The 115343-nt window shown below is 44.7% G+C and carries 76 protein-coding genes and 1 riboswitch (2 of these 77 running past the window's edge); of the genes, 31 read left to right on the top strand and 45 right to left on the bottom strand.

Annotated features, from left to right (window positions below; genetic code table 11):
- Positions 1-334, top strand: the 3' portion of a protein-coding gene (locus tag L1D60_RS09140; protein WP_032549144.1) for a DUF2750 domain-containing protein. It extends 17 nt beyond the left edge of the window; 334 of the gene's 351 nt are visible here — the last part of the coding sequence; the start codon falls outside the window, past its left edge; the stop codon is at positions 332-334.
- A 325-nt stretch (positions 335-659) separates the two neighbouring features.
- Positions 660-2534 (top strand): diguanylate cyclase, encoded by a 1875-nt coding sequence (locus L1D60_RS09135; RefSeq protein ID WP_239840989.1) that lies wholly within the window; start codon positions 660-662, stop codon positions 2532-2534.
- Here L1D60_RS09135 and queC read toward each other — a convergent pair.
- Entirely contained in the window at positions 2494-3189 is a 696-nt protein-coding gene (gene queC, locus L1D60_RS09130) for a 7-cyano-7-deazaguanine synthase QueC (RefSeq protein WP_239840800.1), read from the bottom strand. The genes L1D60_RS09135 and queC overlap by 41 nt on opposite strands.
- Before the next feature lie 29 nt (positions 3190-3218).
- A complete protein-coding gene (gene queE / locus L1D60_RS09125; protein ID WP_315974634.1) occupies positions 3219-3887 on the bottom strand; it encodes a 7-carboxy-7-deazaguanine synthase QueE in 669 nt (222 codons plus the stop codon).
- 189 nt (positions 3888-4076) lie between these two features.
- Between queE and L1D60_RS09120 the strand changes: the two genes are divergently transcribed.
- Positions 4077-4886 (top strand): Cof-type HAD-IIB family hydrolase, encoded by an 810-nt coding sequence (locus L1D60_RS09120; RefSeq protein WP_239840798.1) that lies wholly within the window; start codon positions 4077-4079, stop codon positions 4884-4886.
- Between the two features lie 86 nt (positions 4887-4972).
- Here L1D60_RS09120 and L1D60_RS09115 read toward each other — a convergent pair whose 3' ends face one another.
- From L1D60_RS09115 to L1D60_RS09070, 10 genes are all read right to left on the bottom strand, one after another.
- A complete protein-coding gene (locus tag L1D60_RS09115; protein WP_239840988.1) occupies positions 4973-6313 on the bottom strand; it encodes a phosphatase PAP2 family protein in 1341 nt (446 codons plus the stop codon).
- A 144-nt stretch (positions 6314-6457) separates the two neighbouring features.
- Positions 6458-6937 (bottom strand): GNAT family N-acetyltransferase, encoded by a 480-nt coding sequence (locus L1D60_RS09110; RefSeq protein ID WP_239840797.1) that lies wholly within the window; start codon positions 6935-6937, stop codon positions 6458-6460.
- A 217-nt stretch (positions 6938-7154) separates the two neighbouring features.
- Entirely contained in the window at positions 7155-9101 is a 1947-nt protein-coding gene (locus L1D60_RS09105; protein ID WP_239840796.1) for a propionyl-CoA synthetase, read from the bottom strand.
- 118 nt (positions 9102-9219) lie between these two features.
- Entirely contained in the window at positions 9220-10392 is a 1173-nt protein-coding gene (gene prpF, locus L1D60_RS09100) for a 2-methylaconitate cis-trans isomerase PrpF (RefSeq protein ID WP_239840795.1), read from the bottom strand.
- Positions 10393-10401: 9 nt separating this feature from the next.
- The gene (gene acnD, locus L1D60_RS09095; protein WP_239840794.1) at positions 10402-13017 is read right to left on the bottom strand and encodes a Fe/S-dependent 2-methylisocitrate dehydratase AcnD; all 2616 of its coding nucleotides are present in this window, start codon (positions 13015-13017) and stop codon (positions 10402-10404) included.
- 115 nt (positions 13018-13132) lie between these two features.
- The gene (gene prpC / locus L1D60_RS09090) at positions 13133-14305 is read right to left on the bottom strand and encodes a 2-methylcitrate synthase (protein WP_239840793.1); all 1173 of its coding nucleotides are present in this window, start codon (positions 14303-14305) and stop codon (positions 13133-13135) included.
- Positions 14306-14496: 191 nt separating this feature from the next.
- Complete coding sequence (gene prpB / locus L1D60_RS09085) at positions 14497-15396, bottom strand: methylisocitrate lyase (protein ID WP_239840792.1); 900 nt, start codon at positions 15394-15396, stop codon at positions 14497-14499.
- A gap of 102 nt (positions 15397-15498) precedes the next feature.
- Positions 15499-16221, bottom strand: a complete 723-nt coding sequence (locus L1D60_RS09080) for a GntR family transcriptional regulator (protein ID WP_239840791.1) — start codon at positions 16219-16221, stop codon at positions 15499-15501.
- A gap of 417 nt (positions 16222-16638) precedes the next feature.
- On the bottom strand, positions 16639-19818 hold the full coding sequence (locus L1D60_RS09075) for an HD domain-containing phosphohydrolase (protein WP_239840790.1): 3180 nt from the start codon (positions 19816-19818) through the stop codon (positions 16639-16641).
- Positions 19819-19973: 155 nt separating this feature from the next.
- The gene (locus L1D60_RS09070) at positions 19974-23132 is read right to left on the bottom strand and encodes an HD domain-containing phosphohydrolase (protein ID WP_239840789.1); all 3159 of its coding nucleotides are present in this window, start codon (positions 23130-23132) and stop codon (positions 19974-19976) included.
- Between the two features lie 515 nt (positions 23133-23647).
- Between L1D60_RS09070 and L1D60_RS09065 the strand changes: the two genes are divergently transcribed.
- The 5 genes from L1D60_RS09065 (at position 23648) to L1D60_RS09045 (ending at position 28157) form a co-directional block, all read left to right on the top strand.
- Positions 23648-24619 (top strand): tripartite tricarboxylate transporter substrate binding protein, encoded by a 972-nt coding sequence (locus L1D60_RS09065; RefSeq protein WP_239840788.1) that lies wholly within the window; start codon positions 23648-23650, stop codon positions 24617-24619.
- A gap of 190 nt (positions 24620-24809) precedes the next feature.
- Positions 24810-25310 carry a tripartite tricarboxylate transporter TctB family protein gene (locus tag L1D60_RS09060; RefSeq protein WP_239840787.1) on the top strand — a complete coding sequence of 167 codons (501 nt, stop codon included), beginning with the start codon at positions 24810-24812 and terminating at the stop codon, positions 25308-25310.
- A 10-nt stretch (positions 25311-25320) separates the two neighbouring features.
- Entirely contained in the window at positions 25321-26841 is a 1521-nt protein-coding gene (locus tag L1D60_RS09055; protein WP_239840786.1) for a tripartite tricarboxylate transporter permease, read from the top strand.
- A gap of 162 nt (positions 26842-27003) precedes the next feature.
- Positions 27004-27762, top strand: a complete 759-nt coding sequence (locus L1D60_RS09050; RefSeq protein ID WP_239840785.1) for a TSUP family transporter — start codon at positions 27004-27006, stop codon at positions 27760-27762.
- Positions 27763-27965: 203 nt separating this feature from the next.
- Positions 27966-28157: a hypothetical protein gene (locus tag L1D60_RS09045; RefSeq protein WP_239840784.1), complete on the top strand. Its 192-nt coding sequence runs from the start codon at positions 27966-27968 to the stop codon at positions 28155-28157.
- 112 nt (positions 28158-28269) lie between these two features.
- Here the strand turns inward: L1D60_RS09045 and L1D60_RS09040 are convergent, their stop codons facing one another.
- The gene (locus tag L1D60_RS09040) at positions 28270-28686 is read right to left on the bottom strand and encodes a VF530 family DNA-binding protein (protein WP_032549168.1); all 417 of its coding nucleotides are present in this window, start codon (positions 28684-28686) and stop codon (positions 28270-28272) included.
- Between the two features lie 592 nt (positions 28687-29278).
- On the opposite strand from L1D60_RS09040, the gene L1D60_RS09035 reads away from it, so the two are divergent.
- Positions 29279-30427 (top strand): HD domain-containing phosphohydrolase, encoded by a 1149-nt coding sequence (locus tag L1D60_RS09035; RefSeq protein ID WP_239840783.1) that lies wholly within the window; start codon positions 29279-29281, stop codon positions 30425-30427.
- 113 nt (positions 30428-30540) lie between these two features.
- Here the strand turns inward: L1D60_RS09035 and gnd are convergent, their stop codons facing one another.
- The 5 genes from gnd to L1D60_RS09010 all read right to left on the bottom strand — a co-directional run bounded on the left by gnd (position 30541) and on the right by L1D60_RS09010 (position 37076).
- Positions 30541-31989, bottom strand: a complete 1449-nt coding sequence (gnd, locus tag L1D60_RS09030) for a decarboxylating NADP(+)-dependent phosphogluconate dehydrogenase (RefSeq protein WP_004742688.1) — start codon at positions 31987-31989, stop codon at positions 30541-30543.
- Positions 31990-32018: 29 nt separating this feature from the next.
- Positions 32019-32735, bottom strand: coding sequence for a 6-phosphogluconolactonase (gene pgl / locus L1D60_RS09025; protein WP_239840782.1), 717 nt, complete (start codon positions 32733-32735; stop codon positions 32019-32021).
- Complete coding sequence (gene zwf, locus L1D60_RS09020) at positions 32732-34234, bottom strand: glucose-6-phosphate dehydrogenase (RefSeq protein ID WP_172974265.1); 1503 nt, start codon at positions 34232-34234, stop codon at positions 32732-32734. Before zwf ends, pgl begins: the two co-directional genes overlap by 4 nt.
- A gap of 481 nt (positions 34235-34715) precedes the next feature.
- Positions 34716-35411: a response regulator gene (locus L1D60_RS09015; RefSeq protein WP_239840781.1), complete on the bottom strand. Its 696-nt coding sequence runs from the start codon at positions 35409-35411 to the stop codon at positions 34716-34718.
- The gene (locus tag L1D60_RS09010) at positions 35412-37076 is read right to left on the bottom strand and encodes a sensor histidine kinase (RefSeq protein WP_239840780.1); all 1665 of its coding nucleotides are present in this window, start codon (positions 37074-37076) and stop codon (positions 35412-35414) included.
- A 596-nt stretch (positions 37077-37672) separates the two neighbouring features.
- Between L1D60_RS09010 and L1D60_RS09005 the strand changes: the two genes are divergently transcribed.
- The 6 genes from L1D60_RS09005 to L1D60_RS08980 all read left to right on the top strand — a co-directional run bounded on the left by L1D60_RS09005 (position 37673) and on the right by L1D60_RS08980 (position 45024).
- The gene (locus tag L1D60_RS09005; RefSeq protein WP_239840779.1) at positions 37673-37900 is read left to right on the top strand and encodes a hypothetical protein; all 228 of its coding nucleotides are present in this window, start codon (positions 37673-37675) and stop codon (positions 37898-37900) included.
- 175 nt (positions 37901-38075) lie between these two features.
- Positions 38076-39512 (top strand): TolC family protein, encoded by a 1437-nt coding sequence (locus tag L1D60_RS09000; protein ID WP_239840778.1) that lies wholly within the window; start codon positions 38076-38078, stop codon positions 39510-39512.
- 3 nt (positions 39513-39515) lie between these two features.
- On the top strand, positions 39516-40490 hold the full coding sequence (locus L1D60_RS08995; protein WP_239840777.1) for an efflux RND transporter periplasmic adaptor subunit: 975 nt from the start codon (positions 39516-39518) through the stop codon (positions 40488-40490).
- A gap of 8 nt (positions 40491-40498) precedes the next feature.
- The gene (locus L1D60_RS08990) at positions 40499-41689 is read left to right on the top strand and encodes an ABC transporter permease (RefSeq protein WP_239840776.1); all 1191 of its coding nucleotides are present in this window, start codon (positions 40499-40501) and stop codon (positions 41687-41689) included.
- Between the two features lie 5 nt (positions 41690-41694).
- Positions 41695-42849, top strand: coding sequence for an ABC transporter permease (locus L1D60_RS08985; protein WP_239840987.1), 1155 nt, complete (start codon positions 41695-41697; stop codon positions 42847-42849).
- A gap of 633 nt (positions 42850-43482) precedes the next feature.
- Entirely contained in the window at positions 43483-45024 is a 1542-nt protein-coding gene (locus L1D60_RS08980; protein WP_239840775.1) for an alanine/glycine:cation symporter family protein, read from the top strand.
- A 114-nt stretch (positions 45025-45138) separates the two neighbouring features.
- Here the strand turns inward: L1D60_RS08980 and L1D60_RS08975 are convergent, their stop codons facing one another.
- Both L1D60_RS08975 and L1D60_RS08970 read right to left on the bottom strand, forming a co-directional pair.
- Entirely contained in the window at positions 45139-45873 is a 735-nt protein-coding gene (locus L1D60_RS08975) for a chromosome partitioning protein ParA (protein ID WP_239840774.1), read from the bottom strand.
- Positions 45874-45981: 108 nt separating this feature from the next.
- Entirely contained in the window at positions 45982-46140 is a 159-nt protein-coding gene (locus L1D60_RS08970) for a hypothetical protein (RefSeq protein ID WP_239840773.1), read from the bottom strand.
- A 301-nt stretch (positions 46141-46441) separates the two neighbouring features.
- Positions 46442-46561, top strand: a riboswitch (glycine riboswitch).
- Between the two features lie 119 nt (positions 46562-46680).
- Between L1D60_RS08970 and L1D60_RS08965 the strand changes: the two genes are divergently transcribed.
- Positions 46681-48063 carry a sodium:alanine symporter family protein gene (locus tag L1D60_RS08965; RefSeq protein ID WP_239840772.1) on the top strand — a complete coding sequence of 461 codons (1383 nt, stop codon included), beginning with the start codon at positions 46681-46683 and terminating at the stop codon, positions 48061-48063.
- An 81-nt stretch (positions 48064-48144) separates the two neighbouring features.
- Here L1D60_RS08965 and L1D60_RS08960 read toward each other — a convergent pair whose 3' ends face one another.
- On the bottom strand, positions 48145-48789 hold the full coding sequence (locus L1D60_RS08960) for a LysE family translocator (protein ID WP_239840771.1): 645 nt from the start codon (positions 48787-48789) through the stop codon (positions 48145-48147).
- A 267-nt stretch (positions 48790-49056) separates the two neighbouring features.
- Between L1D60_RS08960 and L1D60_RS08955 the strand changes: the two genes are divergently transcribed.
- The 3 genes from L1D60_RS08955 to L1D60_RS08945 all read left to right on the top strand — a co-directional run bounded on the left by L1D60_RS08955 (position 49057) and on the right by L1D60_RS08945 (position 52046).
- The gene (locus L1D60_RS08955; protein WP_239840770.1) at positions 49057-50529 is read left to right on the top strand and encodes a carboxypeptidase M32; all 1473 of its coding nucleotides are present in this window, start codon (positions 49057-49059) and stop codon (positions 50527-50529) included.
- Between the two features lie 72 nt (positions 50530-50601).
- Complete coding sequence (locus L1D60_RS08950; protein ID WP_239840769.1) at positions 50602-51477, top strand: DMT family transporter; 876 nt, start codon at positions 50602-50604, stop codon at positions 51475-51477.
- An 86-nt stretch (positions 51478-51563) separates the two neighbouring features.
- On the top strand, positions 51564-52046 hold the full coding sequence (locus L1D60_RS08945; RefSeq protein WP_239840768.1) for a peptide-methionine (S)-S-oxide reductase: 483 nt from the start codon (positions 51564-51566) through the stop codon (positions 52044-52046).
- A 73-nt stretch (positions 52047-52119) separates the two neighbouring features.
- Here the strand turns inward: L1D60_RS08945 and L1D60_RS08940 are convergent, their stop codons facing one another.
- The 4 genes from L1D60_RS08940 to L1D60_RS08925 form a co-directional block, all read right to left on the bottom strand.
- Complete coding sequence (locus L1D60_RS08940) at positions 52120-53502, bottom strand: ATP-binding protein (RefSeq protein WP_239840767.1); 1383 nt, start codon at positions 53500-53502, stop codon at positions 52120-52122.
- A 5-nt stretch (positions 53503-53507) separates the two neighbouring features.
- Positions 53508-54182: a response regulator gene (locus L1D60_RS08935; RefSeq protein WP_239840766.1), complete on the bottom strand. Its 675-nt coding sequence runs from the start codon at positions 54180-54182 to the stop codon at positions 53508-53510.
- A 462-nt stretch (positions 54183-54644) separates the two neighbouring features.
- Positions 54645-55421, bottom strand: coding sequence for an EAL domain-containing protein (locus L1D60_RS08930; protein WP_239840765.1), 777 nt, complete (start codon positions 55419-55421; stop codon positions 54645-54647).
- 89 nt (positions 55422-55510) lie between these two features.
- Positions 55511-56284, bottom strand: coding sequence for a MipA/OmpV family protein (locus tag L1D60_RS08925; protein WP_239840764.1), 774 nt, complete (start codon positions 56282-56284; stop codon positions 55511-55513).
- 537 nt (positions 56285-56821) lie between these two features.
- Here L1D60_RS08925 and L1D60_RS08920 point away from each other — a divergent pair.
- Positions 56822-59056: a hypothetical protein gene (locus L1D60_RS08920; RefSeq protein ID WP_239840763.1), complete on the top strand. Its 2235-nt coding sequence runs from the start codon at positions 56822-56824 to the stop codon at positions 59054-59056.
- 94 nt (positions 59057-59150) lie between these two features.
- Here the strand turns inward: L1D60_RS08920 and L1D60_RS08915 are convergent, their stop codons facing one another.
- The 7 genes from L1D60_RS08915 to L1D60_RS08885 all read right to left on the bottom strand — a co-directional run bounded on the left by L1D60_RS08915 (position 59151) and on the right by L1D60_RS08885 (position 67960).
- Positions 59151-60887, bottom strand: coding sequence for an ABC transporter permease subunit (locus L1D60_RS08915; RefSeq protein WP_239840762.1), 1737 nt, complete (start codon positions 60885-60887; stop codon positions 59151-59153).
- Positions 60888-60891: 4 nt separating this feature from the next.
- Positions 60892-62406 (bottom strand): ABC transporter substrate-binding protein, encoded by a 1515-nt coding sequence (locus tag L1D60_RS08910; protein WP_239840761.1) that lies wholly within the window; start codon positions 62404-62406, stop codon positions 60892-60894.
- Positions 62387-63229 carry a dipeptide/oligopeptide/nickel ABC transporter ATP-binding protein gene (locus L1D60_RS08905; RefSeq protein ID WP_239840760.1) on the bottom strand — a complete coding sequence of 281 codons (843 nt, stop codon included), beginning with the start codon at positions 63227-63229 and terminating at the stop codon, positions 62387-62389. Before L1D60_RS08905 ends, L1D60_RS08910 begins: the two co-directional genes overlap by 20 nt.
- A gap of 18 nt (positions 63230-63247) precedes the next feature.
- The gene (locus tag L1D60_RS08900) at positions 63248-64009 is read right to left on the bottom strand and encodes an ATP-binding cassette domain-containing protein (RefSeq protein WP_239840759.1); all 762 of its coding nucleotides are present in this window, start codon (positions 64007-64009) and stop codon (positions 63248-63250) included.
- Between the two features lie 185 nt (positions 64010-64194).
- Positions 64195-65499, bottom strand: coding sequence for an MATE family efflux transporter (locus L1D60_RS08895; RefSeq protein WP_239840758.1), 1305 nt, complete (start codon positions 65497-65499; stop codon positions 64195-64197).
- A gap of 213 nt (positions 65500-65712) precedes the next feature.
- Entirely contained in the window at positions 65713-66744 is a 1032-nt protein-coding gene (locus tag L1D60_RS08890; RefSeq protein ID WP_239840757.1) for a hypothetical protein, read from the bottom strand.
- A 337-nt stretch (positions 66745-67081) separates the two neighbouring features.
- Positions 67082-67960, bottom strand: a complete 879-nt coding sequence (locus L1D60_RS08885) for an NAD(P)-dependent oxidoreductase (protein ID WP_239840756.1) — start codon at positions 67958-67960, stop codon at positions 67082-67084.
- A gap of 266 nt (positions 67961-68226) precedes the next feature.
- Here L1D60_RS08885 and L1D60_RS08880 point away from each other — a divergent pair, with 266 nt between their 5' ends.
- Positions 68227-68991 carry a transporter substrate-binding domain-containing protein gene (locus L1D60_RS08880; protein WP_239840755.1) on the top strand — a complete coding sequence of 255 codons (765 nt, stop codon included), beginning with the start codon at positions 68227-68229 and terminating at the stop codon, positions 68989-68991.
- Positions 68992-69062: 71 nt separating this feature from the next.
- Here the strand turns inward: L1D60_RS08880 and L1D60_RS08875 are convergent, their stop codons facing one another.
- The 3 genes from L1D60_RS08875 to speA all read right to left on the bottom strand — a co-directional run bounded on the left by L1D60_RS08875 (position 69063) and on the right by speA (position 94950).
- Positions 69063-91637 (bottom strand): retention module-containing protein, encoded by a 22575-nt coding sequence (locus tag L1D60_RS08875; RefSeq protein ID WP_239840754.1) that lies wholly within the window; start codon positions 91635-91637, stop codon positions 69063-69065.
- A 479-nt stretch (positions 91638-92116) separates the two neighbouring features.
- Positions 92117-93043 carry an agmatinase gene (gene speB, locus L1D60_RS08870; RefSeq protein WP_239840753.1) on the bottom strand — a complete coding sequence of 309 codons (927 nt, stop codon included), beginning with the start codon at positions 93041-93043 and terminating at the stop codon, positions 92117-92119.
- Positions 93043-94950 (bottom strand): arginine decarboxylase, encoded by a 1908-nt coding sequence (gene speA, locus L1D60_RS08865; protein ID WP_239840752.1) that lies wholly within the window; start codon positions 94948-94950, stop codon positions 93043-93045. The genes speB and speA overlap by 1 nt, the downstream gene beginning before the upstream one ends.
- A gap of 409 nt (positions 94951-95359) precedes the next feature.
- Here speA and L1D60_RS08860 point away from each other — a divergent pair, with 409 nt between their 5' ends.
- The 3 genes from L1D60_RS08860 (at position 95360) to L1D60_RS08850 (ending at position 98803) form a co-directional block, all read left to right on the top strand.
- On the top strand, positions 95360-96796 hold the full coding sequence (locus L1D60_RS08860) for a coniferyl aldehyde dehydrogenase (RefSeq protein ID WP_239840751.1): 1437 nt from the start codon (positions 95360-95362) through the stop codon (positions 96794-96796).
- The gene (locus L1D60_RS08855; RefSeq protein WP_239840750.1) at positions 96793-97371 is read left to right on the top strand and encodes a TetR/AcrR family transcriptional regulator; all 579 of its coding nucleotides are present in this window, start codon (positions 96793-96795) and stop codon (positions 97369-97371) included. Before L1D60_RS08860 ends, L1D60_RS08855 begins: the two co-directional genes overlap by 4 nt.
- A 193-nt stretch (positions 97372-97564) precedes the next feature.
- On the top strand, positions 97565-98803 hold the full coding sequence (locus L1D60_RS08850) for a leucine-rich repeat-containing protein kinase family protein (RefSeq protein WP_239840749.1): 1239 nt from the start codon (positions 97565-97567) through the stop codon (positions 98801-98803).
- Positions 98804-98875: 72 nt separating this feature from the next.
- Here the strand turns inward: L1D60_RS08850 and L1D60_RS08845 are convergent, their stop codons facing one another.
- The 6 genes from L1D60_RS08845 to thrS form a co-directional block, all read right to left on the bottom strand.
- Positions 98876-99322, bottom strand: coding sequence for a hypothetical protein (locus tag L1D60_RS08845; protein WP_239840748.1), 447 nt, complete (start codon positions 99320-99322; stop codon positions 98876-98878).
- A gap of 21 nt (positions 99323-99343) precedes the next feature.
- Positions 99344-99658 (bottom strand): N(4)-acetylcytidine aminohydrolase, encoded by a 315-nt coding sequence (yqfB, locus tag L1D60_RS08840; protein ID WP_239840747.1) that lies wholly within the window; start codon positions 99656-99658, stop codon positions 99344-99346.
- Between the two features lie 215 nt (positions 99659-99873).
- The gene (gene rplT / locus L1D60_RS08835; RefSeq protein WP_004401084.1) at positions 99874-100227 is read right to left on the bottom strand and encodes a 50S ribosomal protein L20; all 354 of its coding nucleotides are present in this window, start codon (positions 100225-100227) and stop codon (positions 99874-99876) included.
- Positions 100228-100268: 41 nt separating this feature from the next.
- Positions 100269-100463: a 50S ribosomal protein L35 gene (gene rpmI / locus L1D60_RS08830; RefSeq protein WP_032549209.1), complete on the bottom strand. Its 195-nt coding sequence runs from the start codon at positions 100461-100463 to the stop codon at positions 100269-100271.
- A gap of 105 nt (positions 100464-100568) precedes the next feature.
- On the bottom strand, positions 100569-101120 hold the full coding sequence (gene infC / locus L1D60_RS08825) for a translation initiation factor IF-3 (protein WP_084181800.1): 552 nt from the start codon (positions 101118-101120) through the stop codon (positions 100569-100571).
- 3 nt (positions 101121-101123) lie between these two features.
- A complete protein-coding gene (gene thrS / locus L1D60_RS08820) occupies positions 101124-103052 on the bottom strand; it encodes a threonine--tRNA ligase (RefSeq protein WP_032549211.1) in 1929 nt (642 codons plus the stop codon).
- A gap of 319 nt (positions 103053-103371) precedes the next feature.
- Here thrS and L1D60_RS08815 point away from each other — a divergent pair, with 319 nt between their 5' ends.
- The gene (locus tag L1D60_RS08815) at positions 103372-104349 is read left to right on the top strand and encodes a DUF3187 family protein (protein ID WP_239840746.1); all 978 of its coding nucleotides are present in this window, start codon (positions 103372-103374) and stop codon (positions 104347-104349) included.
- A gap of 99 nt (positions 104350-104448) precedes the next feature.
- Here the strand turns inward: L1D60_RS08815 and L1D60_RS08810 are convergent, their stop codons facing one another.
- Entirely contained in the window at positions 104449-105192 is a 744-nt protein-coding gene (locus L1D60_RS08810; RefSeq protein WP_239840745.1) for a sporulation protein, read from the bottom strand.
- 185 nt (positions 105193-105377) lie between these two features.
- Between L1D60_RS08810 and hutC the strand changes: the two genes are divergently transcribed.
- From hutC to L1D60_RS08780, 6 genes are all read left to right on the top strand, one after another.
- The gene (hutC, locus tag L1D60_RS08805; RefSeq protein ID WP_239840744.1) at positions 105378-106091 is read left to right on the top strand and encodes a histidine utilization repressor; all 714 of its coding nucleotides are present in this window, start codon (positions 105378-105380) and stop codon (positions 106089-106091) included.
- Between the two features lie 111 nt (positions 106092-106202).
- On the top strand, positions 106203-107441 hold the full coding sequence (hutI, locus tag L1D60_RS08800; RefSeq protein ID WP_239840743.1) for an imidazolonepropionase: 1239 nt from the start codon (positions 106203-106205) through the stop codon (positions 107439-107441).
- Positions 107428-108423, top strand: coding sequence for a formimidoylglutamase (gene hutG / locus L1D60_RS08795; RefSeq protein WP_239840742.1), 996 nt, complete (start codon positions 107428-107430; stop codon positions 108421-108423). The genes hutI and hutG overlap by 14 nt, the downstream gene beginning before the upstream one ends.
- Positions 108424-108467: 44 nt before the next feature.
- Positions 108468-110162, top strand: a complete 1695-nt coding sequence (gene hutU / locus L1D60_RS08790; protein WP_239840741.1) for a urocanate hydratase — start codon at positions 108468-108470, stop codon at positions 110160-110162.
- 14 nt (positions 110163-110176) lie between these two features.
- Positions 110177-111709, top strand: a complete 1533-nt coding sequence (gene hutH, locus L1D60_RS08785; RefSeq protein ID WP_239840740.1) for a histidine ammonia-lyase — start codon at positions 110177-110179, stop codon at positions 111707-111709.
- 266 nt (positions 111710-111975) lie between these two features.
- Positions 111976-112701 carry a DUF3581 domain-containing protein gene (locus L1D60_RS08780; protein WP_150872164.1) on the top strand — a complete coding sequence of 242 codons (726 nt, stop codon included), beginning with the start codon at positions 111976-111978 and terminating at the stop codon, positions 112699-112701.
- 161 nt (positions 112702-112862) lie between these two features.
- Here L1D60_RS08780 and L1D60_RS08775 read toward each other — a convergent pair whose 3' ends face one another.
- The 3 genes from L1D60_RS08775 to L1D60_RS08765 all read right to left on the bottom strand — a co-directional run.
- Positions 112863-114464: a trypsin-like serine protease gene (locus L1D60_RS08775; protein ID WP_239840739.1), complete on the bottom strand. Its 1602-nt coding sequence runs from the start codon at positions 114462-114464 to the stop codon at positions 112863-112865.
- A gap of 137 nt (positions 114465-114601) precedes the next feature.
- Complete coding sequence (locus tag L1D60_RS08770; protein WP_239840738.1) at positions 114602-115063, bottom strand: isoprenylcysteine carboxylmethyltransferase family protein; 462 nt, start codon at positions 115061-115063, stop codon at positions 114602-114604.
- 61 nt (positions 115064-115124) lie between these two features.
- Positions 115125-115343: the end of an FAD-binding and (Fe-S)-binding domain-containing protein gene (locus L1D60_RS08765; protein WP_239840737.1), read on the bottom strand. The gene runs 2817 nt beyond the window's last position; only the last 219 of its 3036 coding nucleotides appear in the window; the start codon falls outside the window, past its right edge; it ends in the stop codon at positions 115125-115127.

The following is a 115343-nucleotide window of genomic DNA, read 5'->3' as shown; positions in this document are numbered from 1 at the left end:
TGATACTCAAGCAAACCTTGATCTATTCGTTTCTGAATCAAAAGAAACTAAACTTGTATGGGGCCTTCGCAACGAAGAAGGTTGGCTAGCATGTGACTCTACTGAATTTGAAAATAGTGAAGTAATGCCGTTCTGGTCTTCAAAAGAAGATGCTCAAACGCACAATGTAGAAGAGTGGGCAGACTTCGAAGTACTAGAGATCCCACTTGATATCTTCGTTGAAGATTGGCTACTAACACTAGCTGAAGATGGTGTACTAGTAGGCGTTAACTGGAATGCTTCTCTGGAAGGCAAAGAACTTGAGCCTTCTGACCTAGCGAAACTATACATCTAATCAATGATGTATATCTAAGTCATAAGAAATGGTCGCTCAATAGCGGCCATTTTTTTATCCTGCCTCTTTCTTCCAAATAGTGGCCGAGATTTCACTCACACATTTGTAGCCACTTATCACAGATAATTTGAACCAAGATCAAACTAATTTTAGAATGACGTTCTTTATCTGATTCAGACACGTATTTGTGATTCGCCTACTTTCTTTCATCTTTTTCATATTCATAAGCTTACCCGTTAAGTCAAACGGGCATACGGAAAGCTCTGATGTTCAACCTCATCTAGGCGCTACTCCAAATTCAGACTGGAACACTCTTTATCTCTCTATACTCAGTACAGACCCTTCTCGCGCGTTAAACCTGCTTAAGGCACGCTACGCCAGCGCTGTACCTAACGGAGAGAAACTCTATACCTCTGCCCTGCTATACACCTATATGACTCAACACGACCAGCCTTTTTATGGCGGGAGCTCAGGTGACGAGAATTACCAACAATTAGAAAGCCAATTCATAGAAGCATTATCCTTAGATGGTCAGGGACACTATCAAGAATCTCAACAGCGCTTCGCTCGACTTCTTAAGCGAATGAAAGCCCAAAATGATGAAACGGGAAAGCTATTAATAAAGTATCAGCTATGCCGCTCACTTAACGAACAGTCACGATATCACAAGGCTAATTACTACTGCTCAATACTTGAGGCTGACATCAACGATATTGCAGACCCAGTCTTGCCTAAATCTATCGCTTACCGTGTAATCGCCAACAACCAGTATTTCAGAAGTGACTATCAAGCGGCACTCAATACTTACATGACTTTAGTGGAGTCTTTTCCGCAAGGACAAGATATCTCTGGGGTCTACAATGATTTAGGCAATCTCTTCAAAGAGATGAAACAGTTTGATAAATCTGAGCAATATCTAAAACTCGCACTTCAATTGCGTAGTGATGCCTCTGATCTGATGAAGGCACAAGTTCGTCATAGCCTAGCCAAACTGTATATGGCCCAATCTCGCTACGACTCGGCTATCTCACAATTTCTACAAGCAAAGACATTGCTCCACTCTTCTGGCCACAACTTCGGTACCGCCATGACGACATTGGGGTTAGGAAAAGCGTACACCGCGACCAAACAATATCCATTAGCACGAGCTTATCTCACTGAGTCGTTAGGCTATGCTACCGACCTAAATAACAACGTGATGCGAATTCAAGCCTACCTTGCTATCAGTGACATGTTTGAAGAACAACAGCTATTAAATGAAGCATTCGATTATGCGGACCGTGCCCTAGTGATTGCAAAGCAAGTGGAACGAGAAAGCTATATGGCAGACGTGTATCAACAATTGTCACAACTTTTCAGAGCTCAAGGAGATTACCAACAGGCACTCTTCTACTATGCGCAATATGCACAGTCGCAAATCGCCACTCGCAATACAGATAACCGCTTAGCATTAGAAGCGCTGAGCCTCGCGCACAATCAATATGAACAAGAACTAGAAAGCTCTCAACTTCGCAATCAACATGACCTTAACAAGCTGGAAATTGAGAAGATGCAGCAGCAAAAGCTCATGTATAACATAATCGTTCTACTACTGATTATCGTCGCTAGCTTCACTTTCTATTCTAATAAGAAAATACGCCGTAAAGCCTCTATTGATTCAATGACTAAGGCTTACAGCCGAGCGGAAACGATTAAACGAGTAAAAGACACAAAAGCTCCCGCAAAAGCAGACAAACAGCACGTGTTGATTCTGTTGGACTTGGATAAATTCAAGGCAATCAATGACCAGTATGGTCACCCTACTGGGGATAAAGCCTTGATTCATGTCAGCCACCAAATCGTCAAGCATCTGAGCAAAGGTGAGTTATTAGGACGTCTAGGTGGTGAAGAGTTTCTTATTCTGCTAAGGGATACAGGTATCGAGGACGTACGCGAACGTGTTGAAGAAATACATTACGCGATTTCTACCAATGAATTTCTATCAGAATCAAAAAAGCCACTTACGATTACTGCGAGCCTCGCCTATTTGGCGACCCAGAAATCATTAAGTGACTTTGACATTCTCTACTCAGTGCTTGACCAAGCCCTCTACCAAGCAAAAGCAAATGGTAGAAACTGCATCATTGATGCGTATAACGACCCGATCGAAGCAAACAGCTTTAGCAATTCGCCGATTGCTTACGAACCAAATCAGCCATGATTTCTTCACGATTACCTAGGTAGTCGTTCAAACCAACTTTACGAAGTTCACATGCTGGACAATCGCCACAACCATCGCCAATCACGCCGTTGTAACAAGTCAACGTTTTGTTGCGAACAAGTTCAAGCGCAGAGTATTGGTCAGCAAGCGCCCAAGTCTCTGCTTTATTCAACCACATAAGCGGAGTCTTGATATCCAGTTCTCTGTCCATACCTTGCACAAGCGCAGAATTCATCGCCTTTACAAAGTCATTGCGACAATCAGGGTAGCCAGAAAAGTCGGTTTCGCAAACACCAGTAATCACCGCTTGAGCACCGATTTGGTAGGCATAAATCCCTGCCAGTGTCAGAAACAGGATGTTACGACCTGGTACGAAAGAATTCGGTAAGCCATTCTCTTGCAGCTCATGAGATACAGGGATGTCATCACGCGTCAGTGAGCTAATCGCAAGTTCATTCAGTAAGGTTACATCCATAACCTTATGAGCTTTTACCCCAAGCTCTTTTGCTAGATTTTGCGCAACTTCAATTTCCAGTCTGTGACGCTGACCATAGTCAAAAGTAATCGCATGAACTTCATCATACTCTTTCAGAGCTTGAACCAAACACGTGGTTGAATCTTGCCCACCACTGAATACAACAACTGCTTTTTTCATTTTTAATCCTTTTCGACAATGCGGCTGAGTTAAGCAATGCTCAGATATTTGTGTGTTTGAATAGATAGGCGCCAGTTTCTTTCAATACAAGTATCAATACATAATTGGGTCGCACGATCTTTTTGGCTGATTGGCTGCAGTGCAATTACGGTTTCTGAAGATACCTCAGCACGCTCTAGTAAATGATCAAGTTGGTCGATATCTTTTGATGTACCAACTGGATGCTTAATCTCATCAGCGCGCTGCAGAGCACTATCTAAAATCTCTAGCTTCGCCTTCATTGCTACTTTAGGTGACACCGTCACCCAGGTATTTGCCGTTGCTTTAACTTCTGACGTTCCGCTAGTCTCAATTTGACAGCGACAACCCATCTTTTCAAACGCTTCTGTTAAAGGCACAAGATCGTAAATACAAGGCTCACCACCGGTAATCACAATATGTTTCGCATTGAAGCCTTGCTTTACATATTGGTCGACTATGCCTTGAGCATCAACTGCAGACCAAGTCGGTGAGTCTTCTGTTTTCACCATAATATCGCCAAGAGAAGTTTCGTCTTCAGCAAGTGCTTCCCACGTCTGTTTAGTGTCGCACCAAGAACAGCCTACTGGACAAATTTGCAGGCGCACGAACACGGCTGGAACACCAGTAAAGACACCTTCACCTTGGATGGTTTCAAACATTTCATTAATCTTGTACAACTTTCCCTCAGCTCACATCATTTCGTAAAACAAATTAGGCGGAGACGATAAAGCACTTAAAGGCTTGGGTCAAACAAATGAGTATTACAAAATCCGTTGATCAAAGCCCTAGCTTGGAGTTTCGACTTGCCTTATCCTTGCCAACATTCAATTTTGTTAGTTTTTTATTTTTTGTAAGTAAGGATCCACATGTACAAACTGATTGCTCTGGATATGGATGGCACACTATTAAACAGTGATAAAGTCATCTCTGCAGAGAACAAAGATGCGATTGCGCGCGCTCGAGCTGCAGGCGTAAAAGTAGTATTAGCGTCAGGGCGCCCACTAGAAGGGATGCAAAGCAAACTCGATGAGTTAGATATCAATGGCAAAGACGATTTCGTTCTTTTCTATAACGGATCAATGGTGCAAAACGTATCAACAAAAGAAGTCATTCATAGCGAAATCAGCCATGGTAAAGCTGCCAAAGAAATTGCCAATATTGCTAACGAACTGGGTGGCTATGTTCACGCCTTCAGTAAAGTACATGGTCTAATTACACCAGAAAACAACGAATACACAGGTATTGAAGCTCGAATTAACGGCCTCGATATTACTGAGTTTGATTTTGCGCAGCTTGAAGACGACCATCAGATCATCAAAACTATGATTGTTGCCGAGCCAAGCAAACTCACAGAGATCATCAGCAAGCTACCAGAACATTTAAAAACCCAATTCACGATTGTTCAAAGTGCGCCTTTCTTCCTAGAGTTCTTAAACCCTAAATCAAACAAAGGCGTCGGTATTGAAGCCATTGCAAATCATTTAGGTATTCGTTCTGACGAAGTGATCTGTATGGGTGATGCTGAAAATGACCATCATATGCTGGAGTATGCCGGTCTAGGTATCGCGATGGAAAATGCGATGGCAGAGACGAAGGAAATTGCCAACTACATCACCGCCAGTAATGACGACCACGGTGTTGCTAAGGCTATCGATAAGTTTATCTTTGATAAATAATCGCTTTACGGTAACAGGCTCTCGTCCTTCAAATCAAAAACACAAAAGGCTGTCTTCACAGCCTTTTTTATTACGCGCTAACCAGTTTAAATTCTTTTCCAAGGTAGACGGAAAGCAACCACGCCCAACAAAATCAACAGCGGAAAACGAAGTGTTTCGACAATCAAGGATCCAATACCGCTGAACGAAACAAAGCTTCCGGCCCAGCTAATCAAGCCGTTAGTTGCCAAGAGCAATGCAATCACACCCACCACAATGTTGAATGAGAACTGCCCCACCAGCGGCCTAGCGTGAGTTAAGGTTACGATGCAAGCAATAGTCATTAGTATCGCAACCCAAAATGTGAATGTAGGGAGTGGCCATATCACGGTTAAAACGATGGAGATCAACGCTAGCCCCCACCAAACCGATTTTGAGCTCAGCAACTCACTGATATTGACATCTGGTTTTACGTCTAATCTGACAATATGCCAAGTCGTTAAACCACCTAAAACCGCTCCCATTAATACATCACTGAAAAACGCACTTCCAGAGTAAGCCTTAAATAGCGTAATCCATAGCAAGCCAAATCCAATCCACAACCAAGCTTTTTGGTCATCAAGCTTTTTCAATTTCCAAACGACCAAACTCGTTAGACTCACCCAAATCGCAGCCAACATACTTGGGAAGCTATAACCGCTGCTTTCCACCAGCTTAAGTGTTGGAAGGTAAGCGTGCGGACGAGGTAGACCGAACCCTTGATGAGCAATCAAAGTAAGCAGAGTAACGGAGACAAGTGTGAAACCAAATTTCAACGCGAAATTGCGCCCAAAATGCCACGCGATCAAAGGTAAAACAACGATGAATATCCAAGGCTGAGCAATAAGATCGGTCACTAAAATGGTATGTCCTATGGTGCTTGGCAGTGAGTTAATCGCATTTTGAAGCATCGCGATAACACCAAGCTCTCCTTGATGAACTTGAGGTGCGGCAGCTACTAATTCAGAAACGTAAGTAACCGGTTGGTCTGAAGCGCGACTAAACATCTCAACAATCTCACCCCACTGCTCTGGATAGCGATATTCTTTAGCATCTAGCGTTTCAGGAGCAAGAATCATAGCGCGACTGACTTCGACACCATAATGCGGGGCAAACCAAATAGGCAGCTCAAATCCACCTACTTCGTTTTTTACATCGTAGCTAATGATGTCTGAATCAGAAATACAATCAAACACCACGGCACCATCGGTATAACCAAGAATCTCCCCAACAGTTACCGCTAAGCCGGCTTCTTCCCAGGTCTCTCGTTGGGCAGCTATGTAAGCAGGTTCTCCAGATACGATCGTTCCACCTGGTAGTGACAACTGACCCGTAATGATCTCGTCGACCAAAACAATTTGATCATCAGCTCGAACCAAACAAAGCGCCCCGGCTAAGTTATCGGGCATTTGTTCTTGAGCCGACACATTGATAACGCCAAAAATAGAAACCAATAAAATGAAGAAGAAACGATTTAACAACGAAATTACCTACAAAAGAGAATATACGAACGAAAACACCGCAGTGTAATTGAGTAACTCACTAAGCGCAGCCTAGCTTTTAACTAAAGACTTTCTCCACCATTGAATGTGCGGTATGAACCCCATTTTTTGATAGAAGTGCTTGGCATTACTATTGATATCCCATACTTCAACAAACACCTGCTTCACCCCATAATCATCAAATGTCTTCTCTAACTTACTGAAAAGCTTCTCAGCGACTGATTGATTACGGTAATCGGGTAAAACGAACAACTCATCAATGCTTCCCATCTGAACCGGTTTACTGACGGTAGACACCAATTCACAAAAGTGCCCTGTCACAAAGCCGACTATCAACTGCCCTTTCAACGCGACATAGACCAAGCATTGAGGGTCATCGAGATATCGAGCGATGCTTTTCTCCTGCTCAATTTCCTCAGCCGTTTTAAAGTGCTCAGGGCTAGCAAGATGATGATAGTGATGAAGTTCAAACATCATCTCGTTCAGCTGCTCAAGGTCTGAATTTTGCGCAGCTCTCAATGTTAAGCTCATGGCTAGGGTCTTCTTTTATTACACAAAATAACACTATAGCCTAGTTTACTGACACACAGCGACGATACAAGCGCAGATACTTATATCGGTATGTATATCGCCTTAAATTACACTTATTGAAAGATATGCTTTTTTATCATTATATTTATTTAACAACTAAGAAAGCCGCCTAGTCGATACTAAGCGGCTTATTGGGCTTCTTGATTAATTGTATTAATTAGACTTCTTTAGACAGACGACTTTCGATCTCTTTGAGACTAGTAGGATCATCAATCGTCGAAGGCACGACATACTGCTCTCCATCCGCGATTTGTCGTATTGTTTTACGTAGTATTTTACCCGAACGAGTTTTAGGCAGACGTTCAACCACCAGCGCTTGTTTAAAGCAGGCTACAGCGCCGATTTCATTACGAACCTTTCCGACCAATTCACCTTGCAGTTCAATATCGTCAACTTTCACTCCATCCTTGAGCACCACAAGCCCAAGTGGGAGCTGTCCCTTCAAGTCATCGTGAATGCCGACTACAGCACACTCAGCAATGGCAGGGTGACCACCAACAATCTCTTCCATTTCACCGGTCGATAATCTATGACCAGCGACGTTAATCACATCATCAATGCGTCCCATGATAAACAGATAACCGTCTTCATCTAGATATCCGCCATCACCCGACACGTAATAGCCTGGGAACTGACTTAAGTAGCCAGATTCAAAGCGATCGTGATTTCGCCAAACTGTAGGCAGACAGCCCGGTGGCAGAGGACGCTTAATCGCAACAAACCCTTGCTGATTTGGTTGAGCAGCTTCTCCTAACTCATCGAGGATCTCAACTTGATAGCCTGGAACCGGTTTAGTGGCTGAACCCGCCTTAACTGGCATCTGCTCTAGTCCGGTTGGATTGCCGGCAATTGCCCAGCCCGTTTCGGTTTGCCACCAGTGATCGACGACCGGTTTATTAGTTTTGCTTTCTACCCATTCAAGTGTTGGTGGGTCCAAACGCTCACCCGCCATGAAGATCGTATCGAGCTTGGATAAGTCAAACTGCTTGAGACACTCACCCTCAGGGTCCTCTTTCTTGATCGCACGAAACGCGGTAGGAGCCGAAAACAACACATTAACAGAGTACTCTTCGCAGACTCGCCAAAAAGCGCCCGGATCTGGGGTGCGAACAGGCTTGCCTTCAAACAGAATCGTCGTACAGCCGTGAATCAAAGGCGCATAGACAATGTAAGAGTGACCAACTACCCAACCGACATCCGACGCCGCCCAGAAAACCCCATCTTGCGGCATATTGTAGATAGTGCTCATTGAATACTTCATAGCAACGGCATGACCGCCATTGTCGCGAACCACCCCTTTCGGTTTGCCCGTTGTGCCTGATGTATACAAGATATAAAGAGGATCGGTCGCAAGTACAGGCACACAACCATGAGGCAATGACTTCTCCATCTCTTGCTGCCAATCCAAATCACGCTCATTTTGAAGTTCAGCTTCACATTCAGATCGTTGAAGTACCAATACATTTTGTGGTTTCCAGCGACTATCCATGATGGCTCTATCAACTAATGGCTTGTATGGGATGACTTTGTTGATCTCAATACCACACGATGCCGTAATCAACATCTTCGGTTCTGCGTCCTCAATGCGCACGGCAAGTTCATGAGGTGCAAAGCCGCCAAATACCACCGAGTGAATTGCCCCTAATCTCGCACAGGCCAACATCGCCATAGCTGCCTCAGGGATCATCGGCATGTAAATGACCACGCGGTCACCTTTTTGGACGCCTTGAGCCGCGAGCAAGCCAGCGACTTTCGCTACTTGGTCACGCAGTTCGACATAGCTGTAGCGCTTCTTAACACCGGTTACAGGAGAGTCATAAACCAATGCGGTAGTATCGCCTCTTCCTTGCTCACAATGATAATCTAGTGCAAGCCAGCAGGTGTTCATCACGCCATCAGCAAACCAACGCTCAATACCATTGTCATCTTTTTCTAAGATTCGTGTCGGTGCTTCAAACCAGTCAATGCACTGAGCTTGGCTTTGCCAGTACTGCTCTGGGTTGCGGTTCGCAAAGTCGTAAGCGGCTTGATACGCCCCTGTTTGCGCCCCACCTTGGTTTGGAGTTTCAATAGATTGTTCTTTTCGCTCTAGTGTAGAAGACATAACGCCTCCTCCTTGAATTCGTCAGAAAACGGCCAGCCGTATATTCGGCTTGTTGACCTTTTGTCTTTACGTGCTATTTCCCTATATTGGGTAGCTTATTCGGGTCTTCGCACAGCATTTACAATGGACAAGGCACGCGTACCAGCCCTTCCATAAGGATCCGAGCACTTCTACTCATCATGGCTTTATCTACCGCCCAACCTTTCGGTGTTAGCGAAGCTCCGGCTCCGACTTTTAAAGTTCCAGACGGATGTCCAAAGGTCGTAAAGTCTCGTTCACCACCACCTGCTGCGCGATTGACCAATGTTCCTGATATCGCCGCAGCCGAGGCAATAGCTACCGCAGCCGTTCCCATCATCGCGTGATGCAGTTTGCCCATCGACAGCGCACGAATTAAGACGTCAATTTCATCCTCTTTGACTGTTTTGCCACTGGATGCTTGATATGTTTTAGGTGGCGCTACAAACGCGACCTTCGGAGTATGTTGACGAAGTTGTGCCTCACTGATGTCTTCAATCAAGCCCATAGCAACAGCGCCATGTGCGCGAATAGATTCAAACAGTGCCAAAGCTTTCTCATCAGAGTTAATGTCTTCTTGCAGCTCTGTTCCCTGATATCCAAGAACGGATGCATCAACAAAGATGGTTGGTATGCCTGCATTAACCAAACTCACTTCAATACAACCTAATTCAGGCACATCGAGCAGATCGACAGCTTGCCCGGTTGGAAGAACGCTCCCCACCTCACCTGCTGGTTCCATAAAATCAACCTGAATTTCGGCAGCAGGAAAGGTCACGCCATCGAGCTCAAAATCACCGACCTCTTGAACTTGGCCGTTAATCATCGGCACATGGACAATGATCGTCTTCTCGATGTTGGCTTGCCATACTCGAACTTCAACCACGCCATTCATGGGTACTCGTTCAGGGTCAATCAAACCGGCATGGATGGCATAAGGGCCAATCGCCGCGGACAAATTGCCGCAGTTACCACTCCAATCAACAAACGGTTTATCAATCGCGACCTGACCGAATAGATAATCCACATCGTGACCGGGCTGCTCACTCTTAGAGGCAATTACAACCTTACTGGTACTGGAGGTTGCGCCCCCCATACCGTCTGTTTGTTTGCCGTAAGGATCTGGGCTACCAATTACACGCATCAGTAGTTTGTCTCGATACTCACCCGGAGTTTGAGCGCGCTCTGGCAGGTCAACAAGATTAAAGAAGACACCTTTACTGGTGCCACCTCTCATGTAGGTGGCTGCAATTTTTAATTGATGAATACTCATAATGCCTCCCTACTGCGCCAAAAAGTCTTTGGCAAAGCGTTGCAGTACGCCTCCAGCTTGATAGACATGAACTTCATCTTCAGTATCCAGACGACAAGTCACGGCAACATCCATTCGGCTACCGTCTTGGCGGGTAATGACCAAGGCAAGATCGGCCCCCGGTGTGATGTCACCATGCACATCAAACAGCTCAGTGCCATCTAACTTAAGAGTATTTCGATTCTCTCCCGCTTTGAATTGCAATGGCAGTACGCCCATTCCGACAAGGTTGGTTCGGTGGATTCGCTCAAAGCCCTCAGCAACTATCGCTTCTACCCCCGCTAAACGAACACCTTTAGCCGCCCAATCACGGGATGAACCTTGACCATAGTCCGCACCAGCAATCACAACTAGAGGTTGCTTTCTCTCCATGTAGGTTTCAATCGCTTCCCACATTCGCGTCACTTTACCTTCAGGTTCAACGCGAGCGAGGGAGCCCTGTACCACTTCACCATTTTCTTGGACCATCTCATTAAAGAGCTTAGGGTTAGCAAAGGTGGCACGCTGCGCTGTTAAGTGATCGCCTCGGTGAGTTGCGTAAGAGTTAAAGTCCTCTTCCGGCACATCCATTTTGGCTAAGTATTCACCGGTTGCGCTGCTGGCAAGAATCGCATTAGACGGGGAAAGGTGATCCGTGGTGATGTTGTCACCTAGAATCGCCAGAGGTCTCATCCCTTTCAATGAACGCTCTCCAGCCAGAGCCCCTTCCCAATAAGGAGGACGGCGGATGTAGGTACTCTTAGGTCGCCAATCATAGAGTGGCTCGCTAGAAGACTGCTCTTCATCCGGCTTAAACATTTGAATATAGATTTGATTGAACTGCTGGGGCTTCACGTGCTGAGCCACAACTGCATCTATCTCTTCGTCACTTGGCCACAGGTCGCTCAAGTAAATTGGATTGCCTGAAGCATCATTGCCGAGACTGTGCTTTTCAATGTCAAAACGCATCGTACCAGCCAGTGCATAAGCGACGACAAGCGGGGGTGACGCAAGGAATGCTTGCTTAGCATAAGGGTGGATACGGCCATCGAAATTTCGATTCCCAGATAGCACCGCTGTGGTGTATAGATCTCTGTCTACGATCTCTTGCTGAATCTTAGGATCCAGTGCACCACTCATGCCATTACAGGTGGTACAGGCGTAGCCGACAATACCGAATCCCAGCGTTTCCAGTTCATCCAATAAGCCTGCCGACTCAAGATAAAGCTTGGCCACTTTCGACCCTGGAGCAAACGAGGTTTTTACCCACGGTTTGCGAACAAGTCCCAACTGATTGGCTTTTTTAGCCACCAAGCCCGCGGCAACCACATTTCTTGGGTTACTGGTATTGGTACAGGATGTGATAGCAGCAATGATCACCGCACCATCTGGCATTTGGTCATCTTCGCTCGCAGTCAGCTCTTCATGGCTGATTCCTTGCTGCTGTAACTCAGAAGTTGGCAGTCGGCGGTGAGGGTTAGACGGGCCTGCAAGGTTTCGTACTACCTGCGACAAATCAAACTCAAGAACACGCTCATATTTGGCTGAAGTCATATCATCAGCCCAAAGCCCGACTTGCTTAGCATAGCGCTCGACCAAGTCGACCTGTTCTGGCTCACGCCCCGTTAGCTTAAGGTACTGAATGGTCTGTTCATCGATATAAAACATACCCGCAGTCGCGCCATATTCTGGCGTCATATTAGAGATCGTTGCGCGGTCACCAATCGATAAAGCTCTTGCCCCTTCACCAAAGAACTCCAAGTAGCTCGAGACTACACGCTCTTTACGTAAGAATTCTGTAATTGCGAGCACGATATCTGTCGCGGTAATGCCCTCTTGACGCTGACCAGTCAGCTTAACGCCAACAATATCAGGCAGACGCATCATCGATGGTCGACCAAGCATCACAGTTTCGGCTTCTAACCCGCCCACACCAATCGCGATGACACCTAGCGCATCAACATGTGGTGTATGGCTATCGGTACCGACACAAGTATCTGGATACGCTAGGCCATGTTTGTTTTGGATAACCGGAGACATTTTCTCAAGGTTGATCTGATGCATGATCCCGTTGCCCGCAGGGATAACACTGACATTCTTAAAGGCCGTTTTACACCACTCAATAAAGTGGAAGCGGTCTTCATTGCGGCGCTCTTCAATAGCACGGTTTTTATCAAAGGCATCATCTTCAAAACCAGCATGTTCAACAGCCAATGAGTGGTCAACAATCAATTGAGTCTCAACCACAGGGTTTACTTTGGCTGGATCGCCACCCTGATCAGCAATTGCATCTCTCAAACCCGCCAAGTCAACCAACGCGGTTTGACCAAGGATATCGTGACAAACAACACGGGCTGGATACCAAGGAAAATCACGCTCGCGTTTTCTTTCAATGATCTGCTCTAAGCTAGCTTGCAGTGAGTCGATATCACAACGTCTCAAAATCTGCTCAGCCAATACTTTAGAGGTGTAAGGTAAGGTATCGTAGCTACCGGGAGCAAGCTGCTCAACCGCTTCACGTACGTCATAAAATTCTAGGTTAGTTCCCGGCAACACTTTTCGAAACTGGTTTCGATACTGCTCACGGTCTTGGGTATATTCGGTCATAATCGCCCCTCCATATTGGGCGTAGCTTCACTGCTCACTCGAAGTGGGTGGCGTCTATTGGAATCGCGACGCCACCCATGACAGCCAGAGCATGACACTCTGGATATCATCACAGTTAACGCAAATGGATAGGCAACCACTCTTGGTGCTCAGGGCCCGTGTAGTCCGCACTTGGACGAATAATACGGTTGTTGGTTCTTTGCTCGAACACGTGTGCAGCCCAGCCAGTTAAACGGCTCATCACAAAGATAGGCGTGAACAGCTTGGTTGGGATATCCATGAAGTGATATGCCGATGCATGGAAGAAATCAGCGTTACAGAACAAGCCTTTTTCGCGCTTCATTACCGACTCAACGCGCTTTGAAACGGCATACAGTTTAGTGTCACCAACTTCTTCTGACAGCGCCTTAGACCACTGCTTAATGAGTGCATTACGAGGGTCGCTTTCACGGTAGATCGCATGACCAAAGCCCATAATTTTGTCTTTGTTAGCAAGCATCTGCATGATGTTGGCTTCGGCTTCGTCTGCAGTTTGCCAATCTTGGATCATCTCCATTGCGGCTTCGTTCGCACCACCATGAAGAGGACCACGCAACGTACCAATCGCGGCAGTGATACAAGAGTGAATGTCCGATAGTGTTGAAGCACAAACACGCGCCGCAAACGTCGAAGCATTGAACTCATGCTCAGCGTACAGGATGAGTGAACAGTGCATCACCTGCTTGTGTAACTCACTCGGTGCTTCGTCAGTCAGCATTTTTAGGAAGTAACCACCGATACAGGCTTCACTGTGGTCTTCAGTATCCACTCTCACGCCATCGTGGCTAAAGCGGTACCAGTAACAAATAATGGCAGGAAATAGTGCAAGCATTCGCTCTGTCGCATTAAGTTGCTGAGTAAAGTCTGTCTCTTGCTCAATGTTGCCAAGCATGGAACAACCGGTACGCATCACATCCATTGGGTGCGCATCCGCAGGAATTAACTCAAGTGCGGCTTTTAATGACTCAGGTAAACCACGTAAGCCAACGAGTTTCGTTTTGTAATCATCCAGCTCTTTCGCATTCGGTAGGTGACCTCTAAGGAGCAGATACGCAACTTCTTCAAACTGGGCATTGTTGGCAAGGTCTGTGATGTCGTAACCTCGATAGGTCAGTCCCGTACCGGATTTACCCACGGTACACAAAGCGGTCTCGCCTGCGCTTTGGCCTCGAAGGCCCGCACCGCCGATCGGTGCTTTAGCAGGCGCTTTCTCTTCGACACTTGCTTTGTTGCTCAATGTAGTGGTCATGATGAACTCCTTTTCTGTGTTAGCTGCCTGCACTCTTTGGTGCGTTTTTGATTCAGTCCTAAGTGCATATTTCGTTCAAAATATAGAGTCACTTGGTTGTTATAGGTCGAGCTAACCGTTTCACGTTATTGGATTAAGTATTCTTACTGGTTGTTTAAATTCTTTATTTATGAGTACGTCGAATTGCTAAGTTAACTCTCGTCACTGGCAAAAAGCTGGTCGAGCTTATTCTCGTAATCGTGGTAATTCAGGTGTTGGTAGAGCTCTTTACGTGTCTGCATTGAATCAAGCAGCGCCTCTTGGTTACCTTCGACCAATAAGTGCTTGTAGACATTTTCTGCGGCTTTATTCATCGCTCTGAAAGCACTCAGTGGGTAAAGAACCATGTCAACATGAGACTCGGCTAACTCATTACAGCTATACAGTGGCGTCTGACCAAACTCGGTAATATTGGCCAATATAGGAATATGACGCCCTGTGGCAGATTGCAGCGCTGTTGAGAACTTCACGTATTGATCGAGCTGGTTCATCGCCTCTGGGAAGATCATATCCGCGCCTGCTTCGACACATGCAATAGCACGTTCAATGGCACTATCAATACCTTCAACGGCCAATGCGTCTGTTCTTGCCATAATCACAAAATCACTGTCTACCCTTGCATCTGCCGCCGCTTTTACTCGGTCGACCATCTCTGCTTGACTAACAATGGCTTTGTTTGGACGGTGACCGCATCGTTTTTGCGCCACTTGGTCTTCCATGTGAACTGCTGCAGCTCCGGCTTTTTCCATCGCTTTGATAGTTCGAGCGATATTAAATGCACCACCAAAACCGGTATCAATATCAACCAATAGAGGCAAATCACAGGCATTAGTGATTCGCTCTACGTCCACCAAAACATCGTTTAGTGTAGTAATGCCTAAATCTGGTAGTCCGTAAGACGCGTTAGCAATACCACCACCCGATAAATAGATAGCCTGATGCCCCAGATTTTTCGCCATCATGGCGCAATAAGGATTGATGGTTCCGACTATCTGCAGCGGATGGTTATTTGCAACCGCTTCACGAAACTTGGCTCCTGGCGATAGGTTCATGATTTCTCTCCCTGATGTGTTCGATTTCTGTTGGTGTTACTGCGAACTGGTGCAGTCACCACGCTTTATGTGCTTTAAGTAAGAACTTCAGATCCACTCGATTTATTGAGCGTCCTGTTTAACTTGCAATCGCTGCTCGATAAGGCGGCGACTGCCTGATATATGTCTTCTCATCAACATTTCTGCTAACTCTTCATCTCGTTGACTAATTGCCTGCAAAATAAATTTGTGTTCGTTGAGCGCTTCAATAGGGCGTGATTGAGCGCGAGGTGATTGGTAGCGGTACATGCGAAGCAAGTGGTAAAGTTCGTCACAGAGAAGAGCCTCTAGCTTACTGTTGCGACTCGCTTTAATGATTCGATAATGGAAGTCAAAGTCACCATGTTGGTGGAAATACGAAGCGCCCTCTACCTGATCAATGTGTTTTGAGTGAGTAAGCAGTAGCCCCTCTAACCCCATCAACTCTTCGGCTGTGATGTATCGAGCTGCCAATCGTGCCGCCATTCCCTCAAGAGCTTCTCGTACCGAATACAGCTCGATCAATTTCTCTTCGCAAAGAGTAATCACGCGAGCACCAACATGAGGAATACGCTCGATCAACCCAAGCCCTTCAACTCTCATCATTGCTTCACGAAGTGGACCTCGGCTCACCTCAAATCGCTTAGCCAGCTCCGGCTCAGAGATTTTTGCGCCCGGCTCTAACTCACCACTAACAATCGCTTCAATCAGATACTCTGTCAGACTCGCCGACTTGGTATGCTCTTTGTCGCTCCCTTTCAACTTAGGGTCATCGTTAAGCAAGGTATTTACTGCTGTCGTCGCCATCTTATTGTCACCCTAATCCTGCATATTCATCTCTAATGATTGTCATAAGAATCACGCTCATTGTTAACAATCATTCAACATTAATCACAAGATAGCCTGCTAACCTGTCAACAATCAAGCACATTGTCGACAATTTAGACTAAGGTATAGTTCTGCAAAATCAGTTAACTCAATAACAAAAATCGAGAAAATTACACGTAAGGATATGATTAATAAAATAATAAAGGCGAAAATGAAGGAGTTTGGAGTAAAAAATAGAAAACTCACACTGTCGACAATAGTGGGACCACCCAAGATCTGGTCAGCAATCTGTCAACAACGAGAGGAATTCAAAAGAGAAGACTAAGAGTTATAAAAAATCGGAGATATAAAAAAGGCGCACACTTGGTACGCCTATGGCCATATTAACAGAGCGAACTAAACCGCTTTCAAGAACTCTTGTGGCTCGATGTACTTTGAAATATCAACATCATCGATCTGCTCTGGTTTTAGATACTCTTGAGCATAACGGATATGCGTACCACTGGTTAAGAACAGTCTGAATAAATCGATATCCAGGTGGTCATCGAGTGCCATTTTATGCATGATGTCGACAGCCACACTAATCGGTTTGGCTTTCTTATATGGTCGATCTGCCGCCGTTAGTGCTTCAAAGATATCCGAGATCACTAGAATACGTTCTGGAATCGACAAGTCCTCTGCTGTGAGCTTGCGTGGATACCCTGTTCCTTTTAAGGTCTCATGGTGCGTAGACGCATAGCGAGGTACACGGCTCAGCTCTTTAGGGAAAGGAAGATTTTCAAGCATCTTGATAGTGCTGATCATGTGCTCATTAATCTTAAAACGGTCTTCGGCAGTCAGTGTCCCACGCGCAATGCTCAGGTTATAAACCTCGCCTTGATTATATAGATGCTCTGGAACATCCATTTTAATACCGTGCTTCGGATCAAATTCAATTGGGCGGTCGCGCCTCACGATATGTTCTGGTTTATCCGATAGCAGTTTTTCGGTAGCCGGAAGTTGAACATTGCTTTGCTTATTTAACTCTTCAATTGGCGATAGGCCCAAATTGTCATCAAAGTGACGAGTCCATGTGATTTCGGCAATCTGCTTGATACGCTCAACCTTATCTTGACTCATAAATTCACCACCAACATTGGAGGTTGCAATGAATGCAAAGTCGTCCTGCAATCTCGCACGCGTTGCTGTATGTTGCGTTTCAATCTGCTCTTGGCTAAGTTCCCCTTCTAACTGCTGAGTCAAAGCAACAATCTGCGCATCACGCCACAACACTTCAAAACGGGTTCGAATCTCGTGAATACGGTTGTAGTTAGCTTCTAGCTTAGAGCCTTTGTCGACAATATGCTCCGGTGTCGTGATCTTGCCGCAATCATGCAACCACGCCGCAATTCTGAACTCTCGCCTCTCATCAGCATTCTTAAACTTGAACGACTTAAACTGGCCAGTTTCACACTTTTCAGCGGCTTCAGCTAACATCAAACCCAACTCGGGTACGCGGTTACAATGCCCTGCTGTATAGGCAGATTTATCATCGATCGCCTGTGCAATGAGCTTAATGAAGGCTTCGACAAACGCCTCTTGAGCCTCTTCATGACGTTTTATCTCTTTCGACATGTCCACAATCGCGGTCGACAACTCATAGATCTCTGCGATACGAGTATTTAAGGGCCTAACTTCGTCGTACTGACGATCTTTGATTAAGTCGGTTTGCGCGATCAATGTCGTTATCGGGTTTACGATTGGTGAGCCAAAACGCCATGCCAATGGCAGCAAACCCAACAAAAACACACCTGTTATTAAGACTGATTTTGTAACTTTATCCATTACCTGCGCAAGTACCACGCTTTCTGGAACAAGCACCGCAAAGTATTCATCTCCCTGCTCTCGAGTTGGCGTGATGTAAATGTACTTATCAATACCCGACACGTTGCGCTTTACCAATTGCCCATGCAGAGCTTCAGTATGAGCAAACTCATACAACTCCAAATACGGAACTCTGCGCATGTCTTGTTTGGCGGTTTTCTTATTCGGATTAAGCCATTTATCTTCTAGGTAAGCGCGCTGCTCTGCACTGATATTCGCAATAGCAAGATTAATGATTTCAACCACGTCCTGATCGCCTTTCTGCATCAAGATATGATAGTTAGAGGGGAAATGCTCCACCAGCTCCTCAATGTTTTCATTGAGCTGCATACCAACCAAGAAGTATTGCTGAATCGCGGATTTAAGAATCGCAGAGCTATCTAAGAATCCATCAACCGTTCCGGCATTCAGTGCATTCACACTGTCATTGATGTTTGAGAACTCAACCAACTCTATTTGTGGGTACTTAGAGCGAAATTCAGGAATAATTGACCAACCCGATAGAATCGCCAATCGCTTGCCATCAAGCTCTTTGAGCGATTCAATTTTGCCAAACCGTTTACTCGTCACGATCGCAAAAGGCAGTTGATAGATTGGGTCGCTGAACGCTCCAGTCGCATAACCTTGGTTATTGTTTTGCAACGAGTGAAGTACATCGAGTGAGCCATCTGTGTATTGCTGCAACAGTTCATTCCAAGTAAAGCCATTGATAAACTCAAACTTCAGCCCAGTTGATCGTGATAACTCTTTTAATAGATCGATCGCATAGCCTCTTGGCTCTCCCGAGATAGCATAATCCATCGGCCCCCAAGCTGTTTGGTTAGATACTTTAAGTGACCTTGTCTGTTCGATAAGCTCTTGCTGAGATTGAGTAAGCTCTAGAGGCATCGCTTTAGGCATATCATCTGAAAAGTCAGGCGCAAGATTCGTCGCAGTAACTTCGCCATTTCGACGAAATACAAATGCTTCTACACCCGTACTGGCACCTGAATTAGCCAAAATGCCTTTCATCTTATCCGACAAAGATGAAAGGAGGACATCGACACCTAATACTAATTGATGCTTTGGTAGCTCCACAGAAAAGGTTTGCCCGGTGATCTTCAGGTGTTGAAAAAGATATGGCTCGGTTTTACTCACTCGCTCAGTGGCACTTTCATACCAAGGGCGTTGAGTTGGGAAGTAATTACTGTTTTCTGAGATTTGATGACGAATATTGAAGTTCTCATCGAGGAAATGAGTCTGTTTCAGTCGCTGCTCTCCTTGGTCAAAAATACGAATCAACACCCAACGGTCCTGAGGTGCTGCGTTGATTTTTTCGCGAACAATAGGAGAAGACTCAAGGTTAATCAGTTGAAAAAAATTGTCGTCCGGTTGCCCCAAGTAAACACTGTAGATCTGTGCATTATTTGACAGGACATCAGCGAATATCTTCTTTAGTGTCTCTTGATCAAGCTGATCATCAGTTGCTCTTAGAATCGAAGCCAACAGCCCTGTGGTGTAGCTACTCTCGCCATCCGAACTTTTTACGTAGTCGCTGATGTTATTGGCAATAATCGAATACTTGGTGAGTGTATTCTCAGTTGCCAGCTTATTGTTGAAGTAGTACTGCAAAGAGATCGCTAATATTGCAGTGATGATTGTGGCCACGATAAACATGCCACTCACCGTAAACCGAATAGAGAACTTCTTCTCCGTTCCGTAGACCTTATCCATATAGTCTGACATCCGTGTTAATGATTATTATAAAAAAATCCGCACCAGCAGAATTTCATACGATATATTTCTATAAGCTCAATTACAATCCTTTAATTGAGCTCTTTCACAATAACAGTCACGTCTTAATTAGCGCCGCATAAACCCTCTACTTGTCAATTCATATATTGTTCGATATCTACACTGTCTATTTGTTCAGGCTTTAAATACGTCTTCGCATACTTAAGGTGCGTACCGCTCGTCAAAAACAGTCGGAATAACTCCAAGTCAATATGCTCGTCCAACGCCATTTTGTGCATGATATTGACCGCAACACTGATAGGCTTGGCCTTACGATAAGGGCGATCAGAAGCGGTAAGTGCCTCGAAGATGTCCGAAATCACAAGCACACGCTCTGGAATCGAGAGATCCTCTGCCGATAACTGTCTTGGATACCCCGTCCCTTTTAACGTTTCATGGTGAGTCGATGCATAACGCGGAACTCGACTTAACTCTTTCGGGAAGGGTAAGTTTTCCAGCATTTTGATGGTGCTGATCATATGCTCATTAATCTTAAAGCGATCTTCTGTCGTCAATGTGCCTCTAGCAATCGACAAGTTATAGACTTCTCCAAGATTATATTGATGTTCCGGAATCGCCATTCGAATACCTAGTTTAGGATCATATTCCGTAGTTCGCTCCCTCGGAATGATATGTTCCAGCTTGTCGGACAACAGTTTTTCCTCAGCAGGAAGCGCACTCGCCTCTCCTTTTCGAGCCAATTCCTCGACTGGAGAAAGCCCCAAGCGATCATCAAAATGGCGATACCAGACTTTCTTCGCGATCTGGCGAATACGAGCGATTTTATCGTCACTCATAAATTCCCCACCCACATTAGATGTAGCAATGAACTCATAGTCTTCAATCAGTGTTTGGTGAAGTTCTGCTAACTCTTTGTCGCTCTCTTGCTTGGTTTGTTGCTGTGACAGCTGCTTCTCTAATGCTTGAATCTCTGCATCTCTCCACAAAACTTCAAAGCGCATTCTAATTTCATGAATACGATTATAGTTGGCTTCTAACTTCGTGCCTTTATCGACGACATGCTCCGGCGTGGTGATCTTGCCGCAATCATGTAACCAAGCAGCGATTCTAAACTCACGTCTTTCATCGTTATTGGCAAACTTGAAATCTTTAAATAGCGGCTCATTCGAGGCTTCGACGGCTTCAGCTAGCATCATTCCAAGTTCCAGCACGCGATTACAGTGGCCAGCGGTGTATGGTGATTTGTCATCGATGGCTTGTGCGATTAGCTTAATGAACGCCTCAACAAATTCCTCTTGGGTTTGCTCATGATTCTTAAGCTCTTTGGACATATCTTTTACAGCGATAGAGAGGTCCCAAATTTCTTTAATACGAGTTTCGACCATCTCTACGCCATCGTAATTGCGTTGTTTTATCTTGAGCGTCTCTTCTTGCAATTTGCGTATTGGACGAACAATCGGCGCACCAAAAATCCATGCTACTGGCAAGGTTAACATCATGAGCAATACCGTAATGCCTATCGAGGTCGCGACACGTTTATGTACAGTTTGATAGATTTCTTGTTCCGGTATCACCACTGCGAAATATTCAGAATAGTGCTCCCCTGTTTCGATCTTACGTAAGTAAAGGTGACGACGCTCTCCATTTAGCTGAATCGGCTTCATTTCACCTTCTAATGTTGCCGAAGGTATCAATTCATAAAGCTCCGTGTAAGGCACTGTTGTATCACTACTAATAGATTCATGATGAAACCACTTCGCTTCCAATGCCGCTTTCTGTTGTGGTGTAATACTACGTAATGCCAAATTGATGATTGGCATCAGAGCTTGGTGTTCATCCCTTAGTACCAGATAGAAATCAGTGGCGTAGTCCCTTTGAAGATCCGTCAGCTCCGCACTGTTACGCAACCCAGAATGAAAAAAGCGTTCAAGAGCGAAATCCAAGACTGGCTTAACATCTAGAACCGCGTCACACGTCTTGCTCTCTAGACAATCAAATGCCGATTTAAGACTCGGGAAAGTGGTCAACTCGATATCGGGATACTGCTGCTTGAGCTTCTCAGTGATTGACCAACCAGCCAAAATCGCGACTTTCTTACCTGTAAGAGCTTGATAAGTAGTTACGCTTGCGTGTTGTTCTCGTGTTACCACTGAAAACGGTAATTGATACAAGGGTTCGCTGTAATGCCCAGCAACACGATTTGATTCATTCTTTAATATCGAATGTATTGCATCTAACTCGCCAACACGAAACTTGTCAGTCAACTCTTGCCAAGAAAACCCATTAACGTATTTGAACTCGATACCCGTCTGATGGCTAATTAACTTGAGCATATCAATAGCATAACCATTGGGTTGCCCAGACACCGAGAAGTCCATTGGTCCCCAATCATTCTGGTTAGATATTTTGATTGGTCCGATTTCGTTGATTAAAGCTTGCTGGCCAGCAGTGAGATCAAGTGGCTTAATCTCAAAAGCCGATGAGCTTGGATCTCGCTGGCGGTTAGTCGCAATAATATTGCCTGAGGTTGAATACAGGAAAGACTCAACTTGGCTGTCTTCTTCTAACCCAAGTGCGGTCGCAGAGAGTTTGTTCGCTAATGAAGACAATACGATGTCGATGCCAATTACATGCTGGCTGCTCTTATCGTCCTTGGATTGAAATGCCAGTGAATAAGTCTGCCCGGTGATTTGTAGGTGCTGGAACAAGTAGGGTTGTGTCTTCCCTACTACATCGCTAGAAGCGGAGATATACCAAGGACGAGTCGTCGGAAAATAGTTGCTCGACTCGGTCACCACGTCGCGCAGGTTGAACAACTCGTCATAATAGCTTGTGTAGCGAATTCGCCCATCAGAGGTATTTTCAATCTCAATCACTACCCATCGGTCAGTATCAGAAGCGTCGATCTTGTCGCGGACAATAGGTGAAGAGTCAAGGTTGATGATTTGGAAGAAGTTGTCGTTAGAGGAACCAATATAGATGCTGTAAAAAAGAGGATTGTCTTTGATCGCTTCAGACAGAATATTTCGAGCTTCCTGCTTCGATATCTGACTACTGATAGAACGATTAACAGAAGATAAGAGTTGTGCTGTATTAATCGCATCAGAGTCGATTGCTTCAACATAATCGCTTAACTCTTGCGATACCATCGTCAATTTCGACAAGGTATGTTCCGTTGCCATTGTCTTACTAAAATAATATTGAAGTGAGACTGCGACGGTCGCCGTTAAAATAGTTGCAAGTAAAAACATTCCACCCACGGTTACCCGCAACGAAATTTTTGCATCTTTCATTTTCTTCTGTCCTTGAACAATTTCTCTTATATCCTTAAGAGTTCTCGGGGAATCATCGAAGAATTCCACCAATTTATCTAAGCCTTGTTATCACATTATGTTAATGACTACGCTCAATATCAATACAATATTCTATATATTTGGATTTTGTACGTGATAACTCTCATCTTTTTTCCGTGAAAGCCTACTTAAACAGCACTCCTTTCACTTAATAAGTAATTTCTCTTTTTTATCTTAGGGTTATCTTATAAAGCCATAGCCACAACCAGCTTATTTTATACATATTTTCAAGCAAAAAAGGGGCTTAATCATTCGATTTGCGATCCGTGAACTTTATGAACTTTATTAATTCAATGCTCTTTATCCTCAATATCACCACATTAAAGACAATTCATTAACACAACATTAACCTTTGAACATCGACTGACTATTTGAACTTCACTCAATAGCCAGTAGCTCATACACCAATAAGTTTCTCGCTTAACTAAGAGAACACGACATAAGGAACGTGAAAAATGTTCAAGGCAATGAAACCCTCTATCGCAGCGACTGTGATCGCCGCTACCTTCTCATTTAACACTTTTGCGGCTGACGTAGAGAAAATCCACTTCTTAATCCCTGGTGGTGCAGGCGGCGGCTGGGATATGACGGCACGTGGTACTGGTGACGTACTGGTAAAATCTGACATTGTAGAAAATGTCTCTTTCCAAAACTTGTCTGGCGGTGGCGGCGGTAAAGCTATTGCACACCTTATCGAAACCGCTAAGCGTCAAGAAGATACGTTGATGGTCAACTCAACGCCAATTGTTGTACGTTCACTGACAGGGATTTTCCCTCAATCTTTCCGCGATCTAACGCCAGTAGCCGCAACAATTGCGGACTACGGTGCAATCGTGACTTCTGCCGACTCTAAGTACGACACATGGGAAGATGTGGTTAAAGAGTTCGAATCGAACCCTCGTAAAGTGAAAATTGCTGGTGGTTCAGCACGTGGCAGTATGGACCACCTTGTTGTTGCAGCCGCGTTCAAAGGCGAAGGTTTTGACGCTAAGAAGGTTCGTTATATTGCCTACGATGCGGGTGGTAAAGCAATGGCTGCACTGCTATCAGGTGAGACTCAACTGCTTTCAACTGGCCTTGGTGAAGTGCTGGAGATGTCCAAATCTGGTCAAGTAAAAGTACTGGCTGTGACCGCGCCTAAACGCCTAGACGCAGCGCCAAACATCCCAACTCTAACTGAGTACGGTAATAAGACTGTCTTTGCTAACTGGCGTGGCTTCTTTGCTGCTCCGGGCACAAGCCAAGCGAAAATTGATGAGTGGAACCAAGCACTTACTAAAATGTATACCACAGATGAGTGGCAAGTGGTTCGCGACCGCAACGGTTGGATTGACAACTACAAAGCAGACAAAGACTTCTACTCCTTCCTAGAGGATCAAGAAAAGCAGATGGGCGACCTAATGCGCGAGCTTGGCTTCCTTAAGTAATCAAACTATTCAGGGGGAATCGACAGCTCCCCCTTCCTTATTCTCTGTTTTGCCATGCATGAGTTCACTCAATCTCCTTTGTAATTTGTGGGCAGTTGAGCACTACTCTCTTCCTACATTCCGTTAGTGATCCTAGACATTCTTCATTAACCCGCTCATGCATGGCTTTTTTATTTTTATGGAGTTGGATATGTCGGAACATTCGAACACGTTCTTATCCAAAGAGAACCTACTGACTCGCGACCGCATCGGCGCCTTAGTATTTCTATTGGTTTGCCTTTGCTATGGCTATCAAACCACCCTTATTCCTCTGTTTCCCGGTGACGAGTACGAACCTTTCACAGCGCGAACCTTACCCACCCTATTGACCTTTGCAGGTATAGGGTTGGCATTGATCTTATTGGTAACCGGAAAACAACAACCGAAAAAATCATGCGATACAAAACCGCTTAACTGGAAGCTGCTAATCGGTTTCTTGGTTCTAATGGCACTGTATGGTGTTGGCCTGACCTATTTAGGCTTCGTATTAGCGACGGGGTTCTTCTTATTAGCAGGCTTCTATCTACTGGGCGAGCGCAGGAAACCGATCTTAATTGGCGCATCATTTCCGTTCGTCATCGTTTTTTATCTTCTATTAACTCAGGGGTTAGATATCTATCTAGAGCCTGGACTTATCTACACACTTTGGTAGGAACCGCATTATGTTAGATGGAATTTTACAAGGGCTCTCGACCGCAGTGATGCCGATGAACATCATGATGGTGATCGTGGGCTGTTTCGTTGGTACCTTTATCGGCATGCTACCGGGCTTAGGACCTATCTCTGCAATCGCGCTAATGATCCCAATCACATACGGTTTAGAGCCGTCTTCAGGTCTAATCCTGATGGCTGGTGTTTACTATGGCGCGGTATTTGGCGGCTCCACTTCGTCGATTCTCATCAATGCTCCGGGTTGTTCATCAACCGTAGTAACGGCGTTTGATGGCTACCCAATGGCACAAAAAGGCCAAGCAGGTAAAGCACTTGCACTGGCGGCGTACTCCTCATTTACTGGTGGTACGCTATCAGCAATCATGCTTCTTATCGCAGCACCAGCGCTGGCAAGTGTATCTTTGAGTTTCCAATCGTCAGACTACTTTGCCTTGATGCTCTTAGGCCTTTCTGCTGTAGCCGCTTTTGCTGGACCGGGACAAGTGATCAAAGCATGGATGATGACCATTCTAGGTTTAATGCTTTCGACGGTAGGTATCGATAAAGGTGTCGGTGTTGAACGATTCACTTTCGGCTTAACGGATTTAATGGACGGCTTTAGCTTCCTGCTACTCGCGATGGCGACATTCGCGCTTGGTGAGACACTGATGGGCGTGCTCAAGCCTCAGAAAGACACCAGTGAAGAAGAAAGCCGCAAGATGTCAGACATCGGCAGCATGAAAGTGACCAAAGAAGAGGTCAAAGATGTAGCTCCTGTGTCGATTCGTTCTTCTATTCTTGGTTTCTTTACTGGCGTACTACCGGGCGCTGGTGCAACTATCGCAGCCTTCCTAAGCTATGGCATGGAACGTAGTCTGGCACCAAAAGAGAAACAGAAAGAGTTTGGTAAAGGCAGTATCCGTGGCCTTGTTGCGCCAGAGTCTGCAAACAACGCAGCTTCTAGTGGTTCTTTTGTTCCTCTATTAACACTTGGTATTCCAGGCTCAGGTACTACGGCGATTATGCTTGGTGCTCTGATTGCTTACGGTATTCAACCAGGCCCTCGCTTGTTCGTTGAGCACCCAGATGTATTTTGGTCAGTTATTATCTCTATGTACTTCGGTAACATCGTTCTAGTGATTTTAAACCTACCGCTGATCCCTTATATCTCTAAGCTACTTGCTGTACCAAGAACCGTGTTACTACCGATGATTCTGTTCTTCTCAATTACTGGCGTTTACTTGGTATCGTTTAACACTATGGATGTCTTTGTCATGTTGCTTGTAGCAATGGCAGCAATAGGATTGAGATTGGCCGACTTCCCATTAGCACCGCTATTGTTGGGCTTCATCCTAGGCGGTTTGATGGAAGAGAACTTAAGACGTGCACTCATGATCAGTGATGGCGAATTGAGTTTCCTTTGGGAACGTCCGATTACCATGACCTTTACCATCCTTGCGGTGTTAGTTCTATTCAGCCCTCTATTCATGAAGCTGTTCAAGAGCCTTAAAGGAAAGCCTGTAGAGGCATAATCCAACCACACATTACCAAGGGAGCCATCGGCTCCCTTTCTTATTGTTGGAAAAGCATCTGCTGCAACAAATCACAAACTTGTTCATAACATTCTGATAAGGCTGGTTTTAGATTCAAAATGAAGTAAGTTAGTTATTCGTCTCTCAATTAGGAACTGTGCCATGGAATGGCTGATACTCTTTCTAGCAGGTGTACTTGGCGGCATATTAAACTCCATTGCCGGAGGAGGCAGCTTTGTTACATTCCCTGCCCTACTTTTTGTCGGTGTACCACCAGTCGCCGCTAATGCAACCAATACCTTTGCCTCTTGTGCAGGTTACATCAGCGGTGCTTATGCCCTAAAACAAGAAATTATTTCAGGCACAAAGCAGCTCAAACTAACGTTGGTTTTGAGTGTCTTGGGGGGGGCAATCGGCGCCTTCCTGCTTCTACACACACCTGAAGCACTGTTTACTCAATCCGTTCCTTGGTTGCTGCTGTTCGCGGCATTGCTTTTTACCTTTGGCGGTCAAATCAACGGTTTCATTAAGAAAGCCGCATCGAAGCACAAACACGCAGGCAAGGCTGGCGCTTTTTTCTCAGCCTTATTACTCCTCTTGGTATGTATCTACGGTGGGTATTTCAATGCAGGCCTCGGTATCGTGACACTGAGCTACCTTGCGTTGGCAGGCTATACCAACATCAATGTCATGAACGGTATTAAGTTGTTGGTCTCTGCTAGCGCCTCAATGGCTGCAATCGTGCTGTTTATTGTAGATGGTTCAATTGATTGGAGTTCAGGGCTAGCGGTTTTGTTAGGGACATTGGTTGGCGGTTACTACTCGGCTCAGATTTCACGTAATATCCCACAAAACTACGTCCGAAATAGCGTTATCGTTGCAAGCTTTTTAATCACCGCTTACTTTTTCTACGCCAACTGATCATTATTAAAACTCGCCCTATATAGCCATTAGCGATAACAACTCTTTGGGTAATGAAGCGCTAATTTCATTCACTCAAATAGCACACACTAAATTTGTGAAGGCAGCCTGATAATCATCTTGTTTGATATTAATTTAGATTAATTTTCACCCAAGGGTGAGATACTTGCTGCGTAAAAGAAGCAAGCATATTAGGGGGCATTATGAACATCAAACTCGGTCATGTTATGTCATCAAGCAGACTGATCTGCTTCATTGCGTTCTTAGCAGCAACCTTTGCGTGGATACTAAAAATGCCCGCTCTGTTTTCCGTTTCTGCTCTGTTTCTCGTCTTCAGCGCTGCAATCTACGTAGGCGATTTCATTAAGAGTCAAAAGAAAAACCGCGAGGCCTAAAAACTTTAAGGTCAACACCGCTGTCGATGGATTTACTCTACTTCAAAAGTTGATAGCAAAAGAAAAAGGAGCGTGATGCTCCTTTTGTATCTTGTTAAATCTACACCTGCGCTTAGCGGCGGAAGTTACGTCCTTTACCACCCGAGCGACGCGCTTTAAAAGAAGACGCGGCCTTAGCTTGAGAAGCAAGAATAGATTCGACCGTCAGCTCCATCGGTTCTTTTGGTTCAAGCCCATGGCGGAACGTACGTGAACGTGGTGGCATTTGATATTCGAGGTCAGATGCTTTCGGCATACGCTTAAAGCGATACAAGTAAAAGTTTTCAACCTTCTCACGTGCCCACTGTGTTTTCTTTAAGTACTTCACGGCGCTCGCTACAGAAGGCTTAGTATTGAAGCAGTTCATACGCATCGCTGCATCAAGGATTTCCCAACCGTAATGATCCACCAGCTCAGTGATCATGGTTTCTAACTTTAAGCCATGCAGCGGGTTGTTTTTCTGCAGCTCAATTCTTTCTTCATCTGTCATCGTAATACCTTAAACAGAGCAAGCACTCTGCGTTAGTTCACCATCATCAATAACGGTTTTACTTAGGTTTGCTTCCTGCACGCCTGTTAATGAGAGTAATGATGGCACAAAGCCTGCCACTCTCCTAGTTATCATCTGTCTATATTGATAAATTGAGTTTGATCGCACGAGTTCTAGCCACTCTCAACATCAACTACTCGATCTCTACATTAAATGGCGTCATTTTCGCTACCCAATATTTAACAAATCTCATCTTGATCCGCTGCTTTATTCGCTTACTCGTTAGAAAATTGAGGCTCTAAGCTGTTGATAAGTCCCATAGTTACAATCCCACCTTTCTGGAATCAATATCTCTGTAAATACCTCAAATGGATGAGAAATCTAGATCGAGATAACAAAAAAGCCAACCGAGTTAACAAAATGGATGACTCTTAAATGTAATAACCACATTTTTAGTGATGCAATTAGAATTTATAGGATGACATGATTACAATTCGTTAACAGGACTGCTATGTTCGTGTTCTTAAATATGAGAAATCAATAAGTCAAAGAAAAACAATTATATAACTATAAATAAAGGTCAGCCCCGCTCATGTTTGACTACTCCCAACTCAGTAAAATCGCAGCTAAAGATCAAGATATAACCGCGACATTGGATGACCTATTCCAGCTTGTGCGTTCTTGTTATCCCACGCTATCGCGCCTCTCCATTGCTCTAACCAGTGAAAACAAAGCCACGAATTACTTTGTATCTGATGCTTTATGCCAAGAGGCAAGCCATAACTACGTTGAGTACAATATCAGACCGGAATCTTCACTAAGAAAGATGTCTGAGCTACCTTCCGTTCGTGTTATCAATGACTTATCAACGATGAATCCAACACGCCAGATTTGTCGCTTAATCGATATTGGGCATCAGAGTAGCTATACCTCCCCTATCTATTATCGCGACCAAAACCTCGGCTTTATCTTTATCAATGCCACCGCAATTGGCTTCTTTAATCAGAAAAGCATACAAGCTGACGTTGCATACCTATCGCAGCTTATTGCGAGCCTGTTTACTCGCTTGCATGAGAATCAAAAACACTTTCAAACTTCTCTCGCTATCGCTCTGAATATGGGCCATGCAAGAGATCCTGAAACCAAAGAGCATTTGATTCGCATGGGACGCTACAGTGAAATTTTGGCTCGTGCAATGTCAGACCAAAAACCAGAAATCACCTATCAGTTCATCCATCGAATTCGTGTTTATGCGCCTTTTCACGACATCGGCAAGTATCGCATCCCCGACCACGTGCTTTTTAGTACCAAGCGATTTAGCGATGAAGACCGCGCGATAATGAACCAACACACCATTTTTGGTGAAGCGATGATTGACGATGTAGTCTCGATTTCAGATAACCACTCCATCTCGCCCGATGAAATACAGTTTCTGAAAAATATTATTCGACATCACCATGAGCGCTACGATGGAACTGGATTGCCTGACAAACTATGCGGAACTCAGATTCCATTGGAAGCTCGCATCGTCACGTTGGCAGATGTGTTTGATGCCCTGCTGAGTAAGAGAGCTTACAAGTCGGAATGGGAGCTCGATGATGTTTTGGAATACATCGAAGAAAACGTTGGCATAATGTTTGACCCAAACTGTGTTGATGCACTTAAGCAAAACTTAGATACGTGTATGGCAGTAAGAGAGCAATTTTCCGATAAAGAAGAGGTCACCAGCTTTCAGGCTTAGTGCTGTATTTGTGTCTGCCTTAAATGACAGACCTATATGATCGAAAAAATGAGTAAAAAGAAAAAAGGATGCTGATTAGCATCCTTTTCTATAACTAAAACAACGAATTACGATTATACGTCGTAAGTTGTAGAAGCAGTATCGCCGCCTGTACCAGTCCAGTTAGTGTGGAAGAACTCACCACGTGGACGGTCAGTACGCTCGTAAGTGTGAGCACCGAAGTAGTCACGTTGAGCTTGAAGCAGGTTCGCTGGAAGACGTGCAGTTGTGTAACCGTCTAGGAAAGATAGCGCAGAAATCGTACATGGCATTGGGATACCAGATTCTAGAGATTTCGCTGCTACTTTACGCCATGCCGCTAGGCTGCCTTGTAGGATGTTTTTGAAGTACTCATCAGAACCTAGGAACGCGATGTCTGGGTTTGCTTCGTACGCATCACGGATGTTGCCTAGGAATGCAGAACGGATGATACAACCACCACGCCACATTAGTGCTACGTTGCCGTAGTTAAGATCCCAGCCGTTCTCGTTAGATGCTTCACGCATTAGCATAAAGCCTTGAGCGTAAGAGATGATCTTAGAAGCTAGTAGCGCTTGACGTAGTGCATCAACCCACTCTTGCTTGTCGCCTTCAACTGGAGTGATTGTCTTACCGAATAGAGACTCAGCTTCAACACGTTGGTCTTTCAGTGCAGATAGACAACGAGAGAATACAGACTCAGAGATAAGCGTTAGTGGAATACCTAGGTCTAGTGCGTTGATACCCGTCCATTTACCAGTACCTTTTTGGCCTGCTGTGTCTAGGATCTTCTCAACTAGTGGCTCACCGTCTTCATCTTTGTAGCCAAGGATGTCAGCAGTGATCTCTACTAGGTAGCTGTCTAGCTCAGTCTTGTTCCAGTCAGCGAATACTGCTTGCATCTCGTCAGCAGACATACCAAGGCCATCTTTCATGAACTGGTAAGCTTCAGTGATAAGCTGCATGTCACCGTATTCGATGCCGTTGTGAACCATCTTAACGAAGTGACCAGCACCGTCGTTACCAACCCAGTCACAACATGGTTCGCCAGCGTCAGTTTTTGCAGAGATGCCTTGGAAGATTGGTTTAACCGCTTCCCAAGCTTCAGCCGCGCCGCCTGGCATGATTGAAGGACCGAAACGAGCACCTTCTTCACCACCAGATACACCAGTACCGATGAAGTGAATACCCTTCTCACGACAGTGAGCTACGCGACGGTTAGTATCTGGGTAGTTAGTGTTACCACCATCGATGATGATGTCACCTTCGTCTAGAAGTGGAATTAGGTTGTCGATGAAAGTATCAACAACTGCACCAGCACGAACCATTAGCATCACTTTACGTGGTGCTTCTAGCTTCTCAACAAGCTCTTCTAGAGAGTAAGCGCCAACAATGTTAGTACCTTTAGCTGGGCCTTCTAGGAACTCGTCTACTTTCGCAGCAGTACGGTTGTGAGCAACAACTTTGAAGCCGTTGTCATTCATGTTTAGGATAAGGTTTTGACCCATTACTGCTAGGCCAATTACACCGATATCACCTTTCATTATTTATATCTCCTTGCGGCTATTCGCGGTTATGCGATAGCACTTGCTGCATTTGAATCTAGGAACCACTCTGTTTCGCCAGTTTTAGACTGGATTTTCGCTGCCGGGTAAGGCAGTTCTGAAGCAGGAGTTGTATGAATTTCTTTAACGATATCAACCTTGCCAGCACCCAGTACTAGGTAGCTGATTCGTTTTGAAGCTTCCAAAACTTTCGCAGTTTTAGAAACACGGATTTGACCCGACTCAGGATGAGAAGCTAGAACAGATAGGTTCTCATCTTGGTAATTAGTGACACCCGGGAAAAGAGAAGCTGTATGGCCATCTGCGCCAACACCTAGCAGAATCCAATCGAAAACAGGCGTGCCGTTTTCACAAGGAATCACATCTGCCATCTCTTTTGCGAAGCGCTCTGCTTCTGCTTTAGGCTCATCTTCACCACGAATGCGGTGGATGTTCTCAGCAGGAAGGTTCACTTGAGAAAATAGAAGTGCGTTTGCTTCACCGAAATTGCTTTCAGCATCATCTGGTGCCACGCAACGTTCGTCGCCCCACCAGAAGTGAAGGTTATTCCATTGGATACCTTCTGCGTATGGCGCTTGTGCCAATAGTTTGAAAAGCATTTTCGGCGTGCTACCACCTGAAAGTGAAATATGAACAGGTTTACCCTGCTCGCTGTACGCTTTCATTTCGTTTGCTAGGTTTTCAACAACTAGCTCTGGCGTTTCAAAGATCTTATGGTTGATCATAATTCGCAGTAATCCGTATCTGTTAGGTTTTTACATGGGAAGCGCCACGCGCGGCCGTCTCTCTCAAGAAGCTCGTCTGCTTCTTGCGGACCCCAAGTACCACAAGCATAACCAAATAGAGCTTGAGGATCTTGTTTGAAATCTAAGATAGGTTGAACGTACTTCCAACATGCTTCTACTGCATCGGTACGAGCAAACAACGTCGCATCGCCGTTTAGCGCATCAAGAAGTAGACGCTCGTAAGCAGTTAGCATCTGAGTTTCAGGCAAGTCTGAATAAGAGAAGTTCATTTTCACTTCTTTTGCTTTGAAGCCTGCGCCCGGCTCTTTCAAACCAAAGCTCATCTGAATACCTTCATCCGGTTGAATACGGATGATCAGCTTGTTCTCTGGTGCATCTTGACCAAAGACTGGGTGAGGCGTGTTCTTAAAGTGAATCACAATTTCCGTTACGCGTGTCGGTAGTCGTTTACCAGTACGTACATAGAAAGGAACCCCATTCCAACGCCAGTTATTGATGTGCGCTTTTAGGCCAATGTAAGTCTCAGTACGAGAGTCATCCGCTACGCCCGGCTCTTCACGGTAACCAAGCAAATGCTGACCGCGAACGTCAGACGCTGTGTATTGACCAAGAACCAAGTCTTTACGTAGGTCTTCTTCTTCAAGCGGCTTCAGACACTGTAGGACTTTAACGACTTCGTCACGAATTGAATCTGCGTTGATTTGTGCAGGCGGCTCCATACCTACCATTGCTAATACTTGTAGCAGGTGGTTTTGGAACATGTCTCGAACAGCGCCTGAACCATCGTAGTATCCACCACGCTCTTCTACGCCAAGGAACTCAGCACCTGTGATTTCAACGTAATCAATAAAGTTACGGTTCCACAGTGGTTCAAACATTGCGTTAGAGAAACGAAGTACTAGAAGGTTTTGTACCGTCTCTTTACCTAGGTAGTGGTCGATACGGTAGATCTGGTGTTCTTGGAAGTGATGATGGATCTCTTCGTCTAGCGCTTGAGCAGACGCTAGATCATAGCCAAATGGCTTTTCGATGATAAGACGACGCCAGCCGTTCGATTCATCATTCAGGCCATGTGCCGCTAAGTTTGCTGGAATCACACCATACAAGCTTGGTGGTGTTGCCAAGTAGAATAGAGTGTTGTGATTTTCGAATTGATAATCTTGTTCTAGCTTGTCTAGACGCTGTGCTAAACGAGCATAATCTTCTGTGTCAGAGGTATTAATCGCTTGGTAGTGTAAGTGATTAATGAACGCATTTAGCGTCTCTGGCTCAGTTTCTTCCATTTCCTGAAGAGATTTCTTCAGCTTTTCACGGTAAGACTCATCGCTGTACTCAGTACGGCTCACTCCAAGAATCGCAAAGGATTCCGGCAGTTGATTGCTAGCATACAAGTGGTATAAAGCGGGGATCAGCTTACGATACGTGAGATCGCCCGACGCACCAAAAATAACGATGCTGCTGTTTTCAGGTATTACCATCATCTTTCCTATAAAAACAAGGTTTTCAGTATTCGCCAACGGTATCAGCGACATACAAAAATAGATAATAGGTCTTGGCTATTAGTTCAATAGCGAGCGCCTATCACACTAGAGAATGCGTTTGGTAAACGAGGGTGATATAGATCACCTCAATTCGGGTCAGTATTGTCTATGACTATTTGATTTACATCAACCACTGTGAGGGCAATCGATTAAATAATGACTCATTTAATCCAAATAATTTGCCATTAGTTAGAACAAAATTGATTAAATGACGACGGAACTGCATTCCAAAACATTGTAGTGAAAAATAAATGGGATCTGGTCTGTGGAGTAGCACGAAAAACCAGTTTGATAGCCTTTTAATAGTCGATTATTAAACTGGTTTTATAAATTGAACAATTTTAAATGATACTCGGCGCGTGTACCGTTACCGAGTTTTTAGAGGTGAGGAAGAAAACAAGAGTCGCTTTAGCTAAGTTTATCGCGTCGCTTTGTTATAACAACGCTCCGGACGCCCGACTGAGCCGTAGTTTAGATCAGCGTTTAATTCTCCGGTGGTGATCAAGTATTCAAGATATCGACGGGCAGTCGTGCGACTTGCGCCAATGCGTTCCCCTGCTTCATCTGCGGTCAGGTCTTTTGTATCCGCACTTTCAAACAAGGCTCTGATTTTATCTAAAGTTACACCGTCGATCCCTTTAGGAAGGGTCGCAACCGGCTTAGCATCTGATTGGTTAGAAGCTTGCAGCATTTTATCAACCAGACCTTGGTTCAAATCCGACACGCTCTCTAGCTCTTGTTGTTGTGAACGGTACTTTTTAAGTGACGCCTCTAAACGTGGAAACATCACTGGCTTAAGTAAATAGTCGACAACACCACCGCGCATGGCCTGTTGAAGCGTATCAACATCGCGTGCCGCCGTAATTAAAATGACATCACAGCCTTGGTTATTGCCTCTAACATGATTCAGAATATCCAAACCACAGCCATCTGGTAAGTAGACATCAAGCAGTACCAGATCTGGTTTTAAGATATCAAGTTGCATTATGGCTTCGGATTGGGACGTCGCAATCCCTACTACATCGAACCCGCCCATCTGCTCTAAGTAACGATGGTGCAACTCCGCAATCGCAATATCATCTTCTATTACCATGACTTTAGTGACTGCATTCATTTAACGCTCTTCCTTAAACGATATCTGTTCTTCTTTTGGTAGGTAAACGGTCATTCGTGTACCAAAATCTCTGTTTTCAATCATATCAAGTTGGCCTTGATAACGATCGGCGATCTGCTTGACCAAATACAAGCCCACGCCCCGGTTTTGTTTGGCTTTGCTCGAGACCCCTTTTCGTGTGAGATCTTCAATCGCTAACCCCTCTGGTAGTCCGCACCCTTTGTCATCAACTTCAAGGATGACTTCATTACCATAATCACTGACGGAGACCTCAATGACGCGCCTCGCTGGAGGAAAGGTTTCCGTTTGGCTGATCGCCATTCTGGTAGCATCAAACGCATTATCAATTAGGTTCCCCAAAATGGTCACCACATCATCGGCGTTTAACCAAGTTGGCAGCGCTTCTAGTCGAGAGCCCTCTTCAACCACCAGCTCTAAGCCAATTTCGCGAGCACGTTCTGTTTTACCCAGTAACATCCCCGCCACAAGAGGCTCTTTGACGGTTTCTCTCAAGAATTCAATAAGGCTTTGATAGTGCGCAGTTTCTTGACCAATCAAATGTTGAACCGCTTCTAACTCTCCCATCTGCAACATACCACTGATAGTGTTGAGCTTATTACGATGTTCGTGAGTTTGTGAACGCAGTAAGTCTGCATACTCTTTGGTTTGCGAGAGCTGCTCTGTGAGATCATTAATCTCATCTCTTAATCTAAAACTCGATACCGCTCCAACCACTTCACCCGCCACAACAATCGGACTGCGGTTGGCAATAATACGCTTATTATTTAGGTATAACTCGATGTCGTGATCAGACTGACCACTCGACAACAACTGTTCAAGGTCACTGTTTGGCACTACTTGAGAAAACGGTTTGTTGAGTGACGCTTCTCTGTCGATAGACAAAATATCGCAGGCACTTTTGTTGATTGAACGCAGAACACCATGGTTATCGATGCTCAAAATGCCCTCTTTCACCGTACTCATGGTGACATCAAGCTCGACATAAAGACGACCAATTTCTTCAGGCTCAAAGCCTAATATCGCTCTTTGAAAGCGCCTCGATACATAACTTGAAATCAGAGCATTAACCGCAACAACCAGCAATGCCATGATGATTAAGAAAGCTAAATAAGGTTCGATCCTATCTTGAAGTGAATCAAGCAGATACCCCACTGAAACCACCCCGATGATCTCGCCATTAGCATCTTTTACCGCAGACTTACCACGGACAGACAGCCCTAACGAACCTTTGGCTGTCGACACATAAGACTCACCTAAAACCAGCGCTTTCTGGTTGTCACCACCTCGCATCGGCAGACCAAGCCGCTCATCGACAGGGTGAACAAGACGAATTCCCTTATCATTGCCGATCACAATGAATGCTGCGCCAATCAAGTGGGTCAAGTTTCGAAAGCGTTGCTGATGCTCAGAATTTAACTGAGGCTCAAGCTCGGGATTGGTTGAATGATGTTGAAGTAGTTCAATAACACGTGGGGATTCCGAGAGAAACTCTGCGACACCTAACGCTTTTAGCCCCATCTCTTCTTCTTGGGAGTGTTTGATATAAGCAAAGCCAGCCGCGCTAAGAATCAACAACTCGACTAACCCTGTCACCGTCATAATAATCAGCAATCTTTTTCTAAAGCTGATACTGCTCCACTTCATCGACACCTACTCCCTATGCGATCCAGTAATGTTAACACCAAGTTAATTAAGAGAGATTTCAAAGGTTCAGATTTGTGACTAAAGCGCGTGTTATTAACAGAGTTTTTAGTCTAAAACCGACTGACTTCAGATTTAGGTAAGACCTCAAAATCGTTTTTTAGAAATTCTTAGTTCTTGCACCCGATTACCTGATTAATTATTGACCTGGATCACTCCGATTTTAGCTGTTTTTTAGGTTGGTTATAAAAAATACAATTATACTAGTTGCACATAAGGAATTAAGCATAAAGCTATCAATAAAGAGAAGCCGTTTCTCTTGAAAGCAGACACAACGAAACCAGTAACACATTGGTAACAATTAAAGATTATCGTATGTGTCACAAGAGCACGTAGGAAATGAGCCCACCTACGTCAAGGTGGTTGAACAAACCCAGTTGGTCAGGGTCAACTCTCCACCAAAATCACAACAACAAAAGAGGTAGTCTTTAGTTTTCAGACACTCCAATAATAAATGATGATTGGCAAAAGTGACGCTGTCGATTTCAAAACGGATTAAAAACATAACGTAATAACATTGTTGAAAAGGAAACCAGGCAATGAAACGCGATTCTTTTGGAATTTGCCTTACTAAGGCCATGCTGTTCAAAAACTTACAACCGACATTTACGCACGTCAGAGCTTATGAAAAAGATGCTACTCAGCCACTTGATCTAAAAGTGTTGTTGGCGTTCCCACAAATGTCCGGAAGAGATTTGCTTCAAACAATGCAGGGTTCGCGTCATCTAGTTTGGCGTGCAGATCATCACTGCCCAGGCTTTGATTAGAATATTCTTCATTTTAAAACAATCACTTCTATACTAAATTAAAGAGCACGTCCTAACGTGCTCTTTCTATTTCTAATCCATCATCGAACCTGAACCACATGTAATAACTCAATCAGTTCAAGACAAATGTGGATCGGCCTGTTAACATTAGAGTCATTACTCTAATTTGGTAAGTATGAAGATGACATCACCAAAATTCAGACCAAAGTTTTCACTGGTTGCCTTGCTAATAAGCTGCGCAAGTTCAGCCAGTTTTGCAGCGCCTCTCTCCTTCCCTGATGCATGGGACCTGCTGCAACAAAACAACAACTCTTTAGCGGCTCAACAAGCAAATGTCGAGCGTTATCAGCACCTTCAAAACGCAACAAGCAGCCTTAACTTACCGTCAGTCACCTTAGGCGCCAATTACACCCATCTTGATAGCGATGTAACCATCAATGGCGAGCAATTTGCGGATAGTTTGAGTGGTGTGCCTAACTTAGGAATCCCAATTCCGCCGGCTTTAATTAGTGGTTTAGGTGGAATCACCTCAACCATTACAGAACAAGACATCTTTAGTTCTTCTATTCGTGCCGTGTGGCCTATCTTCACAGGTGGCCGAATTACGGCTGTTCAAACTGCGGCTGAAGGCCAAAGTGAAGAGGCGCAAAGCCAGTTCTTGATGGAGAAACAGGCTCGTTACGAAGATCTGACCAAATACTACTTCTCGGTCATTCTCGCTCAAGATGTCGTTCAAACCCGTTTAGCTGTAGAAGCTGGTTTAACTCAACACCGAGATTTCGCGATTAAGCTTGAAGAGCAAGGTCAGATTGCACGTGTGGAGCGATTACAGGCAGACGCTTCTCTCGACAAAGCCATTGTCGAAAGAACCAAAGCTCAAAACGACCTTAAAATCGCCCAACTCGCTTTAACACAGATCCTTGGACTTTCAGAGACTGTCGAACCATCAGAAGCCCTGTTTATCAATAATAACCTTCCAAACATGGACACCTTTGTTGACCAGACGCTGACGACATACCCAGGTTTGAGCATTTTAGATGCCAAAGAGAAACAAGCCAGCAGCCTAATTAAAGCAGAGAAAGGCAAGTACTACCCTGAGGTTTACCTATACGGTGACTACAACCTTTATGAAGATGACTCTCTTGCCAGCGAAATGAAACCTGACTGGTTGGTCGGCATTGGCGTCAATGTACCACTAGTCGATACATCAGGTCGCTCTGACAAAGTAGCCGCTGCCCACAGTGCAGTTTCTCAAGTTCAATATTTAAAATCTCAAGCAAAGCAAGATCTAACAGTGTTAGTTCAGAAGACTTACCTTGAAGCGCAACAGTCCGTTGAAGAGGTACAAGGCCTGAATTCGAGCTTATCTCTTGCGCAAGAAAACTTATCTCTGCGTAAGAAAGCCTTCAATCAAGGACTTTCTACGTCATTAGAAGTGGTTGATGCTGAGCTCTACCTTGCGAGCATCAAGACTCAACAGTCGGTCGCTCGTTTCCAATATCTCGTTTCTCTGAACAAACTACTAGCACTTAGCAGTGAGATGAATGCATTCCCAAGCTATTCAACCTCTGCCGTTTACCCAAATTCTCACAACGCCAATACAAAAGGATGATTCATGAAATCTGTTAAACCACTTCTCGCTTCAATCATCGGTGTTGGCATTATTGGATGGGTTGGATACAGCTTTTATCAAGCATATCTACCACAACCGATTAAGATTCAAGGTCAGATCGATGCTCAGCAATACAGCATTTCTTCTAAAGTACCAGGTCGCGTAGACCAAGTATTCGTTCGTAAAGGCGATACCGTTGAAAAAGGTCAATTGGTCTTCTCGTTACTTAGCCCAGAGATTGATGCCAAGTTAGAGCAAGCAAAAGCGGGAGAAAAAGCAGCAGGCGCTCTTGCACAAGAAGCCGAGAAAGGCGCACGTGAGCAACAAATCCAAGCTGCGAAAGATCAATGGTTAAAAGCCAAAGCAGCCGCTGATTTAATGGAGAAAACTTATCAACGAGTCAACAATCTCTATAAAGATGGTGTAGTCGCTGAACAAAAGCGTGATGAGGCGAAGACACAGTGGCAAGCTGCGAAATATACAGAAAGTGCAGCGCTGCAAATGTATAAGTTGGCGCAAGAAGGTGCTCGTGACGAAACCAAAATCGCAGCTGCTCAAAAAGCACTAATGGCAGCGGGTGCGGTCGCCGAAGTTGAGGCTTACGCTAAGGATACACAAATCCACAGTTGGTTTAATGGTGAAGTTGCTCAAGTTCTATTGAGTAGTGGTGAACTCGCACCTCAAGGCTTTCCAGTCGTTACCGTCATAGACACTCAAGACGCCTGGGCTGTACTCAATGTTCGAGAAGATCACCTTAAGTACTTCGAAAAAGGCTCTCAGTTCGACGCTTACCTTCCAGCACTTGATAAGAAAATCACTTTCGAAGTTAGCCATATTGCGGTAATGGGTGATTTTGCCACATGGCGCTCAACGGATGCTGCACAAGGTTTTGACCTAAGAACGTTTGAAATCGAAGCCCGCCCTGTCGATAACAAAGATACGTTACGCATGGGTATGAGCTTGGTCGTTGAGCTGTAAGGTCACTTATGTCCTATTCACCTCAACTTCACGATCTGCAAACCACTGATAGTGAAATAACGCGTCAGTGGCAAATCGTGCGCAAAGACAAATGGCTATGGTCGAGTCTAACTTGGATACCATTATTGCTGGCTGCGAGTATCTGGTTGATTTTCTCTCAAGGCATTGCTCGTGATCTACCTGTAGCAGTAGTGAACTTAAACCATAGTCAATTATCGCAACAGTTTGTGCGCCTAGTTGATGCATCACCAACTTTAGCGGTCACGCAGAAATACAGTGATATCAATCAAGCGAAACAGGCCATGATCACTCGTGATATATATGGTTATGTGGTCATCCCAAAGCACTTTGAGCGCGATATCTACCTTGGACTAAACCCTCAGGTTTCAGTGTTCTATAACAGCCAATTTATTCTGATTGGTAAACTGGTCAACTCGGCTTTGTTACAAGCTCAAGGCACGTTTAACGCTCAAGTTGAGGTAGTCAAACAACTATCTCATGGGGATACGACCGTGAAATCGGCGCTTGGCCAAGCAGTGACAGTCCAGAGTCAAATTACCCCGCTGTTCAATAAGAACACGAGTTATTCACAGTTCTTAGTTTCGGCTATCATCCCTGCCCTGTGGCAGATCATGATTGTCGTTGGCACCATCTTAGTTTTGGCGGCCAACTGCCGCGAGCGTGGCCTTAAAGCATGGCTTGGGTGCTCGCCTGCAAAAGAGCTGTGCTCAACACTACTGCCTTACGTCGCGCTCTTTTTAGCGGTTGGTCTTGGTTTTATGGGTTGGTTCTACGTGTTGTTAGATTGGCCTTACCACGGAAGTTTTATCCCACTTATATTTGCGCAGGCGGTTACTGTTGTTTGTTGTATGGTCATGGGAAGTGCTTTTTTCTTTCTTACCTTAGATCCTGCAAGAGCCATGAGCTTCGCAGGGGCCTTTACCGCCCCTAGCTTTGCGTTCATGGGCATTACCTTTCCAGTAACAGACATGAATGCGGCAGCACAAGCTTGGCGTAGTCTATTGCCGATTAGCCATTACATTGAAGCTCAAACTGCACTATCAAGTTATGGTATCAGTACCGCTCAAACCCTAATGCAGTTATTACCGACGCTTGGGTATGTGGTTCCAGCGATCACCACACTGTTGCTAATTCGCAAACACCTAAACGCACAACCTGTTAATGGAGCCGTACAATGAAACCAATCAGCTTCATAAAACTTATTAAGCACGAATTGTTAGCGGTCATTCGTAACCCTGTGGTGTTGTTAACCGTCTTCGGCGGAGTGATTTTCTACTCTTTTCTTTATCCGTTGCCTTACGCACAGCAGACACCTCAACAATTGAAAGCATCGGTTGTGAATTTGGATCGCAGCCAAAGCAGTTATCAGTTGGAACGCATGGTCGATGCTACACCTCAAATCGACATTACTCGCCGCGATTTTAGCCTTGCAGATGCAAAGCAAGCCCTGCTCAATCAAGAGATAGGCGGCTTTTTGGTGATTCCTGAGAACTTTTATAAAGATCTGTTGCTTGGTAAGAGCCCGACACTCTCTTATGCAGGAGACGCTTCATTCTTTCTTGTATACGGCACTATTGTTGAAGGTTTGGCTAAAGCTGGTGGCACGCTTGCCGCACAAGTCAAAGTGAGTCATCTCCTCGTGGAAGGAATGCCTTTAGAGAGCGCAGTAAATGGCTACAACGCTTTTAGTCTAAACCTGAAACCAACGTTTAATAGCCGTATGGGCTATATCGACTATGTTGTACCTGCGGTATTCGTGTTGATACTTCAGCAAACACTGGCGATGGCATCTGGTTTAATTGGTGCTACCCAAAACAGCCAAGCGACGCCAGGATATTGGTCACGGGTATCGAGCTTAAAGTTGATTGTTGCTCGCTGCTGTGTCCTCGTAGGTATCTATTACTTGCTCGCTATGTACTACTTTGGCGCGAGCTTTGATTTCTACGGTATCAATTCTCTGGCAACTCATGGTCAATTGCTCACGCTATTGCTTCCATTCCTTGTGGGTAGCTGCTTAGTGGGTATTTTGATTGGTGAATTTGTACCAAGAAGAGAATGGGTCACGGTCGTGGTTTTGATCAGTTCTATGCCTTTGATTTTCTCATCCGGTTTTATATGGCCTATAGAGATGATGCCACCTTGGTTGGTTTCCCTCTCACAGCTCTTTCCAAGCACACCTGCGATTCAAGGTTTTTTGGGGATAAATCAGATGGGGGCAACTTGGCAACAAATAGCCCCGCAATGGACTTTATTGTGGGCACAAGTCGCTCTTTGGGCTTCCCTGCTAACGATTAGGTTGTATTACAAATCTAAAAAACTAACTGCAGGTTATAGATAATAACCATTAGCAATATGAGTAGTTGGTTATAAAAATAACGTACACTAACAGTACTTTCCAAAAGGCCCTTTTTAATAAAGGGCTTTTCTATTCACTTAATATAAAGTAGCGGCCTATGTAGTTTTAACTTTTCTATAGCTGAAATATAGAATCAAGTCGTCAGCACATGCTCCCCTATCCGGTCAGTCTTTTACAGCGCTGGTAACAGCCTTAAGAAGCTCAAAACACTCCTCTACGCAACAAGATCAACACAATTCCATACGTTTGAGCCCACACGCAAACTGATGTCCACTCTAAAGAGCTAATAATCGCAATTTCAAAACAATGACTTACTCAAAACGATGACAAACCCCAAACAAATGTAAATTAATTGTAAAAATATCTTTAATGCTATTATTTTTATGTATAGGATTATCAACAAGGTTAGTTATAAAAATAGAACAGCCTTAATCACACATAGAGAAGCTATATCCATATAAAACTTGTTCAGTAATTATATTTATTCGGAGTATTGAGTTGGTTACAAGCCGTTTGTTGCTAACCCAATGAGTAGATAACTTATTGAAAATAAAAGTTAATAGAAAGCAAGCTCAACAGCAGTAAAATAAAATTTAGTAAAATACAGGGAAAACCATGAAAAACATAAAAGCATTATTTTTAGGGTTTATATTATTATTCAGTTCCACCGCATTTGCAGAAGAAGGGTCATTTAATCAAACAATCAGTAATTTAAGTCAAAGTATTGATGGTTTTTTCAACGAATATACTGGTTGGTTCGTTGGATTAATATTCAAAAGTGTGCCAGTTGGCGAAGCTAACTTCCCAATCATCGTTGGTTGGTTATTACTCGCTGCTCTCATTTTTACTGTTTATTTTGGCTTCGTTCAATTTAAGCGCGTGGGTATGGCCATCGACATTATTCGAGGCAAATACACAGATCCTAACTCCAAAGAAGACGGCGAGGTTTCTCACTTTCAAGCGTTAGCTACTGCCCTTTCCGGAACCGTCGGCCTTGGTAACATTGCAGGTGTAGGTGCTGCCCTTGCCATTGGTGGTCCAGGTGCAACATTCTGGATGATCTTATGTGGCCTTCTTGGTATGGCATCAAAATTCTGTGAGTGTACGTTAGGTGTTAAATACCGCACCATCTTACCTTCAGGTGTCGTATCTGGTGGTCCAATGTACTACCTAAGCCAAGGTCTAAGCGAACGTGGTATGGGCGGACTAGGTAAAGCACTGGCTATCGGCTTTGCTCTAATGTGTATTTTGGGTTCTCTGGGTGGCGGTAACATGTTCCAAGCCAACCAAGCTCACGCAATGCTAACTTACGCGTTCGATATCCCAAGTGAGTACGGCATTATTACTGGTTTTGTACTAGCAGGTTTGGTTTTCTCTGTAATCGTTGGTGGTATGCCTTCAATTGCTTCTGTAACTGAACGTGTTGTACCTTGGATGGCAGCGCTATACATCGGTATGGCTCTGATTGTTATCGGTTCTAACCTTGATCAAGTAGGCCCTGCTTTCAGTGCTATCTTTACTGGTGCATTTACTGGTGAAGGTGTTGTAGGTGGCTTCATCGGTGCCCTAATCCAAGGTTTGAAACGTGCGACATTCTCGAACGAAGCGGGTGTAGGTTCTGCTGCGATTGCTCACTCTGCAGTTAAAACGAAAGAACCAATTACAGAAGGTCTTGTATCACTACTAGAACCGTTCGTTGATACCGTTGTAATCTGTACAATGACAGCTCTTGTTATCACTATTGCAGGTCTAAACACAGGTCCATTCGATGGTTCAGGTCTAACAGGTGTAACACTGACAGCAGCTTCATTTACTGAAACAGCTGGCTTCTTCAAATACACGCTTGCTCTTGCTGTTATCATGTTTGCTTTCTCTACTATGATCTCTTGGTCATACTACGGTCTGAAAGCATGGACTTACTTATTCGGTGAAGGCAAAGCAACTGAGCTTGTGTTCAAAGTAATGTTCTGTGTGTTCGTTGTCATTGGTGCGACAATTCAATTTGGTGCAGTAATCGACTTCTCAGATGCTGCTATCTTCGCGATGTCTATCTTCAACATTCTTGGTCTTTACTTCCTAATGCCTGTCGTGAAAAAAGAACTGCATTCATTTGTGGCGCGAGTTAAGTCAGGTGAGATCAAAACATACGGTAAATAAGATAGTGCTTTAAAACGCCTTCTTATTGAAAGATACCAATAATAAAAAAGTCCATATCAAACAATGATATGGACTTTTTTTCGTTTGGGCGAAGTTAAAAAAGAACGTAAAAGCTTACAGTCCAATCTCTTCGGTCAGATCTTTGATTTGTTGAAGATCCATTCTATGAACTTCTATCATCTGTCTGATGTCACTTAAGCGAGAATTCGCTGCATCAAGTTTGTCACAAGAATCTGATTTTGCATCCCAAGATGTACCTTCAAGGAAGGTGTCACACTGCTTCTTGAGTGGCTTTAAATTAGGCTCAAGGTTATCGCGCTCTGCTTCAAGCTTTTCCAGTGATTGGGTAATTTGCAGCTCCTTACGAAACAGCTCACGTGAACGCTCAAACATGGTCGATTGCATATCTGCTTGACGATTTAGCTTTTCATTATCCTTTTCAGATTGATCAAGTGCGACTCTTTGCTCGTTAAGTTGTTGTTCTAACGAGTAGTTGGCCTTTTCTAATACCGCCGTCTGCTTGGAGAGTTCATCCAGCTCTTTTTGGTGAACTATTGCTTGCTCTTGAAGTGCAGCTTCAACCTGATTGCCGATCTCAGAATCGACTTTCGCGACCTTGGCTTCCACTTGCGTGACAAGTTGTTGTTTGCTGCTGTTCAATTCTTGGTAACGAGCTTCTAGAACTTGATAGGTAGATTCCCATTTGGAAGCTGTGACTGAAGAGCCAATCAAGCCACCTAGCGCCAACCCCATCACGGCCGCAATACCTATGTATAGCTGGCTTCGCTTATCGCGTTCTTCAATGACAACCACTTCATCTTGTTCATTTTGCCCAGAATGTTGGCTCACAAAGGTACTCCCAATTCGTTTACGTTACGCCGTCACCGCAAGTCTAGCAACAACAGGTGATAGTTTTATTTCACTCATAGGCTTTATTACAAGCCCTATCCCTGTTTGTTAGCGCGTCAACTCCGAAAACATCAAGCTCGCGGTATACAACAAAAAGCTACTTACGATGACAATCACTACGCTTTTCTGCACTTTTTCGTTGGTTCTATAACGAAACAGTACAAATGCCAACGCTAATAAAAAAACAATCGCAATCAGTCGAGTCATAACTCCTCCTTGTTTCTCTATTTTATACCATTTAAATAAGCAAGTTACGTCAGGGTAGCGTTGTTTGATCATTTAGTTGAGCAAGATTTGTGCAAACAGATATTTTGCTGCTGACATCACACTTTTTCTGATCTAGGATACGCCTACAGATTATCTAATTAATTAGGTAATTGTTCCGATGAAGACTGCAGGAGAGTGGTTATTAACTAAATATTAACATTTAGTTAGATTGACCCGCCGAAGAAGTAAATCTTTCAGGTGCTTTATACTGATGAAAATCAGAAAAGCGAGGACTGTCGTTGGAGGAACCTCTGGAGAGAACCGTTAAATCGGTCGCCGAAGGAGCAAGCTTAGAGACCAAAACTTCTCAGTAAGTTTTTCGCTAAGTGAAACTCTCAGGCAAAAGGACAGAGGAGTGGAAAACAACAACCTTAATTCAGAACACTAACTACAGTAATAATGTATTAAGTAGTGCGATCTCATTGATCTGTACTGCCCTTTCACTCTTCTCCTTAAATTTTTATTTATTAAGGGGAACCTATGAACTATCTACAAGAAACATTACAAACCATCAACCAACTTGTTTGGGGTCCACCGCTGCTTGCTTTGCTCGTTGGTACAGGTATCTACTTTACTTTTCGCTTAGGCTTACTCCAGTTTAGACACCTACCAACCGCTCTGAAGATGGTGTTCACCAAAGACAAATCTGGTCATGGTGATGTTTCTAGCTTTGCTGCTTTATGTACTGCCCTTTCCGCAACTATTGGTACGGGTAACATCGTTGGTGTTGCTACTGCTATTAAACTTGGTGGACCGGGTGCGCTTTTCTGGATGTGGCTAGCAGCTCTATTCGGCATGGCGACAAAGTATGCAGAGTGCCTTCTTGCCGTTAAATATCGTAAAGTCGATAGTAAAGGCGAGATGGTCGGCGGACCAATGTACTACCTGCAATACGGGGTTGGCTCTCGAATCCTAGCGGTACTATTCGCAGTTTTCGCTCTTGGTGTAGCCTGCTTTGGTATCGGTACCTTCCCTCAAGTGAACGCGATTCTAGACGCAACTGAAATCTCTTTTGGTGCGTCACGTGAACTATCAGCTGTTGTGTTAACACTGCTTGTTGCTGTGGTAACCCTTGGTGGTATCCAATCTATCGCGAAAGTAGCGGGTAAAGTGGTTCCTACGATGGCGGTCATGTACATCGTCGCATGTATGAGTGTTTTAGTCACAAATGCAGACCAACTGCTTGATGCAATTAGCCTAGTGATCACGTCGGCCTTCACTAATACGGCTGCAACCGGTGGTTTCTTGGGTGCAAGCATCATGCTGGCTATTCAATCCGGTATTGCGCGCGGTGTATTCTCTAACGAATCTGGCCTAGGTAGTGCGCCAATGGCTGCAGCGGCAGCAAAAACTGATTCATGTGTTAAACAAGGGCTTATCTCGATGACGGGCACCTTCTTTGACACCATCATCATCTGTACGATGACAGGTTTGGCACTTATCTTAACGGGTGCATGGCAAACGGACCTTTCAGGTGCTGCGATGACGACCCATGCGTTTGCTGTTGGCTTAAATGCAGATACGCTCGGCCCAATGCTGGTATCTGTAGGTCTTATCTTCTTTGCCTTTACTACAATTTTAGGTTGGAACTACTACGGTGAGCGCTGTGTTGTGTTCTTGTTTGGTACTCAAGCGGTTCTTCCATACAAGGTTATCTTCATTGCATTGGTGGCATCAGGAGCGTTCCTAAAGCTCGATGTGATTTGGCTTCTAGCAGACATCGTGAATGGCTTAATGGCAATTCCAAACCTGATAGGTTTGATCCTTCTGCGTCATGTTGTAATCGAAGAGACAAAGCAGTTCTTTAGCCAAATGACGATGAAAGGTGAACCAAAGAGCACGCGTAAACCGTCAATGGTGTAAGCGAACAGATTGGTAATATCGCACATACAAAAAAGCCGAAGTAGAACAATTCGGCTTTCATTTATCTGGAACATTCAGTCATTAGGCTGTTGGCGTTGGCGGCTCTTCCAGCATCAATTTGATACCTAATGAAATCAATACAGCGCCTGTCACGCCTTCCATCCAACCAATCACTTTAGGACTCTTGAATAGCTGCTTTGCTGAACCTACTGCACCCGCGATGCCACACTGCCACACCATTGCAATCATAAAGTGAATCCCGGCCATCAACATCGACTGCATAAACGGAGAGCCTTGAGGGTCAATAAACTGAGGTAAGAAGGCTAGATAAAAAACCGCCGTTTTCGGGTTCAACACATTAGAGAGAAACCCTTCTCTAAGAGAGCGGGATACACTCAATTTCTCATGTTTAGCATCTGACACTTCAAAACCAGCATTACCTTTGAAGACGCCGTAAAGACTAGAAGCACCTAACCAAATCAGATATGCCGCACCAATAAGCTTAACAGTTTGGAACAGCTCTGCAGATTGAAGAAGAATCGCCGAGATACCGATCGCCGAGAACGTCGCATGCACAAACAAACCTAAGCAAACACCAAAACTTGTTACCGCCCCATCTCTCATTCCTGAACGGGTGGTGTTGCGAATCACCACTGCTGTATCTAATCCGGGCGTGAGCGTCAAAATGGTAATGGCCACTATAAAAGCTTCAAAGTTCAGTATCATAAACGCATCCTTGCAAAATAAACGCTTTGCTTGCCTGCTGATATCTAAAGTGAATAAATCAGAGGCATAACATTATCAATATGATGCAGATTAACTCAATTTATCCCCGCTTGTTAAGCTTTGTATTACTCCTACCAACCCATTTTATAAAACGCCAAGCTTTCAGGTTTACAAATTATTTACAACCAAGGTCGCTTTGTAGAACAAACCTATTGGTCACTATCTCGTTGGTTGCTAAACTATTTCTTTTATTCTCAGGGAATTATGATGAGCGCATTCAAAAAACTGGTTGAACATTCTCAAAAATGTTCACGCTTCCAACATTTATCTGCAATCTGTGGCTGGGACGCCGCATCAATGATGCCTTCTGGTGGTAATCAAGCACGTAGTGAAGCGATGGCCGAATTGTCGGTTCACATTCACGGGCTTATGACTCAACCTCAGCTCGCTGATTGGATTGCAGATGCTGAGAATGAAAATTTAAATACAGAACAACAATCGTCACTGCGTGAAATCAAAAGACAGTGGCAGCAGGCTAACCTACTCCCTGAGAAATTGGTTCAGGCTAAATCTTTGGCGGGTTCTAAATGTGAGCATGCTTGGCGTACGCAACGTGGCGAAAATGACTGGGTCGGTTTCGAGAAAAACTGGCGTGAAGTGGTTGAGCTTTCACGAGAAGAAGCACAAATTCGAGCTGACGCTGCAGGCCTAACACCATACGATGCGATGCTAGACATCTATGAACCGGGTACGAGTTCTGCCTCTCTTGATACTCTATTCAGTGACGTAAAAACTTGGCTTCCAGGCTTAATCGATCAGGTTATCGACAAGCAATCTAATGAACAATTGATCGTTCCTGCCGGTAACTACCCTACAGATAAACAAAAAGCCCTTGGCCTTGAAGTTATGAAGCTTCTTAAGTTCGATTTTGAACATGGTCGCCTAGATGAAAGTGTCCACCCTTTCTGTGGTGGTGTCCCTTCTGATGTGCGCATTACCACGCGTTACGATGAGTCTGAGTTTGTTCAATCGCTGATGGGGATCGTTCATGAAACTGGTCACGCACGCTACGAACAAGGATTACCAAAAGCATTAGCAGGCACGCCAGCTGGTGAAGCGCGCTCTATGGGTATTCATGAGTCGCAATCTCTGTTTTTCGAAATGCAAGTTGGCCGAAGCGATGCTTTCATTGCTCATTTGGCTCGTATGGCTGGCAACCAATTCAGCGGCCCTGAGTTCGAACAAGAGAACTTTAAGAAAATCTACACACGAGTGAAAAAAGACTTCATCCGTGTTGATGCCGATGAGCTCACCTACCCTGCGCACGTTATTTTGCGTTATGAGATTGAGCGTGACTTGATCAATGGCGACATCAAGCACACTGATGTGCCGGAGCTGTGGAACCAAAAGATGCAAGCTTACCTTGGACTAAGCACTCAAGGTAACTTTACCAATGGCTGTATGCAGGATATTCACTGGACAGATGGCGCATTTGGTTACTTCCCAAGCTACACACTAGGCGCAATGTACGCAGCGCAATTCATGGCTGCGATGAAGCAAACCGTCGATGTAGATCAAGCGATTCAGTCTGGCGACCTCTCGCCTATCTTCAACTGGCTTGAAAATAATATTTGGAGCAAAGGCAGCCTGCTAACTACCGACGAATTGGTGAAAGGCGCGACAGGTGAAACGCTGAATGCTAAATTCTTCCAAGATCACCTGAAAACTCGTTACCTATAAATCTGTAACTGAAACAATATCGAGCAGCACAGGTAATGCGCTGCTCTCTCTCCCTTCCCAAGGAAACCAGCCATGGAATGGATACTCTTCACTGTGCTTGCCGCTTCTAGCCAAGCATGGAGAAACGCTTTTCAAAGCCGCTTAAGCAAAACCTTGAATGTCTCGGGAGTAACCCTCGCGCGTTTTTTATGGGCAAGTCCACTCGCGCTAATTTACTTGTTCTGCTTGTATCAATACCAAGATGCTCCAATGCCAACGTTCACTGGGTATTCTTACTTCTTTCTCGCGGGTGCTTCAGTGATGCAAATCGTTGCCACTGGCTTGATGGTAGTGCTGTTTAAACAGCGTAACTTTGCGATTGGTGCTGGGCTCGCAAAAAGTGAAGCCCCGGTCTCCGCACTTCTTGGAATGCTGTTTTTTGGCACTTCGCTAACACTGCTCGGCTGGGTTGGCGTCGCTTTTGGTATGGTCGCTGTATTTCTGCTTAGCTGTGCCAACGGTGTTCGCAGCGTATCTTTAAAAACGGCCTCAATCGGTTTGGCTTGCAGTACCGCTTTTGCTCTTACTTCATTATGGATTCGTGAAGCCAGTTTGAGCCTAAACCTACCTTTCCCACACAGCGCAGCTTGGGTACTGTTTATTGTTATTCTAACTCAGACCATACTCTTGCTGACCTATCTGATCATTAAAGATCGCGAAACGTTGAAGCTGATGTTCACTAAACCCAAGCTTGTAATCATGACCAGTATTGCCAGCTTTATCGGGTCTCTGGGTTGGTTTAGTGCGATGTCGCTACAAGCGGTTCCATACGTTAAAACACTGGGGCAAATCGAAGTGTTCTTTACCATGCTTATCTCGGTATTTTGGCTTAAAGAACCTGTGAAAAATAAAGATATGCTCGCCCTCTTCTTTATCGCGATCGCGGCTATTTTGGTAATGTGGCAGTAATTGACTAACATGGTTGGAAACCAAGCTGCTTGTCTCCAACCTCAAATCATTTACTATTGCCCTGTTGTAATTAAGAGTAATCAGTGATGGAAAAAATCTATTTAGCGGGTGGGTGCTTGTGGGGAGTACAAGAGTTTATTAAGTACGTACCCGGAGTTATAGAGACCAAAGCAGGTCGCGCTAATGGCTCCAACCAGACGACTCAAGGCGATTACGATGGTTATGCAGAATGTGTAGAAGTCGAGTTTGATTCAACCAAAGTAAGCGTTGAAGCTCTTATTCAACATCTATTGGAGATTATCGATCCGTACAGCGTCAACAAGCAGGGAAATGATGTCGGCGAGAAATACCGAACTGGTATCTATAGTGAAAATCCGACACACCTTGAACAAGCTAAGCATTTCATTTCGATTCGAGAGGATGCTAACCGAATCGCTTTAGAGATTTTGCCTCTGACAAACTTTGTCCCGAGCGACGACGTCCACCAGCACCACCTATCACTCCACCCAGAGAATCACCACCTGTGTCATATCCCTTGGGATCTGCTACATAAATACAAGAATCAATAACAAAAGAGCGTTTAACCTTACGATTAAACGCTCTGCTGCCTATCTTTGTCATAGTGTCAGGAACACTAAAAACCTATCTAAGTTGCAAGTCTTCTTGGACTTCAAATACAGCGGTAAATTTAGCACCACCTAAGGAGGAGTCTTCGATTTTCAATAGGCCATGATAACTAGAAAGAAGCTCCTGTGCGATATTGATTCCGAGTCCGTAACCTTGGACCCGGCTGTCTAGTCGCATTCCACGATCCCCTAGCTTCTCTTTTAACGCGTCTGGTACACCGTCTCCATTGTCCTCAACCACCACATAAAGACACTTTGAATTCTTGATGTAAGCTGATACGTGAATTTCTCCATTTCCATATTTGCACGCGTTATCAAGCAGGTTACCCACGACTTCCATCAAGTCGTTACGCTGCCCAACAAAAACAACATCTGCAGGGACACACAGCTTGAATGTCACGTTCTTGGTTGCATGAATCTTTTTCATGCCAAACACTAACTGATCAACGATTCCAGAAACCTGATGACTTTGTGCTGATAGCACTGAACTGTGGTCGTTAGACGCAACTTTCAGTCGATGTTGGATTTGATCAACCATGTTTTTGACTTCTTGGTTAATCACATAATCAATTTTCTTGTTGTCGTGCAGCGGAATCCCTAAAGAGTGGCTTCGCGCCACACCCTGCAATACAGACAACGGTGTTTTCAACCCATGTGATAGATCTGAGAGAAGCTGTCTTTGTTTCTCTTTCTGTTGACGCTCGTAATGAATCAAACCGTTCAGACTTTCAACCAAGGGCTTTAGCTCTTTTACAGTGCTGTTATCTAGCCTATCTATTTCGTCTTGCTTGAGTGACAAAAGCTGTTTGTTAATCCGATCTATTGGCTTCAAGCTCCAGTTTGAAAACCACCACATCAAAGGAATAATCAACATAATGTGCAGTGCAAAAATTACCTTTATGTAAGCAAAATTTTGATCCACTTCATTAAAGAAATCAGGGTCGATCGCATGATGTTCTTTAATCGTCACGAAGATCAATTTCGGTCGCTTATCTGTTTCCTGGTAATGCTTAACGCCGACAAAATAGTTAAGGTCTTCAGATTCAATTGAAAACTCTTGAAAGCAGTCTTTTACTAGCCACTTCTTTTGCACATAAACCCTAAGCGAGTCTTGTGGGGTCGTTTCAAAAACGAGCTTATGATTTTCATCAAATACAAGCAGCTGTTCAATTCGTCCTTGAAAACGTTTGGGAACCTCGCGAGTCAATTGAAGTTGACCTTGCTGATCAGTAACAAAATCATCCAACAAATATTCACCGCCGGAAGAGAGCCACATGTTCACAAATTTGTCTGAGTTCGAATAGAACACCGTTAAATTAGCTTGCCCATATAGATAAGAAAGTGTGAGCAGAGCCCAACCGCTGGCAACTATGTATCTAAGCTTTAAACTCTTCAACATAGAACTTACCTTATGTTGCACAATTTATAACCTTGATTTCGTAAGGTAGTGATTGGGTCTTCATCGGTAATCGAAACTATCTTTTTTCTAATGCGGCTTAATAAAACCGTAATGACATTACCATCTTCCATTAACTCGTCACCATAGACCTCAGCACGCAGACGTTCTTTTGAGACAACCTTGTCCTCGTTAAGCAAAAGGCACTTGAGCAAACGATATTCGTAAGCACTTAAATCCAAGATCGATTGGCCAATAGATATCTGCTTAGCGTCCATATCAAGGGAGAATAGACCAACATCCACAGTCGATTGAGCAACACCATAAGAACGGCGATATAATGCTTGAACACGAGCAAGCAGCTCTTCAAATATAAAAGGTTTAGCTAGGTAATCATCAGCACCGGCCGTAAGTCCTGCCACTTTATCAGCCCAGTTATCACGTGCGGTCAATACCAATATAGGTACAGTGAACCCATTGGATCGCCACTTTTCGAGCCACTCAATACCATCACCGTCAGGTAAACCAAGATCCAAAATCACAAGATCGACCTGGAAGTTGTTAAGGCAATAATCGCCCTCTCCCCCAGTCTCTGCTCTATGAACACGCACGTCTTTATGGATCAATTGCATCGCCAACTCGTTGAGAAGCTGGATATTATCTTCGACAATCAATATGTTCATAGTTCTTCCTCTAGTTAATCAAATACAGGTACAGAAAAACCAATTCGACGAGAGTAATTGATAGACAGTTTCACTATCTAATAGAGATGCCACGTAGAAGACTATATTAACCACTAGGTCAATATAAGTTGATGGCTATTATTATAATTTGGGCCGAGAAATTAGCATAAATTTATTAAATTACAATGAATCTGATAAAAATAATTATCTCAGTTAATATACGCTCTATCATTAACCGTATAGACATTCTTTAAACTAGAATAAATAATCAAACCTTTGTTTAACATTTGGCCTATTCATAGAAAATGAGTCGCTTTTTTCATCGCTTCTATAACAACTTACAAACTATCAGAAGGACAAATACCACGAGAAACCTCATTGACTGTGAATATAGTCAAATTTGGACTTTGAGAAGAAAATACGTGACAAGAGTCACACTACACCTGCACATGAACTCACTATTCAGGCGTAACACGGCATAAGAGAGATAGCGTGACGAGCAGGCTTGGATAACAAGTAACCTTGATATAGGCTCGCTCCATTGTTCTTAGCGAACTCATACTGCTCCAAATACTCGATACCTTCGTAAACCAAGGTGATGTTGTCGGTCAAAGATAAAGCGGCCAACGTTTTGAGTTCATTGTTCCTAAATATCTGAGAGTAAAGCAATAACTCACGACTTACTTTGACATAATGCGGTTTAATGGCGGCTACCCTTGAAAAGTCTGAGTAACCCGTTCCGAAGTCGTCAATGGCGATAAGTACACCTTTATTCCTCAACTTTTCTACACCAAGATAAAATTCAACTAAATCATCAATAGGACAAGGGCTTTCCGTTATTTCTAGAACAAGTTGATTCAATTGAATATCTTCAATAAGAACTGCTCTAACTAAGCTATGTAAAAGTTCTTCACTTTGATAAATTATTTTAAAAAAACTAGGAAGCATATTAATAAAGAGCTTAGACTTTGAGTTATAAATACTTGAATACCTGAACCCTTTTAGGTGCATGTTCATTATCAGCATATTCAACTCTACCATTTCAACAAATGAGCAAGACTCCAAATGCTCAAAAAACGTGTTTGGCGCGACTTCAATACCATTCTTTTTGACGCGGCATAACGCTTCGTGGCCATAGACATGCCCCAGTTCATTGCGTAACTCTTGGTAAGCACTACTGATCACATAATTTTCAAAGCAGATCTCAAAGATTCTGTTGCTGTAATTAAACCGAATCATATTGCCCTCAGCCAGTATTTTTCTTAAAGGTAGAAAAGTCTATTCATCCTTGAATAGGAGCCAACTTTTACGTTCCTAACGCTGTTTTATTAGAAGTAATACGCTACTGATGCGCCCACTACCCATTGATTTGCACTATCAACAAGTGGAGAGTCTGCAATGTCAGAGCCTAAACGAGTAAATGCTGAGGTTTGAGTTAACTCTAAGTTATCAGTCAATGGCATGACGAGTTTGTAACCTAAATTGTAAGAGAAGGCGCCATCCGCTTTATAGGCTTTACGGTTTGCTGCCACCTCGTTTTGAGTAACACCGAAATAGTAGTCTACGAAGTCTTCGCTTTTGTAATCAACGCTTGCGAAAGGCACGAATACCCACTGGTCAAGCTCCACAATAGCGGTATATTTTAAGCCTGTTTTGAAGCCTTCTGATTTACCCGTCACGTCATGTTGGAAGAACGCTGAAACAACATCGTCACCGAAATCCAAATCAATGTTTAAACCAAAATCTAAACCGACATCGCGGTCATTCATGCCTTTAAGAATCTTAGCGTCATCAGATTCATAGTGGATACCGCTGGTTTCTACAAAAGCATTCATATTGATAAAATCACTATTGCTGCCAATAAATCGATAGTTAATCTCATTAAGGTCTGCATTGAAATCATCACCGTGGTAACCAAAGTTCAAAAGTGGAACTACGCTGTGTTTCTGCCCTTTAAATAGGTCACTCGTTGTTGCGACACCAGCCTCGGCACTCCATTTACCTTCGTGTGAATAAACGTTGCCGTTACGAATATATGTCTCTGCCGCAATTGTTGTACCTGATAGTAGTGTTGCTGCCGCTGCTAAAACCCAAGTTTTCATAATTATCTCTTCGAATGTTTGATGTTTAAATGATCACCAGTGCAAGCGTACTCATTGATTACAAATTTATTAGTAGTCAATGGCGGGTAACGTAACCCCAGTACTTTACGTGTCAAACACGTCCTCGCACTTAGTTAATGGCGGGCAGTATAGAATCGCTTTATAAACTCAAAATAAACGAACGAAATATAATCCTCATTTAAAAGTTAAGTTTTTATTACAGCTTAAATTAGGCAACTAATTGAACATTGCATTAAATATAAAACCAAGGTCATATATAGGGCGAAGTATTCCAATTTAATTTTGATTTTCTCAAAATGAGAATTAATTGATCAGTTCTAAATACCCTCTCTCATCGAATTCCCCCACATAATTAAAAATTAATAGCCCACAAATTCAGAAGTTTATGTAAACCAATTTTATATATAACCCTTTTCTACTTGATCATAATTTTCTCATCGCTAATACTTTTTCTTAATTTGAGTGTCAATTTGAGATATCACTTTTTGCTGTATTTTCTGATTTTGGATTGTGGGAATGACTAAAACTATTTTGATAGCGACTCTGTTGGCGACTTCTTTAAATGCAGTCTCGACTGAATTTCCTTCTGCGGGTACCGCGGTTATTCTCCCCGGGCAACATGAGTCTTCAACCAATCACGACGGTGTTGTATTAGCAGCCCAAGACGTGATTGATTGGGAGCTGAGCAATAGTGATCTTGTTTTCGGCTCTTATCGTGCTCCTTCCGACAACGCGCGCAGCAATACATTGGGTTACATGTACAACCAGAAGCTGGAGGTTAATTCAAGTTGGGTTGAAAACGATCTTAGAAACTATGCAGAGACGAATGGCCTTAATTATGAAGACTTCTTCCTCCATTTTTCAGAAGACACGGTGATCGCTGAGGTAGACTCAACGCACGGTGAAAACACCATTCTCAATAGAAAGCCAATGATCTTGGGATACACAGTCGATCAATCACATGCAGGATTTTGGCTGTACCAACAACCACCGTGGGATGCCGATGTCTTTGAACACTCTGCAAACAACGGTGCTCTCTACATTTATCACTCCGAACCCTTTGATCGCTTGACGCTGAAGTTCTCTAAATTTGCGACCGGCGGCAGCTTCTCTGTTGAGTACCCCAACGGTGTCGACCAACGCGGCCAAGCTAGCCAGTGGCAAACCATGTCGATCAAGAAAGATAAAACTCTGAACATGACCAAGAACCAAGCGGTAATTTGGAACATGCCGGACGATTGGAAGCGGACTACTACCCATGACGGTAGTGGTGCCAGTTATGGCGGAGGACAGTACTTTGGCTCTAAGTATTTAAGAGATGGGGGTCGACTGTATGTAGTGCGAATTCGCTGGAATGAACCTGAACACAGACCACGTTTGGCCGAAGTCAAACTCAAAAACTCATTTCCTAGCGTTAAGCTGACCGGAGCACCTGAGACCACGCTAGACGGACGAAACATCGAAAGGTGGCGCAAAATCAGAGGCTTCGATCACGCTGCCGATATCAACAACGACAACTATTTGTCCAATGATGAATACAGAGCCCGTACGAACAAAAATGCCACCGCACGCTTTCGTTGGGAATCCCGTGTAATTCCTTTCGGCCGCATGTGGAATCAATCTTCATCTTGGGCTTTAACAAATTTAGCTAACAACGACTATCAAGAGGCTATGGCGGCTTACTACGCAGAAAATTGGGCGGAACAAGGTTTAAATGGAGCTTACAACGATGACACGAATAAGTTACTCGGCAGTAATCAGTTCTACGTTCATTCCGGTGGATATATTGATGAGCTGCAAGTGATCGCCGGCTCAAAAAAAGCAGACTCTCTTTATAAAACGCACTTTTCTTCATTCTTAAGTCGATTAGCAACCGACCAACCAGGAACACTTGTTGGTTTGAATATTGGTACAGCAAATCTGTATGGTCGAAATGGGCAGTCTCACCTCATCGATTCAGGTTCTTTGTATCTCCGTGAGCACTACCTCTTCCCTACTATGGGCTTTAGTGGCTATGCGGGGGTATCAAAATTTTGGGATAACTCAGCATTAGCATACTCTGGTAAAAGCGTTATTTTCCAAGCCACTACACGATACGGACGAGTTCAGTACTTTGGCAATACTCAGGAAAACTGGCAACAGGACCAATATTCAGCACTGGTCATCTACTACCTCAACCATCACACGGACCTCAGCTACTTTAACCAGTGGAATAGCAGTTATCTGTATGGAAGTCATAACACCACCAACAACAATTATCACACCAGTGGCATTGCTCAAAACATCGCTTACCAACCTACTTCGTTATTGAAGGTGGATATAGGTGCGCCTTCAGGAGAAATACCAAGCAATCACAATGCGATTCCTCTCATGCTATCAACATCGACACCCTATGCAGCCGATTACACCATTGTCGGCGACAGTTCGATGAGCGAGTTAGTACATCAAGATTTACCCAATGGTGTGGCTCATGTCATGCCTACTAATACTTACTTCGCTTACCAATCAGAGAATCAAGTCGTGAGTGGCGGCCCAGAAGAGATGGTGCTCGCACGTCAATTTGAAAAAGGGTTAGTACTTTACCGAACCGATTTTCACGGTCGAAATCCGAGTTACTTCTCAGAACCTTTAATTACGATTCAACTCGACCAACAGATGAGACCCGTAGATGCGGACGGGAAGCTGGGAGAGCCAATAACCGAAGTTCAAATCGGGGGGTACCAAGGTCTAATATTGGTCAACGCAGAGTAAGTAACCACACCCTTCTCACAAATAAAAAAGCCTCTTGTCACATCGAACAAAGAGGCTTTTTCTCTGAGTATTACTCTGTCTTTAGGGTGAGTAATCAGTCATCAAACAGTAAATTAATCGCTATTGAGAGCATCACCAATCCAGTAATCGGAGCAATAACACCAACCGCAGAGCGCTCTATGTATGGGAGGTTCTTTGCAATCAACAATCCCCACTCTGGCTCTGGAGGCTTCGCTCCCAAACCAATAAAGCTTAAAGAGGTTAAGCTCAACGTAATCACCGGAAGTCTTAACAGCGCATGTCTAATCAATGGCGGCAAAACATAAGGGAGCAAATAATAACGCAATACTCGTAGACGACTGGTTCCCCAAACCGGGGCTAAATGCGTATAGGGCTGAGCCTTTGCTTCTAACACTAAGCTTGAACAATGTGCAGCCAATGGTGCCCAAGACACTAACACAATGGCAATCAAGGCACTATTTGGGTTCATTCCCGCTAAGCCTGCGACCAACAGACCCGCTACGATATAAGGGACAGCTTTAGTGATCTCTATAAGCCCTTGGCTATATCGAGTCACAAACCCAAGCAGCAAACCAATCACTAAACTTAGCAAGGTCGCCAATATTCCCATCTTCATGGTAGAGAACATCCCTCCTCCCACTCTCGCCAACAGATCACGGCCGACAGCATCGGCACCAAAAGGAGCGTCAAGACTCGGTGCAGCTAAACGAGAGAATTGGATTAAGTAGGGATCACGGAGTAACGCCCAACCAGCACAGCCGATGAGCAAAGCGAAGATGATAACGCTAGCAATTCTCTTAGTTCGGCTCTGAGTGAAGCGAAATGTACTATGGCTGCTGATCAGTTTTCCGCTAGTCGCACTGTGCCCGAGCAAAGCTCGCTGGATCATGATACTGATGCTACTCACCAGAATCGAGAACGCGAGCAACACCAATAAGCCACCTTGAAGCAGTGGAAGGTCTTGCGACTTTGCCGCGCCAAGAATCAAGCGACCAATACCAGGTATAGAGAAAATTTGCTCTACTGCTACTGCTCCACCCGTCAAACCAATCACAATCATGGCTAACTGTGGGATAAGGTTGCTCAGAGCTCGCCACAACGCAAACCTCAAAATCTGGAATTTGCTGATGTTGGCGGAAAGCCAAGTGATCACCCAAGGTTCATCAAGGACTCGGATCAGACTGTCGTTCAGCAAGCGACTAAACAGTCCGCTTGCGGGCAATGCTAGAGCCAGTGTTGGGAGCCAAAGATTTTGAGTGCTTGTCCAACCATAAGGAGGAAACCACCCTAACCAAATTGCGAACACCAAAATAAGCAATGACGCAATCACATACTCAGGAAGTGACACCAACATAGAACTTAAGCTGTTGTGCTGAGTATCAAGCTTATTTTTCTGCCAGCGATGGATGGTAAACAGAGCACTGATAAGGCAGAACACAAGTGTCATAGACAGTGCGCATACCATCAAAAACAGCGACGTTTTTGCCGTTGATTGAACGCTCTGCATCACCGGAGAGCCATCTACCCAAGAGACACCGAGGTCGCCTTGAACCGCCAACGCTAACCAGTCCCATAAGCGCTCCATCGCTGAGCGGTCGAGTTGCAAATCTGCACGAATGGCTTGAAGTGCCTCTGGGGTCATCAACTGCTGAGCACCAGCCCGTGCACGCAGGATCGCCTGACTGGGGTCAATCCCAGCGATATCAGGCATCAAGCCAACAAGAACAACTACCACGCTTAGCGAGGCCAAGCGCGATAGCCATGGCATACAAACGCCCCAATTGAGGCGCATGTTAGCAACCAATGACATTGAGTTAGTTAACCTCGGTAAACTGGTCGATCAATCGACGTTCACGTGGGTCACGCTGTGCGTTTTTCACTCTGTCACTTTCACCTTGAATAACACGTTCATGCAACAGAGGAATAGCCGCATATTGACCAAGAATTAGGTTTTCAGCTTCAATGATCGCTTGTTGTCGCAGTTCACCCAAAGGTTGGCGGTCTGCATGATCTAGTGCCGCATCCACTTCTTCAGAACAGAATTGACCTAGATTGAATGAACCATCACAGCTGAAGTCACTCTGCATGTAAGCAACTGGGTCACCCGAATCTAAGACGGTTGCGCGAGATAAGATGAAGGCATCAAACTTACCGGCAAGTGCATCATTTTCAATTTGAGCGTACTCACGAACGTCCAGCTCAACCACAAAGCCTCCCGCTTCTAACTGTTGCTTTAGGAGTACTGCCACTTCTGGTAATTCAGCACGATCCGTAAAGGTACCAATGGTAATTTTCTCACCGTTTGCCTCGCGAATCTCCATTGTTTCCATACGAGGATTTTTATCACGAACAGGAGCAGCCCATGCCAGCGCTGGACCTAATAAACCTTTAGCAAGGTCAGCATGGTTTTCATAAACCGTTTCAATGATCTGCTCACGATTCACCGCTTGACCAGCCGCTTTACGTAGAGCAAATTGGCTGAACACTTCAGACTGGTTGTTCAAGTAAAGAGTGTTAGTACGTGGCATCGCAACTTCATGCAGTTGCGACTGATCCATCATAGCGATTTGTGAAACAGGCACCGCTTCCACAACATCCGCTTCACCCGTACGCAAAGCAGCAGCACGAGCAAAACCGTTTGGTACATATTCCGCTAAGACGTTTTCAACTTTTGCTTTCTCACCCCAGTAGCCATCAAAGCGGGTTAGTTTTGCACTCGTCGTCCCATTAATTTCAGTCAGAATAAATGGGCCTGTGCCCGCTTTGATCGAATTCACTCGACCATCTTCTTGGTATGCAGCAGTAGATAGAATAGAAAGCTGTGGGCTTGATAGGCGACTTGGTAAAAGAGGATCGTTAAACGTTGTTTTAATTTGTACTTTAAAGTCACCAATCGCTTCAACTTGCCATTCAATACCATCAAGGATGCGTGGCTTCGGTGCTGCATCTAATGCTTTTTGAAGTGAGTTAACGACAACCTCAGCGTTGAGATCGGAACCGTCATGGAACTTAACGCCTTCACGTACGGTGAAAGTCCAAGTCATTGGATCGACTTGCTCCCACTCTGTCGCCAGCATAGGCTCGGCCACTGATTGGTCGCTCAAATTAACCAGTGTTTCAGCGGTGCTCCAACGAGAAAGCTTGAATGCATCGTCAGACAAAGGCGAAAGCCCCGTCCTTGGCGGTTGCATCATTGCAACACGAATTTCTGATGACTCTGGCGCTGCTGAAACTTCAGCATCTTGTTTGTTCTCTTCAGAATCGAAACAGCCTGTTAGCAGTGTACTTAACGCTAACGCAACAGCTAACTTAGGCGTATTTAGGTGCATACGAAACCTCTCCAATGGTTTTTGTGAATTCATAATTTGTTTTCTGAGCCCTCAATAAAGCTTGAGTTGTCATATGTTTGGGGTGATTCATCACTTGTTGAGCATCGCCATATTCTGCGACTTGGCCTTTATCGAGCACTAAGATCTCGTCGCACAGCGCTTCGGCTGCATTCAAGTCATGAGTCACCAAGATCAGTCGCATTTGGCGGCGCTGCTGGATGGATACAAATAAATCTAGGATCTGCTGTCGACTCACTGGGTCTAAGCTACTGGTTGGCTCATCGGCGACGAGTACACAGGGTTCAACAATCAAAGCGCGAGCAATCGCCACCCTTTGAGCTTGTCCAACAGAAAGCTGCCTTGAGGGGCGAGTTAACAATGATGGGGGTAACCCAACATCTCGCAACGCATTTTCAATTTTCTGCTGTTTATTATCGGTGAGACCCATGCTGACAAGCGGTTCAGATAAGATCTGTTCTACCGTGTAATAAGGATTCAAACTCGATTGCGGCTCTTGTGGGATGAGCTGGATATGCCGACACAATGCTCTGAGCTGTTTTTTAGAACTTGATGAGAGTGCTTGCCCACAGATAAACACCTCTCCCGACGTAGGTCGACGCAAGCTAAAAAGCAGCTCAATCAATGTAGATTTACCTGCCCCAGATGGCCCCACAATCGCTAAGTTTTGTGTCTCGATGCTAAGGTTAAGTTGATCAAGGGCCTTAAACGGCCTCCCTCCAAGCCAAGCAGGCTTTGAGTAATAGTGTACATTCACATTTTCAAAGCGAACTTGTGCCGACAAGGGTTGAGTATGATTGTGCATATGAAGACTCAGTTAGAACTACGGAAGCAGTTGAGCCAGTTGCTGGCAGAACTCGTGATTGCTTGAGGTAATCGCCTCTCTCGGTGATCCGTAGGCCACCATAGTGCCTTCCGCAATCACCAACAGCTTGTCGCAAGCAAGCGCTGCCGATAAGTCGTGAGTAATTAACATCCCGCCAATGTTTCTCTGTTGGATACTGTTTCTAAACAAGGCGAGAATCTCTGATTCGGTGATTGGATCAAGAGCACTGGTTGGCTCGTCTGCAATCAGTAGATTAGCTCGTCCAAGCAGAGCTATAGCAATGCAGATACGCTGTCTTTGACCACCAGAAAGCTGGCTTGGGTATTGCTTTAATGCTGTCTCAGCATCGTTGAAGCCAAGTTGTTCAAGCAATGCAGTCACGGTTTCTTTGTTAGTTGAATTGAGCCGAGCCTTGTTGCCAGTCAATGCCAAGCTCAGCTGTTGCTCGACCGAAGCCAATGGGTTGAGCGCTTGTAGGGCATCCTGAAAAATAATCGCAGGCCTTTGTGCCGCTTCTCTTTGCAGCATGGCTTGAGAACCAACCTCTTTACCATTAATGAAAACCTCTCCATGAGCGGAGACATCCTTTGGCAAAAAACCCGCTACCGCTTTAGACAGCATTGACTTACCAATCCCAGACGGCCCCATAACCGCAAGCACTTCACCCTCGGCAAGAGTAAAAGAGATATTGCGAAAAAAAGAGTGGCGAGAATCTGAGATTTGAAGTTCGTTTACGGCAAGTATTGATTGTGTATTCACGACAGCTTTAATTGTAATGGTATAACATAACAATACTATCATGAAGGTTTGGTTAAGAAAACATCTCGTAAGGGGTAAATCAGGCTCTTTTTCTAGTGTTGAGAAAAAGGACAAGTTCACCTCCCTTTATTTGTTATGGAATTTCAATAATACGAGACAAATACGCTCGATTTATAAATGATTGACTACAAGCACTTTTCTCGTACTTGATGAATGGATGGGTATAGGAAGATAAAACGTCCAATATAAAACAGCGTAAAAGCAAACCATAAACCATGATTTCCCCAGTATGGTACGGCTAAAAACTGCACCACTAAAAACACAAGCAAAGTGATAAAGCTAGAGTTCCTCACCGGTTTGGTCGTGCCTGTACCAGTGAAAATGCCATAGAACGTCAACCCATAGCCCGCCACTAGCGGAAATACCAGCAGCCAAGGGCTCATTGCGAAATACAGAGTGATCAGCTCCGGTAGCGTGGTAAATAACATGACGATTTGCTCTTTAAACACAAAAGTTAAAAGAGACAGTACGACAATAAATGCTGTGGTCCATTGAGTGTTTAACTTAATTACACTATCAAGCAACTTAGGGTTCTTCTGCCCTACCGCTTTACCCGCAAAAACACTAGAGGCATTGGCAACGCCATCGAACATATAGCTAACGATGAAGGTCACTTGCATCAGTATTGCATTCGTCGCCAATACATCAGGCCCAAGCTGAGACCCAACCCGTGCCATCATATTGAAGAACACCAAAATACAGATAGTGCGCAACAGCAAGTCCATATTCGAAGACATGATCACTTTTAAGGCTTTCTTAGACATTTTCGCTGTGGTTAGGTGATCGAACAGTGAAAATTGACATGACTTCAAGACAAAACCAACACCGATAGCAAATGTTGTAATTTGTGCAATCAGTGTAGCAACCGCAACACCTGCAATGCCCATATCGAAATATAGGACGAACACGATATCTAGTACGATGTTTAACACGTTACCAAACACTTGGGTAAACAAGGTTTCTTTGGCTTTGGCTTGTCCCATCAACCAACCAATCATGGTGTAGTTCAACAGCACAAACGGCGCGCCGTAAATCATAATATCGAAGTAAGCCTTGGCGTTTTCACCAACAGCGGCATCAGGAGAGATGATCCACTCGGCTCCTACCCAAATCAATGACTGCAACGCAATGAAAACGAGTCCAACACACAAAGCCAATATAAACGGACGAAATAGACTACTCGCCTGTTCTGAGTGGCTATTTTTGCCAAGGGCAATGGCACTCTGCCCCGTCGTACTGACACGGAAAAAGCCAAACAACCAATACAAGGTATTCATGATAACGGTGCCAATTGCCACGCCACCAATCAATTCCGCAACACCAAGTTGGCCAATGACAGCAGTATCTACCGCTCCAAGCAAAGGTTGCGTAACAGTCGAGACAATAAAGGGAAAAGCAATCTTAAAGTAATCTTTATGAGTCAGATTCATTAGGGTTTAACTCGGAACAGTAGTGAGTTGAAGTAAAAAAAAGAGCCTACGTAATTCGAGGCTCTTACTTTCTCTGGTAGAAACTTATAGTGATGGAAGGTAACACAGCCAAGGAAAAGCAGTATTTACCTAAATCAAGAAAGCGCCCAGATGATAAAGTTAATGATAACCAATATCAATTGATAATATTATCTGACATCGATTCTGTGCTTATCAAGACTTAGGTAGCTTTAACTGATAGATCTTCTCAGCTTTCGTCCCCAATAACCAAAAGCTCACCGCTAGAGTCGCGAAGAACAAGGCCTTGTGCATACCTTCCCATAGGTACTCGAAAAAGCGACTATAAAGATTGAGGAAGATGAACACCAAAGCAACGCCCTTGGTCATGTCGTCATGATATTTGAGGCCAAAGTAAAGTGCCATCAGCGAAACCACCAGCAACAAAACTGACCAATACAGCACCGAGATCTGCTCTATATCTAACCAAACACTAAAATCGGCATGATTTCCAAAAATGGACAGTAGCCAAAGCGAAAAGAAGAAATAGAGCAAACCGACAAACTTAGTCACGCTTTCGAATTCCATCGCAGCGCGAATTTTTGGCAAGACGTAGAGACTCGCCACCAGCAACAAGCCTCCAAATAACGCAAAACGCAATGGATAGTTCATGCCGAAGTAGTAACCGTCGCTCTGAATCTGATAGGAATGAAAACCAAACCAAGCCCCCAGCGTTATCAAGGCAAATATCCAGACTGTTTGCGAAGGCAACCAAAGTCCTATCAAGCCATAGATCACAGCGGCAAGTAAAATGAGTGGCGCAAGGTTCTCTGTTTCTATCACCTTACCCAGGAAAAAGATCGACAACGCGGTGCTGATCATCCCGAGGACAAACAGAGCTTCATTGGCTAAGACTTTGCTTGGATACAGTTTCTTTCTACGGATACCGAAAATATAAAAGCCCACAGCTCCCGCTAAAAAGAACAGGCTCTTTGCAAGTTCCGGTGCGGTGAAAATGCTCTTGAACAGTTCTATCAACCACTCATCAAACACAAAGGACAAGGTCGCCAAAACTACGCATGTCACAGCGATAGTAAATGAATAACGAGCAATCTGGGTCCAATCGAAAGCCGACACCTCAAAGGTACGAGTAAGCTTGTCATGCTCTTCCTGTGTTAAAACGCCTTGGGATTGCCACTCATCGAGCGCGTTACCAATAATTCTGCGTTCCTTCTTAGACACTTTCATGCCTACCTCTCTCTAATCCAATATTCGCGAGTCAGAATTCTAATATCTCACTCTATTATGGTTTAAGAGTAACATGGAGTCTCTGTCTGGGTAGATTGCACACAAATAAAATCTTGGTTTTTAAGATCTTTAATGATTATGAAATCTCACGAACAGAGGAAGTAAGCGCTAAGAAATCGAAAGATTGGAAATGATCAAAACAGAAGAGAATGAACTGAGAGGTTATGTTTTAGGCTTAAGTATAAGGCATAATTACTGACGATTAAGTCAGACAAATAAACAACCCTACTCATGAGAGAAAAGGAAGAAAAATCCTCATGAGTAGGGTTTATTTGTATTACTTCTCTAGCTTAGTGAAGTAATCAAATAGTACAGGTACGTCGTTTTGACCTAGGCCTGCATCAACTGCAGCTTGTAGGCTCTTAGAAGTACCTTCAGCAATTAGAGACTCAGTACCTAGGTCAGAAACCATCTCTAGGAAGTAACCAAGGTCTTTGTTCGCGTTTGCTACTGAGAAACCTAGCTTCTCTTCGCCGTCTACTGCGTAGAACTTACAGAACTGCATGAACGGAGAGTTAGATGGACCTGCAGACATGATGTCGAACAGTTGTTGGCCATCAACACCAGCCAGTTTTGCAACTGCGAATGCTTGAGACATTGTCGCTACAGTCGTCATGCCCATGAAGTTGTTTACAAGCTTAGTCACGTGACCTGAACCTAGAGCACCTAGGTGGAATACGTTTTCGCCTTGATCATCAAGAACAGGTTTAACCTTGTTGAATGTTTCGATGTCGCCAGCAGCCATGATATTTAGCAGGCCATCTTTAGCGTGTGCTGGTGTACGACCTAGTGGTGCGTCAATCATACCTGCGCCTTTCGCTGCAAGGTCTTCACCAATCTTGCGAGTTGAAGCTGGGATAGAAGTACCGAAGTCAATCAGTGTTGCACCTTCTTTGATGCCCGCTAGGATACCTTCATCACCGTAAACTACTTTTTCTACAACAGCAGACGTTGTAAGACATAGCATTACGATGTCGCTGTTTTCCGCAAGTTCTTTGCCAGAAGTTGCTTCTTTTGCACCACGAGCTACACAAGCCGCAACTGCTTCTTTGTTAAGATCCATAACGTTTAGCTCATAACCACGTTTTTGTAGGTTCTCAACCATGTTGCCGCCCATAAGACCAAGGCCAATGAAACCAATGACAGGTTTTGTCATAACTAACTCCTAAACTCAAGTAATGTGTTATTGTATGATTATATTATATTGGTGCAAAACCTATTGTGCAATGACCTTAAGTAAGAATCTGTGATCAGCTAGACGTATTAGGCTTATCATGGGGTATAAATCAGACAATATGTCAGTTAATAGTCAGACTAATTGCGACTTTTGGCAATAAAGTCTAATTACGCATTGGTTTGATCTCTTTCTCTTCTCCTTTCTGTTAGTTTTAATTCTCAAACCAAACACAACAGACAATAACAATGAAAAAGATATCTTTATTACTCGCTTCTATCGCTCTTGCTGCCAGCGGATCAGTCGTCGCTGACCAATTGGAAGACATCCAAGAGTCAGGCATGCTACGAGTCGGCACAACGGGTGACTACAAACCTTTCTCTTATTTCGATGGCAAAGGCTACTCAGGCTACGATATTGATGTTGCCAAACACATAGCCGACCAACTGGGTGTTGAACTTAAGCTTGTGCGTACTAGCTGGAAAGACCTATTAACGGATCTTGAAGCAGATAAGTACGACATTGCAATGGGGGGAATCACTCGTAAGATGCAACGCCAACTTGCTGCAGAGCAAACTCAAGGCTACATGACTTTTGGTAAATGCTTCCTTGTAGCCAAAGGCAAAGTCGACCAATTCAACACCATAGATAAAGTGAACCAGCCTTCTGTAAAAGTGGGCGTTAATATCGGTGGTACTAACGAAGCATTTGCTGACAAGCATCTACAACAAGCGAGCTTTACTCGATACGAAAACAACCTGGATGTGCCCAAAGCGGTTGCAACGGGTAAGGTTGATGTCATGGTGACAGAAACACCAGAAGGCCTGTTCTATCAAGTTACCGATGAACGTTTAGAAGCGGCACGTTGTGAGACGCCATTTACCAATAGTCAGTTTGGTTACTTGATCCCAAAAGGTGAACAACGCCTATTGAACACCGTTAACTTCATTATGGACGAGATGAAGCTAAAGGGTGTTGAAGATGAGCTACTACAAAAGAACTCTTTAAAGTAGCCTCTCCTTATTATCTAAAAAAATTAAACGCCGACTCGGTTGAGTCGGCGTTTTTCGATAAAACTTAGCGGCTAGCCATGAACAATCACATTTTGTTGAACTAGCGCATCTAAGATATCATCAGGCATGGTACTAACAAGAGTCAGTTGCGGAGCAAGGTCTTCAACTAAGATAGTTTGTTGAGTGGTACCCATACCATCAGGGTTTATCGTTAGCTCAATATTGCTACCGTCTACGACTTTAGCGTCTATCTGTTGTAACAACACCCCCATATCTAGCGTCGCATTTTGCAGCTCAGGCAATACTTCTCTCAAGTCAATGGTATCGCCTTCAGACAAGTCAAAATCGGTAATCGTATCTTCAACACCATCTTGGATATTAAGCCAGACAAAAGAGTCCATGCCGTCGCCACCTGTCAGGATGTCGAAGCCATCACCACCGATTAAAGTATCATTACCATCCCCGCCAATCAGCTCATCGTTACCACTACCACCTTCAAGACGGTCATCCCCACTACCGGCTTCAAGAACCGCATTGCCACCATCCCCAATCAACTGCACGTCATCTGTTGTCGCACTAAGGTCGATGTCAGTAGCATCCGCAACAATAGTGAGATTGAGATCGATCTCAGTAGACGTGGCTCCCGGAGTGATAACAGCGTTACCATCATCCAACTCCGATGACACGGCTTCAAGCTTGATAGTATGCGGTGCAACAGCTTGCGGGAGGTCAACGATCTGCAGGCTATCAATCGCATCGGCGGATGCAACCCATACTCCTCCATTAAGAGAAACAGTACCCGCGCTACTAATTACAGAAGCACCTGCTGGCACATCTTTGATATTCAACGTCAGTACTTCATTAATGTCAGCCAACGCCGCCACAATACCTACCAATGGAATGCCGCTCGCACTGGCAGTTTGGCTTGCCGTAATATTGCGAACGTAATTCAATGCAGGATCAATCGACAGGCTTGGCGTATTGGCCACTGGCGTTACCTGAATCGTGAACTCTTGCGGTGGTGTCTCAATAATGATGCCTGATGGGTTACCACTGTCTTCCGCCACGACTTGCAGTTTAATGCTGTTCGATGGAATGTACTGAGTATCAACAAACACACCTACAGGATTGGTTGGCGTGTTAAGAATCGCATTAATGTCCGCAGGTGTCCCTTCTAACATGATTGAGTTTGTACCCTGCCCGCTCACAGTCACGGTAGTCGTGCCCGGCAATGTTGCTGATAGCGTACCAAAGTCGACACTCAAGGTGACTGTCATGAAATCCCCCGCATGAACACCAACGTAATCAGGGTCCGCTACGGTGATACCACTGATCAACTGGTCAACATCTTCGTCGATCGCCAACGTGACATTGTCTCCATTAATAATTGGCGAATCATTAACACCTGTCACTGTTAAGCTCAAATCTCCAGTATCTGTTAAGAAGTCATCAGTTCCATTGGTTTTCCCATCATCTTGAATGGTGTATGTGAAGCTAATATCGCCACTAATCGCATCGTATTCATCATTCGCATCAAACACCCAATATGGGCCAGTAATCGATGGGTCATCAACACCACCACTGTTTTCAAAGTACTGCAACTGGCCTTGACCTGATGTGAGGCTAACATTTGTTACTGTTAAGTTGTCCCCCTCAGGGTCACTCGATGCTGCAATCAAATCTGATGCTTTGATAACGATTTGATCATCTTCTGCAATCGTTCCTAAATCGATATTAGGAACAACAGGCATGTCGTTGACTTCTGTAACTTTAATCTCAAACGTGGTCTGGTTAGTTAACGGGCCCGAGGAACCATTATTACCACCATCATCTACAGTGGCAGTAACTGTCGCTACACCGCCCTGATTCAGGTAATTCTCGTCGGCGCCCAACTCAAATCTGACGCTACCACTGTCTAGTGCATTATTAATATTGGCTAAGGTGCCAGAAAGAACGATTGAGGTGCCCGTTGTTGGTGTTGAGGTTACTCCCGTAGAAGAGGTATAGCTCAACGTGCCTTGATCAACCGAAAGCGTGAGTGTGTATATCGCATTTGGGTCATCATAGACGGCATCAGGATCTTCGATTTTGAAGCCCGACATATCACTCAAGGCAACAGAGGTATCTTCTGGTGTCTCTAAGTTCTCAATATTGACGAAGATTGGTTGGTCATTGATTGGATCAATAACCAAATCCACGTTGAAAATGGTTTCTGTACCTAAGTACTCGGTGTTATCGGCATCCGTATCCACTGAGCGAACAGAGATAGTCAAGGGCGCATCAATACCCAGTGCGTTAGCCGCTTCTGAATTGTGCTCACCAGAATTGAATACAATCTTGTCGAGTTCTGTTGCATCTACATCTAGCGTCCAAGTGTCACTACCCGCATCGTAGGTGCCTAACGTTGTTCCATCTGGATACAAGATTGAAGCATCTGAAGGAACATTGCTAACCACCACTCGGATAGTCTCTGGGTCATTCTCAGTCATAAGTCCAGGTGCAGACGCCTCATTATCAAGAATGCTCGCATTAATTTCGATATCAATGTTTTGACCTTCCAACCCAGACACAGAATCAGTCGGATCCGTATCAATATCGTCCCCTACCGGTAAGACATGTACTTGGAACTTCGGTAACGTACCAGCGTTGGTTGGTACACCAAGCAGGGACTCTTGCGTAAAGACCTCAACACCAAATTCAAAAGTACCGCTGAAGTCTTTCGGAGGTAGTACCGATACTTCACTCAAATCAAATGAATTCGACACGCTAGATGGCAGTTGAACACTCCACACGCCTCCGCCATTATTCTTAACGGTAAAATCAGAGCCGCTATCTACTCTAAATTGGAAACCATCAGGCACATCGGTGAATTTGATAGAGACAAACTCTTCCGAGCCATCGAGATCAGCCAAGGCAATTGATACAGGACTTGAACCTGCAAGTGAAATCTCCTGATCCTCATTACCTGTGATTTCGATGATATCAGGGTCACTTCCTGGCCCTGTAATTTGAACATCATCCACGACAGGAACAACATCAAAACTCACCACCGTTGAGAAAGACTCGCTTGTTGCATCTTCTGTTGTGCTAGAACCACCTTCATTAAAAGTCGCAGTATCTAAAATGTTCCCGCTCACAGTAACGCTAACCGTACTGACATCAACACCATTGACGTCATCATAAGTCGGGAAGTTTTCTTTCGGTCTAAACAGTACGCCTGACAAAGCGCCATTTTCAATTTCACTTTCAGTGAAAGAGATGGTTGTACCGAGTGGTGCCCCGGTGCTGCTGTAGAACTGCCCATTGGTTGTATCAGTTAACGTTAATGTGATATCAGTGAAACGCTCATCACCGCCTTCAACGCCATTAACTTGGTCTGCAACCGAACCGGAGAAATCAAGCACGATATAAGTATCTTCATAACCCACAGCTTCAGCACCCGGTTGACCGTCAATATCAACTGGGTTCAGCGAATCATCTAAAGAGCCCGTGATATCTACAGAAATACTTGGCGCTACATCGGTTACCGCAGACACTTTAATGACGGCGCTGGTATCGAGTACCTTCTCATCACCCGATATTAGATCTTTGGTGATCACCGTAAATGGCAACTCAAAGTCACCTGAATAGTCGGCAGGTAAATTCAGTACCAAGTCGGAGAAATCTGGCGTTACACCTTGTACCAAAGTGGATTGGTACACATATTCTCCGTTAACAAAGTCGATCTCACCACTACCACCGATGCTAATATTAATGGTTGTTTCGTCAGGGTCTCCTGGGTTAACAACCACGGTATCATCAATCACTATGGTGATTTGATCATTAAACGCATCTCCACCGCTGAAGCTAATAATGCTCTCAAGGGCATCACCAAGCATCACTTGAACGTCTTCAACCGCGTCAATTGTTTGATTTGGTGTCGCCGAAATATCTGCAGCAATTTCTCCACCGCCTGCAATGTCTTCTGGGAAGGTTAGCGTCACTTCACCTTGTCTTTGAACAATTTGGGAGTTCTGATCACCGGCCTCATCTCCTAAGTCCTCGACTTGCGTGAATACGGTCATTTTGATGCTGCTGGTGTTGGTATTTATACCATCATCATATGGGGCAGTGAGATCTAGACCTTCAGGAGCGCTAATCGTAAACGCATCTTCATCTGTCACCACCCAGCGACCATTACCCTCATATACAGCACCAGTAACAAGTAGCTGACTTAACACTTCTTCAGGTAATGCTCCATCTGACGTTGTGTTCAGCTGAATGACAACCTCGTTAACCACTTCATTAATAGCGAACTCAGGCGAGACATCATCTTCTTTATATCGGATAACGTACTCGCCATCCAAGATCTCAACACCACCGCCATCTACGGCTTGGTTATCACTATTGGTCGTGAATTTAATTACCCCAGCGTTATCAGAAGTAATTGATGTTAATTCACCAGTGCCGTCTTCATTGGAGAAAACAATAAAGTTCTCGTCAACATTATCTCCATCAGGATCTTCAGGTTCCACGACAGGAACAACTTGCACTGTAATGGTGCCCTCAATTGCTGGGTTAGCAACTACTCGGCCGCCCTCACCAATAATAGCATCATCGGTGTACTCGAAATCTCTCTCCTCCATCTCGACGACGGTTGTCAGCGTAAAGTCTTCACTCGAGTTTTCTGGTGGTGTCATTTGGATGAAGTCATTGGCCAAGGCGATCTGAGTAAACAGCTCTGGTGTTTGAGAGGCATCTTTCGGTGTAATCACTAAAGTACCTGGAACGCTATCATCAACCGTAACATCCCCATTAACGACCGCGGTGACTCCTGCAGGGATTCCATTAATGGTTATAGACGTGAAATGCTCATCATCATCAATGTAGTCAGCACCTTGAGGATGCCAATCGATATTGATAGCCGTATCTTCGTCACCGGTTGTGGTGTTGCTATAAATCGCAGAGGTATCGATTCTAGGTTCAACCAACACTCGAACTTCTTGATCGAACGTTAAGGTGTGTCCGTCGTTTTCAGTAACAACAACCTGTCCTTTGATATGAATGTTCTCTGTGGATGAATCAACGGGGCGGATTCGAATACCTGAGGTGATACCCTCCTCCGTTATATTCGCTTCGTAGATTGGCTTATTAAGATCTGGGTTCCCATTAATGTCATCTTCATAACCCACGAAGTTAAGATCGATAACCGTGCCATCACCATCTTCGATAACAACGCCCTCTGGGATACCTGACAAGATAACGGTGATCGCTTCTGAGCCATCGCCTGCAAGAGGGGAATCAGTTGGATCATCAGGTCTTCGCTCACCAGACAACACAGTAAAATCGAGAACAGCGAAACTGTCTCCGTTCTGGCTCTCTTGGATTGTGGTTTGCACGCCACTTGCTGTGCCATCTGTAATTGCCGTCCAATCTGTACCATTTGTTCCTCCAAACGGCACGTCAGCAACACCAATCACTTCAATATTGACCGTTTTTGGACCAAAGGTAATTTCATCAACCACGGTGCCAGTTGATAGAGAAGCCTCATCTTTAACTACGCCTAAGACACTAAAGCTGAAATCCTCGTTGCTGTGCTCTTTAGGAATCACTTCAACATTAGCAAGTTCAGAGTAAAGAATTTCTTGATAGTCGACACCGTTAACATTCACGGTAGGCACCACCGTGTTTGTACCTAACCAATAAAGCACAGCACCTTCAGTAATATTGTTGATTCGCACATACAATGTTTCTGATGTATCTGCATCTTCCGACGCTGTCATGGTGATGACTTCATCAAGTGTTAATGCAACTCGATTACTTGGATCGCCAACAACATCAGGGTCAAGAATATTATCCTCATTAATCGTTTTACGATTGACACTTAGAGTACCCAAATCTGCGTCTGGCAGTACGTCAATCACAATGGTTCGCTCGTCAGAAGTCGCAAACTGTTTGCTATTCGCACCGCTATTGTCACTATCTAGGAATGGATTGGTCGTTTCTTCCGTTAAAGCCACGACTTTAAAACTAATGGTGCCGGAAAAGTTATCAATTGGATCAACGACAGTGCTATTAATGTCTGCTGCATCAATAATATATGGGCCACCAACAGGCCCTATCGGATTACCGGAGCTATCCAATAGAGTAAATTGACCTGCACCTTCTTCAACCGTGAGCTGATATGTGAGTGTCTCTGGGCGTGAAGTGTCTTGAGAGTTAGCTTCAAGGTTAAGAGTGATGGTATTTCCATCCTCAGTTACCGGTATTTCTGTGCCCATACCATCAGTATCTGGGAGGTAGGTGTACGTGCTATTTACATCATCCCACTCAGCTTCGTCGGCTACCGCCTCGATTTCAATTCTAAAGTTAGAGGTAACGGTATGATCAAATGAACCATTCTTGTCGATCTCCAACTCATAATTGATTCTGACGCCATTTTCGCCAGTACTAAAGTCTCGGTCTGGGACGAAGTAAAGGTTGTCGATGGTAGCAATAATATCTTTTGGATCTGTGGGATCATCAGGGTCTGGCATGAAGCTCTGAACAATATCTGCACCATCCAGAATAAAATTACCATCCACATCGGTCGCCAATTTCACATATTCTGAACCATCAAAGTAATAGAAAGTGCCTCTATGATTGGTATTGTCGAAGACCTTCAGTTGACCAATTTCTTCACTGTTGTCTTGGTCATAGAAATTGACTTGTAATTCAACTTTAGCGGGCGTATCAGACAGGCCATCTTGATTGTCAAAGGTGTTTTCTAGGTCTGTTGGTTCGCTACCTGCAGCGTAATCAATTGAAGGGTCACGACCTATATCCTCAGTAGTGGTCACTTTCAATGAAACAGCCGTTGAGTCACGATCGACAATAGTGATGTTCAAAGGTGTTTCAGAGGTATCTAAGTCCCCATCGGTCGCGATCACATTAATCGAGAAGTTGATTTCATCGCCATTGTGCTCTAGATAACTATTTGCTCTGAACTCAACTTCGCCGTTAGAGTTGATACGCAAACGACCTAACTCTCTCTCATCGACAACATTGCCTCCAGCGTCGTACTCCTGTTCATAAACACGCACCTGCTGGCGACCTGAGTTCAGATCATAAGTATCAGTTTCTGTGTCATTCGGCCTTCTTCGAAATACGATGCCGGTATCACCATCAGAAGTTCCCTCTATTTGCGTAAGCACGGCGCCATCAGCACCGGTATCTGTTGCAGTAGCGAACATGTTCACTTTAGAGCCGTTGTAATTCTGCCCTTCAAGACGAGTAATCGATTGAGTCGTGACAAGAGGCACATCATCCGTCACGGATAGGTTAAGCGCGATAGCGTTAGACTGATCGCCATCGAAATCTTCGGCGACCACAGAGAAGTTAAGTGGAATACTGTTTTCTGTATCCGCATCTGGGTGTTTGAGCGGCTTAAACAGTTCAAACTGATAACTGTTGTCACTAGTATCAAACACAATCTCAAACACAGCTTCGTTGCTTGTATCTGTTTGCGCTGTATAGGTAAAGGTTGTGCCACTTTCGACAACTGGTAGCCACTCTAAGCTTTCGCCCTCCGACGTCAGCCCTGTTAATACTGCATCTGGGTTCACCAATTCATACAGGACCACACCATCAGCGCCTTCATCGATGGTAAACAAACCATTAATAACGGTATCTTCGGATTGATCTGAACCAATTCCCGCCAAGTCGTCTTCATCAACTACAGTTTCTCCAGTTGGATCCGTCATGGTTGGGGCATCATCCAATACGACGATTGGTAATTCGTATTGATTCGAATCATCACCATCGCCATCAACCGCTACCACGTCGAAAGGTATGGTCAGCGTATCGAGGTTTGTTGGGTTCGTGGCATGATTTAGTGGGCCCAATAAGGTAAAGGTATAATCGCCGTCATTGGTCAATTCCAGAGTAAAGATTGGCGTATCAGTAGTGTCGGTCACACCTTGGTAAGTCGTTGTATTAGCAGATCCGGATATCTTGTTAATTTCGATACCTTCACTTCCAGACGAAAGCATCGCTTCCAAAGCCGCTATGTTGCGAAGTTCGTAAGCATCTACTTGGTCTGCCCCTTCAGTTGTCACGAACGAGCCTGTCGCCTGGGTTGGGTTACCAATGTCCTCCTCATCAACAATGAAGCTACTGCCAACACCTGTATCTGTAATTTCAGGTACGTCATCAGTGATCGTCACGCTGAGTGGTGTCATCGTTGAATCTGTTTCATCGGTATCAACAGCGTAAACTGGCAGTGTAAACACTTGATCGTTATTACCCTGCACGTCGGCATGATCGATCTCTTGCAGTAGTGTAAAGGTGTACTCTCCTAACACTGACTGTGAGAAGCTAATTTTAAAGATTTCGACTTCTGGCCCAAGAAGAGGGTCTTCTGTAGTAAAACCTATATAACCACTAGAAACGGAAGGATCTTCTTTTAACTGAATAGCAAGCCCATTGGATTTAAGCGCTCCTCCAACATTGAACTCAGTGGTCTCAATACGGAAATAGCTTACATCATCACTCCCTGCTGTAAACGAGATCTGCTTGGTGTCACTCACTGGTAAACTTGGAGAAGAACCATCGGCTAAGTTCACTTCGCTCAAGCTTACTGGCGGAACAATATCAATCGTCGGTGGAGCACCATCACTAATTATTAACCTTACGGTTGCGTCTTCTGGGTCGAGATCTTGGTCTCGAGAGTTCACAACGATGTCCTTGATGATGTCGCCATTTTCATGGTCTAGATTTCTGTTTGGCTCGAAGCGAATGTCGCCATTCAACTTGATATACAGTGTCCCTTCAGGGTAAACAAAAGCTTGCTCACCAGTATCGTTTTGATTCAGTAACTGTTCCGCTCCGCCATCATAAGTAAACCCAATGACTGTTGAACCATCCGCACTTGGTCCCGTTATGGTTTCAAACACATCGCTAGTCACAGTACCTGTAGTAGGCTCTGTGACTGTTAGATCCCCTGACTGCATTACCTGAACATCATCACCAATGATAACTTCAAGTGGTTTAGGGTCCGAAATGTCACCGTCTGTGTCTTGAGCGCGAACCGATAAGTCAAAGCGGATCTCGTTGTTTCCATCGCCATCCGGATGATCCAAATGCTCCAAAAGCGTGAAGGTATATTTGCTCGGGATTAAATCATCAAACGTTAAGGTGAAAATAGGGACTTCGACGCCCGGTGATACCGTGGTAAACGCCAAATAGTCGCCCGAATTTACTGGGTCTTCTCGTAGATCAACCACCAACCCATTTGACCGGATTGTCCCACCAACATTAAACAACGACGTGTTGACGATAATTTTCGCAATGTCGTCACTGCTAGCAAACGTTGTAATGGTATTGGTTTCACTAATCAGGTTGGAGTCTGGAGAAGAGCCATCGGATAGGTTACTTTCGGATAAATTCACACCTGGAACTACGTTCAGTTCAGGGTCTTCACCATCGATGATGGTCAATCGAACACTCGACATGAAGATATCATTATCAAAGTCTGAGGAAGTGAACACGACATCTTTGACGATGTTCCCGCTTGAGTGATCGAGATTTCGATTTGGCTCAAATCTCACATCACCATCTAACGTTACAAACAGTGAACCTTCCGTGAAGGTAAACTCTTGTTCACCGGTAATAGTTTGATCGAGCGAGATCGCTAACCCACCATCGTAGGTAAACTCAGTAATGGTCGCACCATCGGCACTCGGCAATGGCATCACATCAACGGTCGCCGTCGTCGGTGTACCTGAAGTTGGTTCAGTAATCGTTAGGATGCCATCCTGCATTTGCTGAATGTCATCTTCAATCGTTACCACAATATCACGTCGTGTTGACTCTGAATCATCCGTATCAACCGCATAGATAGGTAAACGGAAATTCAGGTCGTTGTAATTAAGGCCATTAAGATGATCGACCGCTTCCAATAAGGTAATGGTAAATTGACCCTTGTTGACGCTATCGAAGTTGATAGTAAAGACGTCCGTTTCAGCACCTAAAGCATCCGTGGTGAAACCGACATAGTTACCTGAATCCGCGGGTTCTTCTTTTAATTCAACAACTAAACCATTCGATTTCAGCAAGCCTCCAAAATTGAAGTCATTCGTATCTATGCGGAAATGACTAAAATTGTCACTCCCTTCGGTATAAGTAATGGTGTGAGTCGAGCTTACTGGACCCGATGTTGGCATCGAACCATCGGCTAGATTAACTTCAGACAAGAACACATCTGGAACGATATTGATGACGGGATCTACGCCGTCCGTGATCGTTAAGGTCACTGTTGCTGTTTCAACATCTTTGTCGAAATCGCTGGTGGTTACAACGATACTACGAACAATATCACCACCAGAATGATCGAGGTTTCTATCTGGTTCAAAGCGTACAGAGCCATCTAACTTAACGAATAGTTTCCCGTCAGCTACCGCAAACTCTTGCTCAGTGAAGTTCGTTTGATCCAGAGTAAACGGTCCGTCAGTTCCATACATAAATTGAGTAACCGTCGCGCCATCTGCACTGTCTGTTGGCATAACGTCAACAATGCCTGTACTTGGCGGACCGCCAGCGCCAGAGGTCGTAACAGGCTCAACAATGCTTAAAGTTCTGTCTTGCGTTTGCTGTAGATCATCGGTAATGGTGACGTTCAACGATGACGAAGCGGAATCTGTATTGTCAGCATCAACCGCTATCACAGGAATATCGAAATCTAACGTATTGGCAAGGCTAGCATCGGCATGATCCAAAGCTTCTAACAAAGTAAATGTATATTGACCAAGATTCGTGTCTGAAAACTCCAACGTGAAGACATTCGTCTCAACATTTGATGCATCGGTGATAAAGCCGACATAGTTTCCTGAATCAGCAGGCTGCTCTTTCATTTCAACTGCCAGACCGTTTGACTTCAACGTTCCTGAAGTATTGAAGTTCGCGGTATCCACTCTAAAGTGGGTCACATCGTCACTACCTTCCGTAAAGGTAATAACTTTTGTTTCACTGACCGCGGTGCCCGTAGAGGCAGAGCCACCGTCTAGATTTGCTTCATTCAATGCAACATCAGGAATGATATCAATCACCGGTTCCTCGCCATCTTCAATTGTCAACGATACTGAAGTGCTGACAATGTCACCATCGCCATCAATAGAATTCACCGAAATGGTTTTAACGACATCGCCACCAGAATGGTCGAGATCGGACACAGGTTCAAATCGCATGCTACCGTCAATTGTGACGTATAGCGTACCTTCGTCATAAGTGAATGATTGTTCGCCGACGATATTTTGGTTTAGTGTTTGTAAAGCCTCGCCATCGTAGCTAAAACTCGTAAGCGTTCCACCATCTGCACTGCTATCAGGCATTAGATCAATGGTATTAGATGTTTCAATGCCGGTTGAAGGCTCTTTGGCCATCATAGAGCCAGCAACTAATGATTGGATATCATCGGTAATCGTCACTGACAGCGGCGACATTAACGAGTCATCGCCATCGGTATCAACGGCATAGACTGGTAGATTAAACGTTAGATCGTTATTGCCTTGAATAGGTCGATGATCGATGGCTTCTAAAAGAGTGAATGTGTATTCACCTAAAGTAGAGCTGCTGAAGTTAACTGTGAATACTGTAGTCTCAACATTTGAAATATCAGTGGTAAAACCAATATAGTTGCCCGACCCTGATGGCTCCTCGCGGAGCTCAATGATCAAACCATCTGATTTGAGTGAGTTATCGGTATTAAACTCCGTCGGCTCTAATCGGAATTTCTCAACATCATCGCTTTGATTGGTAAACGAGATGGTCTCTGTTTGGCTTACTGCGCCAATGATTGGGGAAGAGCCATCGGCTAAATCTGCCTCGGCAAGTGTGATGCTTGGTACAGATTCAATGGTTGGAATATCACCATCTGTAATTGTTAGCGTTACCGTCGCCGTTTCTACATCGACGTCACCATCGCTTGAGGTGAACACTAAAGACTTAACGATATCGCCAGCTTCATGGTCTAAATCTCGGTTTGGCTCGAAGCGTACATTACCTTCGATGGTGACGTACAAATCACCTTCTGTGAACGTGAACTTTTGTTCACCCGTGATGGTCGAATCTAGGGTTTGAGCCGCACCGCCATCGTATGTGAATTGGGTGATCACCGCCCCATCAGCGCTTTGCGCTGGCATCACATCAATGGTGTTGGTGGTCACAGTACCAGTAGCCAAATCTGCGACGGTTGGCTCTGTGATATCAAGCGTGCCGTTCACCATGATTTGCGCGTCATCGCCAATGGTGACTGACAGTGGCGACATCAGCGAATCATCACCATCGCTGTCTACCGCATAGACAGGCAGTTCGAAAGTCAGCTCGTTGTTATCTAGACCGTCGGCATGGTCTAACGCTTCAAGTAGCGTAAAGGTGTATTGACCAAGAGTGGTTCCCGAGAAGCTCAGTGTGAAGACTGGCACTTCCGTACCGCCGTCATCGATAAAGCCAACGTAGTTACCAGAATCTACTGGATCTTCTTTTAGCTCTACCGCGATACTATTTGAGGTTAACGCACCACCAATATTGAATTGGGTTGGTTCAAGTCTAAATTTCTCAACATCATCACTTTGGTCGGTGAACGAGATGATTTCAGTCTGGCTGACCGCAACGCCACTAGGTGCAGAGCCATCGGCCAGATCAGATTCAGACAGCGACACGCTTGGCACTGATTCGATGGTTGGGATATCACCATCCGTAATCGTCAGTACTACCGTTGCGGTTTCGACATCCACATCACCATCGCTCGAAGTCACCACAATCGATTTCACAATTGGACCACTTTCATGGTCAAGGTCGCGATTCGGCTCGAAGCGTACATCGCCTTCAAGCGTGATAAACAGGGAGCCTTCGGTGAAGATGAACTCTTGCTCACCAGAGTCATCTTGATCGAGCACCAGAGGCGTACCACCATCGTAAGTAAACTGAGTGATGGTCGCGCCATCCGCACTCTGCTCTGGCATCACATCAATCGTGGTTGTGGTCACCACCCCAGCCGCCAGGTCGGCCACTGTTGGCTCTTCGATGGTCAATACGCCGTTACTCATGCCTTGCTCATCATCTTCGATGGTCACGGTAAGTGGTGACATCAAAGAGTCGTCCCCATCACTATCAACGGCAAACACAGGAACATCGAAAATGACCGTGTTTTTGTCCAAACCGTCTTCATGGTCGAGCGCTTCCAGAAGCGTAAAGGTGTACTGGCCTAAATTTGTATCAGAGAAACTGATGGTAAAGACGTTGGTTTCAACATCGGAAGCATCTTTAACAAAGCCAATGTAATCACCTGGATTGTTTGAATCTTCTTTAATCTGAACCGCTAAGTTATTCGCTGTTAAAGCACCTAACGTATTGAACAAGGTTGGCTCAATACGGAACGAGACCACATCATCACTTTCATCAGTAAACTGAATAACTTTCGTGTCACTGACCGCAGAGCTCGACGGATCAGATCCGCCTGTTAAATTCGATTCAGACAGTGAGATAGGCGGAATCACATCAATGGTCGGTACATCACCATCAGTAATCGTCAGTGTGACCGTAGAGGTCAGAACATCGTCGTCACCATCGCTAGAGGTCACAGCAATGCTCTTAACAATATCACCAGCCGAGTGGTCTAAATCTCGGTTTGGTTCGAAACGCACTTCACCTTGTGTGGTGATAAACAGCGAGCCCTCCGTGAAGATAAACTCTTGCTCAGAGCTATCCGTTTGGTCGAGCGTGTAAATCGTGCCGTCGTAAGTAAACTGAGTGACACTTGCCCCATCAGCGCTTGCGCTGGTTAGTACATCGAAGACCGATGTACTTGGCGTACCTGTAGCTAAATCGGCAACATTAGGCTCTTCAATACTCAGTGCACCACTCACCATCACTTGGACATCATCGGTTATGGTCACTGACAGCGGTGACATTAACGAGTCATCACCATCGGTATCAACGGCATAGACTGGTAGATTAAACGTTAGATCGTTATTGCCACGACCATCCTCGTGATCAATGTTCTCCAACAACGTGAACGTATATTCGCCAAGAGTCGCAGCACTAAAGCTTAGTGTGAAGATTTGCGTTTCCACATTGGTCGCACTGGTCGTGAAACCAATATAATTGCCCGAGCCTGCTGGGTCTTCTTTCAAATCTATTGGAAGTCCATCAGATTTCAAAGAGTCATCACTGTTGAAATCGCTCGGATCTAATCGGAACTTCTCTACATCATCACTTTGGCTAGTAAACGAAATGGTCTCCGTTTGGCTTACTGCTCCAATAATTGGGGAAGAGCCATCGGCTAAATCCGCTTCGGCAAGTGCGATACTTGGTACAGATTCAATGGTTGGAATATCACCATCTGTAATTGTTAGCGTTACCGTCGCCGTTTCTACATCGACGTCGCCATCGCTTGAGGTGAACACTAAAGACTTAACGATATCGCCAGCTTCGTGGTCTAAATCTCGGTTTGGCTCGAAGCGCACATTACCTTCGATGGTGATGTACAAATCACCTTCCGTAAACGTGAACTTCTGTTCACCTGTGATGGTTGAGTCTAGAGTTTGAGCCGCACTACCATCGTAAGTGAATTGGGTAATTACAGCCCCATCAGCGCTTTGAGCTGGCATCACGTCAATGGTGTTGGTGGTGACTGTACCATCCGCCCAATTTGGCTCTGTGATATCAAGCGTGCCGTTCGCCATGATTTGCACGTCATCGCCAATGATGACTGACAGTGGCGACATCAGCGAATCATCACCATCGCTGTCTACCGCATAGACAGGCAATTCGAAAGTCAGCTCGTTGTTATCTAGACCGTCGGCATGGTCTAACGCTTCAAGTAGTGTGAAGGTGTATTCGCCAAGGGTCGTTCCTGAGAAGTTCAGTGTGAAGACTGGCACTTCTGTACCGCCGTCATTAATGAAACCAACATAGTTACCAGAATCTGCTGGATCTTCTTTTAGCTCTACCGCGATGTTATTTGAGGTTAACACACCGCCAATATTGAACTCTGTCGGCTCAAGTCGGAACTTCTCAACATCATCACTTTGGTTGGTGAACGAGATCGTTTCTGTTTGGCTAACCGCAACACCACTTGGTGCAGAGCCATCGGCCAGATCAGATTCAGACAGCGACACGCTTGGTACTGATTCGATGGTTGGGATATCACCATCCGTAATCGTCAGCAGAACCGTCGCAGTTTCGACATCCACATCACTATCGCTAGAGGTCACCACTATTGATTTCACGATTGGACCACTTTCATGGTCGAGGTCGCGATTCGGTTCAAAGCGCACATCACCTTCAAGCGTGATAAATAGAGAACCTTCAGTGAAGATAAACTCTTGCTCACCTGAGTCATCTTGATCGAGCACCAGAGGCGTACCACCATCGTAAGTAAACTGAGTGATGGTCGCGCCATCGGCACTTTGCTCTGGCATTACATCAATCGTGGTTGTGGTCACCACCCCAGCCGCCAGATCGGCCACGGTCGGCTCTTCGATGTTCAAGACGCCATTGCTCATGCCTTGCTNACCACCATCGTAAGTAAACTGAGTGATGGTCGCGCCATCGGCACTTTGCTCTGGCATTACATCAATCGTGGTTGTGGTCACCACCCCAGCCGCCAGATCGGCCACGGTCGGCTCTTCGATGTTCAAGACGCCATTGCTCATGCCTTGCTCATCATCTTCKATGGTCACGGTAAGTGGCGACATTGCAGAGTCATCACCGTCACTATCAACGGCAAACACAGGAACATCGAAAATGACCGTGTTTTTGTCCAAACCATCTTCATGGTCGAGCGCTTCCAACAGCGTGAAGGTGTAYTGGCCTAAATTTGTATCAGAGAAACTGATGGTAAAGACGTTGGTTTCAACATCGGAAGCATCTTTAACAAAGCCAATGTAATCACCTGGATTGTTTGGATCTTCTTTAATCTGAACAGCTAAGTTATTCGCTGTTAAAGCACCTAACGTATTGAACAAAGTTGGCTCAATACGGAACGAGACCACATCATCACTTTCATCAGTAAACTGAATAACTTTCGTGTCACTGACCGCAGAGCTCGACGGATCAGATCCGCCTGTTAAATTCGATTCAGACAATGAAATAGGAGGAATCACAGCAATGATCGGCACATCGCCATCGGTAATGGTCAGCGTAACCGTAGATGTAAGAACATCATCGTCGCCATCGCTAGATGTGACAACAATGCTCTTAACAATATCNCCGCCTGTTAAATTCGATTCAGACAATGAAATAGGAGGAATCACAGCAATGATCGGCACATCGCCATCGGTAATGGTCAGCGTAACCGTAGATGTAAGAACATCATCGTCGCCATCGCTAGATGTGACAACAATGCTCTTAACAATATCGCCAGCCGAGTGGTCTAAATCTCGGTTTGGCTCGAAGCGTACTTCACCTTGCGTGGTGATAAACAGTGAGCCCTCTGTGAAGGTAAACTCTTGCTCAGAACTATCCGTTTGATCAAGCCTATAAGCCGTGCCGTCATAAGTGAACTGAGTGACGCTGGCACCATCGGCACTTGCGCTAGTTAACACATCGAAGACTGATGTGGTTGGAGTGCCCGATGCTAAGTCAGCGACAGTAGGCTCTTCGATACTCAGAGCCCCGCTCACCATCACTTGAACATCATCGGTGATGGTCACTGACAGCGGTGACATTAACGAGTCATCACCGTCAGTATCAACGGCGTAGACTGATAGATTAAACGTTAGATCGTTATTGCCTCGACCATCCTCGTGATCAATGTTCTCCAACAACGTGAACGTATATTCGCCAAGAGTCGCAGCACTAAAGCTTAGTGTGAAGATTTGCGTTTCAACATTAGTTGCACTTGTCGTGAAACCAACGTAATTGCCCGAGCCTGCTGGGTCTTCTTTCAAATCTATTGGAAGCCCATCTGATTTAAGTGAGTCATCGGTATTAAACTCCGTCGGCTCTAATCGGAACTTCTCTACATCATCGCTTTGATCGGTAAACGAAATGGTCTCTGTTTGGCTTACTGCGCCAATAATTGGGGAAGAACCATCGACTAAATCTGCTTCGGCAAGTGCGATGCTTGGTACAGATTCAATGGTTGGAATATCACCATCTGTAATCGTTAGCGTTACCGTCGCCGTTTCTACATCAACGTCGCCATCACTTGAAGTAAACACTAAAGACTTAACGATATCACCAGCTTCGTGGTCCAAGTCTCGGTTCGGCTCGAAGCGCACATTACCTTCGATGGTGACGTACACATCACCTTCTGTGAACGTGAATTTCTGTTCACCTGTGATGGTTAAGTCTAGAGTTTGAGGCGTACCACCATCGTATGTGAATTGGGTAATTACTGCCCCATCAGCGCTTTGAGCTGGCATCACATCAATGGTATTGGTGGTTACTGTACCAGCAGCCAAATCTGCGACGGTTGGCTCAGTGATATCGAGTGTGCCGTTCGCCATGATTTGCACGTCATCACCGATGGTGACTAACAGTGGCGACATGAGTGAATCATCGCCATCGCTGTCCACAGCATAGACTGGCAACTCGAAAGTTAGCTCGTTGTTATCTAGAGCATCAGCATGGTCTAACGCTTCAAGCAGTGTGAAGGTGTATTGACCAAGAGTGGTTCCAGAGAAATTCAGTGTGAATACTGGCACTTCCGTACCGCCGTCATTAATAAAACCAACGTAATTACCAGAATCTACTGGCTCTTCTTTCAGTTCTACCGCAATATTGTTCGACGTTAACGCACCGCCAATATTGAACTCTGTCGGCTCAAGTCGGAACTTCTCAACATCATCACTTTGGTTGGTGAACGAGATAGTTTCAGTTTGGCTCACAGCACCGCCACTTGGTGCAGAGCCATCGGCAAGCTCAGATTCAGACAGCGACACGCTTGGGATAGATTCAATGGTTGGGATATCACCATCTGTAATCGTCAGCAGAACCGTTGCAGTTTCGACATCCACGTCACCATCGCTCGAAGTCACCACAATCGATTTCACGATTGGACCCGACTCATGGTCAAGGTCGCGATTCGGTTCAAAGCGCACATCGCCTTCAAGCGTGATAAATAGAGAACCTTCAGTGAAGGTGAACTCTTGCTCACCGGTATCTGTTTGATCGAGCGTCAGTGGCGCACCACCATCGTAAGTAAACTCAGTGATGGTCGCGCCATCCGCACTCTGCTCTGGCATCACATCAATGGTGGTTGTGGTCACCACCCCAGCAGCCAGATCGGCCACTGTCGGCTCTTCGATGTTCAAGACGCCATTGCTCATGCCTTGCTCATCATCTTCGATGGTCACGGTAAGTGGCGACATTGCAGAATCATCGCCGTCACTATCAACGGCAAACACAGGAACATCGAAAATGACCGAGTTTTTGTCCAAACCATCTTCATGGTCTAACGATTCCAGAAGCGTAAAGGTGTACTGACCTAAATTTGTGTCAGAGAAACTGATGGTAAAGACGTTTGTTTCAACATCGGAAGCATCTTTAACAAAGCCGATGTAATCACCAGGGCTGGTCGGGTCTTCTTTGATCTGAACCGCTAAGTTATTCGCTGTTAAAGCACCTAACGTATTGAACAAAGTCGGCTCAATACGGAACGAGACCACATCATCGCTTTGGTTCGTGAATTGAATGACTTTGGTATCACTGGCTGGTGAGTTGCTTGGAGCTGAACCATCAGAAAGGTTGGATTCTGAAAGTGAAACAGGAGGTATGACATCAATAGTCGGTACATCGCCATCGGTAATGGTCAGCGTAACCGTAGAAGTCAGAAGATCGTCGTCACCATCGCTAGAAGTGACAACAATGCTCTTAATAATATCGCCTGCCGAATGGTCTAAATCCCGGTTTGGTTCGAAACGCACTTCACCTTGCGTGGTGATAAACAGCGAGCCCTCTGTGAATATAAACTCTTGCTCAGAGCTAACCGTTTGGTCAAGCGTATAAGCCGTGCCATCATAAATGAACTGAGTGACACTCGCACCATCAGCGCTTGGCGAAGTCAATACATCAACCGTACTTGTCGTAACTGTACCTGCGTTCAAGTCTGCTTGATTCGGTTCTGTCACGTTCAAGCCGGCATCTTGCATAACCTGCACATCATCATTGATATTCACAACCAGTTGACTAATTGCGGTTTTATCACCATCCGTATCGATAGCCAAAATAGGAATATCAAAAGATAACAGGTTGTTACCTTGTAAAGGTCTATGATCAAACGCTTCGAGTAGCACAAACGTAAAATCACCGATGTTTGTTTGATCAAAAGTCAGTGTGAATACAGGTGTTTCAGTGTTTGATATGTCAGTCGTGTAACCCACATAACTACCCGATCCTGCTGGCTCCTCTCGAATTTCAACGATCAAGCCATTCGATGTTAACGAATCATCTCGATTAAACTGCCCGACCACAACTTCGATTCGTGCAACGTCATCGCTCGCTTCAGTAAATGAAATAGTATTCTTTGAGTCGACAGAAACGCCACTAGGCGCCGAACCATCAATAAGGCCTGATTCGTCGAGAGTTACACTTGGCACATTATCAATGGTTGGATCATCACCATCTGTAATCGTTAAGATGACTGTTGCTGTGTCTATATCGACATCACCATCACTCGAGGTCAGGACCACCGTTTTAACGATATCACCATTGGTTTGGTCTAGATTGCGATTCGGCTCAAAACGCACATCGCCATCAAGTGTTACAAAAAGCGAGCCCTCTAAGAATTGGAACTCTTGCTCACTCGTATCATCAGGGTCCAACGTTCGAATGGCACCATCGAAAGTAAAGCGTGTTATCGCTGCATCATCCGCACCTTTTACTGGGAGAACATTGATTGTCTCGGTTGTCACCACTGACTGCGTCAATACCGCTAAAGTCGGCTCTCGAATACTTAACACACCATTTTGCATACTCTGCAAATCATCACCGATGGTGACGGCCAGCGCAGCGCCGAGTGAATCATCACCATCAGAATCGACTGCATAAACTGGAAGTTCGAAAGTGAGTTCGTTATTCGACTGACCATCTTCATGATCTAACGACTCAAGCAGTGTGAAGGTATATTCACCGAGCGTTGAACCAGAAAATTCAAGGGTAAAGACTGGCGTTTCAGTATTTGATGCGTCCGTTACAAAACCAATATAATTTCCAGAATCTGCTGGCTCCTCTTTCAAACTTACAACCAAGCCATTCGACGTTAACGCTCCGCTGGTATTAAATTCAGTACTCTCAAGTCTAAAGCGAGCAACATCATCACTACCCGGCGTAAAATCTATGGTTTGCGTTGAGCTAACATCTGAGCCCGTTGGAGATGAACCAGAAGCTAAGTCTGGCTCTAGCAAAGTAACACTTGGTATATCGTTAATGGTTGGGATTTGACCATCAGTGATAGAAATTTGTAGTAAAGAAGAGTCTGTATCACCATCGCCATCAACCGCGTTAAACGTAATGTCTTTGATGATGGTTTCATTCGCTGAATGATCTATATCGCGCGCGATCACAAATGTAATATCGCCGTTCAAAGCAATATTGAGCGTACCTTCATCAAACACGAAAGCTTGTTGAACCGCAGCATCTTGTTGAAGATCTAGATTATATGTTGTTCCATCGTAGACAAAAGATTGTACCGTCGCATCATCAGCACCGGTGAAGTTGAATACGTTGTAAGAAACCGTTGATTCACCCACTAGCGTTGGCTCATCAAGTGCGACACTGTTATCAATTAACTCGACAACATCGTCCACTACCGTCACTACTATGAGAGCAGCTTGAGCTTCCCCTGAACCACCAGCCAAAGAAGAACGATCGCCGTCTGTGTCAACGGCATAGATAGGTAACTCAAAACTCAATTCTGCATCTTGCGAGCCTTGATGAGTAAGCGAATCAATAAGTGTGAACTCATAGAAACCTAATACTGGACTATCGACAGCGACTTCAAAAACGACCGTTCGCACGCCATCTATAATGACGAAACCCTCGTAATTTCTCACGCCATTGACTTCACTAACTAACTCCAGCGCAACAGGCTCTCCGTTAGAAAGTAGACTGCCATCGGTATTAAATTCCAATGGTTCTAGTTCATGATGATCAATAATATCACTGGCGAAGGTATCTGAATCAACAGAGCCCGAGCCTGTGACAGTTCCTACACCCTCTTCTGAGCCGCCAACAAGGGCACTCTCTTGGACTGAAATTGGATCGACGGAATTGACCGTTGGTCGGTCACCATCCGAGATAGTAATATTTAAAGTGCTCACCACCGAGTCTTGGTCGAAGTCAGTGATTGTAACGGGCAACGAAAACTCGAGAGAGTCAGAGCCAATCTGTTCTATTGGTTTGAACTGTTGGAAGTGGTATTCGCCGTTTGTGTCCACTGACACCGTTAAAACAACCTCTCCTCGTCCTAAAATAGACAAGGTAATTTCAGTACCGTCATCTGAAAGTTGAGCGAGTGTATTTTGGTTATCACTCAAAATGCCATCGAATTGAGACAGCGAAGACGGATCAAATACCACAGACGCGAGACGATCACTCTCAATAGAAACCAAGCTACCCTCAATCAACGTCGTGTTAGTTTCTGGATTCGTAATTGTGACTGTCTCAGGGATTGGGTCTGCACCATCTAAAATAGCTAAACCAACAGAGATAGGTGCTGCGATAGCATTACCACCTATGTCAGCACCTTGCATGTCAAAAGTAAGAGTGACTTGGTTATCGATGTATGAAACTTGCCCATCGCTCACCGAAGGAACATGATCAATAGGGGCAGACAACGTGGAAGTAAGCGTCAAGTTTACATTCGAGCCTGAGCTGATGGTGTCGATATCAATGCTCAGCACTTCTGCACCATTTTGAGTACCAACAATGGCGTTTTCAGTAGCATCATAAGCAAACTGAACCGCAACGCCACCGGACGTAATGTCATTGTTAAGTTCGCTAAGCAGAGTCGATAAGGAAGCAGCAGTTGGTACAAAAGAGTTGGGGTCTAAATCGAGACTACCACTTTGAATGAGTTGACTGGTAGAGACAATTTGAGGATAGGTTCCTTGAGATAGTGAGCCTTCCGTTAAACTTTGAGAAAAACTTTGCCCGCCCGATGATGCAGTGACGTCAGTTCTAAATCCATCGTCATCTTCATCAACATCTTCTTGCGCTAACGCTGAGGTTTCAAAAAACGTTGCAGGTCGCGTTTCGGTATAATTGTAATCAATGGTCACAAAGCCTGCGTTGGCAGAGCCACTTGCTCCCCCAGCAGCAGTCGCTTCTAATATCTCAGTAGGATCTTCCCCTGCTAAAATTGCCTCTTGAATCGCTGCAATGTTATCGGCATCGAATGCTTCATTCCCCGTTTGAACAAAGTCTATTTCAACGTCGCCACCGACCGGCTGCTCTCGCCAAGCGAATGCATCATCAAGACAGCCGACACAGTTCTCATCAACATTCACCTCGCCATTTACTTGAACAAGCACCAACTTAGCGCCTTTCGAGGTGATGATAATCTCATTGTCAAGAATGGTGTCGCCCGCTTTCAATTTTCGGGCGCTACCATCTGGGCGCATGACAACCACATCACCACTTACTTGCTGAACTATTGCTGCGTTACGCAAAACTTCGACATCCATATGTCCCCCTAGATGCACGAATCGGTGTTCTCAAATCGTGCAAAAAATTTTAGTAAGCGCGAATTGGGCTGCTACTTAAATTCAGCCTCTGTTTTATCTCTAATTATCAATCTTTAAGTTATCGAGCTCTGATTTTGTTCTTAGTCTCTGTTTTCGAACTCAATTACTGTTAAGACTAGTATTTCCTTAAGAAAATTCCATTTTTGGTAGCAATCGGCCGCATATAAAACAGCATGCTCTTAATTAATGTGCGTTCTAATAATAAGTCAGTGCAAATAAGGACTTACTATTCTCATTATTGATAAACGCACTGACTTGGGTAATTTGATCTCTCGTGCATTCACTCGATACGTGGGAATGGCAACGTATGCGTCCTAAAATAGCGCTACGTCAAAAACTCTATACCTATAAGTATGACCAACAAAAAAGCCACTACCCGTACGAGCAGTGGCTTGAAAATAGATATAACTTTGAATAAATCAGTTAGCTAGACGGTTTGCTGTCCAAACATACAAAAGCTCTAGAGCAATAGTTGCTCCCGCTAACGCCGTAATGTCACTTTGGTCATAAGCCGGTGATACTTCAACAACATCCATTCCGACCATATTCACACCTTGAAGAGCACGAATGATCTTCAAGATTTTGTCTGAATTCAACCCACCACAAACTGGCGTGCCTGTACCAGGAGCAAAAGCCGGATCTAAGCAGTCAATGTCGAACGTCAGATAAACAGGCTTATCGCCAACCGTCTGCTTGATACGAGATACAATCTCATCGACGCTCAGATCATTTGCTTCCATCGCATTGATAACGTTAAAGCCATGATCATCTTTGTCATACTCAGTACGAATCCCGACTTGAACCGAGTGTTCTTTCGAAATTAGCCCTTCGTTTGGCGCATGATAGAACATAGTACCGTGGTCATAACGACTGCCGTGGCTATAAGTATCCGTATGCGCATCAAAATGAATCAGTGCCATCTCGCCATACTTTTTCGCGTAAGCACGAAGCAAAGGCAATGTGATGAAGTGATCACCGCCTAGACCTAATAGCGTTTTACCACTATTGAGGATTTCGGTCGCCGCTGCTTCTAGTCGAACGGTTAAATCTTCAGCATCACCGGTATCAAACACTAAGTCACCCGAATCAATGACCTTGGTGTGATCGAAGACGTTAAAGTCCCAAGGGAACTTCTTACCTTCCCACGCCAAGTTTACTGAGGCACGGCGAATCGCATCAGGGCCTAATCGTGCACCCGGTCGACCAGATGTCGCCATATCTAACGGTGCACCTAGCACAACAACATCAGCTTCTGCATCCACTGGATTTTGCACCAATGGACGACGCATGAAGGTCATCGCATTGGAGTACAATGAATAGTCTTTTTTAGTAAACAGATCGTTCATTAAAAATCCTCTAAGTAAGTGTAACCCATCAAGCCTTGTTCCAACTCAGCAAGCACGTTTTGCTGCTCCTCTTGTGGGACTTTAGCACTGACCATCTCTTCATAGTTTTGACGAATCAAATCCACATCAATGTGCACGTAGCGCATCATGTCTGCAACCGTGTCACCTTCGTTGATGTAATCTAGGTTTGCCTTACCATCATTGTCGACATTCACAACCACGCTATGCGTATCGCCAAATAGGTTATGCATATCACCCAAGATCTCTTGGTATGCGCCAACCAAGAAGAAACCCATCAAGTACGGCTCATCTGGATTCCATGCTGGTACTGGCAACGTCGTTTCGATACCTTGACCATCAACATACTGATCGATGGTGCCGTCTGAATCACAAGTAATATCCAGCACCACTGCACGTCGCTCGTCTACACGATCTAGACCGCTTAGTGGCAACACAGGGAACACCTGATCAATACCCCATGCGTCTGGTAGCGATTGGAATAGTGAGAAGTTCACGAAGAACTTATCAGCCAATCGATCATTTAACTCATCCAAAATTGGACGGTGGTAGCGGTTCTTTGTGCTCATCAACTGGTTCAATTCGTAGTTGATGCGTAAAGAGATCTGCTCAGCCCAAGCTCTGCTTTGAAGATTCAACATACCAGTCGCAAACTGATTATGTGCTTCTGCAATATCACTTTGGGTATCGTTGTAAATCTCAATCAAGGCACGGTCATCGCTGCCATCTCTGAGTGACTGAAAGTTACGCCACATGTTTTTTAGTAATTGTGGCGCGTCTTCTTCAGGCTCAACAATCACCTCTGGTGAGTAACTTTCGGTACCAATTACATTCGTGATCAACACTGCGTGGTGTGCTGTCAAAGAGCGGCCAGATTCAGAAATGATCACCGGCATTGGCTGTTGGTACTGCTTACAAATGTCACCCACTGTCATCACGATATTACGTGCATACTCTAAGAGACCGTAGTTCATCGAGTTAGAAGATTGGCTACGTGTACCATCGTAGTCCACAGCTAGGCCGCCACCCACATCGATGTAATCCAGTTGTGCACCAATATCACGTAGTTCGCAGTAAAAACGTGCAGCTTCGCTTACTCCATTTCGTACGTCACGAATGTTTGCCATTTGTGAGCCTAAGTGGAAGTGAACTAGCTCTAACGCTTCTAATTGTTCTTCCGCTTTCAAACGCTCAATCACAGTAAGCACTTGAGATGCAGACAAGCCGAACTTCGACTTCTCACCACCACTCGCTTGCCACTTTCCTGCACCTTGAGAAGCTAAGCGAATACGTAGACCTAAGCGTGGTTTCACACCCAGAGCTTTCGCTTCTTGGAGCACAAGATCAAGCTCAGACAGCTTTTCAAGTACGATGAAAACTTTGTGACCCAGTTTCTCACCAATCAAAGCCAAACGAACATACTCGCGGTCTTTGTAGCCATTACAAACAATCACTGAACTCGCTTTTTGCGCTAGCGCAAGCACAGCCAGTAGCTCTGGTTTGCTGCCCGCTTCTAGGCCCAATTGTTTTTGTTCTAGCTGAGCTTGGCTTGCCAAAATCTCATCTACGACTTCTTTCTGCTGGTTTACTTTAATTGGGTAAACCAGTAAGTAGCGATTGTCATATTGGTATTCATCGATAGCTTGGTTGAACGCATTACAAATATTATGAACTCGCTGATGAACAATCTGCGGGAATCGCACCAATGCAGGTAAGCCGACATTCTTCTGTTCAAGCTGCTTTACAATATTGCTCAAAGGAATTTGATGATCCGTTTTACTTGGAGAGACATACACTTCTCCATTGTCATCAATACCGTAGAAACCTTGGCTCCAGTGCTTTACGTTATATTCTGCACGGATGCGATCTAAATTAACTGATTGTTCCATTTCAAGAGACCTCACAATATAGGGCCATCACCAAGCAACGCCCTATTCATACATACGGCATTACCCAAGTTAAATCGACGCTTTACGATTCATTGGGCGCATTAACTGATATTCTGGCGAGCGAGTCCAATCATAGATATTTGTCGTCTCGACAATCGTTTCTTTAATCACGTGTGAGATAACGGTACAACAAGGCCTGCCACCAGTTCAGGTACTAATACGCGGTGAACATTGAGTTAGTTTTTTTTCGCTACGTGCATAAAAACCGCCTCCTTTTGCTCCTATCACACATGTTTTCTCTGCACAGTTTTTAAACTTTTTCTGGTTGTAACTTGTAAAACGGAGATGGCTAGTATAAATTTAAACCACTGACCGATCGGTCAGTCAGCAAAATGGGGAATAAAATACAATGAACCACAATCCAATAACAAATGATGAATCCACCGTCAGTGTAGATATGAACGCGACGTTTTCGGCTCAGCAAGCACGCTTTCGTTCAAACTCAAATCCCGATATTAAATCGCGTCAAGAAGATCTTGCACGCTTGAAGACGCTACTCGTTCGTTATCAAGACCAACTCATCGAAGCTCTATCTGAAGATTATGGCCAAAGAGCAAAATACGACTCTTTGATCGCCGATATCACGCCTTCGTTGCATTTGATTGACTACAACCGAAAGCATCTAAAAAAATGGATGAAGCCTTCTCGTCGAGGTGCCGGTTTGATGCTTCAGCCTGCAAAAGTGCGTGTTCATTATCAGCCACTAGGTGTTATTGGAATCATTGTTCCTTGGAACTTCCCTATCATGTTATCAATCGGCCCACTTGCTACAGCTTTAGCCGCTGGCAATACAGCGATGATGAAAATGTCTGAGTTCACACCAGCAACAAACCGTGTGTTGAAAAAGATGTTGAGCGAAGGGTTCAGTGAAGATCAAATCTCGATCATTGAGGGTGAAGCGGATATCGCAGCGCAATTCAGCGCCCTTCCGTTCGACCATATTATGTTTACTGGCTCGACAGCCGTTGGCAAACATGTGATGAAAGCAGCTTCTGCTAACCTAACCCCGGTGACGCTTGAGCTAGGTGGTAAATCGCCAACCGTTATCGCACCGGATATGGATATCATGGACGCAGTTCAACGAATCCTATTTTCGAAAAGTCTCAACGCTGGTCAAATCTGTGTCGCACCAGACTACATCCTACTCCCTAAAGCGAAAGTAAATGAGTTTGTTGAAGCTTATAAAAGTTACTTCAAAAAGCTCTACCCTGCAGGACTTGAGAGCAAAGATCTCACCTCTGTGATCAATTTACGTCAATACACTCGACTAAAAAGTGTCATTGAGGATGCTGAGCAGAAAGGCGCAACCATTCATACTGTCAGTGAGCAAGCTCAAGACGACGTAAACCACCGTATGACTCCGCATCTGCTGACTGAAGTCAACGACGATATGCTCGCATTGCAAGAAGAGTTGTTTGGTCCGATATTGCCTATCGTCCCTTATGAGTCTTTGGATGAAGCTATTGATTACATTAACGACCGTCCGCGTCCACTGGCTCTTTACATCATGAGTCATGACAACGAAGTGCAAGAGAAATTACTGTCTAAAACGCATTCCGGTGGCGTGTGCATCAATGACTCTCTTGTTCATGTTGCAGTGGATGACGCTCCTTTTGGTGGCATTGGCCCATCAGGCATGGGGCATTATCACGGAATCGAGGGCTTCAAAACCTTCAGCCATGCGAAAACGGTTCTGAGCCGAGGAAAAATCAACTACACAAAACTACTGCACCCTCCGTATAATAGCTTGTTCAAGAAATTGATTTTTAAAGTGATTAACCGATGACCACCAAAAGACAGCAGATTTTAGATTCCGCACTTCAACTCTTCGCTGAACAAGGTGTTGAAGGCACATCAACCGCTCAAATTGCTAAAGCGGCAGGTGTAGCAAAGGCGACTCTGTTCCATCACTTTGAAAACAAATCACTACTGGTTGATGAGCTATTCAGAGAGTTGAAGCAGGCGCTGTTTAAGAGTATTTTTCAGGATCTAGATTCGACGTCAGAACCGCTCTATTTAAAGATGAGCCAACTGTGGAAAGTGGGGATTGATTGGGCTGCTGCTCATCCAACAGCAATGAAGTTCTTTTCTAACATTCACTTTCATCCGGCAACCGAAGCGAGACAGACCATTGTTTCCGAAATGTTTGCTACCTTGGATAACAATGTACGTTTAGGACAAGAAGCTGGCGATCTGATGACGTTGGACATCGAATTAGTGCGCTATTTCATCCATAGCCACTTCTTAATATCGGTCAACTGGCTGCTAGACCAACCACAGCTATCCGCAGAACAACAGCAAAGCTATGTTCAGCAGAGTTTTGACATGTGTTGGCGAGCGATTGGTGGCCAAACCCAATAATTAGTTTTATTACTTTCTCTCTTAACAAAGCCAGCTTCGATAGTTGGCTTTGTTTTTTTAGAATACTCAGGACAAATAAAATCCATAAGTCTTCCATTCTTCTCGGTTTCGATACCGTGACAACCCTCGCAATCAATAGCCAAGCCACGTACACTACCCGCCTCAAAGTAAAACACCATCAAAAGGCTTAGATTTGCAAACTCTAGAACAACTACAATCCGGACAATTATTGGGTTCAACACATTTGAAACTGGCAGAAGGCCTCAAAACGTTCCCAATGGAAATCATAGAGCTTGCAGACACCCTTGAAGTACTCGACCTTTCAGGAAATGCCTTGTCAGAGCTTCCGAAAGAATTAGCGAAACTGACCAAGCTACGCATTATCTTTGCTTCCAATAACCAGTTTACTCATCTTCCAGAAGTGTTAGGCGACCTGCCAAACCTTGAGATGGTCGGCTTTAAGACCAATCAGATCAAAACCGTTAGTGAGCAATCCTTACCACAGAAATTACGTTGGTTAATTCTGACTGATAACGCTATTGAAGTGCTGCCTGAAAGCTTAGGACACCGTCCAAGGCTGCAAAAACTCGCTCTGGCGGGAAATCAAATTAAAGCACTGCCACGCAGTATGGAAAACTTGCTGAACCTTGAACTGATTCGCCTTTCTGCTAACCAGCTCTCTGAGTTTCCTGAATTGCTCGTCAAACTACCGAAACTCGCCTGGCTTGCGTTTGCCGGAAACCCTTTCTGTAAGCATCCTAAATCGCTAGACAGCGTGCCACAGGTAACGACATCGAGTTACAGTCTGAACCACGTGCTTGGTCAAGGAGCCAGCGGTGTCATTTCTCACGCAAATTGGCAAGATGAGAAGTTCGCGTTTCCAAATGAAGTCGCTGTTAAAGTATTTAAAGGTGAAGTGACCAGTGATGGCTACCCACACGATGAATTAGAAGCGTGCCTGCAAGCGGGTCACCATAACAATCTTGTTAAATCGATCGCACAGGTTGATGATGGCAAAGACCTTGCTTTGGTGATGGAACTCATCCCTGAAAGCTATTACAACTTAGGCCTGCCACCGACACTCGAGACTTGTACGCGTGATACTTTCAAAGAGGGCTTTGAGCTTTCAATCACTCAAATCACTCGCATTGTTGAGCAGATGATTGATGTCTTTAATCACTTACACGACAACAAAGTTTGTCACGGTGATCTCTATGCGCACAACACGCTTGTGAACGCACAGGGTGAAATGATTTTTGGTGATTTCGGAGCGGCGACCATTTATGGCTATTTAACCGAAAAACAGCAATCAGGAATAAAGGCGATTGAAGCTAGAGCACTTAAGCACTTCATCGACGATCTATTAAGTGTTTGCCGAAAAGAGGGTCTCGACTCTCAGCAACACCGAGCGCTCACTCAGTTAACATTCTAGAGCTAAGAAACACATCGACTCAATGATGGTGTAAATTGTCATTGAGTCGAAAGTTAAGCAAAACTATCGCTATTAGCTTGTCACAGCTTCCACTTGAACAAGCTTTAAATAAGAGTGCAATTCATCGTTCTTATATTCGATGGCTGAGTGGATATTCTCACCTCGGTTGGCAATCACAACAAAGCGATATTGATTGTCGCCCTTCTTTATCGACACTTCCAACAAACCATTATTCAAACGCCAACGGCCGGACGTTTCGAAGCGATCAAATAGACGATACTCGTTAAGCCTGCCATCAGGATGAAAATGCACCTCTGTGATATATCCCGCTGGGCAACTCTTTACCCAAACTCGGTCAGAGACATCTGCATTGGTGAGTTCTCGTTTCTGCTGACGCCAGGTATGAAATTCAGGTTCCATCGCCCATTCAAGAATCAGCGTATTTAGATCCACTAACCCCTGCTGCTTCACTTCTTTACAATATAACTGAAGAAAAGTTTGCTGTGCTGGATTGCTCATTCAATCTCGCCTCGCGCTTGACTAGACCAACTCGTAAGAGACAACATAAAGCTGAGAGATACCCGGATAGATGTCTTGAATCACATCTTTCAGCACTTGCAGTGTCATGTTTTCTTGCTGCGCATGGAACTCACCTAGATCATCAAACAGAATTGGCTCCACGCTGATGATCTTAAGGTTACAGAACACACGTCCCTCTTCTAACGTTGAGACTTCGACAACGCTGCCCGGTTGATAGTCACGTTCAGATTCATCGCGGATGGTAATGGTCTTTTTTCCGGAAAGAATGTCAGCTTCGAAACGTTCGAAGAACGTCATAGTGGTAGGTGCGGTCATAGATTTCAATCGCTTGTCATTAAAAATTAGATACTTGTTTATATAACAGAATATCTAGTGAAGCGAATTAAAATTGGATGCGAGATGCGAGATGCGAGATGCGAGATGCGAGATGCGAGATGCGAGATGCGAGAGAATATGACAAGGCCAAATTGCGGGCAATAAAAAAGGAGAGCCTAAGCTCTCCTTCTCTTAATCCTAAATGCAAACTCTAATTAAAGAGCAGCTTTTGCTTTTTCAACTAGAACTGCGAATGCAGCTTTGTCGAATACCGCGATGTCAGCAAGGATCTTACGGTCGATCTCGATAGATGCTTTCTTAAGACCGTTGATGAAACGGCTGTAAGATAGACCATTCTGACGAGATGCAGCGTTGATACGTGCAATCCATAGTTGACGGAATTGACGTTTCTTGTTGCGACGGTCACGGTAAGCGTATTGACCAGCTTTAGTAACTGCTTGGAAAGCTACGCGGTAAACACGAGAACGTGCACCGTAGTAACCTTTAGCTTGTTTTAGAACTTTCTTATGACGTGCACGAGCTTGTACACCACGTTTTACGCGAGGCATTATGCTTCTCCTAAACTAAACGATTATTAAACTAAAAAGAATTAAGCGTATGGCATCATACGAGCAACTGCAGCCACTTCACACTTAGGAAGGATTGCATTTGGACGTAGCTGACGCTTGTTCTTAGTAGTACGCTTAGTCAGGATGTGACGTTTACCAGCGTGCTTAAACTTAATACCACCAGCAGTTTTCTGGAAACGCTTAGCAGCACCTTTGTTGGTTTTCATCTTAGGCATGATGAATAACTCCGCATTGTTGAGTTGTTAATAACAATAGTAATTAGGGCGAATAAAACCCCGCAACCAGAGGCTGCAGGGTTCAATTACTTGCAAAGCCGTTAATTACTTCTTTTTAGGGGCCAATACCATGATCATCTGGCGACCTTCGATTCGAGTCGGGAAAGATTCTACAACAGCTAAATCTACTGTATCTTCTTTCAGACGATTCAAAACGTCGACACCGATGTCTTGGTGAGCCATTTCGCGGCCACGGAAGCGAATTGTTACCTTCACTTTGTTGCCGTCTTCTAGGAAACGCGTCAGGTTGCGTAGTTTTACCTGATAGTCTCCAATATCAGTTCCAGGACGGAATTTTACTTCCTTAATCTGGATCTGCTTTTGCTTCTTCTTCTGCTCTTTCGCAGCTTTGCTCTTCTCGAAGAGGAACTTACCGTAGTCCATCACACGACAAACTGGCGGCTCGGCGTTAGGGCTGATCTCTACAAGATCCATACCAGCTTCAACAGCTGCATCAAGCGCTTCTTGGATAGAAACGATACCAACGGCTTCGCCGTCAGCGCCTGTTAGACGAACTTCACGTACGCCACGAATTTCACCGTTTAAACGATGCTGGTTTTGTTTGGCCGGTTGTTGGCCACGTCTTCCGCCTTTAATAGCTTATTCCTCCAGATTGAGCTTACGGCTTGAAACCTCGGCTTGGATGTAAGAAATAAAGTCATCCACTTTAAACTTGCCTAGGTCTTTGCCTTTACGTGTACGTACTGCAATTTCGCCGGCTTCCATTTCTTGGTCACCACATACGAGCATGAACGGTACACGTTTCAAAGTGTGTTCGCGAATTTTAAAGCCAATCTTCTCATTTCTCAAGTCTGCTTTGACTCTAAATCCACTTTTTTGCAGTTTTTTCGTAATTTCTTGTACGTATTCCGACTGTTTGTCGGTAATGCCCATTACAACTGCTTGTTCTGGCGCCAACCACGTTGGGAAGAAGCCAGCGTATTCTTCAATTAGAATACCGATGAAGCGCTCTAGAGAACCTAAAATCGCGCGGTGAATCATAACTGGCGTGTGACGCTCGTTATCTTCGCCTACGTAAGTTGCACCTAAACGCTCTGGTAATGCAAAATCGAGCTGCACTGTACCACATTGCCATGCACGGTCCAAACAATCATGCAAAGTAAATTCAATCTTAGGTCCGTAGAACGCACCCTCGCCTTCTTGAATCTCGTATGCAATCTCCATTGACTCTAGTGCAAGCTTAAGGTCAGCCTCTGCACGGTCCCACATTTCGTCAGAACCTACACGTTGCTCTGGACGAGTAGACAGCTTAACAACGATGTTTTCGAACCCGAAAGTTGTGTAAGTGTCGTAAACCATTTCAATACAAGCTTTTACTTCTTGTTGAACTTGGTCTTCAGTACAGAATACATGAGCATCATCTTGAGTAAAGCCACGAACACGCATGATACCGTGAAGTGCACCAGATGGCTCGTTACGGTGACATGAGCCGAACTCAGCCATACGTAGCGGAAGATCACGGTAAGATTTAAGACCTTGGTTGAAGATCTGTACGTGACCCGGACAGTTCATCGGCTTGATTGCGTATTCACGGTTCTCTGAAGACGTTGTGAACATCGCTTCTGCGTATTTGTCCCAGTGACCAGAACGTTCCCAAAGTACACGATCCATCATTAGTGGACCTTTTACTTCTTGGTAATCGTACTCAGTCAGTTTTTGACGTACGAACACTTCTAGTTCACGGAAAATAGTCCAACCGTTGTGGTGCCAGAACACCATGCCTGGTGCTTCTTGCTGCATGTGGAATAGATCCAATGCTTTACCAATTTTACGGTGGTCACGCTTAGCAGCTTCTTCTAGACGAACTAGGTGAGCTTTAAGCGCTTTTTTATCGTGGAATGCAGTGCCGTAGATACGTTGAAGCATCTTGTTGTCACTGTTACCACGCCAGTAAGCACCCGCTACGTTTAGTAGAGTGAAGTGCTGACAGAAACCCATATGCGGTACGTGTGGACCACGACACATATCGATGTATTCTTCATGGTGGTATAGGCCTGGACGGTCGTCTTTAGAAACGTTCTCGTCTAGGATTTCCATTTTGTATGTTTCTCCGCGAGCTTCGAAAGCATCACGCGCTTCCTGCCAGCTAACTTTCTTCTTAACAACCTGATATTTGGTCTTAGCCAGCTCTTTCATACGCTTTTCAATCTTTTCAAGATCTTCTTGCGTTAGAGAGTGCTCTAGGTCGATGTCGTAGTAGAAGCCGTTATCGATCGTTGGGCCGATCGCCATTTTAGCTTCAGGGAATAGCTGCTTAACAGCGTGACCAAGAAGGTGAGCACAAGAGTGACGTACAATTTCAAGACCATCAACTTCATCTTTCGCGGTGATGATTTCTAGGCTTGCATCGTTCTCGATTAGATCGCAAGCATCAACGCGTTCGCCATCTACACGACCAGCAATGGTTGCTTTCGCAAGACCAGGACCGATTGATAGGGCAACATCTAGAGTTGATACAGGGTTGTCAAATTGACGCTGACTGCCGTCAGGAAGAGTAATAATTGGCATTATTTGTCCTTTACAGTGGTGTTGCACACCAAGCAACACATGAAAATGTTTAATATATGTCGGTCAACCAAGCGGAGTTGGTTGGGGATATATGAAAAATTAATTTACCTTTCAAGAAACAAATACAGATGCCTCTTTAAAAAGTAAGCAAGCATTGTAACGAATAAATATTAAATAACAATGACCGCTTTCCATCCCTCATGTTACGTATGCAAGAAAAGTCCGAGATTTAAGCAAAAATCAAACGTTAATAATATGTTAAAACCCTCATTTACCACTAAGCTTAACTTACTATCGCTGGTTAGCCTTGGGGGTGGGAATGAAAAACAAAGTTATAATTCAAACACTGAGCTTTGTGACTCTCTTTTATACTGCTCCTAGTCTTTCTAGCGATGAATATGGGCCATTATTGAGTTATGTCCAATCCCCTCTGCATTCGACTCGTCATACTCCCACACTACGTTCTGGCTTTCCTATTAATGATGGTGACGTAGAGCTATTCGCAAGTTTCACCGCAGCGAGTATCTGGGCAAATTCTGATCACTATCATCTCGACTACTATCAAAACCAGCTTCATACCGGGCTTCGCTGGCAAGTAAGCAACAACTGGCAATTTGAGCTCAATTATCGATGGTTGTATGCGGGCAATAATCACCTTGATAGCTTGATCATCGATTTCCATGATTTCTTTAGCATTGACCAAGCAGGACGCGACCAGAAGAATAAGCACGAGTTTGACATTTATGCACCACAACATGACGTCAAAGTCTCTGATTTCTCCGGAGACACGTTGACCAGCGCGTTTACACTTTATAGCCAATATCAACTCATCAATACGCAATCGCATGGATTGTCATTCGGTGTTGCCCTTTATAAGAACAACGTTAACAACGGCATATTTGAAGGGGAAAGCTTTGAGCAGAGTGCACAGCTTAATTACAGTTATGCGTTTACCGACCAGAGTATCTATACGTCTGTTGCAATCACACACCAATCCGATTACGAACGAAAGAATGATTTCCCACACAAAAGTACCCTTCTCTCTTTTATGGCGGGCTATCGATTAGAATTGCTAACCAATCATGAGCTTCATTTGGAATATAGACTTTATGAAGGCGCAGAGAATGGTCCGACTGAGTTTTCAGAGTCTGCCAATGAAATTCTCTTTGGCTACCGCTATAAATTGCCGTTTGGCGCGGTCGAACTCTCTATTATTGAAAACATCATCAACATGGATAACTCAACCGATGTCGGCTTCCAGATTGCCTATCGCCACCGTATTAGAAACAGCGACTGAATGATTCGGATTTTCACTTAAGTTCTCTATGGAGAGAAACCAAAAAAGCCGCGTATTACCGCGGCTATTCTTAACTTGTGATTGTGTCTAACGATCTGTTTATGAGCTCATGATACGAGAGACAGCAGCGCAAATATCAGCATCAGATGCATTGATTGGCAAACTAAAAGAGATGTATTGATCACCGCGGAAGCTTAATGAACGGTCGATTTCAGCTAGGCAGTGAACAGTATTTCCATTTACGATGAATGAAAGTTCGATCTCTTTATTATTGATGAATCCACCGCTTCTAAATTCTATCTCTTGGTAGCACCCCGACACAGATGAGAAGCTGTTGCCTTTTAGATAGCCTTTTTCGACATCGGCTTTCACCATTGTCATTCCTGCAGCTTCTACGCCTTGAATAATTTTCTCGACCGTTGGTAGTGGTTTAACAACGATAAAATCGCGGTCTTTAGGATCGATCGCAAAGCCAATATCTAGGTTTGTTTCTACCCACACGTGGCACCGATTCATTTTTGCATTAAGTGCCGTGATTGGTGTTTCATCATTCAACTTTAAGCGAAATGGGACTTGTTTGGTTTCACCTGGTTGAATGGTAAACGGCTCTACTGCTTGAATGCGTCCTAAAGAAAACGTCTCGTAGCTTATGCTGTCTTCCGTTTCTACTTTCACTTCTGTGTTGAGCACTAAGTTAATCAAATCGATCTGTTGCTCTACGTCACCACCGAGGATATGAACATTGCCAGATAACTCACCACCTTGGAACACTTCAATATTATCCAACACAGTATCGACTTTAGCTGCCCCGATACCCAACGAAGCTTTGAGTTTTTTAAACATACTTTCCCTTTTTAGAATTATCATTTTTGAATGACTTAGAGGTTTAAAGACAAATTTGCTGTAGTTACATCAGATAAGCAAGTAATTTGCCCTACCGATGAGTCATCACACCACACATTTCGTGTAAATATTGTAATCGTTCGCAAATCAGGTACTCTATTTGTATAGTCAATTGAGGGTTAAGTATGTCGAACGCGCCGTTATATTTGCAGATAAAGCAGTTTATCGATGACAAAATTTCTATGGGGCACTGGCCTCCCGGGCACAGAATCACCACAGAGTTAGAATTAACTAAGCAATTTAACGTTAGCCGAATGACGGTGAACAAGGCCATCAGAGATCTGGTGAGTGAAGGGAAACTGGCGCGCAAACCGCGTGTCGGTACTTTCGTTTGTGAGCCGGAAGAAAAAGCACAATCTCCGCTACTCGATATTAATAACATCGCTCAAGAGATACGTGAACGTGGTCAAGATCACCGAAGCCAAGTGGTGAAACACCAGCAAATCAATGCCGATGAAAAGACCGCAATGCAATTGGGCGTCATGATTAACACACCTATTTTTTATAGTGAAATCATTCACTTTTCAGATGACACGCCGACTCAGTTAGAGTGCCGATGGGTGAATTCAGATATTGTACCTAACTACCTCGATCAAGATTTTACACACTCAACCCCAAACGAATACCTTTCAAATAACTGCCCGCTGAGTGCGATTGAACATACCGTTGAAGCCATTGTGCCTGAACCTAAAGTTCAAGAGAGCCTCGAAATGACCAACAACGAACCCTGTTTATTGCTTAATCGTCGCACTTGGAGTTCTGAGCGATTGGTTAGCTTTGCCCTACTTTATCATCCAGGGTCTAAATACAAATTAAGCTCTAAGATACTGCTCGATTAAAGCACATCATCCTGCTTATCGATCACAATTTTGCAACATTAACTTGATTAGTTAACGACTTTAGCCTATTTATTTGTATATACATTTAAACAACCAAGGTTAACGATCGAAATGGCGACAAACTTGATCCTTAAAAATGCGAGTCTCTGTTCAATGACAGGTGAGGAGATCGGCTACACTCCGTCTCACCCTCAAGACGTACTGGTCGTAGGCGGCAAAATCGCTCAAATTGCCCCATCAGAGTCCAACGTATTTGCCGAGCAAGAATCGAAGTCAGATCACCATGTCGTTGACTGTTCAAACAAGTTAGTCACGCCGGGGCTAATCGACAGCCACACTCACCTCATTTATGCAGGTAACCGCGCCAATGAATTTGAGATGAGACTCAAAGGTGCAGCTTACACAGACATCGCAGCGCAAGGCGGTGGAATCTTATCGACGGTTAGAGCGACACGTGCCGCGAGCGAAGAAGAGCTCATTGAGTTAGCACTTCCTCGACTCGATGGCTTACTAAGTAGTGGAGTTACAACCGTTGAAGTTAAATCAGGCTATGGTTTAACTCTCGAAGACGAACTAAAGATGTTAAAAGCTGCTAAAGCTTTGGAAAATTATCGCCGCGTTCGTGTCACGACCACCCTTTTAGCTGCTCACACTGTACCGCCCGAATTTAAAGATAATGCCGACCAATATGTCGACCTCATCTGTGACACGATCATCCCACAAGTAGCCACTGAAAAACTGGCTGATTCAGTCGATGTGTTCTGTGAGTCCATTGGTTTCACTTTGGAACAGACCGAGCGAGTCTTTCAAACGGCTTTGAAGCATGGCCTGTCCATAAAAGGTCACACAGAACAGCTATCCAATATGGGTGGCAGTGCCTTAGCGGCCAACTATGGGGCGACTTCTGTTGACCATATTGAATACTTAGACCTTGTTGGCGTCAAAGCACTGAGCGACAACAACACTGTCGCTAGCCTACTGCCGGGTGCATTCTACTTTTTGAACGAGACTCAACTCCCTCCTATCGAGCTTTTACGCGAACACAAAGTACCGATGGCGCTTGCGACCGATTTAAACCCTGGTACTTCACCATTTGCCGATCTCACTCTGATGATGAACATGGGCTGTACTCTCTTTGGCTTGACCCCAGAAGAGGCTTTGAGAGGTGTTACTTGTCACGCAGCTCAAGCTATTGGTAAATCAAGCACTCGTGGGAAAATTGTAGAAGGTTACGACGCTGATTTCGCAATTTGGAATATCGAACATCCGGCTGATCTCAGCTATCAGGTTGGTGTACCACGCCTATCGACACGTATCGTTGCAGGAGAGCTATGCCATGACAGCTTCTAATCTGACAAAGCACAATCATCAGTGGACAGGTCGTGATGACCTAGAAGATGGAGTGGATGGCAAACGAGTTCACCACATTACGCAGGTCGTTGATTGTTTGAATATCCCCTCTGAGCACGGCATCTCGCTTATCGGCTTTGAGACGGACGCTGGTGTCGCACGAAACAAAGGCCGCATCGGAGCCAAGCAATCACCAAATCTAATTCGCCAAGCGCTCGCGAATATGGCATGGCACAACCAAGCTAATATGTATGATCTTGGAAATGTAACCTGTGAAGATGATGATTTATCTAATGCCCAAACCCAGTGTGCTGAGGTTGTTACTAAGGCATTGAGTGAAACACGGACCATAGTGCTGGGCGGTGGGCATGAGATTGCTTGGTCATCATTCCAAGGGTTAGCAAATCATCTAGAGAAAGCTCCTAACGTCGAGCCACCTCGTATCGGCATCATCAATTTTGATGCTCACTTTGATCTACGTGAGCATGAAAGTGAAATAGCCGACGTTAAACCAAGTTCAGGCACACCATTTAATCAGATCCATCAATGGTGCCAAGCGAAAGGCTGGCCATTTCATTACGCTTGTTTAGGTGTCAGCGCCGCCAGCAATACTCAAGCTCTGTTCAAAAAAGCAGACGCACTCAACGTGTGGTATTTGAACGATCATCAGATCACTTACCCTAACCTAGCTGCGAATTTAGAGAAGCTCTCAGAATTCATTAAGCAATGTGACTACCTGTATCTGACTATCGACCTTGATGTATTTCCTGCAGCAACTGCGCCAGGAGTCAGTGCTCCAGCGGCACGCGGCGTCAGCTATGACACCCTTGCACCACTGTTAGAGCTGGTACTGCAACACCCAGATAAATTACTACTCGCCGACATCGCAGAGTACAACCCCAATTACGACATAGACCAACAAACCGCTCGGCTCGCTGCGCGCTTATGTTGGGATATCGCCAACGCTATGGCAAATGAATAACTTTAATAAAAACAAAAGATAACGTGAACATAAGGAAATCCAACATGACGGAACATCACAATAGCGATCCTCGCCTTGATACCTCTCGTGAGATTCGCGCTCCGCATGGTACGACACTGCGTACTAAGTCTTGGCTGACAGAAGCGCCATTACGCATGTTAATGAACAACCTAGACCCAGATGTAGCTGAACATCCTCACTCGCTGGTTGTATACGGTGGCATTGGTCGCGCCGCTCGCGATTGGAAATGCTTCGATACGATTGTTGAAGTGCTAGAGCGTCTAGAAGACGATCAAACTCTATTAGTTCAATCAGGTAAGCCTGTAGGCGTTTTCCCAACACACAAAGACGCACCGCGTGTATTGATTGCCAACTCAAACATTGTTCCGCATTGGGCAAACTGGGAGCACTTCAACGAGCTCGATAAACAGGGTTTGATGATGTACGGCCAAATGACCGCAGGTAGCTGGATCTACATCGGCTCACAAGGCATTGTTCAGGGTACGTACGAAACTTTTGTCGCAATGGCTAAGCAGCACTTCAACGGTGACGCAAAAGGACGTTGGATTCTAACCGGCGGTCTTGGCGGCATGGGCGGCGCGCAACCTCTTGCTGCGACAATGGCAGGTTTCTCGATGATTGCAGTTGAGTGTGATGAATCTCGTATCGACTACCGCCTGCGCACTGGCTACGTAGACAAAAAAGCCACCAGCCTAGATGAAGCGATGGCGATCATTACAGAATCTGAGACACCGGTTTCGGTTGGTCTACTTGGCAACGCAGCCGATGTATTCCCTGAGCTTGTAGAACGCAACATCACCCCAGACGCAGTAACAGACCAAACCTCAGCTCACGACCCATTAAACGGCTACCTACCTCAGGGTTGGTCAATGGAGAAAGCAGCGGAAGAGCGTTTAGCCGATGAAGCGAAAGTAGTAAAAGCGGCCAAACAATCTATGGCAATCCAAGTACAAGCGATGCTAGATCTGCAATCACGTGGCGCAGCAACGGTCGATTACGGTAACAACATCCGTCAAATGGCACTGGAAGAAGGCGTAGAAAACGCATTCGATTTCCCAGGCTTCGTGCCTCAGTATATTCGTCCTCTCTTCTGCGAGGGCGTGGGACCATTCCGTTGGGCAGCACTGTCTGGCGATCCAGAAGACATCTACAAAACCGATCAGAAAGTGAAAGAGCTGATTCCTGACAATCCACATCTTCACAACTGGTTAGACATGGCTCGCGAGCGTATTCAGTTTCAAGGTCTACCTGCTCGTATCTGTTGGGTTGGCTTGAAAGACCGTGAGCGCCTAGGACAAGCGTTCAATGAAATGGTTAAAAATGGTGAGCTTAAAGCGCCAGTTGTTATTGGCCGTGACCACCTAGACTCAGGCTCAGTAGCTAGCCCTAACCGTGAAACAGAAAGCATGATGGATGGCTCAGATGCAGTGTCTGATTGGCCACTACTCAATGCTCTTCTCAACACAGCTGGCGGCGCGACCTGGGTATCTCTGCACCACGGCGGTGGCGTAGGCATGGGCTTCTCACAACACTCAGGTATGGTGATCTGTTGTGATGGTAGTGATGATGCGTCTCGTCGTATTGCTCGCGTACTACACAACGACCCAGCAACAGGCGTGATGCGACACGCAGACGCAGGCTACGACATTGCTAAACAGTGTGCGAAAGACCAAAAACTAGACCTACCGATGCTAAACGCTGAACTACGTAAGCTATAAGAGTGAGAGAAGATATGTTGAACCTATTACTGAAACCAGGACAACTTGGCCTATCTGAGCTACGTAAAATCAGCCGCAGCCCAGTGAACCTATCGCTGGATCCTGAAGCAATTCCTGACATCGAGGCAAGCACTCAAGTTGTTGAGCAGGTGATCGCCGAGGATCGCACTGTATATGGCATCAATACCGGTTTTGGCTTGCTCGCAAACACTAAAATCGCGCCTGAAGATCTAGAAGTACTGCAAAAAAGTATCGTGCTTTCTCATGCAGCGGGCATCGGCAAATTCATGTCTGACGAAACCGTTCGTCTGATGATGGTACTGAAGATAAACAGCCTGTCGCGCGGCTATTCGGGTATTCGTCTTAAAGTCATCAATGCACTGATCGACCTAGTGAATGCGCAGGTCTACCCTTGCGTACCACAAAAAGGTTCGGTAGGCGCATCAGGTGACTTAGCGCCACTTGCTCATATGAGTACGGTGCTACTGGGTGAAGGTCAAGCTCGTCACAATGGCAAGATCATTACTGGCTTAGAAGCGATGCAGATTGCAGGGCTTGAACCAATTACCCTAGCACCAAAAGAAGGCCTAGCACTGCTTAACGGCACTCAAGCATCTACCGCATTTGCGCTAGAAGGTTTGTTTGCAGCAGAAGATCTATTCGCCTCTGCCACAGTATGTGGTGCGATGTCAGTAGAAGCCGCGCTTGGAAGCCGTCGACCATTCGACCCTCGTATCCACCGTGTGCGTGGTCACCGTGGTCAAATGGACGCTGCACTGGCTTATCGTCATCTACTCGACCAAACCAGTGAAATTGGCGAATCTCATACTTGCTGTGAAAAGGTTCAAGACCCATATTCACTGCGTTGCCAACCTCAAGTGATGGGCGCGTGTTTACAACAAATCCGTAATGCGGCCGATATTTTAAGAGTCGAAGCAAACTCCGTATCGGATAACCCACTGGTATTCTCTGACGATGGCGACATCATTTCAGGTGGTAACTTCCACGCTGAACCTGTTGCGATGGCAGCGGATAATTTGGCATTAGCGATCGCGGAAATTGGTAGCTTGTCTGAACGTCGCATGGCGTTATTGATTGACAGTGCATTGAGCAAGCTGCCTCCATTCTTGGTCGACAACGGCGGTGTAAATTCAGGCTTTATGATTGCTCAGGTAACTTCTGCAGCACTCGCAAGTGAAAACAAAACACTTGCCCACCCTGCTTCCGTTGATAGCTTGCCAACGTCTGCAAACCAAGAAGACCACGTTTCTATGGCAACATTCGCAGGTCGTCGCTTGCGTGATATGGCTGAAAATACTCGTGGCATTCTAGCGGTTGAATACTTATCAGCAGCGCAAGGACTCGATTTCCGAGCGCCAAACAAGTCTTCAGCTAAAGTAGAAGAAGCGAAGCAAATCCTACGAGAGAAAGTGAGCTTCTACGACAAAGACCGCTATTTCGCGCCAGACATCGAACAAGCTAACTTGCTGCTTAAGCTGTCGGTACACAACCATCTAATGCCTGACGGTATTCTATGCAGCTTCTAAGGAACAATCTTCTAAGTTAGAAATATCTCTACTTAATCGACTAAATCTGCACTTCATCGCTCAAAGATGGAGTGCAGCCATCCCCATATAACAGCTTGTCTCCACAAAACACTCCTATCATTTGCGACACAAATATAGCAACCAAGATCACATAACACCTTCATTACCATTCTGTAGCATATGAACACAGTCACTAACTGGATAGACCATTAGATTTGAATTAGTCCGTTATAATCGCAGCAGTTTTGATAATGAATAGTGGTATTATGTTTCTGACACCATACGTTTCTACTGAAGAAAACAAATTTCAATTCACTCGTGAACAAGCTAGCCACTTCGCAAAAAAGGTAGCTGGTGATTTCAACCCAATTCACGATGAAGATAACAAACGCTTCTGTGTACCTGGCGACCTGCTGTTTGCTGTTTTACTGCAAAAGCAAGGCATTAGCCAAAAGATGCGTTTTGATTTTTCAGGCATGGTAAGCGATGGTATCGCACTAGATGTAGAAAACAAATGCGATAAAGAAAGTGCTGTTGTTGATGAAAAAGGCAAAGAGTACCTACACATGACATGTGAAGGTGAAACAAGCCAAGATCAAGCATTCATCGAGCATGTCGTAACTAACTACGTTCAGTTTTCTGGCATGAACTTCCCGCACATCATGGTTCCTCTTATGGAAGAGCAACAAATGATGATCAACTGCCAGCGTCCACTGGTTATCTATGAAAGCATGGAAGTAGAGTTCTCTCGTATCGACCTAACTCACCCAGAAGTTGAGTTCTCTGGCGCAACATTCGATGTTGAAGGCAAGCGTGGTGTTGTAACTCTTAACTTCGATTTTAAAGAAGATGGCGAAGTAGTTGGTAAAGGCGTGAAGCGCATGGTGGCAAGTGGCCTTAAGCCATACGACCAAGCGTCAGTTGACGACCTAGTAAACCGCTTTAACGAGCGCAAAGATATGTTTCTAGCACAGTTCGCTGCAGCCGCTTAATCGCTCAAACACCCCGATAGTTCAAAGCGATAGCAAAAATTATAAAGCCCAGCTTGAGATAAGCTGGGCTTTTTAATGTCTGCGATTTGATAAACTACGTATAAGATTTAAACAAAAAGAGCTTCACACTGTGAAGCTCTTTAAATCAAAACATTAGGAAATTAGTGGCGCTTTCTTAGTAAACCAACGCCTGCCAACATTAGCAGCCAGTGCCAACCAAATGAGCCACCACCGCCGGACTTAGCGACTTGGGTGCCATTGGATTTCGATATCATAATCTTGTCGGTATACCTAAGGTTGCCAAACTTAATTTGGTCTTGGCCCATAGAAATACTGGCATTTTTTGCATAGGCGATCTTAATACTGTTATTCGTTTCTCGAACTAACGCTAGCGGAATAGATTCGGACTTAGAACCCGAAGCCTTATAGTATAAATAGCCATTGATATAAACATACATGACATCTGCGTCTTGCTCTGATGAAACACTAACATCTAACGTTACAGTACCTTTAGGAATCCCATGAATACTGACTTGAGCTGTTTCACTGTTACTTAAATCTGGTGATACAATCTTACTTCCATCTACTTCCCACGCTTCAGTGCTCAATACCCCACTGTTAGGGATATCGATAAGATCCAATGCGGGCTGATTCAATTGACGCGCTCCTATCACTTTGACATTACTCGTCACAGTTTCAGAACCGGCTAGGTTAGTGCTCACCTGAACACCAAATGAATTATCGCCCATAGTTTGAATGTCTTTTGTTACCTCAATTTGGCAGGTCTCACCGATGGCAACGTTACTACAAGTATTGTTAGTGATTACTGAATCAAATAGCGGTGTAAAATTAGAAACAGTAACGACCTGATCACTGTAGTTGCTGAATTCAAAGGTGTGGGTAACCTCCCCTGGAGTACGCATACCTAGATACTCATTTGCACGATAACTAAAGCCTCTCGTTCTATCAGCGATCCAAGATTCAAAGTGGCTTATGTTGGTATAGACCCCATAGGCATCTGCTTGAGCACATCCAACACCCCAACTCACAATCCCAAGTTGTTCATAGGAGTTGTTCGTCTTAACAACAATTGGGCCACCGCTGTCACCTTGACAAGAGTCTTTGCCTCCTTGTGGCAAGCCTGCACAAAAGGCATCATCACCAATATCGCTGTAACCACTATCTTTGCCACCTGCGTTTTTACAAACAGATTGGTTAACAAGTGGAACATCTACTTGATACAGCTTGCTAGATGACGAGTAACCGCCTGATGCATTTTGGTTTCCCCACCCCATCACAGTTAACGACTGACCATCTGGTAGACGATTGCGCTCGTAACGATCAACAAGTGCTATAGTATTTTCTTGCGGTACTTTGGTTAGCTCCAATACAGCAATATCATTGCTAACGCCTTTATCAGCGTAGTTTTGATGCATATAAATATTTTTAACGGCATAGCGATGGTCTTCAACGTCACTTGCCGCTAAATCAGATACACCAATTACAACATCAAGATCTTCAGCACTGATCGTTTCAACACAGTGTGCAGCCGTTAATACATAGCGCTTGCCAATAAAGCTCGCACCACAAAATTGGCCATTGTAAGCATCAACATTTTTTGAGACCAATGCAGTCATGAATGGCCAACTATCCGTAGCAGCCTGCTCACCATTAATGATTCGAGAAGAAACGTCAGCGAACGTTGACGTCGAAGACAAACATGCCAATCCAATAACAGCGGACAGCAACTTAGCCTGTTTCATATTTTTACCTAACCTTTATTACTTTTCGATAATGGTCGCAGGCTAATTTATAAATAAACCATATGGTATCGAAGTTTATTATATTTGTGATATGCAACGAAATATGAGAGCCATTCTCATTTACAAGACAAGTCTACTTAAATCCAACGGCGAACTTTCTGTTTGTAATCAACGTATTCGGCACCAAACAGCGATTCCAATGCTCGTTCTTCAGGAAAGATTTGAAAGCGGTTCATGTAAATAACGAACAAGAAGCTAAGGGATACGCTGAGCAGGTTTTGCAGGTAATATCCGAAGCAAAATATCAAGATGAAAAGCGCAAGGTACATTGGATTTCGGCTGTACCCAAAGATGCCCGAGTCAACAACCAGTGAAGCATTGTCGACTTTGATTGGGTTGACTGTGGTTTTGCGTTTTTTGAACTCCCAGACGGCAGAAACGCCAATAATGCCGCTAACCAAAATACCTAATGCTGATATGACTTGCGAGTAAGGGAAAGAAAACGAAGCGAATGTCAGGCTGTTAGCGAGCCAGTATGACAACAGTAAGATCACAACAAACAGCGCGAGCGGTGGGATTTTTAATTCCAAGAACTTCATAGCCTTCCTTATGCGATATTGAAGATATTAAAAAGCCCAGTGACTTACTGGGCTTCATTATTTATATCAATTTTTCAAGCGCTTGCAGTGGGTGAGCAAGTTTCTCACCTTCAAAACGCTTAACCTGACTTCTACAAGAATACCCTGTTGCTAGGCATCGATCTTTAGGAAGATCTTGAATTTGTGGCTTCCAACTCAGTCCATAGATATCTTTCGACATCTGCAACTTATCGACTTCATGACCAAAGGTGCCGGCCATACCACAACACCCAACAGGCAC

It is taken from the genome of Vibrio sp. Isolate30, from assembly GCF_022397975.1.
Lineage (GTDB): Bacteria > Pseudomonadota > Gammaproteobacteria > Enterobacterales > Vibrionaceae > Vibrio > Vibrio fortis.
The sequence above is the reverse complement of the archived record's forward strand: the minus strand, read 5'-3'. Positions and strand labels throughout refer to the sequence as shown.

Excerpts from the sequence above, each read along its gene's own strand:
- L1D60_RS09010 (WP_239840780.1), bottom strand. The coding sequence starts at position 37,076 with ATGAAGTGGAGCAGTATCAGCTTTAGAAAAAGATTGCTGATTATTATG.
- L1D60_RS08935 (WP_239840766.1), bottom strand. The coding sequence starts at position 54,182 with ATGAACATATTGATTGTCGAAGATAATATCCAGCTTCTCAACGAGTTG.
- L1D60_RS09060 (WP_239840787.1), top strand. The coding sequence starts at position 24,810 with ATGTCGGAACATTCGAACACGTTCTTATCCAAAGAGAACCTACTGACT.
- L1D60_RS09065 (WP_239840788.1), top strand. The coding sequence starts at position 23,648 with ATGTTCAAGGCAATGAAACCCTCTATCGCAGCGACTGTGATCGCCGCT.
- L1D60_RS08905 (WP_239840760.1), bottom strand. The coding sequence starts at position 63,229 with ATGCACAATCATACTCAACCCTTGTCGGCACAAGTTCGCTTTGAAAAT.
- hutH (WP_239840740.1), top strand. The coding sequence starts at position 110,177 with ATGTTGAACCTATTACTGAAACCAGGACAACTTGGCCTATCTGAGCTA.
- L1D60_RS08855 (WP_239840750.1), top strand. The coding sequence starts at position 96,793 with ATGACCACCAAAAGACAGCAGATTTTAGATTCCGCACTTCAACTCTTC.
- L1D60_RS08885 (WP_239840756.1), bottom strand. The coding sequence starts at position 67,960 with ATGACAAAACCTGTCATTGGTTTCATTGGCCTTGGTCTTATGGGCGGC.
- L1D60_RS08980 (WP_239840775.1), top strand. The coding sequence starts at position 43,483 with ATGAAAAACATAAAAGCATTATTTTTAGGGTTTATATTATTATTCAGT.
- thrS (WP_032549211.1), bottom strand. The coding sequence starts at position 103,052 with ATGCCAATTATTACTCTTCCTGACGGCAGTCAGCGTCAATTTGACAAC.
- L1D60_RS08940 (WP_239840767.1), bottom strand. The coding sequence starts at position 53,502 with ATGTTGAAGAGTTTAAAGCTTAGATACATAGTTGCCAGCGGTTGGGCT.
- gnd (WP_004742688.1), bottom strand. The coding sequence starts at position 31,989 with ATGAAAGGTGATATCGGTGTAATTGGCCTAGCAGTAATGGGTCAAAAC.
- L1D60_RS09075 (WP_239840790.1), bottom strand. The coding sequence starts at position 19,818 with ATGGATAAGGTCTACGGAACGGAGAAGAAGTTCTCTATTCGGTTTACG.
- L1D60_RS08995 (WP_239840777.1), top strand. The coding sequence starts at position 39,516 with ATGAAATCTGTTAAACCACTTCTCGCTTCAATCATCGGTGTTGGCATT.
- L1D60_RS08910 (WP_239840761.1), bottom strand. The coding sequence starts at position 62,406 with ATGCACCTAAATACGCCTAAGTTAGCTGTTGCGTTAGCGTTAAGTACA.
- L1D60_RS09110 (WP_239840797.1), bottom strand. The coding sequence starts at position 6,937 with ATGAGCTTAACATTGAGAGCTGCGCAAAATTCAGACCTTGAGCAGCTG.
- L1D60_RS09005 (WP_239840779.1), top strand. The coding sequence starts at position 37,673 with ATGAAACGCGATTCTTTTGGAATTTGCCTTACTAAGGCCATGCTGTTC.
- L1D60_RS08925 (WP_239840764.1), bottom strand. The coding sequence starts at position 56,284 with ATGAAAACTTGGGTTTTAGCAGCGGCAGCAACACTACTATCAGGTACA.
- L1D60_RS08945 (WP_239840768.1), top strand. The coding sequence starts at position 51,564 with ATGGAAAAAATCTATTTAGCGGGTGGGTGCTTGTGGGGAGTACAAGAG.
- pgl (WP_239840782.1), bottom strand. The coding sequence starts at position 32,735 with ATGATCAACCATAAGATCTTTGAAACGCCAGAGCTAGTTGTTGAAAAC.
- acnD (WP_239840794.1), bottom strand. The coding sequence starts at position 13,017 with ATGACCGAATATACCCAAGACCGTGAGCAGTATCGAAACCAGTTTCGA.
- rplT (WP_004401084.1), bottom strand. The coding sequence starts at position 100,227 with ATGCCTCGCGTAAAACGTGGTGTACAAGCTCGTGCACGTCATAAGAAA.
- L1D60_RS08845 (WP_239840748.1), bottom strand. The coding sequence starts at position 99,322 with ATGAGCAATCCAGCACAGCAAACTTTTCTTCAGTTATATTGTAAAGAA.
- hutG (WP_239840742.1), top strand. The coding sequence starts at position 107,428 with ATGACAGCTTCTAATCTGACAAAGCACAATCATCAGTGGACAGGTCGT.
- L1D60_RS09105 (WP_239840796.1), bottom strand. The coding sequence starts at position 9,101 with ATGTCTTCTACACTAGAGCGAAAAGAACAATCTATTGAAACTCCAAAC.
- L1D60_RS08950 (WP_239840769.1), top strand. The coding sequence starts at position 50,602 with ATGGAATGGATACTCTTCACTGTGCTTGCCGCTTCTAGCCAAGCATGG.
- prpB (WP_239840792.1), bottom strand. The coding sequence starts at position 15,396 with ATGAACCTATCGCCAGGAGCCAAGTTTCGTGAAGCGGTTGCAAATAAC.
- L1D60_RS08990 (WP_239840776.1), top strand. The coding sequence starts at position 40,499 with ATGTCCTATTCACCTCAACTTCACGATCTGCAAACCACTGATAGTGAA.
- L1D60_RS09045 (WP_239840784.1), top strand. The coding sequence starts at position 27,966 with ATGAACATCAAACTCGGTCATGTTATGTCATCAAGCAGACTGATCTGC.
- speB (WP_239840753.1), bottom strand. The coding sequence starts at position 93,043 with ATGAACGATCTGTTTACTAAAAAAGACTATTCATTGTACTCCAATGCG.
- L1D60_RS08965 (WP_239840772.1), top strand. The coding sequence starts at position 46,681 with ATGAACTATCTACAAGAAACATTACAAACCATCAACCAACTTGTTTGG.
- L1D60_RS08815 (WP_239840746.1), top strand. The coding sequence starts at position 103,372 with ATGAAAAACAAAGTTATAATTCAAACACTGAGCTTTGTGACTCTCTTT.
- L1D60_RS08880 (WP_239840755.1), top strand. The coding sequence starts at position 68,227 with ATGAAAAAGATATCTTTATTACTCGCTTCTATCGCTCTTGCTGCCAGC.
- L1D60_RS09120 (WP_239840798.1), top strand. The coding sequence starts at position 4,077 with ATGTACAAACTGATTGCTCTGGATATGGATGGCACACTATTAAACAGT.
- L1D60_RS08960 (WP_239840771.1), bottom strand. The coding sequence starts at position 48,789 with ATGATACTGAACTTTGAAGCTTTTATAGTGGCCATTACCATTTTGACG.
- L1D60_RS08780 (WP_150872164.1), top strand. The coding sequence starts at position 111,976 with ATGTTTCTGACACCATACGTTTCTACTGAAGAAAACAAATTTCAATTC.
- yqfB (WP_239840747.1), bottom strand. The coding sequence starts at position 99,658 with ATGACCGCACCTACCACTATGACGTTCTTCGAACGTTTCGAAGCTGAC.
- L1D60_RS09080 (WP_239840791.1), bottom strand. The coding sequence starts at position 16,221 with ATGGCGACGACAGCAGTAAATACCTTGCTTAACGATGACCCTAAGTTG.
- rpmI (WP_032549209.1), bottom strand. The coding sequence starts at position 100,463 with ATGCCTAAGATGAAAACCAACAAAGGTGCTGCTAAGCGTTTCCAGAAA.
- L1D60_RS08915 (WP_239840762.1), bottom strand. The coding sequence starts at position 60,887 with ATGTCATTGGTTGCTAACATGCGCCTCAATTGGGGCGTTTGTATGCCA.
- L1D60_RS08770 (WP_239840738.1), bottom strand. The coding sequence starts at position 115,063 with ATGAAGTTCTTGGAATTAAAAATCCCACCGCTCGCGCTGTTTGTTGTG.
- L1D60_RS08810 (WP_239840745.1), bottom strand. The coding sequence starts at position 105,192 with ATGTTTAAAAAACTCAAAGCTTCGTTGGGTATCGGGGCAGCTAAAGTC.
- L1D60_RS08895 (WP_239840758.1), bottom strand. The coding sequence starts at position 65,499 with ATGAATCTGACTCATAAAGATTACTTTAAGATTGCTTTTCCCTTTATT.
- zwf (WP_172974265.1), bottom strand. The coding sequence starts at position 34,234 with ATGGTAATACCTGAAAACAGCAGCATCGTTATTTTTGGTGCGTCGGGC.
- L1D60_RS09050 (WP_239840785.1), top strand. The coding sequence starts at position 27,004 with ATGGAATGGCTGATACTCTTTCTAGCAGGTGTACTTGGCGGCATATTA.
- L1D60_RS08930 (WP_239840765.1), bottom strand. The coding sequence starts at position 55,421 with ATGATTCGGTTTAATTACAGCAACAGAATCTTTGAGATCTGCTTTGAA.
- L1D60_RS09070 (WP_239840789.1), bottom strand. The coding sequence starts at position 23,132 with ATGAAAGATGCAAAAATTTCGTTGCGGGTAACCGTGGGTGGAATGTTT.
- L1D60_RS09000 (WP_239840778.1), top strand. The coding sequence starts at position 38,076 with ATGAAGATGACATCACCAAAATTCAGACCAAAGTTTTCACTGGTTGCC.
- L1D60_RS08920 (WP_239840763.1), top strand. The coding sequence starts at position 56,822 with ATGACTAAAACTATTTTGATAGCGACTCTGTTGGCGACTTCTTTAAAT.
- hutI (WP_239840743.1), top strand. The coding sequence starts at position 106,203 with ATGGCGACAAACTTGATCCTTAAAAATGCGAGTCTCTGTTCAATGACA.
- L1D60_RS09035 (WP_239840783.1), top strand. The coding sequence starts at position 29,279 with ATGTTTGACTACTCCCAACTCAGTAAAATCGCAGCTAAAGATCAAGAT.
- queC (WP_239840800.1), bottom strand. The coding sequence starts at position 3,189 with ATGAAAAAAGCAGTTGTTGTATTCAGTGGTGGGCAAGATTCAACCACG.
- hutU (WP_239840741.1), top strand. The coding sequence starts at position 108,468 with ATGACGGAACATCACAATAGCGATCCTCGCCTTGATACCTCTCGTGAG.
- L1D60_RS08775 (WP_239840739.1), bottom strand. The coding sequence starts at position 114,464 with ATGAAACAGGCTAAGTTGCTGTCCGCTGTTATTGGATTGGCATGTTTG.
- speA (WP_239840752.1), bottom strand. The coding sequence starts at position 94,950 with ATGGAACAATCAGTTAATTTAGATCGCATCCGTGCAGAATATAACGTA.
- L1D60_RS08955 (WP_239840770.1), top strand. The coding sequence starts at position 49,057 with ATGAGCGCATTCAAAAAACTGGTTGAACATTCTCAAAAATGTTCACGC.
- hutC (WP_239840744.1), top strand. The coding sequence starts at position 105,378 with ATGTCGAACGCGCCGTTATATTTGCAGATAAAGCAGTTTATCGATGAC.
- L1D60_RS09055 (WP_239840786.1), top strand. The coding sequence starts at position 25,321 with ATGTTAGATGGAATTTTACAAGGGCTCTCGACCGCAGTGATGCCGATG.
- L1D60_RS09115 (WP_239840988.1), bottom strand. The coding sequence starts at position 6,313 with ATGCCCGATAACTTAGCCGGGGCGCTTTGTTTGGTTCGAGCTGATGAT.
- prpC (WP_239840793.1), bottom strand. The coding sequence starts at position 14,305 with ATGACCACTACATTGAGCAACAAAGCAAGTGTCGAAGAGAAAGCGCCT.
- L1D60_RS09015 (WP_239840781.1), bottom strand. The coding sequence starts at position 35,411 with ATGAATGCAGTCACTAAAGTCATGGTAATAGAAGATGATATTGCGATT.
- L1D60_RS09040 (WP_032549168.1), bottom strand. The coding sequence starts at position 28,686 with ATGACAGATGAAGAAAGAATTGAGCTGCAGAAAAACAACCCGCTGCAT.
- L1D60_RS08860 (WP_239840751.1), top strand. The coding sequence starts at position 95,360 with ATGAACCACAATCCAATAACAAATGATGAATCCACCGTCAGTGTAGAT.
- L1D60_RS08890 (WP_239840757.1), bottom strand. The coding sequence starts at position 66,744 with ATGAAAGTGTCTAAGAAGGAACGCAGAATTATTGGTAACGCGCTCGAT.
- L1D60_RS08970 (WP_239840773.1), bottom strand. The coding sequence starts at position 46,140 with ATGACTCGACTGATTGCGATTGTTTTTTTATTAGCGTTGGCATTTGTA.
- prpF (WP_239840795.1), bottom strand. The coding sequence starts at position 10,392 with ATGAGTATTCATCAATTAAAAATTGCAGCCACCTACATGAGAGGTGGC.